The 114,100-nt window shown below is 71.8% G+C and carries 108 protein-coding genes and 1 tRNA gene (2 of these 109 running past the window's edge); 72 read left to right on the forward strand and 37 right to left on the reverse strand.

Annotation, left to right across the window (positions count from 1 at the left end; genetic code table 11):
• The 5 genes from HTV45_RS13125 to HTV45_RS13145 form a co-directional block, all read left to right on the forward strand.
• A protein-coding gene (locus HTV45_RS13125) for an MFS transporter (RefSeq protein ID WP_215205914.1) crosses the window boundary here: on the forward strand, nt 1-173 show its 3' portion. 1,060 nt of this gene lie to the left of the window's left edge; 173 of the gene's 1,233 nt are visible here — the last part of the coding sequence; the start codon falls outside the window, past its left edge; its stop codon occupies nt 171-173.
• 100 nt (nt 174-273) lie between these two features.
• Nucleotides 274-471 carry a hypothetical protein gene (locus tag HTV45_RS13130; protein WP_215206182.1) on the forward strand — a complete coding sequence of 66 codons (198 nt, stop codon included), beginning with the start codon at nt 274-276 and terminating at the stop codon, nt 469-471.
• Nucleotides 472-1,078: 607 nt separating this feature from the next.
• The gene (locus HTV45_RS13135; RefSeq protein WP_215205915.1) at nt 1,079-2,422 is read left to right on the forward strand and encodes an ABC transporter ATP-binding protein; all 1,344 of its coding nucleotides are present in this window, start codon (nt 1,079-1,081) and stop codon (nt 2,420-2,422) included.
• 133 nt (nt 2,423-2,555) lie between these two features.
• On the forward strand, nt 2,556-3,944 hold the full coding sequence (locus HTV45_RS13140) for an aldehyde dehydrogenase family protein (RefSeq protein ID WP_215205916.1): 1,389 nt from the start codon (nt 2,556-2,558) through the stop codon (nt 3,942-3,944).
• A 16-nt stretch (nt 3,945-3,960) separates the two neighbouring features.
• Entirely contained in the window at nt 3,961-5,046 is a 1,086-nt protein-coding gene (locus HTV45_RS13145; protein ID WP_215205917.1) for a Zn-dependent alcohol dehydrogenase, read from the forward strand.
• Nucleotides 5,047-5,338: 292 nt separating this feature from the next.
• On the opposite strand, the gene HTV45_RS13150 is transcribed toward HTV45_RS13145, so the two are convergent.
• Entirely contained in the window at nt 5,339-6,025 is a 687-nt protein-coding gene (locus HTV45_RS13150; protein WP_215205918.1) for a TetR/AcrR family transcriptional regulator, read from the reverse strand.
• Nucleotides 6,026-6,127: 102 nt separating this feature from the next.
• Here HTV45_RS13150 and HTV45_RS13155 point away from each other — a divergent pair, with 102 nt between their 5' ends.
• From HTV45_RS13155 to HTV45_RS13165, 3 genes are all read left to right on the forward strand, one after another.
• The gene (locus HTV45_RS13155) at nt 6,128-7,279 is read left to right on the forward strand and encodes an acyl-CoA dehydrogenase family protein (protein WP_215205919.1); all 1,152 of its coding nucleotides are present in this window, start codon (nt 6,128-6,130) and stop codon (nt 7,277-7,279) included.
• A gap of 61 nt (nt 7,280-7,340) precedes the next feature.
• Complete coding sequence (locus HTV45_RS13160; RefSeq protein ID WP_215205920.1) at nt 7,341-7,628, forward strand: YiaA/YiaB family inner membrane protein; 288 nt, start codon at nt 7,341-7,343, stop codon at nt 7,626-7,628.
• Between the two features lie 171 nt (nt 7,629-7,799).
• Nucleotides 7,800-8,444, forward strand: coding sequence for a TetR/AcrR family transcriptional regulator (locus HTV45_RS13165; protein WP_215205921.1), 645 nt, complete (start codon nt 7,800-7,802; stop codon nt 8,442-8,444).
• Here the strand turns inward: HTV45_RS13165 and HTV45_RS13170 are convergent.
• Nucleotides 8,435-8,896, reverse strand: coding sequence for a MaoC family dehydratase (locus HTV45_RS13170; protein ID WP_215205922.1), 462 nt, complete (start codon nt 8,894-8,896; stop codon nt 8,435-8,437). The two genes, HTV45_RS13165 and HTV45_RS13170, sit on opposite strands and share 10 nt — an antisense overlap.
• Nucleotides 8,897-9,036: 140 nt before the next feature.
• Here HTV45_RS13170 and soxR point away from each other — a divergent pair, with 140 nt between their 5' ends.
• On the forward strand, nt 9,037-9,495 hold the full coding sequence (gene soxR, locus HTV45_RS13175; protein ID WP_308309540.1) for a redox-sensitive transcriptional activator SoxR: 459 nt from the start codon (nt 9,037-9,039) through the stop codon (nt 9,493-9,495).
• A gap of 292 nt (nt 9,496-9,787) precedes the next feature.
• Here soxR and HTV45_RS13180 read toward each other — a convergent pair whose 3' ends face one another.
• Entirely contained in the window at nt 9,788-10,390 is a 603-nt protein-coding gene (locus HTV45_RS13180; protein WP_215205924.1) for a hypothetical protein, read from the reverse strand.
• A 469-nt stretch (nt 10,391-10,859) separates the two neighbouring features.
• On the reverse strand, nt 10,860-12,116 hold the full coding sequence (locus HTV45_RS13185) for an exo-beta-N-acetylmuramidase NamZ domain-containing protein (protein ID WP_215205925.1): 1,257 nt from the start codon (nt 12,114-12,116) through the stop codon (nt 10,860-10,862).
• Nucleotides 12,117-12,285: 169 nt separating this feature from the next.
• Between HTV45_RS13185 and HTV45_RS13190 the strand changes: the two genes are divergently transcribed.
• Together HTV45_RS13190 and HTV45_RS13195 are read left to right on the forward strand one after the other, a co-directional pair.
• The gene (locus tag HTV45_RS13190) at nt 12,286-13,059 is read left to right on the forward strand and encodes an SDR family oxidoreductase (protein ID WP_215205926.1); all 774 of its coding nucleotides are present in this window, start codon (nt 12,286-12,288) and stop codon (nt 13,057-13,059) included.
• A 195-nt stretch (nt 13,060-13,254) separates the two neighbouring features.
• On the forward strand, nt 13,255-13,848 hold the full coding sequence (locus HTV45_RS13195; protein WP_215206183.1) for a TetR/AcrR family transcriptional regulator: 594 nt from the start codon (nt 13,255-13,257) through the stop codon (nt 13,846-13,848).
• 594 nt (nt 13,849-14,442) lie between these two features.
• On the opposite strand, the gene HTV45_RS13200 is transcribed toward HTV45_RS13195, so the two are convergent.
• Both HTV45_RS13200 and HTV45_RS13205 read right to left on the reverse strand, forming a co-directional pair.
• Nucleotides 14,443-15,657, reverse strand: a complete 1,215-nt coding sequence (locus tag HTV45_RS13200; protein WP_215205927.1) for an acyl-CoA dehydrogenase family protein — start codon at nt 15,655-15,657, stop codon at nt 14,443-14,445.
• Nucleotides 15,658-15,663: 6 nt separating this feature from the next.
• Nucleotides 15,664-16,686, reverse strand: a complete 1,023-nt coding sequence (locus HTV45_RS13205) for a phosphotransferase family protein (RefSeq protein ID WP_215205928.1) — start codon at nt 16,684-16,686, stop codon at nt 15,664-15,666.
• Nucleotides 16,687-16,883: 197 nt separating this feature from the next.
• Here HTV45_RS13205 and HTV45_RS13210 point away from each other — a divergent pair, with 197 nt between their 5' ends.
• The gene (locus tag HTV45_RS13210; RefSeq protein WP_215205929.1) at nt 16,884-17,813 is read left to right on the forward strand and encodes an NADP-dependent oxidoreductase; all 930 of its coding nucleotides are present in this window, start codon (nt 16,884-16,886) and stop codon (nt 17,811-17,813) included.
• Between the two features lie 161 nt (nt 17,814-17,974).
• On the opposite strand, the gene HTV45_RS13215 is transcribed toward HTV45_RS13210, so the two are convergent.
• From HTV45_RS13215 to HTV45_RS13225, 3 genes are read right to left on the reverse strand one after another with little or no spacing between them, the layout of a single operon-like run.
• A complete protein-coding gene (locus HTV45_RS13215; protein ID WP_215205930.1) occupies nt 17,975-18,319 on the reverse strand; it encodes a DUF202 domain-containing protein in 345 nt (114 codons plus the stop codon).
• Nucleotides 18,316-18,708 carry a DUF202 domain-containing protein gene (locus HTV45_RS13220; RefSeq protein WP_215205931.1) on the reverse strand — a complete coding sequence of 131 codons (393 nt, stop codon included), beginning with the start codon at nt 18,706-18,708 and terminating at the stop codon, nt 18,316-18,318. The genes HTV45_RS13215 and HTV45_RS13220 overlap by 4 nt, the downstream gene beginning before the upstream one ends.
• A 10-nt stretch (nt 18,709-18,718) precedes the next feature.
• Nucleotides 18,719-19,249 carry an NUDIX domain-containing protein gene (locus tag HTV45_RS13225; protein ID WP_215205932.1) on the reverse strand — a complete coding sequence of 177 codons (531 nt, stop codon included), beginning with the start codon at nt 19,247-19,249 and terminating at the stop codon, nt 18,719-18,721.
• A 242-nt stretch (nt 19,250-19,491) separates the two neighbouring features.
• Between HTV45_RS13225 and HTV45_RS13230 the strand changes: the two genes are divergently transcribed.
• The 4 genes from HTV45_RS13230 to HTV45_RS13245 all read left to right on the forward strand — a co-directional run bounded on the left by HTV45_RS13230 (nt 19,492) and on the right by HTV45_RS13245 (nt 23,515).
• Entirely contained in the window at nt 19,492-20,442 is a 951-nt protein-coding gene (locus HTV45_RS13230) for a hypothetical protein (RefSeq protein WP_215205933.1), read from the forward strand.
• Between the two features lie 73 nt (nt 20,443-20,515).
• Nucleotides 20,516-22,057 (forward strand): APC family permease, encoded by a 1,542-nt coding sequence (locus HTV45_RS13235; protein ID WP_215205934.1) that lies wholly within the window; start codon nt 20,516-20,518, stop codon nt 22,055-22,057.
• Between the two features lie 176 nt (nt 22,058-22,233).
• Nucleotides 22,234-22,908, forward strand: a complete 675-nt coding sequence (locus HTV45_RS13240; protein WP_215206184.1) for a molybdopterin-dependent oxidoreductase — start codon at nt 22,234-22,236, stop codon at nt 22,906-22,908.
• Nucleotides 22,892-23,515: a cytochrome b/b6 domain-containing protein gene (locus tag HTV45_RS13245; protein ID WP_215205935.1), complete on the forward strand. Its 624-nt coding sequence runs from the start codon at nt 22,892-22,894 to the stop codon at nt 23,513-23,515. Before HTV45_RS13240 ends, HTV45_RS13245 begins: the two co-directional genes overlap by 17 nt.
• Before the next feature lie 61 nt (nt 23,516-23,576).
• Here HTV45_RS13245 and HTV45_RS13250 read toward each other — a convergent pair whose 3' ends face one another.
• Nucleotides 23,577-24,974, reverse strand: coding sequence for a GntP family permease (locus HTV45_RS13250; RefSeq protein WP_215205936.1), 1,398 nt, complete (start codon nt 24,972-24,974; stop codon nt 23,577-23,579).
• A 92-nt stretch (nt 24,975-25,066) separates the two neighbouring features.
• Nucleotides 25,067-25,573, reverse strand: a complete 507-nt coding sequence (locus HTV45_RS13255; protein WP_215205937.1) for a gluconokinase — start codon at nt 25,571-25,573, stop codon at nt 25,067-25,069.
• 137 nt (nt 25,574-25,710) lie between these two features.
• On the opposite strand from HTV45_RS13255, the gene HTV45_RS13260 reads away from it, so the two are divergent.
• A complete protein-coding gene (locus HTV45_RS13260) occupies nt 25,711-26,412 on the forward strand; it encodes a FadR/GntR family transcriptional regulator (protein ID WP_215205938.1) in 702 nt (233 codons plus the stop codon).
• Here the strand turns inward: HTV45_RS13260 and HTV45_RS13265 are convergent, their stop codons facing one another.
• The 3 genes from HTV45_RS13265 to HTV45_RS13275 all read right to left on the reverse strand — a co-directional run bounded on the left by HTV45_RS13265 (nt 26,413) and on the right by HTV45_RS13275 (nt 27,215).
• On the reverse strand, nt 26,413-26,787 hold the full coding sequence (locus HTV45_RS13265; RefSeq protein WP_215205939.1) for a YchJ family protein: 375 nt from the start codon (nt 26,785-26,787) through the stop codon (nt 26,413-26,415).
• 66 nt (nt 26,788-26,853) lie between these two features.
• A complete protein-coding gene (locus HTV45_RS13270; RefSeq protein WP_215205940.1) occupies nt 26,854-27,012 on the reverse strand; it encodes a hypothetical protein in 159 nt (52 codons plus the stop codon).
• Between the two features lie 115 nt (nt 27,013-27,127).
• Nucleotides 27,128-27,215 (reverse strand) — tRNA-Leu (locus HTV45_RS13275).
• Nucleotides 27,216-27,439: 224 nt separating this feature from the next.
• Here HTV45_RS13275 and HTV45_RS13280 point away from each other — a divergent pair.
• The 3 genes from HTV45_RS13280 (at nt 27,440) to HTV45_RS13290 (ending at nt 30,047) form a co-directional block, all read left to right on the forward strand.
• Nucleotides 27,440-28,765, forward strand: a complete 1,326-nt coding sequence (locus tag HTV45_RS13280; protein WP_215205941.1) for a M20/M25/M40 family metallo-hydrolase — start codon at nt 27,440-27,442, stop codon at nt 28,763-28,765.
• Nucleotides 28,766-28,917: 152 nt separating this feature from the next.
• Entirely contained in the window at nt 28,918-29,151 is a 234-nt protein-coding gene (chpH, locus tag HTV45_RS13285) for a chaplin ChpH (protein WP_215205942.1), read from the forward strand.
• A gap of 167 nt (nt 29,152-29,318) precedes the next feature.
• Nucleotides 29,319-30,047 carry a chaplin gene (locus HTV45_RS13290; RefSeq protein ID WP_215205943.1) on the forward strand — a complete coding sequence of 243 codons (729 nt, stop codon included), beginning with the start codon at nt 29,319-29,321 and terminating at the stop codon, nt 30,045-30,047.
• A gap of 74 nt (nt 30,048-30,121) precedes the next feature.
• Here the strand turns inward: HTV45_RS13290 and HTV45_RS13295 are convergent, their stop codons facing one another.
• A complete protein-coding gene (locus HTV45_RS13295; RefSeq protein ID WP_004933366.1) occupies nt 30,122-30,310 on the reverse strand; it encodes a DUF5703 family protein in 189 nt (62 codons plus the stop codon).
• A 47-nt stretch (nt 30,311-30,357) separates the two neighbouring features.
• Between HTV45_RS13295 and HTV45_RS13300 the strand changes: the two genes are divergently transcribed.
• Complete coding sequence (locus HTV45_RS13300) at nt 30,358-31,038, forward strand: hypothetical protein (RefSeq protein ID WP_215205944.1); 681 nt, start codon at nt 30,358-30,360, stop codon at nt 31,036-31,038.
• 645 nt (nt 31,039-31,683) lie between these two features.
• On the opposite strand, the gene HTV45_RS13305 is transcribed toward HTV45_RS13300, so the two are convergent.
• Nucleotides 31,684-33,732 carry a helix-hairpin-helix domain-containing protein gene (locus HTV45_RS13305; protein ID WP_308309551.1) on the reverse strand — a complete coding sequence of 683 codons (2,049 nt, stop codon included), beginning with the start codon at nt 33,730-33,732 and terminating at the stop codon, nt 31,684-31,686.
• A complete protein-coding gene (locus tag HTV45_RS13310; protein ID WP_215205945.1) occupies nt 33,729-34,715 on the reverse strand; it encodes an aldo/keto reductase in 987 nt (328 codons plus the stop codon). The genes HTV45_RS13305 and HTV45_RS13310 overlap by 4 nt, the downstream gene beginning before the upstream one ends.
• Nucleotides 34,716-34,939: 224 nt before the next feature.
• Here HTV45_RS13310 and HTV45_RS13315 point away from each other — a divergent pair, with 224 nt between their 5' ends.
• Nucleotides 34,940-35,995 carry an LLM class F420-dependent oxidoreductase gene (locus HTV45_RS13315; protein WP_215205946.1) on the forward strand — a complete coding sequence of 352 codons (1,056 nt, stop codon included), beginning with the start codon at nt 34,940-34,942 and terminating at the stop codon, nt 35,993-35,995.
• Between the two features lie 284 nt (nt 35,996-36,279).
• Nucleotides 36,280-37,068, forward strand: coding sequence for a ferritin-like domain-containing protein (locus HTV45_RS13320; RefSeq protein WP_215205947.1), 789 nt, complete (start codon nt 36,280-36,282; stop codon nt 37,066-37,068).
• Nucleotides 37,069-37,111: 43 nt separating this feature from the next.
• Here HTV45_RS13320 and HTV45_RS13325 read toward each other — a convergent pair whose 3' ends face one another.
• Nucleotides 37,112-38,107, reverse strand: coding sequence for a magnesium and cobalt transport protein CorA (locus tag HTV45_RS13325; protein ID WP_215205948.1), 996 nt, complete (start codon nt 38,105-38,107; stop codon nt 37,112-37,114).
• Nucleotides 38,108-38,193: 86 nt separating this feature from the next.
• Here HTV45_RS13325 and HTV45_RS13330 point away from each other — a divergent pair, with 86 nt between their 5' ends.
• From HTV45_RS13330 to mshC, 4 genes are all read left to right on the forward strand, one after another.
• Nucleotides 38,194-38,880 carry a histidine phosphatase family protein gene (locus HTV45_RS13330; RefSeq protein ID WP_215205949.1) on the forward strand — a complete coding sequence of 229 codons (687 nt, stop codon included), beginning with the start codon at nt 38,194-38,196 and terminating at the stop codon, nt 38,878-38,880.
• Nucleotides 38,881-38,983: 103 nt separating this feature from the next.
• The gene (locus HTV45_RS13335) at nt 38,984-39,574 is read left to right on the forward strand and encodes a DUF3090 domain-containing protein (protein WP_215205950.1); all 591 of its coding nucleotides are present in this window, start codon (nt 38,984-38,986) and stop codon (nt 39,572-39,574) included.
• A complete protein-coding gene (locus HTV45_RS13340) occupies nt 39,538-40,371 on the forward strand; it encodes an SCO1664 family protein (RefSeq protein ID WP_215205951.1) in 834 nt (277 codons plus the stop codon). Before HTV45_RS13335 ends, HTV45_RS13340 begins: the two co-directional genes overlap by 37 nt.
• 189 nt (nt 40,372-40,560) lie before the next feature.
• Complete coding sequence (gene mshC, locus HTV45_RS13345; protein ID WP_215205952.1) at nt 40,561-41,790, forward strand: cysteine--1-D-myo-inosityl 2-amino-2-deoxy-alpha-D-glucopyranoside ligase; 1,230 nt, start codon at nt 40,561-40,563, stop codon at nt 41,788-41,790.
• A 120-nt stretch (nt 41,791-41,910) separates the two neighbouring features.
• Here the strand turns inward: mshC and HTV45_RS13350 are convergent, their stop codons facing one another.
• From HTV45_RS13350 to HTV45_RS13370, 5 genes are all read right to left on the reverse strand, one after another.
• A complete protein-coding gene (locus tag HTV45_RS13350) occupies nt 41,911-42,915 on the reverse strand; it encodes a PAC2 family protein (protein WP_215205953.1) in 1,005 nt (334 codons plus the stop codon).
• A 578-nt stretch (nt 42,916-43,493) separates the two neighbouring features.
• Nucleotides 43,494-45,110 carry a glycerol-3-phosphate dehydrogenase/oxidase gene (locus HTV45_RS13355; RefSeq protein WP_215205954.1) on the reverse strand — a complete coding sequence of 539 codons (1,617 nt, stop codon included), beginning with the start codon at nt 45,108-45,110 and terminating at the stop codon, nt 43,494-43,496.
• Between the two features lie 7 nt (nt 45,111-45,117).
• Nucleotides 45,118-46,677 (reverse strand): glycerol kinase GlpK, encoded by a 1,560-nt coding sequence (gene glpK / locus HTV45_RS13360; RefSeq protein ID WP_215205955.1) that lies wholly within the window; start codon nt 46,675-46,677, stop codon nt 45,118-45,120.
• 83 nt (nt 46,678-46,760) lie between these two features.
• A complete protein-coding gene (locus tag HTV45_RS13365) occupies nt 46,761-47,555 on the reverse strand; it encodes an MIP/aquaporin family protein (protein WP_215205956.1) in 795 nt (264 codons plus the stop codon).
• A 332-nt stretch (nt 47,556-47,887) separates the two neighbouring features.
• Nucleotides 47,888-48,652 (reverse strand): IclR family transcriptional regulator, encoded by a 765-nt coding sequence (locus tag HTV45_RS13370; RefSeq protein WP_215205957.1) that lies wholly within the window; start codon nt 48,650-48,652, stop codon nt 47,888-47,890.
• Nucleotides 48,653-48,947: 295 nt separating this feature from the next.
• Here HTV45_RS13370 and metH point away from each other — a divergent pair, with 295 nt between their 5' ends.
• The 3 genes from metH (at nt 48,948) to HTV45_RS13385 (ending at nt 55,352) form a co-directional block, all read left to right on the forward strand.
• Complete coding sequence (gene metH / locus HTV45_RS13375) at nt 48,948-52,460, forward strand: methionine synthase (protein ID WP_215205958.1); 3,513 nt, start codon at nt 48,948-48,950, stop codon at nt 52,458-52,460.
• A gap of 140 nt (nt 52,461-52,600) precedes the next feature.
• Nucleotides 52,601-53,302: an HAD family phosphatase gene (locus HTV45_RS13380; RefSeq protein ID WP_215205959.1), complete on the forward strand. Its 702-nt coding sequence runs from the start codon at nt 52,601-52,603 to the stop codon at nt 53,300-53,302.
• 442 nt (nt 53,303-53,744) lie between these two features.
• On the forward strand, nt 53,745-55,352 hold the full coding sequence (locus HTV45_RS13385) for an ABC transporter substrate-binding protein (RefSeq protein ID WP_215205960.1): 1,608 nt from the start codon (nt 53,745-53,747) through the stop codon (nt 55,350-55,352).
• A 558-nt stretch (nt 55,353-55,910) separates the two neighbouring features.
• Here HTV45_RS13385 and HTV45_RS13390 read toward each other — a convergent pair.
• Both HTV45_RS13390 and HTV45_RS13395 read right to left on the reverse strand, forming a co-directional pair.
• Complete coding sequence (locus tag HTV45_RS13390; protein WP_103542479.1) at nt 55,911-56,582, reverse strand: response regulator transcription factor; 672 nt, start codon at nt 56,580-56,582, stop codon at nt 55,911-55,913.
• Nucleotides 56,583-56,596: 14 nt separating this feature from the next.
• Complete coding sequence (locus tag HTV45_RS13395) at nt 56,597-57,541, reverse strand: RecB family exonuclease (protein WP_215205961.1); 945 nt, start codon at nt 57,539-57,541, stop codon at nt 56,597-56,599.
• 191 nt (nt 57,542-57,732) lie between these two features.
• On the opposite strand from HTV45_RS13395, the gene HTV45_RS13400 reads away from it, so the two are divergent.
• The 3 genes from HTV45_RS13400 to HTV45_RS13410 all read left to right on the forward strand — a co-directional run bounded on the left by HTV45_RS13400 (nt 57,733) and on the right by HTV45_RS13410 (nt 61,312).
• Nucleotides 57,733-59,463, forward strand: a complete 1,731-nt coding sequence (locus HTV45_RS13400; RefSeq protein WP_215205962.1) for a site-2 protease family protein — start codon at nt 57,733-57,735, stop codon at nt 59,461-59,463.
• A 118-nt stretch (nt 59,464-59,581) separates the two neighbouring features.
• Nucleotides 59,582-60,484: a tRNA (adenine-N1)-methyltransferase gene (locus tag HTV45_RS13405; protein WP_103546381.1), complete on the forward strand. Its 903-nt coding sequence runs from the start codon at nt 59,582-59,584 to the stop codon at nt 60,482-60,484.
• 249 nt (nt 60,485-60,733) lie between these two features.
• Nucleotides 60,734-61,312: a hypothetical protein gene (locus HTV45_RS13410; RefSeq protein ID WP_215205963.1), complete on the forward strand. Its 579-nt coding sequence runs from the start codon at nt 60,734-60,736 to the stop codon at nt 61,310-61,312.
• An 87-nt stretch (nt 61,313-61,399) separates the two neighbouring features.
• Here the strand turns inward: HTV45_RS13410 and HTV45_RS13415 are convergent, their stop codons facing one another.
• Nucleotides 61,400-61,705 carry a ferredoxin gene (locus HTV45_RS13415; protein WP_215205964.1) on the reverse strand — a complete coding sequence of 102 codons (306 nt, stop codon included), beginning with the start codon at nt 61,703-61,705 and terminating at the stop codon, nt 61,400-61,402.
• Nucleotides 61,706-61,950: 245 nt separating this feature from the next.
• Here HTV45_RS13415 and arc point away from each other — a divergent pair, with 245 nt between their 5' ends.
• The 6 genes from arc to prcA all read left to right on the forward strand — a co-directional run bounded on the left by arc (nt 61,951) and on the right by prcA (nt 68,035).
• Nucleotides 61,951-63,717 carry a proteasome ATPase gene (gene arc / locus HTV45_RS13420; protein WP_215205965.1) on the forward strand — a complete coding sequence of 589 codons (1,767 nt, stop codon included), beginning with the start codon at nt 61,951-61,953 and terminating at the stop codon, nt 63,715-63,717.
• 233 nt (nt 63,718-63,950) lie between these two features.
• Complete coding sequence (gene dop / locus HTV45_RS13425) at nt 63,951-65,462, forward strand: depupylase/deamidase Dop (RefSeq protein WP_368860830.1); 1,512 nt, start codon at nt 63,951-63,953, stop codon at nt 65,460-65,462.
• A gap of 176 nt (nt 65,463-65,638) precedes the next feature.
• On the forward strand, nt 65,639-65,857 hold the full coding sequence (locus HTV45_RS13430) for a ubiquitin-like protein Pup (protein ID WP_215205966.1): 219 nt from the start codon (nt 65,639-65,641) through the stop codon (nt 65,855-65,857).
• 125 nt (nt 65,858-65,982) lie between these two features.
• Nucleotides 65,983-66,390, forward strand: a complete 408-nt coding sequence (locus HTV45_RS13435) for an endonuclease VII domain-containing protein (protein ID WP_215205967.1) — start codon at nt 65,983-65,985, stop codon at nt 66,388-66,390.
• Nucleotides 66,342-67,187: a proteasome subunit beta gene (gene prcB / locus HTV45_RS13440; protein ID WP_215205968.1), complete on the forward strand. Its 846-nt coding sequence runs from the start codon at nt 66,342-66,344 to the stop codon at nt 67,185-67,187. The genes HTV45_RS13435 and prcB overlap by 49 nt, the downstream gene beginning before the upstream one ends.
• 68 nt (nt 67,188-67,255) lie before the next feature.
• A complete protein-coding gene (gene prcA, locus HTV45_RS13445; protein ID WP_215205969.1) occupies nt 67,256-68,035 on the forward strand; it encodes a proteasome subunit alpha in 780 nt (259 codons plus the stop codon).
• Between the two features lie 206 nt (nt 68,036-68,241).
• Here the strand turns inward: prcA and HTV45_RS13450 are convergent, their stop codons facing one another.
• Entirely contained in the window at nt 68,242-69,252 is a 1,011-nt protein-coding gene (locus HTV45_RS13450; RefSeq protein WP_215205970.1) for a LacI family DNA-binding transcriptional regulator, read from the reverse strand.
• A gap of 93 nt (nt 69,253-69,345) precedes the next feature.
• On the opposite strand from HTV45_RS13450, the gene HTV45_RS13455 reads away from it, so the two are divergent.
• The 17 genes from HTV45_RS13455 to HTV45_RS13535 all read left to right on the forward strand — a co-directional run bounded on the left by HTV45_RS13455 (nt 69,346) and on the right by HTV45_RS13535 (nt 86,801).
• Nucleotides 69,346-70,605 carry an MFS transporter gene (locus tag HTV45_RS13455; RefSeq protein WP_215205971.1) on the forward strand — a complete coding sequence of 420 codons (1,260 nt, stop codon included), beginning with the start codon at nt 69,346-69,348 and terminating at the stop codon, nt 70,603-70,605.
• 9 nt (nt 70,606-70,614) lie between these two features.
• A complete protein-coding gene (gene pafA / locus HTV45_RS13460) occupies nt 70,615-71,976 on the forward strand; it encodes a Pup--protein ligase (protein ID WP_103546365.1) in 1,362 nt (453 codons plus the stop codon).
• Nucleotides 71,977-72,113: 137 nt separating this feature from the next.
• Nucleotides 72,114-73,115, forward strand: a complete 1,002-nt coding sequence (locus HTV45_RS13465; protein ID WP_215205972.1) for an FKBP-type peptidyl-prolyl cis-trans isomerase — start codon at nt 72,114-72,116, stop codon at nt 73,113-73,115.
• A gap of 60 nt (nt 73,116-73,175) precedes the next feature.
• Complete coding sequence (locus HTV45_RS13470; RefSeq protein WP_215205973.1) at nt 73,176-73,547, forward strand: FKBP-type peptidyl-prolyl cis-trans isomerase; 372 nt, start codon at nt 73,176-73,178, stop codon at nt 73,545-73,547.
• A gap of 123 nt (nt 73,548-73,670) precedes the next feature.
• Entirely contained in the window at nt 73,671-74,624 is a 954-nt protein-coding gene (locus HTV45_RS13475) for a YafY family protein (protein WP_215205974.1), read from the forward strand.
• Nucleotides 74,625-74,642: 18 nt separating this feature from the next.
• A complete protein-coding gene (locus HTV45_RS13480; RefSeq protein WP_215205975.1) occupies nt 74,643-75,656 on the forward strand; it encodes a YafY family protein in 1,014 nt (337 codons plus the stop codon).
• Between the two features lie 71 nt (nt 75,657-75,727).
• Nucleotides 75,728-76,021: a phage terminase large subunit family protein gene (locus HTV45_RS13485; RefSeq protein WP_228967677.1), complete on the forward strand. Its 294-nt coding sequence runs from the start codon at nt 75,728-75,730 to the stop codon at nt 76,019-76,021.
• Between the two features lie 10 nt (nt 76,022-76,031).
• Nucleotides 76,032-76,226, forward strand: a complete 195-nt coding sequence (locus HTV45_RS13490; RefSeq protein WP_215205976.1) for a hypothetical protein — start codon at nt 76,032-76,034, stop codon at nt 76,224-76,226.
• 452 nt (nt 76,227-76,678) lie between these two features.
• Entirely contained in the window at nt 76,679-76,963 is a 285-nt protein-coding gene (gene tatA / locus HTV45_RS13495; protein WP_215205977.1) for a Sec-independent protein translocase subunit TatA, read from the forward strand.
• 49 nt (nt 76,964-77,012) lie between these two features.
• Complete coding sequence (gene tatC, locus HTV45_RS13500; protein WP_215205978.1) at nt 77,013-77,957, forward strand: twin-arginine translocase subunit TatC; 945 nt, start codon at nt 77,013-77,015, stop codon at nt 77,955-77,957.
• Nucleotides 77,958-77,988: 31 nt separating this feature from the next.
• Nucleotides 77,989-78,879, forward strand: coding sequence for a diacylglycerol kinase (locus tag HTV45_RS13505; RefSeq protein WP_215205979.1), 891 nt, complete (start codon nt 77,989-77,991; stop codon nt 78,877-78,879).
• Nucleotides 78,880-78,918: 39 nt separating this feature from the next.
• Nucleotides 78,919-81,777 (forward strand): RNA helicase, encoded by a 2,859-nt coding sequence (locus HTV45_RS13510; RefSeq protein ID WP_215205980.1) that lies wholly within the window; start codon nt 78,919-78,921, stop codon nt 81,775-81,777.
• Between the two features lie 405 nt (nt 81,778-82,182).
• A complete protein-coding gene (locus HTV45_RS13515; protein ID WP_215205981.1) occupies nt 82,183-83,793 on the forward strand; it encodes an ATP-binding protein in 1,611 nt (536 codons plus the stop codon).
• Nucleotides 83,790-84,197 (forward strand): roadblock/LC7 domain-containing protein, encoded by a 408-nt coding sequence (locus HTV45_RS13520; protein WP_215205982.1) that lies wholly within the window; start codon nt 83,790-83,792, stop codon nt 84,195-84,197. Before HTV45_RS13515 ends, HTV45_RS13520 begins: the two co-directional genes overlap by 4 nt.
• On the forward strand, nt 84,194-84,604 hold the full coding sequence (locus HTV45_RS13525) for a DUF742 domain-containing protein (RefSeq protein ID WP_215205983.1): 411 nt from the start codon (nt 84,194-84,196) through the stop codon (nt 84,602-84,604). Before HTV45_RS13520 ends, HTV45_RS13525 begins: the two co-directional genes overlap by 4 nt.
• Complete coding sequence (locus HTV45_RS13530; RefSeq protein WP_215205984.1) at nt 84,585-85,205, forward strand: ATP/GTP-binding protein; 621 nt, start codon at nt 84,585-84,587, stop codon at nt 85,203-85,205. Before HTV45_RS13525 ends, HTV45_RS13530 begins: the two co-directional genes overlap by 20 nt.
• A gap of 63 nt (nt 85,206-85,268) precedes the next feature.
• On the forward strand, nt 85,269-86,801 hold the full coding sequence (locus HTV45_RS13535) for a cytochrome P450 (RefSeq protein ID WP_215205985.1): 1,533 nt from the start codon (nt 85,269-85,271) through the stop codon (nt 86,799-86,801).
• Here HTV45_RS13535 and HTV45_RS13540 read toward each other — a convergent pair.
• From HTV45_RS13540 to HTV45_RS13555, 4 genes are all read right to left on the reverse strand, one after another.
• A complete protein-coding gene (locus HTV45_RS13540) occupies nt 86,795-87,745 on the reverse strand; it encodes an RluA family pseudouridine synthase (protein WP_215205986.1) in 951 nt (316 codons plus the stop codon). The two genes, HTV45_RS13535 and HTV45_RS13540, sit on opposite strands and share 7 nt — an antisense overlap.
• 47 nt (nt 87,746-87,792) lie before the next feature.
• Nucleotides 87,793-88,089, reverse strand: coding sequence for a hypothetical protein (locus tag HTV45_RS13545; protein WP_215205987.1), 297 nt, complete (start codon nt 88,087-88,089; stop codon nt 87,793-87,795).
• Nucleotides 88,090-88,432: 343 nt separating this feature from the next.
• Nucleotides 88,433-89,281 (reverse strand): siderophore-interacting protein, encoded by an 849-nt coding sequence (locus HTV45_RS13550; RefSeq protein WP_215205988.1) that lies wholly within the window; start codon nt 89,279-89,281, stop codon nt 88,433-88,435.
• A gap of 93 nt (nt 89,282-89,374) precedes the next feature.
• On the reverse strand, nt 89,375-90,304 hold the full coding sequence (locus HTV45_RS13555; protein WP_251692067.1) for a 5'-3' exonuclease: 930 nt from the start codon (nt 90,302-90,304) through the stop codon (nt 89,375-89,377).
• Nucleotides 90,305-90,535: 231 nt separating this feature from the next.
• Here HTV45_RS13555 and HTV45_RS13560 point away from each other — a divergent pair, with 231 nt between their 5' ends.
• The 5 genes from HTV45_RS13560 (at nt 90,536) to HTV45_RS13580 (ending at nt 96,911) form a co-directional block, all read left to right on the forward strand.
• On the forward strand, nt 90,536-91,627 hold the full coding sequence (locus HTV45_RS13560) for a glycine betaine/L-proline ABC transporter ATP-binding protein (protein ID WP_215205990.1): 1,092 nt from the start codon (nt 90,536-90,538) through the stop codon (nt 91,625-91,627).
• Entirely contained in the window at nt 91,620-94,238 is a 2,619-nt protein-coding gene (locus tag HTV45_RS13565; protein WP_215205991.1) for an ABC transporter permease/substrate binding protein, read from the forward strand. Before HTV45_RS13560 ends, HTV45_RS13565 begins: the two co-directional genes overlap by 8 nt.
• Nucleotides 94,239-94,610: 372 nt before the next feature.
• Complete coding sequence (locus HTV45_RS13570; RefSeq protein WP_215205992.1) at nt 94,611-95,192, forward strand: helix-turn-helix domain-containing protein; 582 nt, start codon at nt 94,611-94,613, stop codon at nt 95,190-95,192.
• The gene (locus HTV45_RS13575; RefSeq protein WP_215205993.1) at nt 95,189-95,917 is read left to right on the forward strand and encodes a helical backbone metal receptor; all 729 of its coding nucleotides are present in this window, start codon (nt 95,189-95,191) and stop codon (nt 95,915-95,917) included. Before HTV45_RS13570 ends, HTV45_RS13575 begins: the two co-directional genes overlap by 4 nt.
• A 58-nt stretch (nt 95,918-95,975) precedes the next feature.
• Nucleotides 95,976-96,911, forward strand: coding sequence for a LysR family transcriptional regulator (locus HTV45_RS13580; protein WP_215205994.1), 936 nt, complete (start codon nt 95,976-95,978; stop codon nt 96,909-96,911).
• A gap of 778 nt (nt 96,912-97,689) precedes the next feature.
• On the opposite strand, the gene HTV45_RS13585 is transcribed toward HTV45_RS13580, so the two are convergent.
• From HTV45_RS13585 to HTV45_RS13595, 3 genes are all read right to left on the reverse strand, one after another.
• Nucleotides 97,690-98,376, reverse strand: coding sequence for a gamma-glutamyl-gamma-aminobutyrate hydrolase family protein (locus HTV45_RS13585; RefSeq protein ID WP_215206187.1), 687 nt, complete (start codon nt 98,374-98,376; stop codon nt 97,690-97,692).
• Nucleotides 98,377-98,409: 33 nt separating this feature from the next.
• On the reverse strand, nt 98,410-99,855 hold the full coding sequence (gene eat / locus HTV45_RS13590) for an ethanolamine permease (protein WP_215205995.1): 1,446 nt from the start codon (nt 99,853-99,855) through the stop codon (nt 98,410-98,412).
• Between the two features lie 147 nt (nt 99,856-100,002).
• The gene (locus tag HTV45_RS13595; protein ID WP_215205996.1) at nt 100,003-100,737 is read right to left on the reverse strand and encodes a FadR/GntR family transcriptional regulator; all 735 of its coding nucleotides are present in this window, start codon (nt 100,735-100,737) and stop codon (nt 100,003-100,005) included.
• Between the two features lie 106 nt (nt 100,738-100,843).
• Between HTV45_RS13595 and HTV45_RS13600 the strand changes: the two genes are divergently transcribed.
• From HTV45_RS13600 to HTV45_RS13615, 4 genes are read left to right on the forward strand one after another with little or no spacing between them, the layout of a single operon-like run.
• Entirely contained in the window at nt 100,844-102,214 is a 1,371-nt protein-coding gene (locus HTV45_RS13600; RefSeq protein ID WP_215205997.1) for a glutamine synthetase family protein, read from the forward strand.
• A gap of 8 nt (nt 102,215-102,222) precedes the next feature.
• A complete protein-coding gene (locus HTV45_RS13605) occupies nt 102,223-103,608 on the forward strand; it encodes an aldehyde dehydrogenase (protein WP_215205998.1) in 1,386 nt (461 codons plus the stop codon).
• A 6-nt stretch (nt 103,609-103,614) separates the two neighbouring features.
• Entirely contained in the window at nt 103,615-104,397 is a 783-nt protein-coding gene (locus HTV45_RS13610; RefSeq protein WP_215205999.1) for a 3-oxoacyl-ACP reductase, read from the forward strand.
• 27 nt (nt 104,398-104,424) lie between these two features.
• The gene (locus HTV45_RS13615; protein WP_215206188.1) at nt 104,425-105,348 is read left to right on the forward strand and encodes a DUF2510 domain-containing protein; all 924 of its coding nucleotides are present in this window, start codon (nt 104,425-104,427) and stop codon (nt 105,346-105,348) included.
• 4 nt (nt 105,349-105,352) lie between these two features.
• Here the strand turns inward: HTV45_RS13615 and HTV45_RS13620 are convergent, their stop codons facing one another.
• The gene (locus HTV45_RS13620) at nt 105,353-106,555 is read right to left on the reverse strand and encodes an amino acid deaminase/aldolase (protein WP_215206000.1); all 1,203 of its coding nucleotides are present in this window, start codon (nt 106,553-106,555) and stop codon (nt 105,353-105,355) included.
• 1,308 nt (nt 106,556-107,863) lie between these two features.
• Here HTV45_RS13620 and HTV45_RS13625 point away from each other — a divergent pair.
• Both HTV45_RS13625 and mycP read left to right on the forward strand, forming a co-directional pair.
• The gene (locus tag HTV45_RS13625; RefSeq protein ID WP_308309565.1) at nt 107,864-108,718 is read left to right on the forward strand and encodes a hypothetical protein; all 855 of its coding nucleotides are present in this window, start codon (nt 107,864-107,866) and stop codon (nt 108,716-108,718) included.
• Entirely contained in the window at nt 108,715-109,905 is a 1,191-nt protein-coding gene (gene mycP / locus HTV45_RS13630) for a type VII secretion-associated serine protease mycosin (RefSeq protein ID WP_215206001.1), read from the forward strand. The genes HTV45_RS13625 and mycP overlap by 4 nt, the downstream gene beginning before the upstream one ends.
• A 63-nt stretch (nt 109,906-109,968) precedes the next feature.
• Here the strand turns inward: mycP and HTV45_RS13635 are convergent, their stop codons facing one another.
• Nucleotides 109,969-110,667 carry a serine hydrolase gene (locus tag HTV45_RS13635; protein WP_215206002.1) on the reverse strand — a complete coding sequence of 233 codons (699 nt, stop codon included), beginning with the start codon at nt 110,665-110,667 and terminating at the stop codon, nt 109,969-109,971.
• 105 nt (nt 110,668-110,772) lie between these two features.
• Between HTV45_RS13635 and HTV45_RS13640 the strand changes: the two genes are divergently transcribed.
• Nucleotides 110,773-111,504, forward strand: coding sequence for an SseB family protein (locus HTV45_RS13640; protein WP_215206003.1), 732 nt, complete (start codon nt 110,773-110,775; stop codon nt 111,502-111,504).
• A 3-nt stretch (nt 111,505-111,507) separates the two neighbouring features.
• Here HTV45_RS13640 and HTV45_RS13645 read toward each other — a convergent pair whose 3' ends face one another.
• Entirely contained in the window at nt 111,508-111,885 is a 378-nt protein-coding gene (locus HTV45_RS13645) for a DUF1844 domain-containing protein (protein WP_215206004.1), read from the reverse strand.
• A gap of 397 nt (nt 111,886-112,282) precedes the next feature.
• Here HTV45_RS13645 and infC point away from each other — a divergent pair, with 397 nt between their 5' ends.
• From infC to HTV45_RS13665, 4 genes are all read left to right on the forward strand, one after another.
• Nucleotides 112,283-112,960 carry a translation initiation factor IF-3 gene (gene infC, locus HTV45_RS13650; RefSeq protein ID WP_215206190.1) on the forward strand — a complete coding sequence of 226 codons (678 nt, stop codon included), beginning with the start codon at nt 112,283-112,285 and terminating at the stop codon, nt 112,958-112,960.
• 109 nt (nt 112,961-113,069) lie between these two features.
• Nucleotides 113,070-113,264: a 50S ribosomal protein L35 gene (gene rpmI / locus HTV45_RS13655; protein ID WP_003977225.1), complete on the forward strand. Its 195-nt coding sequence runs from the start codon at nt 113,070-113,072 to the stop codon at nt 113,262-113,264.
• A 98-nt stretch (nt 113,265-113,362) separates the two neighbouring features.
• Nucleotides 113,363-113,746, forward strand: coding sequence for a 50S ribosomal protein L20 (gene rplT, locus HTV45_RS13660; protein WP_004933571.1), 384 nt, complete (start codon nt 113,363-113,365; stop codon nt 113,744-113,746).
• Nucleotides 113,747-113,935: 189 nt separating this feature from the next.
• Nucleotides 113,936-114,100, forward strand: partial view of an RNA methyltransferase gene (locus HTV45_RS13665; protein WP_215206005.1) — the 5' end (the start) only. The gene runs 699 nt beyond the window's last position; the window shows 165 of its 864 coding nt (coding positions 1-165); it begins with the start codon at nt 113,936-113,938; the stop codon falls past the right edge of the window.

The raw sequence follows: 114,100 nt of genomic DNA on the forward strand, positions 1-114,100 counted from the left end.
CGGCCGGCCTGATCGCCGGGACCGCGGGCGTGGCGGCGCCGTTCGTGCTGCTGGGCGTCCTTCTCCTGCTGTCCTCGGGCGTCGCCCTGTGCACCCCGCCCGGTCCCGGACAGGACCGGCCCGCCGACCGGGACGGCGCCCGCGACCGACCCCGGTGCGGTACGACCCGCTGAGCGGTGCCGCGGGCGCGTCCGTACTGAAAGAATGGCGGGATCACGCGAAGTACGGGCCCTGCCCGAAGAGTTGGGCGCGTACTCCTATGAGGAGAGCTTCATGCTGCTGATCGTCCTGGCCGGAGTACTGGTCGTCGTCATCGGGGGATGCGCCTGTGTCGTTCGGGCGTCACGGGGCGGCCCGCGGTGGGCGCGCGGCGTGGCGGTGGCGACCCTGGCCGCCGGTGAACTGGTCCGGAAGAGCCGGCCGCGCGGCAACGGCGGCTCGAGTGGCGCCGAGATGAGCGGAGACGGCTGAAGCGCCGGCACCGGGCGCGGCGGGTGCGTCGGGCAGGGGGCGCGCCACCAGGTCGCTGCTGCTGCGCGTCGCCGGGGCGATCCGGGACGTCGGTGCCGGTGGGGGAAGTGGTCGCCGGCGCGCGGACGCACCTGCCCGGACCGCGGACGGCGGGGACGCGGCGCGGCGGCCGGCGCGCATGCCGACCCCGGAACCACGGGCCGGGCGGCACGGGCCGGGCGACACGGACCGGCGACGCGCACCCGACGACATCGCCGGCGGCGATCCGCGTGAACGCCGGCCGCTGGACCTGATCCTCGGGACCTGGACCGCCCGGACACCGTACTGGCCGGGCCCGGGGACCGGCACCGGGAGATTCGACCAGGAGGACGTCGACCCGTCCGGCGATGCGGTCGGCCGGGCAGGAGTCGCCGGTCCCGCCGACCCGCGCGCTGAATCCGGACGTCCGCTTTCTCACGGATCGGACGAAGCGCCGAGATCCCGTCCCGCGTCTTCCCCCGGCCGCCTACTTTCCGTTAGCTTCCGTGACTCATGCGCCCCGTACGACCCGCACGAGGCGTTCGACCGCGGAGCGCCAGCGCCCTGATGAGCCCTCGGGGGCACCTTCATGACACGCGCCATCACGCTGAACGACGTGAGCAAGGCATACACGCGGGGCGCCCGCGTGGTGGACCGGCTCTCGCTGGACATCGCGCCCGGCGAGTTCCTCGTCCTGCTCGGGCCCTCGGGCTGCGGCAAATCCACCGTGCTCAGGATGATCGCCGGACTGGAGGAGATCGACGAGGGGCGGCTGTTCCTGGACGGCGAGTACGGCAACGATCTGCCGCCCTCCGAACGGGACATGGCGATGGTGTTCCAGAACTTCGCCCTCTACCCGAGCATGACCAGCCGCGACAACATCGGCTTCCCGCTGCGCATCGAGGCCCCCGGGGCCGACCCCGCCCCGCGGGTCGACGCCACCGCCCGGATGCTCGGCATCGAGGACCTGCTCGACCGGTTCCCCGCCCAGCTCTCCGGTGGCGAACGCCAGCGGGTGGCGATGGGCCGGGCGATCGCCCGCCACCCGTCCGCCTTCCTGATGGACGAGCCGCTGTCCAACCTCGACGCCAAGCTCCGCAACCATCTGCGCGCCGAGATCTCCCAGCTCACCCGCGAACTGGGCGTCACCACCGTCTACGTCACCCACGACCAGTCCGAGGCGATGTCGCTCGGCGACCGGGTCGCCGTGCTGCGCGGCGGTGTCCTCCAGCAGGTCGGCACCCCGCGCGCGGTGTACTCGCTGCCGGACAACGTCTTCGTCGCCGCGTTCATCGGCATCCCGCGCATCAATCTGCTGCGCGGTCTGGTGCGCGCACCGCTGGACGGGGCGATGACCGTCAGCCTGGGCAAGCAGTTCCTGCGGCTGCCCGAACCGCTGTCGCTGGACCACCAGTTGCTGCGTGTGCAGCAGGGCAGGGAAGTGATCGTGGGCCTGCGCTCGGAGGCCGTGCGGATCGCCAAACCGGCCGCCGCCCGGACCGGTGAGGTGGCCCTCACCGGCCTGGTGGAACACCTGGAGTTCCAGGGCCACGAGGTGCTCGTCCACTTCGACACCGGCTCCAGCCCCGCCCGCGTCCCCGAACTGGAGGCCCCGCGCCCGGCGGCCGACCGTCCGGACCGGCGCCGCCGCCGCGAGGGCGGCACGGTCCTGGAGCGGCTACGGGTACGTGCGGGGGCGCTGCGTGCGGGGTCCGTCGCCGCGGAGACCGAGTCCGTACCGCCGGACCCGCCCTCCGCCGCCGTGGAACCGCGGGTACCCGGCGACCTCATCGTCCGCACCACTCCCGACATCCGGCTCCGGCACGGCATGCAGGTACCGCTCCTGGTGGATCTCGCCCACCTGTTCATCTTCGACCAGTCCGGTCGGCGGATCTGCCCGAATCCGGACCGGCTGCCCGATCTGGAGGAGTGACACGGCGCGGGAGCGCGGATCCGCCCGTCCCCCTGGCGCCGGAAAATTATCACCGCTAGTTTAGTCGGCGGACGACACAGGCACCGGCCGATCTGGGCACCGCACCCCCACGCCCGCCCACGGAGGAAGCGCGATGAAGGCATACGACGGCATGTACATCGACGGCACCTGGCGCCCCGCCGCGGGACCGGGCGTGATCGAGGTCGTGAACCCGGCCGACGAGCAGGTGATCGCCACCGTCCCCGCCGGCACCGCGGAGGACGTCGACGCCGCCGTACGCGCGGCCCGCGCCGCCCTTCCGGCCTGGGCGGCCACCCCGCCCGCCGAGCGCGCCGCACGCCTCGCCGCCCTCCGCGACGCGCTCGTCGCCCGCCAGGACGAGATCGCCGGGACGGTGACCGCCGAGCTCGGCTCGCCCCTGAAGCTCTCGCAGGCCGTCCACGCCGGCGTACCGGTCGCGGTCACGGGCTCGTACGCCGAGCTGGCGGCGACGTACGCCTTCGAGGAGCGGGTGGGCAACTCGACGGTCCTCCACGAACCCGTCGGTGTGGTCGGCGCGATCACCCCCTGGAACTACCCCCTGCACCAGATCGTCGCCAAGACCGCCCCCGCCCTCGCGGCCGGCTGCACCCTCGTCGTCAAACCGGCGGAGGACACCCCGCTGGTCGCCCGGATCTTCGCCGAGGCCGTGCACGAGGCCGGTGTCCCGGCCGGTGTGTTCAACCTCGTCACCGGACTCGGCCCGGTGGCCGGCCAGGCACTCGCCGAGCACCCGGGCGTCGACCTGGTCTCCTTCACCGGCTCCACCGCCGTCGGCCGCCGCATCGGCGCGATCGCCACCGGCATGGTGAAGAAGGTCGCCCTCGAACTCGGCGGCAAGTCCGCCAACGTCATCCTGCCCAGCGCCGACCTGGCCCGCGCGGTCAACGTCGGCGTCGCCAACGTGATGACCAACTCCGGCCAGACGTGCAGCGCCTGGACCCGCATGCTCGTCCACCGCGAGCAGTACGACGAGGCCGTGGAACTCGCCGCCGCGGCCGCCGCCAAGTACGGCGACCGCATCGGCCCCGTCGTCAGCGCCCGGCAGCGGGACCGGGTGCGCGGCTACATCGAGAAGGGCGCCGCCGAGGGCGCCCGGATCGTCGCGGGAGGCCCCGAGGCCCCGCGCGAGACCGGCTACTACGTCAGCCCCACCGTCTTCGCCGACGTCACCCCGGAGATGGCCATCGCCCAGGAGGAGATCTTCGGCCCCGTCCTGTCCGTCCTGCGCTACGACGACGAGGACGACGCCCTGCGCATCGCCAACGGCACCGTCTACGGCCTCGCGGGCGCCGTCTGGGCCGGGGACGAGGCGGAGGCGGCCGCCTTCGCCCGCCGTATGGACACCGGCCAGGTCGACATCAACGGCGGCCGCTTCAACCCGCTCGCTCCCTTCGGCGGTTACAAGCAGTCCGGCGTGGGCCGCGAACTCGGCGCGCACGGCCTGACCGAGTACCTTCAGACCAAGTCCCTCCAGTTCTAGGGGAGTCGCCACCATCATGGCCGTACGTGCCGCCGTTCTGCCCGCCGTCGGTGCCCCGTTGGAGATCACCGGGATCGACCTGCCCGAGCCCGGCCCCGGCCGGGTCCGCATCCGGCTCGCCGCCGCCGGCGTCTGCCACTCCGACCTGTCGCTGTCCGACGGGACCATGCGCCTGCCGGTTCCGGCCGTCCTCGGCCACGAGGGCGCCGGTACCGTCGTCGCCGTCGGCGAGGACGTCACCCATGTCTCGCCCGGTGACGGCGTGGTCCTCAACTGGGCCCCGTCCTGCGGCGCCTGCCCCGCCTGCGCGCGCGGCGAGGTCTGGCTCTGCGCCAACGCCCTGGCCGGTGCGGCCGAGGTGCACGCCCGCCGCGCCGACGACGGCACCGACCTGTACCCCGGGCTGAACGTCGCCGCGTTCGCCGAGGAGACGGTGGTGCCGGCCTCCTGTGTGCTGCCCGCCCCGGACGGCGTCCCGCTCACCGACGCCGCCCTGCTGGGCTGCGCGGTGCTCACCGGCTACGGCGCCGTCCACCACTCGGCGCGGGTGCGAGCCGGTGAGACCGTCGCGGTGTTCGGCGTCGGGGGAGTGGGCCTGGCCGCACTCCAGTCCGCCAGGATCGCGGGCGCGTCGACGATCGTCGCGGTCGACGTCTCCCCGGAGAAGGAGGAACTGGCCCGGTCCGCCGGCGCCACCGACTACCTCGTCGCCTCGGACACGACCGCCCGGGAGATCCGCGCCCGCACCGGCAAGGAGGGGGCCGACGTGGCCGTGGAGTGTGTCGGCCGGGCGGCCACCATCCGTACGGCCTGGGAATCCACCCGGCGCGGTGGACGCACCACGGTCGTCGGCATCGGCGGCAAGGACCAGCAGGTCACCTTCAACGCCCTGGAGATCTTCCACTGGGGCCGGACCCTCTCCGGATGCGTCTACGGCAACTCCGACCCGGCCCGCGACCTCCCGGTCCTCGCCGGACACATCCGGGCCGGCCGCCTCGACCCGGGAGCCCTCGTCACCGAACGGATCGCCCTGGACGACATCCCGTCCGCCTTCGACAACATGCTCGCGGGCAAGGGCGGCCGGGCGCTGGTGGTCTTCTGACACACGTCCTTCGGGCTCCGCCCCGCTGAAGCCGTGCGGAACACCAGGCCGACCCGTCGGCCACCACGCCGTCACGGCCCCCTCCCGCCACAGCGGACAGGCCGCCCCCGCCGGCAGCCGGCCGGGCGCGAACGCCCCGGCGGGTACCCGGGCGCCGCACCGCGCACCGGCACGGAGGCGGAAACCCACGGCACCCCGGCGGTGCCGGCCGCGCAGCCCGCCGGCACCTCCGGGTGGCGAAGGGGCGCCGCCCCGTTCACGTCCGGAGTCCCGCACCCCGCGGCCCCGGGCTTCACGGAGCAGCCGGTGCCCCCGGACCCGATCCGCCCGCCGGCCCCGGCCCGTCGGCCCGCACCTGCTCGTACTGGAGCGCCAGCCCGTCGAGCAGCGCCGCCAGCCCCGTCTCGAAGGCCCGTTCGTCGATCTTCTCCTGCTGCTCGGCGAGCAGATGGGCCTGGCCGAGGTGGGGGTAGTCGGCGGGATCGTAGGCGCTCGCGTCGTCGACGAAGCCGCCCGCGAAGGAACCGAGCGCGGAACCCATGATGAAGTACCGCATCAGCGCGCCGATCGAGGTGGCCTGCGCGGGCGGCCAGCCCCCCTCGACCATCGCCCCGTAGGCCGCGTCCGCCAGCCGCAGCGCGGCCGGGCGGCGGCCCGGACCGCGGGCCAGGACGGGGACGATGTTCGGGTGGTCCCGCAGCGCGTTCCGGTAGGAGACCGCCCAGTCGTGCAGCGCGGTCCGCCAGTCCCGCCCGTCTTCGAACATCGACAGATCGACCTGCGCGCTCACCGAGTCTGCCACCGCCTCGAGGATCTCGTCCTTGGTGCGGAAGTGGTTGTAGAGCGAGGGCCCGCTCACCCCCAGTTCCGCGGCGAGCCGGCGCGTGGAGACGGCGGCCAGGCCCTCCGCGTCCACGAGCGCGCGGGCCGCTTCGACGATCCGGTCGGTGCTGAGCAAGGGCTTGCGCGGTCGGGCCATGGCGCACATAGTAGGACCGCGAGCAGAAACTAGCAGTGCTAATTAAACGCGCGCGGTCCTCGCCTGCGCACGGCAAGCGGATCTCACATGGGGTGACTCGGTATGGACCTGGAGCTGAGTGACGAGCAGGAAGCCGTCCGCCGGCTCGCCCGGAACTTCGTGGAGCGCGAGGTCACGCCCCACGCCGCCGCCTGGGACCGCGCCGAGGAGGTGGACCGCGGCATCGTCAAGAAGCTCGGCGAGGTCGGCTTCCTGGGCCTGACGGTCGACGAGGAGTACGGCGGCTCGGGCGGCGACCATCTCGCGTACTGCCTGGTCACCGAGGAACTGGGCCGCGGTGACTCCTCGGTGCGCGGGATCGTCTCCGTCTCCCTCGGCCTGGTCGCCAAGACGATCGCCGCCCGGGGGAGCGAGGAGCAGAAGCGCGCCTGGCTGCCGGGCCTCACCTCCGGGCAGTACGTCGGCTGCTTCGGCCTCACCGAGCCGGGCACCGGCTCCGACGCCGGCAGCCTCACCACGCGCGCCGTGCGCGAAGGCGACCACTACGTCATCAACGGCACCAAGATGTTCATCACCAACGGCACCTGGGCCGACGTCGTCCTGCTCTTCGCGCGCTCCACCGACGCCCCCGGCCACAAGGGTGTCTCCGCCTTCCTGGTCCCGGCCGACACCCCCGGCCTGACCCGCCGCGCCGTCCACGGCAAGCTCGGCCTGCGCGGCCAGGCCACCGCCGAACTGGTCCTCCAGGACGTCCGCGTCCCCGCCTCCGCGATGCTGGGGGAGGAGGGCAAGGGCTTCTCGGTCGCCATGTCCGCCCTCGCCAAGGGACGGATGTCGGTCGCGGCCGGCTGTGTCGGCATCGCCCAGGCCGCCCTGGACGCCGCCGTGCGGTACGCGGGGGAGCGCGAGCAGTTCGGGAAGCCCATCGCCCGTCACCAGCTCGTCCAGGAGCTGATCAGCGACATCGCGGTCGATGTCGACGCCGCCCGGCTGCTGACCTGGCGGGTCGCCGATCTGATCGACCGGGGCCGCCCGTTCGCCGTCGAGTCCTCCAAGGCCAAGCTTTTCGCCTCGGAGGCGGCCGTCCGCGCGGCCGGCAACGCCCTGCAGGTCTTCGGCGGCTACGGCTACATCGACGAGTACCCGGCGGGCAAACTCCTGCGCGACGCGCGCGTGATGACCCTCTACGAGGGCACCAGCCAGATCCAGAAACTGGTCATAGGCCGCGCCCTGACGGGAGTTTCCGCGTTCTGAGTACGAGCACTGAGTAGCCGAGCGGATGTGGTCGCGGCCACATCCGCCGATTCTTGTCCCCATGAGCGACACACCGGTCAAGCAGCAGAGTACGGCCGCCTTCTACATGCAGGCCATGGCATCCTTCGCAGTGGCCATGGGCGCCACCGCGATCGGCATCTTCAACCTGGAGACCGACGTCTGGGTCCGTGCCTTCCTGGGCATCGCGGTCCTGTACCTCGTCACCTCCGCGTTCACCCTGGCCAAGGTCATCCGCGACCGCCAGGAGGCCGGCGCGATCGTGAACCGGGTCGACCAGGCCCGCCTGGAGAAGCTTCTCGCCGAGTACGACCCGCTGCAGAAGCTCTGAGGCGAAGCGCCGTGCGCCGGATCCCGTCCCGGCGGGCCCCGGTCACGGTCCACGTCCTCCGGCCCGCGCGGCTCCCCGGCCCCGCTCCGCGGTGCTCCGCCGGGACCGGCGCTAAGCGCCCGCTCACCCTTGCCGGTATGGTGTTACTCCTGCCAGCGAATGAGGTGAGCGATGAGTACGGCGGAGGAGACGGCCGGCGATGAGGCGCAGCCGTGGGGTGAGGTCACGCCCGACGCGGCCCGACGGCTACTGCTCGCTGCCGTGGAGGCGTTCGCGGAGCGCGGCTACCACGCCACGACGACCCGCGACATCGCGGGCCGTGCCGGGATGAGCCCGGCGGCGCTCTACATCCACTACAAGACCAAGGAAGAGCTGCTCCACCGCATCAGCAGGATCGGCCACGAGAAGGCCGTGGAGATAATGCGCACGGCGGCCCGCACCCAGGGTGGCCCGGCGGAACGCCTCGCCGACGCGGTCAGCTCCTTCGTCCGCTGGCACGCGGGCGGCCGTACCACCGCCCGGGTCGTGCAGTACGAACTCGACTCGCTCGGACCCGACGCCCGCGCGGAGATCCTCGCGCTGCGGCGCCAGGTCGACGCCGAGGTGCGCGGGATCATCGAGGAGGGGGTGCGCACCGGCGACTTCGACGTCGCGGACGTCCAGGGCACCACCCTCGCCGTGCTCTCGCTCTGCATCGACGTGGCCCGCTGGTTCAACCTCGACGGGCCCCGCACCCCCGAAGAGGTCGGCGAGCTCTACGCCGATCTCGTGCTCAGGATGGTCGGGGCCCGGGGAGCCGGCGCCGCTCAGAGGTAGTAGCGGGCCACCGACTCCGCCGCGCAGACCGGCTTGTCGCCGCCCTCGCGCTCGACGGTGAACGCGGTGGTCACCTGGACACCGCCCTTCACCTCGTCCACGGCGGTGATCGTCGCGGTGGCGCGGACCCGCGAGCCGACCGGCACGGGGGCGGGGAAACGCACCTTGTTGGTGCCGTAGTTGACGCCCATCTTCACGCCCTCGACGGAGATCAGCTGCGGACCGAACAGCGGCAGCAGCGACAGCGTCAGATAGCCGTGCGCGATGGTCGTCCCGAACGGTCCCGCCGCGGCCTTCTCCGGATCGACGTGGATCCACTGGTGGTCACCGGTGGCCTCGGCGAACAGGTCGATCCGCTTCTGGTCGACCTCCAGCCAGTCGGTGTACCCCAGCTGCTCGCCCACCGCCGCCTTCAGGGCGTCGACGGACGTGAAGATCCTCGGCTCTGCCATGTCCCGGCCTCTCGCGTCACGTAGTCGCAGGCGCATCCGCTGCGCATGCCTAAGCAACTGCTTAGCATGGTCGGCCCGGGAGTCCCTGTCAACGGACACGGGTGCCCCGGGAGCCGATGGCAATCGGTAGGGTTCGAGGAGTGCACCGGATTCCAGAGAAGATCCACGAACTCACGGTCGGCCAGCTCTCCGCCCGCAGTGGCGCCGCCGTCTCCGCCCTGCACTTCTACGAGTCCAAAGGGCTGATCAGCAGTCGCCGCACGCCGGGGAACCAGCGCCGCTACAGTCGCGACACCCTGCGCCGGGTCGCCTTCATCCGCGCCGCCCAGCGCGTCGGCATCCCGCTCGCCATGATTCGCGAGGCGCTCGCCGAGCTGCCCGAGGAGCGCACCCCCACCCGGGACGACTGGGCGCACCTCTCGGAGGTCTGGCGCTCGGAGCTGGACGAGCGCATCCGCCAGCTCAACCGCTTGCGAGACCACCTCACGGACTGCATCGGGTGCGGCTGCCTCTCCCTGGACAGCTGTGTCCTGTCCAACCCGGACGACGTCTTCGGTGAGCGCATCACGGGCTCCAGCCTGCTGCAGGGCGGCCGCTGACCCCCGCATGCTCCCCACCGCCGACAGCCGTGCCTCCCCCGGAGGGGAGAAAGAACCGGTGGGGCGGCCCAGGCCGACAGGCGGGGGGAGACGAGGGCGTCGGCGCCCGGATGCTCGTGGACGGCCAGGATCTCGGCGGTGACGCGCAGCGTCGACAGTGCCTGCTGCGGTCCCCGGAGCCATCGGGGGTGCGGCATCCCCGGCGCACCCCCTGCCCCCGTTGCTCCCTGTCCCTCGGATCTCTCAGGTGTCTCAGGCCGGGACCAGGTGTCTCAGGCCGGGACCAGGCGTCTCAGGCCGACACCAGCAGCCTCACCCGGCGGGCGTCCGCCAGTGCTCCGGGGGTGAGCACGGGACGCGGCACCAGGATTCCGCAGTCCGTGCAGACCGGGCCCGCCGAGGGTTCGTGATCCAGGTCGTGGCGCCACATGAGCCGTTCCCCCCGGCACACGGGGCAGGCCGTACCCGGCTCACGCTCCAGGGCGGCGATCAGCCGCCGCAGCACCTCGGCCAGCGGCTCCCGCGGGTGCACCCGCGGATCGTCGCACCAGGCCACACCGAAACCTCCCCAGGTCAGCCGGTGCCAGTCGTCCACACTGCCCGGGCTGCGCAGCCCGTCGTGCTTCTCCTTCCTGCGGCGCTCGGCGAACTCCACCTCGTAGGCCAGCCAGACCGCCCGGGCCTCCTCCAGCTCGTCCAGTGCGGCCACGAGCCGCACCGGGTCGACGGAGCGGTCCTCGGGATCGAACCCGGCCCGCGAGCACAGATGGTCCCAGGTCGCCCTGTGCCCGTAGGGGGCGAATCGCTCAAGGCACTTGCGCAGCGAATAGCGCCTCAGCGCCAGATCGCACCGCGGATCTCGGACCTGTCTCGCCAGACTCCGGAAACCGGCCATCGTCCTGCACCTCCGTCACACCTGCACCTGTAATCCGGTCACTTCGGCGTCGTCGAACGGACGTCACCGAGTAGACGTATCGACACGCGAATCGGCTCCATCCTTTTTCGAAGGCCCCCTTCGGTCGGCCGCAGGAGCACGTGCGCCAACTCCCTTGGCCCGTGCTTCAGTTGTGGTCGTCCACGGGGATACCGGCAGTAACACCATCGGTGCCCGCAGGGTGGGGTTCCCCTCGACAGCCTGAGAACTCCCCGCGGCTTCCACGGGTTCCTGAACATCCGGCCGATATGCACACCGATCTCCGATCCGCCGCGCCAGCCGCGCCGTACGGGGGTGACCGGTCCCGCGACAGCGCAGGTCACAGGGGTGGAGCGCGCACACGCGGACGGCGCCGGGCCGCTCTCCGCGACCCGCCGCCGTCGTCGTCCGCCCCGCGGCGCCGCCCGCGGTCTCCGCCGCCCTGCCCCGCTCAGCGGTACAGCAGGTACTCCCGCCGCGTCCGGCGGAACTCCGCCAGCTCCTCCTGCCAGCCGCCGGTCACCTCGTCCGTGTCCGCGCCCGCGTCGATCATCGTGCGTACGAGGGTGGAGCCGGTGAGCTTGTCGATCCAGTGGTCCGGGCGCCAGGCGAACCCGCTCCATGACCGCCTGGCCGTGATCAGCAGCCCGATCCCCGTGCGTACCGGGTCGAACGACTCCCGGTCGTGCACATGCACCTGCACGCCGCCGATGGTCTTGCCCTGGAACTTGGAGAACGTCGGCGCGAAGTACGCCTCGCGCAGGCGTACGCCCGCCAGTCCCAGACCATTTGCCTCCTCCGCCCACCCCCGGCCGATCCCCTCCGCGCCCAGCAGCTCGAACGGCCGGGTGGTGCCGCGCCCCTCCGACAGGTTCGTCCCCTCGAACAGACACGTCCCGGAGTACACCAGCGCCGTCTCCGGCGTCGGCATGTTCGGGCTCGGCGGCACCCAGGGCAGCCCGGAGGCGTCATAGAAGTCCGACCGCTTCCAGCCCGACATCGATACGGTTTCCAGGGGTACCGGCGTCGGCAGGAACTCCCCGTTGAACAGCCTCGCCAGCTCCGCCACCGTCATGCCGTGCGCCTGCGAGATCGGCTGCCGTCCGACGAAGGTCGCGAACTCCCTGTGCAGCACCGGACCCAGCGCGGCCCGCCCGGTCACCGGGTTCGGCCGGTCCAGGACCATGAACCGCCTGCCCGCGAGCCGCGCCGACTCCATGCAGTCGAACAGGGTCCAGATGTAGGTGTAGAACCGCGCGCCCACGTCCTGGATGTCGAAGACGACGGTGTCCACGCCGGACGCGGTGAAGATGTCGGCGAGTTCCTGACCGCTCTTCAGGTACGTGTCGTAGACCGGCAGCCCGGTGGCCGGGTCGTCGTGGCGGCCCTCGGACCCGCCGGCCTGCGCCGTTCCCCGGAAGCCGTGCTCGGGGCCGAAGACGGCGATCAGGTCGATCCGGTCGTCCCCGTGCATCACGTCGACGATGTGCCGCGCGTCCCGGGTGATGCCGGTCGGGTTGGTGACCACGCCCACCCGCTGACCGTCGAGCGGCCGGTAACCGTCCGCCGCGAGCCGTTCGAAACCCGTGCGCAGCCTCCGGCCGCCACCGCGGGGCGACGCAGGCCCGGAAGCGGCGGCCGCCGGCGCGGCGGAGGCCGCGAGCGCGGCCGTGGTGGTGGCGAACAGGTTCCGTCTGGACAGCTTCATACGGTGACCTCCGTGATCGCGGCGGGTGTCATGCCCACGCACGCTAGCGCGCGGGACCGGCCCGGGGGGTGAACCTGACCGGTCCCGCGCCGAAGACCTCTTCCACCGGGCATACCGACCGGTTAGTCTGACGGCCGGAAGCCGCTGGGAGCCGCGTCGAAGGAGTCCGATGGTGCAAGCCGTGCAGGGTGCGAAGGTGGTCGTCACGGGAGCCGGTGGCGGCATCGGAGCGGCGCTCGCCCGCCGCTTCGCGGCCCAGGGCGCGCAGGTCGTGGTCAACGACCTGGACGCGGACCGCGCGAAGGCCGTCGCGGAGGAGATCGGCGGGATCGCGGTCCCGGGCGACGCCTCCTCGACCGTCACCGAGGCCCGGGAGGCGCTCGGGGGGACGGTCGACGTCTACTGCGCCAACGCCGGCGTCGGCCGCGACGGAGGGGAGCCCGGTGGGCCCCTCGACGACCAGGGCTGGGCCCTCTCCTGGGACGTCAACGTCATGGCGCACGTCCGCGCGGCCCACGCGCTGCTGCCGGACTGGCTGGAGCGCGGCAGCGGCCGTTTCGTCTCCACCGTCTCCGCCGCCGGCCTGCTCACCATGATCGGCACCGCCCCCTACAGCGTCACCAAGCACGGCGCCTACGCCTTCGCCGAGTGGCTGTCGCTGACGTACCGCCACCGCGGGGTGAAGGTGCACGCAATCTGCCCGCAGGGTGTGCGCACCGACATGCTCGACGCCAGCGGCAGCGCGGGAGACCTGGTCCTCAAGCCCACCGCGATCGCACCGGACGACGTGGCCGACGCTCTCTTCCGCGGCATCGAGGAGGACCGTTTCCTGATCCTTCCGCACCCCGAGGTCGCCGAGTACTACCAGGCGCGCGCCGCCGATCCCGAGCGCTGGCTCTCCGGCATGAACCGCATCCAGCAGCACTGGGAGACCACCCGCTGACGGGCCCGGCCGGGGTCGGCAGGGACCCGGCTGTACCCGCCGGCCGGGAGGGGGAGGCACCGGCCGCCCGCACGGGTCCGCGTCCGGCGGAGAGCCCGCCGCAGCCGCCGGGCGCGGACAGTGGGAAGATCCTCCGTCGGGACCGCGTTCCCGATCCAGACCACGGACAGCGACATGGAAAGGCGGGTGGCGGCAGTGCCCAGGACGACGGACGGTGACGGGGCCCCCGTGCCGCAGCGGCTGCTGGCCGCCGCCACCCGGCTCTTCGCCGAGCAGGGCTACGACCGCACCTCGGTGCAGGAGATCGTCGAGGCGGCCGGCGTCACCAAGGGGGCGCTCTACCACTACTTCGGCTCCAAGGACGACCTGCTGCACGAGGTGTACGCGCGCGTGCTGCGCCTCCAGCAGGAGCGACTGGACCAGTTCGCGAACGCCGACGAGCCGATCGAGAAGCGGCTGCGCGGCGCGGCCGCCGACGTCGTCGTCACCACGATCGAGAACCTCGACGACGCGTCGATCTTCTTCCGCTCCATGCACCACCTCGGCCCGGAGAAGAACAGGCAGGTGCGCGCCGAACGCCGCCGCTACCACGAACGCTTCCGTGCGCTGATCGAGGAGGGCCAGCGGGAGGGCGTCTTCTCCACGGCCACCCCGGCGGACCTCGTGGTCGACTACCACTTCGGCTCGGTGCACCACCTGTCCACCTGGTACCGCCCCGACGGCCCGCTCAGCCCCCAGGAGGTCGCCGACCACCTGGCGGACCTCCTCCTGCGCGCCCTGCGCGCCTGACCCGCCCACCGTCCCGTGAGACGGCCGCGCCGGGTGTCGCCGGGCTCGGCCGTACACAGGGTGGCCGGTCCGCCGGCAACGACGGCGCGTGTCTGCGGCAGGTTCCGGTCCGGCGGTGGTGGCGGCGCTGACGCAGGCCCTCACCCTCGCTCCGCTTCCCGGCCCATCGGCCCGGGGGGACGGCTGCGCCGGTGGTCAGCCTGGCCGTGGTGAGGAGGGGCGTCCGGCGGGAACGACTGGGCGCGTCCGTGCCGGGAGCCGGTCCGACGGTGGTTGTGGCGCTGATGCCGGGCTCCCACCGCACTCAGGCTCCCGGTCCGGGGAACGGGCCGCGCCCTCGTGTGCCGCCGGGCCCGGCCGTACACAGGGTGGCCGGTCCGCCGGCAACGACGGCGCGCGTCTGCGGCAGGAGCCGGTCCGGCGGCGGTAAGGCCCTCACCATGTCCCGCCTCCCGGCCCGGGGACGGCTGCGCCCCCGATATGCCGCCGTGCCCTCACCGCGCCACGACTCCCGCCCCGCCGGCCCCCCGCACGCTTCCTCCGGGGCGCGGCGGCGCCGCCGGGTTGCCCCTCCGGCGGTGCCGACGCCCGTGCCTAGCGGTGTTTCTTCAGCTCCCGGCGCGCCAGCGACCGCTGGTGCACCTCGTCGGGACCGTCGGCGATCATCAGCGTGCGCGCACCGGCGTACAGCTCGGCCAGCGGGAGGTCCTGGCTGACCCCGCCCGCGCCGTACAGCTGGATCGCCCGGTCGAGGATGCCGACGACCGTGCGCGGTGTGGCGATCTTGATGGCCTGGATCTCGGTGTGGGCGCCCCGGTTGCCCACGGTGTCCATCATCCAGGCCGTCTTCAGCACCAGCAGCCGCAGCTGCTCGACCGCCACCCGCGCGTCGGCGATCCAGTTCTGGACCACGCCCTGCTGCGCCAGCGCCTTGCCGAAGGCGTCCCGCGACACCGCGCGGCGGCACATCAGCTCGATGGCACGCTCGGCCATGCCGATCAGCCGCATGCAGTGGTGGATCCGGCCGGGACCGAGGCGGGCCTGCGCGATGGCGAAGCCGCCGCCCTCCTCCCCGATCAGGTTCGACACCGGCACCCGCGCGTGGTCGAAGACCACTTCGGCGTGTCCGCCGTGGTAATGGTCCTCGTAGCCGAACACCCGCATGGCACGCTCGATCGTGACGCCCGGGGTGTCACGCGGCACCAGGATCATGGACTGCTGACGGCGGAGGTCCGCCCCGTCCGGGTCGGTCTTGCCCATCACGATGAAGATCTTGCAGTCCGGATGCATCGCCCCGGAGATGTACCACTTGCGTCCGCTGATGACGTAGTCGTCACCGTCCCGCTCGATGCGCGTGGTGATGTTGGTGGCGTCCGAGGAGGCCACGTCCGGCTCGGTCATCGCGAACGCCGAGCGGATCTCACCGGCCAGCAGCGGCTGGAGCCACTGCTTCTTCTGCGCCTCGTCGCCGAACTGCGTCAGCACCTCCATGTTCCCGGTGTCGGGCGCCGCGCAGTTGGTGACGGTCGGCGCGATCTGCGGGGAGCGGCCCATGATCTCGGCGAGCGGGGCGTACTGGAGGTTGGTGAGGCCGGCGCCGTACGTGTCGTCGGGGAGGAAGAGGTTCCACAGCCCCTGCCGGCGGGCCTCGGCCTTCAGCTCCTCCACGACGGGGACGTTCTCCCACGGCGACTCCAGCCCGGAACGCTGTGCGTGGGCGACCTGCTCGGCCGGGTAGACGTACTCGTCCATGAAGGCGAGAAGCTTGGCGCGCAGCTCCTCGGTGCGCGCGTCGAACGCGAAGTCCATGACTGGTCAGCCTTCCTGAAGAGTGGTCAGACCGTGCTCGATGAAGACCGGGACCAGTTCGCCGATGCGGTCGAAACCGCGCCCGACCGTCTGGCCCAGCGTGTAGCGGTAGTGGATGCCCTCGAGGATCACGGCGAGCTTGAACCAGGCGAACGCCGTGTACCAGGACACCGCGGAGACATCGCGTCCGGACCGCGCGGCGTACCGCTCGACCAGTTCGGCCGGTGTGGGGTGCCCGGGGGCCTCGGCGGTCGTCGAGACGGGCGAGTCGGGCATCCCCAGCGGCATGCTGTACATCACCAGCAGCCCCAAATCGGTGAGCGGATCACCGAGGGTGGACATCTCCCAGTCCAGGACGGCCTTGATCGTGTCGTCGTCGCCGATCAGCGCGTTGTCGAGCCGGTAGTCGCCGTGCACCACGGCCGGCGCGGGGGAGACGGGCAGCTCGCGCCCGAGGGCCGCGTGCAGTTCGTCGATCCCGGCCAGCTCCCGGTTGCGGGAGGCGTCCAGTTGCTTGCCCCAGCGCCGCAACTGCCGGTCCAGGAAGCCCTCGGGCCGGCCGAAGTCCGCGAGCCCCACCTCGCCGGGATCCACCGCGTGCAGCTCGACGAGGATGTCCACCAGGTTCAGCACGGCGTCCCGGGTGCGCCCGGGACCGAGCGGAGCGAGCTGGCCGGCGGTGCGGTACGGAGTGCCCTCCACGAACTCCATCACGTAGAACGGCGCTCCGAGCACCGTCTCGTCCTCGCACAGCAGCACCGGCCGCGGCACCGGTACGGCGGTGGGGTGCAGCGCGCTGATCACCCGGTGCTCGCGCTTCATGTCGTGCGCCGTGGCCAGGATGTGGCCGAGCGGGGGACGCCGGACGACCCACTTCGCGCCGCCGTCGGAGACCGCGTACGTGAGGTTCGACCTGCCGCCCTCGATCAGCCGGCCGGAGAGGGGACCGCTCACCAGGCCGGGCCGCTCCTTTTCGAGCAGGCCGTGAAGCCGGTCGAGATCGAGTCCGGGCGGGTGGTCGGGGCTCATCGTCGCTCCTACGGGCTGGAAACAGTACCCGCCTTATGATGCCGACCGGTCGGTATGTCGTCCAGAGCGAGGACGAAACGTGACCGGGTCCACGATAGATGCTCAGGGCACCCGCCGGACGTCCCGCCACCACGCGAATGGCGCATATCGATCGACCCGGCTTGCACGGCGCGGGCGCACCCCGGAGGGTCGGAGTCATGAAGGCGATCAGCTACACACGGTACGGCGGCCCCGAGGTGCTCGAATCCGGAGAGGTCGACGATCCCAAGGTCGGTCCCGACTCGGTGCTGGTGAAGGTACGGGCGGCAGGCGTCAACCCGGTCGACTGGAAGTGCCGGGAAGGCTACCTCGACGCGATCCTTCCGACGGCCTTCCCTGTCGTCCCCGGCTGGGACGTCGCGGGCGTGGTGGTGCAACCGGGTCCCGCCGTACCGGAGTTCTCCGTCGGGGACGAGGTGATCGGCTACGTACGCGAGGACGTCCTGTCCCGGGGGACGTTCGCCGAGTACGTCGCGGCGCCGGTGCGGACCCTGGCGCGCAAGCCGCGCAGTCTCTCCTTCGAGGAGGCGGCGGGCCTGCCCCTCGCGGGCCTGACCGCCTACCAGGCGCTGCACCGTGTCCTCGGCGTCCAACGGGGTGAGACCGTCCTGGTGCACGCCGCGGCCGGTGGGGTCGGTTCCCTCGGGGTCCAGCTCGCCGCCCATCTCGGCGCCCGGGTGATCGGCACGGCGAGCGAGCACAACCACGACTTCGTACGCGGACTGGGCGCGGAACCGGTGAGCTACGGCGACGGTCTCGTGGAACGGGTACGGGGACTGGCCCCCGAGGGCGTGGACGCGGTGTTCGACACCGTGGGCGGCGAGGCCCTGCGGGCGTCCGCGAACCTCCTGGCCCCCGACGGCCGCCTGGCCTCGATCATCGACCCGGAGGTGGTGGACCTCGGCGGCCACTACTGGTTCGTCCGCCCCGACCCCCAGGACCTGGCGCACCTCTCCGACCTGGCCGACCAGGGCGCCCTGACGGTCCATGTCTCGCGCACCTTCCCCCTGTCCGAGGCGGCGGAGGCCCACCGTCTCAACCAGGAGGGCCGAACCCGGGGCAAGATCGTGGTGACGCTGCCCGAATAGGCTCGTCCGGGGCCCCTTGGGGCCCCCTCCGGGGGAGTTCGAGGACGAGGCCCGCAGGGCCGACAGGGGGTCCGGCGCAGCGCCCAGGGACGATGGGGGCACCTCCCGCTCGAGCGAAGCCGGGTGCGGGGGAGGGAAGGGGCGGCGGGGCGGAACACCCGCTACGCCCGCAGCACCAGCCCCACGCCACCCCCCACCATCGCCACCACACACACCACCGCGGCGGCCCCGCTCCGCGGACCCATCGGCCCCGGCACGCCACCCCCGGCCAACGTCCGGATCCGCCCACGAGCGATCCACAGCAGCGCCATCCACCCCCCGCACACCACCCCCGCCGACCCCGCGACCACCGGCCACCCCCCGCCGTCGCCCCCCAGCGCCGCCCTCGCCGCGAGCACCACCACCACCGTGCTCGACAGCGTCGTACGCCGCCACGCCAGCCGGGTCCGCTCGGGTTGCAGCCCGGGATCCCGCTCGACCCTCCGGCCGGCCGCCGCCCCGCTCATTCCGCCCACCCGAAGAGCACCACGACGACCATCACCACCGCCACCACCGCCACCACCAGGCTCAGCAGTGCCGGAAACCGCGACACCGGCAGATCCTCCCCCCGCCGCATCGCCCGCTCGCACCGCACCCAGTGATTGACCGCCCGCAGCGCGCACAACGCCCCGGTGGCGAGCAGCGCCAGCGCGAGCCCCACCCGCCACGCCCACCGCAGGTCCGGCAGGAACTGGTCCACCGCGAACCCGCCGCCGATCAGCGCGAGCGCGGTACGCAGCCAGGCCAGGAACGTCCGTTCGTTCGCCAGGGAGAACCGGTAGTCGGGCGTCACGCCCTCCCGCCGCGCCTCCCCGGGTGCGAACCACAACCGGACGTTCCGCACGAAGTCGATCACGCCTGCGACCCTACCGGCGCTCGGACGTACCCGGCCGCCACGCCCTGAGCCGCTCGTACGCCGCCACCCCGTCCGGCACCCACGCCCACCCGCCCTCGCCCAGCCGGCGCTCCACCTCCGCCTCCGGCAGGAAGTCGTACCAGGCCACCTCCTCGGCCTGCGGCCGCACCGGCTGCTCGCAGAGCACCTCGTACACCGCCGACCACCAGGTCCGGCCCGCCCCGTCGTCGTACAGGAACGTGAACAGGTGCGCGGGGCGCGGCAGACCGCTCACGCCCAGTTCCTCCTCCGCCTCCCGCAGCGCCGCCTCGTCGTACCCCTCGCCCGCGCCGACGACCCCGCCGACGAACATGTCGTACAGGGAGGGGAAGACCAGCTTGGCCGCCGTCCGGCGATGGACGAAGACACGCCCGCGTGCGTCGCGGGCCAGGACGAAGACGCACCGGTGTCGCAGACCCCGCGCGTAGGCCTCCCCGCGGGGTGCCTGCCCGACCACCCGGTCGTGTCCGTCGACGATGTCGATGATCTCGTCAGCGCTCATACCGGAATCCAAGCAGAGGTCTCCGCGAGCCGCGCCCTGCGAACACACGTACCTCCGGTGCCACAAGTTGCCCGTTCGTGACCGCAGTTGACGCGTGTAACACCCCGGGCGCCCTTGACGTGATCCGTCGGCTGACGGTTTGCTGTCTGTGATCAGCTCATGGCATTCGGCAGCCGACCACTGCCGGACCGACCGCCCGCCGTGGGCCGTGCCACAAGAAGAGCGCGTGAGGAAGTCCCGCGGTGTCCCCACCCCCGCCTCCCCTCGGCCGTGCCCGCAAACGCGCGGCACAGGCCTTCGACGAGGCTCTCGACGACGCCGAACTCGTTGACACACGAGCCGCGTTGGCGCAGGGCCGCTGGCAGAGCACCCGTACCCTGCTGGTCCGGACGGGGGACGACTGGGACCGCCGGGCACATCGGATCACGGTGCTCGCCAGGGAGTCGTACTGTGCCGGCTGGGCCCGTGAGTGGCTGCTGGCCGAGCCCGACTCCGCTGACGCCTCCGTGCTGCTCGCCCTCGCCCAGGTGCGGCGCGCCCTGCGCGGCAAGGAGAAACCGGCCCGTGTCCGCGAGGCCTGCCACCGGGCCGCGGAGCTCCGGCCGGCCGACCCCACCCCCTGGCTCGGCCTGCTCCTCCTGGAGTGCTCCCTGGGGGCGGAGGGCGACGTGGTCCCGGTCTTCGAACAGGTCCGCACCCGGTACGCGGACCACCACCACGCCCACCACCTGGTGGTCGCCTGGCTCGCGGAGCGGCGCGTGGAGGCGGGCCCGGACCCGCTGCACGAGGTGTACGACTTCGCCAACTGGGCCGCCGAACAGGCGCCCGCCGACTCCCCGCTGGCCATTCTGCCGGTCATCGCGCACGCCGAGCGCTACCGCACCCTGGCCGCCGCCGGACACCAGCCCGCCGACCCGGTCTCCTCCGGGCACTGGGTCGGCCGCCGGGCCCGCCAGGTGATGAAGGCCGCCTTCGACTGGTGGCTGGAGTGGGAGCACGAGGACCATCCGCGCCGGCTGGTCGACCTGAACTTCCTCGCCCACGCCAAGGTGTGCGAAGGCCGGGGCGCCGAGGCAGCCGCCCTGTTCCACCGCATCGGCGACCACGCCGCCCCGGCCCCCTGGTCCTACCCCGACCGGGATCCCCTGACGGCCTTCCGTACCGCCCGCGCCGTCGCCCTGGGCACGGTCTGACCCCACCCGCCCACCCCGCACCTCACGCTCCCGCACGCGCCGAAACCACCACCGACCCGAGGACGGTCTCGAGATGACGACGGACAGTTCGAGCAAGCGCAGAGCCACAGCCGGCGGCATCAGTACGTTCAAGGGGCAGGAGCGCGCGCTGCGCGCCGACCGCCTCGGCACGGGGGGCCTGCTGCTCTCCGTGCTCGCCGCGACCGCCCCCCTCATGGTGGTCGCCGGTGTCATGCCCACCACATTCGCGGTGATGGGCATCGTCGGCCAGCCGCTGCTCTTCGTGGTCCTCGGCACCGTACTGGTCCTCTTCAGCCTCGGCTACGCCGAGATGAGCCGGCACGTCCACAACGCGGGTGCCTTCTACGCCTACATCTCCCGCGGACTGGGCGGTACCGCGGGCGCGGGCGCCGCCATGGTCGCGCTCGTCGCCTACAACTCCCTCCAGGTCGGCATCTACGGCATCTTCGGCTTCGAGGTCTCCGGCCTCCTCGCCACCTACGCCGACATCGAGATCGCCTGGTGGATACCGTCGCTGGTGGCCGTCCTGGCCGTCGGCGCACTGGGCTGGCTGAAGATCGACGTCAACGCCCGGGTCCTCGGCGTCCTGCTGGTCATCGAGGTCCTGCTGGTCGTCGCGTTCGACATCGCGGCCATCGCCGACCCCGGCAAGGAGGGCCTGTCGCTGCACGCCTTCAACCCGGACACGCTCACCGGCGCCGGCGTCGGCACCGCCCTGTGCTTCTGCATCGCGGCCTTCCTCGGCTTCGAACAGGCCCCCGTGTACGCGGAGGAGACCAGCAAGCCGCACGAGGTCGTGCCGCGCGTGATGTTCCTCGCGGTCACCGGCGTCGCCGTCTTCTTCGCCATCAGCAGCTGGGCGCTCACCATCGCCACCGGCCCCTCCGGAATCATCGGAACCTCCCAGGAGCAGAGCGCCGGACTGCTGTTCTTCCTCACCGAGGAGCGGCTCGGCGGCACCTTCACCGACGTCCTGCACATCCTCTTCGTGACCGGCATGTTCGCGGCGATGCTCAGCTTCCACAACGTCGTCGCCCGGTACGCCTTCGCCATGGGCCGCGAGGGCCTGCTGCCCGCCGCCTTCGGCCGCACCACCGGCACCAGCGGCGCCCCCGGCACCGGCTCCCTGCTGCAGACCGGCATCGCCACCGTGCTGATCCTCGTCTTCGCGCTCACCGACGACAAGCCGGCCGGAGACCCCACCGCGCCCGTCCTGCGCCTGTTCACCTGGGGCGGTAACATCGGCGCGCTCGGCGTGATCGTGCTCATGGCCATCGCCTCCCTGTCCGTCATCGTCTTCTTCGTCCGGCGCGGAGCCGCGGGCGCACAGGCCTGGCGGCTGGGCACCTCGGTGCTGGCGGGCATCGCCCTGGTGGTGATCGCGGGCTACACGGTCAAGGACTTCGACGTCCTGGTGGGGGCCGGCCCCGGCTCCGTCCTGAGCTGGGTCCTGCCCGGTGTCATCGGACTCGCCCTCGTCATCGGGCTGGTCCAGGGCGCGGTCCTGCGCGCCCGCGCGCCCGAGACACACGCCCGCATCGGGCAGGGCAACGAGGCCTTCCAGCTCGACCAGGAGGCCGAGCGCACCCCGTAGGGGCACGGTGGTGACGGAATTCTTACGGGCACCCGCGAACCCTGGCCCGGCCGGGGCGCGGGTGCTCGAATGGAGCGGTGAACTCCGAACAGCCGCCGGAAGGCCAGGACACGCGGACCGGGCGGACCGCCAGAACCGGACCGGACGAGCCCGGCAGGCCCCTCGGCCGCCGCGTCCTGCTCGGCACCCTCGGCCTGGGCGCCCTCGGTGTGGCCACCGCGCCCACCCTCCAGCGCGGCCTGGAGTCCTTCCTCGCCGGAGCCTCCGACAAGGACCCCACCGGCCTGACCGGACTGCTGCCGAACGGCGGCGGCTTCCGCTACTACTCGGTGACCTCCTCCGTGCCGCGCAAGAACGCGGAGACCTACCGCCTCACCGTCGACGGCCTGGTCGACCGCCCCGCGAGCTACACGCTGGCCGAGCTGAGGGCCCTGCCGCAGACCCGTACGGTCCGGGACGTCCAGTGCGTCACCGGCTGGCGGGTTCTGGACACGCCGTTCGAAGGGGTGCGCCTGTCCCGGCTCCTGGACGCCGCCCGGGTGCGCCCGACAGCCGGCGCGGTGCGCTTCACCTGCTTCGACGGCGCCTACTCCGAGAGCCTCACCCTCGACCAGGCCCGCCGCGCCGACGTCCTCGTCGCCCTGCGCATGCGGGACGAGGACCTCGGCCACGCCCACGGCGGCCCCGCCCGCCTCTACGTGGCCCCGATGTACTTCTACAAGTCCGCCAAGTGGCTCTCCGGCATCACCGTCACCGAGGACGTCGAACCCGGCTACTGGGAGGAACGCGGCTACGACGTCGACGCCTGGGTCGGCCGCTCGAACGGGCGTGACGATGAGCCCACGGACTGACGCCCCGCCCGCCGTCACGGCCGTACCGCGCTTCGACCGGGCCGGACGCCTGGTGCATCGCACCACGGCCGTACTGACGGGCGTCTGCGTCCTCACGGCCGCCTGCCTCTACGTCCCCCAGCTCGCCCAGCTCGTGGGCCGCCGCGCCCTGGTCGTCACCGTCCACGAGTGGTCCGGTCTCGCCCTGCCCGTCCCCGTCCTCGCCGGGCTCCTCTCCCGGGCCTTCCGCGCCGACCTGGGCCGCCTCAACCGCTTCGGGCCGCACGACCGCACCTGGCTGGGCGCCGTCCTGCGCCGCGACAGGCGCCGTTCCTCCCGGCCGGCCGGGAAGTTCAACGCCGGCCAGAAGATCTATGCGGCCTGGATCGCCGGAGCCACCCTGGTGATGCTGGGCACCGGTCTGATGATGTGGTTCACCCACCTCACTCCGCTGGTGTGGCGCACCAGCGCGACCTTCGTCCACGACTGGCTGGCGCTGACCCTCGGCATCGTGCTCGCCGGGCACATCGGCATGGCCCTGGCGGACCCGGAGGCCCGCCGCGGCATGCGCACGGGATCCGTCCGCCGGGAGTGGGCGGAGCGCGAGCATCCGCTGTGGCGCCCCTGACACGGCGACGGCCCACCCGCGCCCCGGTGAGGAGCGGGCGGGCCGTCCGTCCGGTGTCCGGCTAGATGATCAGCGACAGCAGCAGCACCAGAGCGCCCGCGACCACCGAGATGATCGTCTCCATCACCGACCAGGTCTTGATCGTCTGCCCGACGGTCAGCCCGAAGTACTCCTTCACCAGCCAGAACCCGGCGTCGTTGACATGGCTGAAGAACAGCGAGCCGGCGCCGATGGCCAGCACCAGCAGGGCGGTGTGCGTGGTCGACATGTCGGCCGCGAGCGGCGCCACCAGACCGGCCGCCGAGACGGTCGCCACGGTCGCCGAACCGGTCGCCAGCCGGATCGCCACCGCGATCAGCCAGGCCAGCAGCAGCGCCGGGATGGACCAGTCCTCGGAGATGTCCAGGATCATCCGGCCCACACCGGTGTCGATCAGCGTCTGCTTGAAACCGCCGCCGGCGCCGACGATCAGCAGGATGCCCGCGATCGGCGCGAGCGACTTCTCGACGATGGAGGAGATGCGCTCCCGGCTGAACCCGGCGGGCATCCCCAGCGTGAAGATGCCGACCAGGACGGCCGCGAGCAGGGCGATCAGCGGGGAGCCGATCACGTCGAAGACGCGCTGCACGGAGTTGTCGGGGTCGTCGACGACGATGTCGACCAGCGCCTTGGCGAGCATCAGCACGACCGGCAGCAGGATCGTGGCCAGCGTCGGACCGAAGCCGGGACGCTTCTCCAGGTCCTCGGAGGGGCGCTGCGGGATCATCCCCTCCGGAGCCGGGACGTCCACCCAGCGGGCGGCGTACTTCGAGAACAGCGGACCGGCGATGACCACGGTCGGTATGGCGATCAGCACGCCCAGCGCCAGTGTCACCCCGAGGTTGGCGTCGACGGCGTCGATCGCGACCAGCGGGCCGGGGTGCGGCGGGACCAGACCGTGCATCACGGACAGACCGGCGAGCGCGGGAATACCGATACGCATCAGGGAGTAGTTGCCGCGCTTGGCGACCATCAGCACCACGGGGATCAGCAGCACCACGCCGACCTCGAAGAAGAGCGGCAGGCCGATCACCGAGGCGATCAGCACCATCGCCCACGGCATCATGCGGCCGCTGGCCCGTTCGAGGATGGTGTCGACGATCTGATCCGCGCCGCCCGAGTCGGCGAGCATCTTGCCGAGGATCGCGCCGAGGGCGATCAGCACGCCCACGCCGGCGACGGTGGAGCCGAGTCCGGCGCTGAAGCTGGTGATCACCTTGTCCAGCGGCGCTCCGGCGAACGCGCCGAGCGCCAGTGAGCCGATGGTCAGTGACAGGAAGGCGTGCAGCTTGAACTTGGTGATGAGCAGGACGATGACGGCGATGCCCGCCAGGACGGCGATGCCCAGCTGGGCGTGGCCGGCCGAGGTGATCGCCTCGGGTGCGTCCGCTGCCAGCATCTCGACGCTGAGTCTGGTCACGGTGGGTTCCCTTGGGTCTACGGGGGTGGGGGGAAAACCGGGGGAAGGGGCCCCGGGGAAGGGCGAGGTCGGGGACCTGCCGTGCGGGTCGGCTAGGGAAGGACATCGAGGGCGGCGGCGGCCCGTTCGGCGATCTCCCCGGGGCTGCCCGCGACGTCCACGGCGACGCCGGCCTCGTCCGGCTGAAGCGGCTGGAGCGTGGCGAACTGGGAGTCGAGCAGTGCCGTGGGCATGAAGTGCCCCTGGCGCTGAGCCATCCGGTCCTCGATGAGGGCGCGGTCGCCGGTGAGGTGCACGAAGACCACGCCGGGCGCGGCGGCCCGCAGCCGGTCGCGGTACGACCGCTTCAGTGCCGAGCAGCTGACCACCCCGCCGTGACCCGCCCGTTCGTGCGCCCACGCGCCGATGGCGTCCAGCCAGGGCCACCGGTCGTCGTCGCCGAGCGGGGTACCGGCCGACATCTTGTCGATGTTCGCCTGCGGGTGGAAGTCGTCGCCCTCGGCGTACGGAACGTCGAGCCGGGCGGCGAGCAGAGGACCGATGGTCGTCTTGCCGGTGCCGGCGACGCCCATGATCACGACGACATGGGGGGTGTTCATCGATGCCTCACTGTCTGCTGTCTTCGTCGACTCGTGATGTCGACGCAACTGAAGCGCATTAGATACGACGAATTCAAGAGTCTGTGACATATAAGTCTGACCTTTTGTTCGCGTGATCCGCCCCGTACGCTGAGTGCATGAGCACCACGGGCCGGGGGCTGCACGGCCGCGTACTGGACACCCTCGGCCCCGAGATCACGGCAGGCGTATACCCGCCCGGAAGCGTTCTGCGCACCGACGAACTGGCCCAGCGCTTCGACGTGTCGCGTTCCGTGATGCGCGAGGTGGTCCGCGTCCTGGAGTCCATGCGCCTGGTCCAGTCCCGGCGCCGCGTCGGCGTGACGGTGCTGCCGACCCGCGAGTGGAACGTGTACGACCCCCAGGTCATCCGCTGGCGCCTGGCCGGCGCGGACCGTCCCCGGCAACTGCGCTCGCTCACGGTGCTGCGCTCGGCGATCGAACCGGTCGCGGCGGCCCTCGCCGCGCGCAACGCCACGGCCGAGCAGTGCGCCGAACTCACCGAGTGCGCCCTCGGCATGGTCGCCCACTCACGCGGTCACAAGCTGGAGGGCTACCTCTTCCATGACGTGGCCTTCCACCGCGTGATCCTGAACGCCTCCGGCAACGAGATGTTCGCCCGCCTCGGCGACGTCGTCGCCGAGGTGCTGGCCGGCCGCACGCACCACGACGTGATGTTCGAGGACCCCGACCCGGCCGCCGTCACCCTGCACGTCCAGCTCGCCGAGGCGGTCCGCGAACGCGACCCCGCCCGCGCGGAGCGGCTGACCCGCGAGATCACCGAGGGCGCCCTGCAGGAACTGGACATCCTGGCGCCGTAGCTAGCTCAGGAACTCCCCGTCGACGTACACCCAGGCCCCGTCGACCCGCTCGAACCGGCTGCGCTCGTGCAGCGAACCGCCCCGCCAGGACGCCCGGAAGGTCACCGTCCCGGTGGAGTGGAACGCGGACCCCTCGCTCGTCTCCAGGATCTCCAGCCCGGTCCACCGCATCCCGGGATCGAAGTCGATCCGCTCCGGCCGCGTCCCCGGATGCCAGGTCCGCAGCAGATACGCGCCGTCCTGCCGCACGAACGCGCAGTACCGCGACCGCATCAGCCGCTCGGCGGTGGGAGCGGCGGCGGCCCCCGCGTGGAACCGGCCGCAGCAGGCCCCGTACGCCTCAGGGAACCCGCAGGGGCAGGAACGTGTGGTCATGGCCGCTATTCTGCCCGGCCGGTTCCGAGCCCCGACAGTGGCCCGCGAGGCTCGCCCCACGTCGGGTCAAGGCTCCTCGGTCCCGATGAGCTCCGCCCGGACGGTCTTGCCGGGCGCGGTGGGCTGTGGGCCGGTGCCCCAGTGGGTGGCCGGCCGGGCCACCAGGAGCAGTCCCCGGCCCGGCTCCGCGTCACCGGGCGCCTCATGGACGGACGAGGGTGGCACCTGCTCGGCGCGGGTGAGCCGCTGCCCCGCTCCGTGGCCGTCCGCGGGAGGGCCACCGACTCGGCGGGAAACGACGAAGGGCCCTTGGTGACCAAGGGCCCTTCATCCATCTCACTGGTGTCCGAGGGGGGACTTGAACCCCCACGCCCGATAAAGGGCACTAGCACCTCAAGCTAGCGCGTCTGCCATTCCGCCACCCGGACAAGGTGTCTGTCGCGCGGGTTTCCCCCTGCGGCGACGACGTAAACATTACCAGGTGTTCCGGGGTGGCCGATCACCCCGCCCCGCCGCGTCCTGGTGCGCCCGGCGGGTGACGGGCCGGTCCGGGGCTTGGGGGACGCCCGTGGGGGAGGGAGGATGAGGGAGACCCACCAGCGGGCACACCAGCAGGCACACCAGCAGGGACATCGGCAGCGGGAGGAAGCACGTGAGCGAGACGGACACGGCCAGGAGCGTCACCGGTGAGGACGAGGTCGTGGACCTCTGCCGCGAGCTGATCCGGATCGACACCAGCAACTACGGCGACCACTCGGGCCCCGGCGAGCGCAAGGCGGCCGAGTACGTCGCCGAGAAGCTCGCCGAGGTGGGCCTGGAACCGAAGATCTTCGAGTCGCACCCGGGCCGCGCGTCCACGGTGGCCCGGATCGAGGGCGAGGACCCGTCCCGGCCCGCGCTGCTCATCCACGGCCACACCGACGTCGTGCCGGCCAACGCGGACGACTGGACCCACCACCCCTTCTCCGGGGAGATCGCCGACGGCTGCGTGTGGGGACGCGGAGCGGTCGACATGAAGGACATGGACGCGATGACCCTCGCGGTCGTGCGCGACCGGATGCGCAGCGGACGCAAGCCCCCGCGCGACATCGTCCTCGCCTTCCTCGCGGACGAGGAGGCCGGCGGCACGTACGGCGCCAAGCACCTGGTCCGCAGGCATCCCGAGCTGTTCGAGGGCGTCACCGAGGCGATCGGCGAGGTCGGCGGCTTCTCCTTCACCGTCAACGAGAAACTGCGCCTCTACCTCGTCGAGACCGCGGAGAAGGGCATGCACTGGATGCGGCTCACCGTGGACGGCACCGCGGGCCACGGCTCGATGACCAACGACGACAACGCCATCACCGAACTGTGCGAGGCCGTAGCCCGCCTCGGCCGGCACACGTGGCCGGTCAGGGTCACCAAGACAGTACGGGCCTTCCTGGACGAGCTCTCCGACGCGCTCGGCACCGAGCTCGACCCGGAGAACATGGAGGAGACCCTGGCCAGGCTCGGCGGCATCGCCCGCATGATCGGCACCACGCTGCGCAACTCGGCGGCGCCCACCCAGCTCGGTGCCGGCTACAAGGTCAACGTCATCCCCGGCCAGGCCACCGCGCACGTCGACGGACGTTTCCTGCCCGGCCACGAGGAGGAGTTCCTCGCCGACCTCGACCGGATCCTCGGCCCGCGGGTGAAGCGTGAGGACGTGCACTCCGACAAGGCGCTGGAGACCGACTTCGACGGCCGGCTCGTCGACGCCATGCAGACCGCGCTGAGCGCCGAGGACCCGATCGCCAGGGCGGTGCCGTACATGCTCTCCGGCGGCACCGACGCCAAGTCCTTCGACGACCTGGGCATCCGCTGCTTCGGCTTCGCGCCGCTGAAGCTGCCCCCGGAGCTGGACTTCGCGGGGATGTTCCACGGGGTCGACGAGCGGGTGCCGGTGGACGGCCTGACGTTCGGTGTCCGGGTGCTCGACCGTTTCCTGGACGCGTCCTGAACCGGTAAGCCGATGAACCCGATAATCGTGCAGGCGTGCAGAGTTGACCGGGAAGAGTGAATGCGACGATAAGCACGTAGCCTCATTACTTCCTCCTCGTTACCCGTGATGTGATCCGCGACTTTGGATCGCTTTGCCAACTAGGAGGAACAATGCTCAAGAAGGTCGTCGCCGTCGCCGCCGCCACCGGTGGTCTGGTTCTCGCGGGCGCGGGCATGGCCGCCGCCGACTCGGGCGCCCAGGGTGCCGCCGTGCACTCCCCGGGTGTCGTTTCCGGCAACGTCATCCAGGCTCCGATCCACATCCCGGTGAACGTCTGCGGCAACACGGTCTCCGTGATCGGTCTGCTGAACCCCGCCTTCGGCAACACCTGCGTCAACGCCTGACGTTGTGCCTCGCCCTCTAGGGCATGTCCGCTGAGGGCTCGAGCCCGTCGGCCCCGGAGCGCGTGCCATGCGCTCCGGGGCCGACCGGTCTCCGTGAAACGTCAGAAGTCCGGGAATCCGAGCGTGACGCCCTTTCCCGGTACCAGGTGAAGGCAGGGATTTCAGCAATGCGACAGGTCACCCGCAAGGGCCTGATGACCATGGCGGCCGCCACGGGTGTGCTCGCCGCGGGCGCGGCGGGCGCCCACGCCGACTCCGGCGCGACCGGCGCCGCCACCGGATCGCCCGGTGTGCTCTCCGGCAACACGGTGCAGGCACCCGTGCACGCACCGGTGAACGTCTGCGGCAACACGGTCAACGTCGTCGGCGTCCTCAACCCGTCGGTGGGCAACTCCTGTGCCAACGGGGGTGGCGCCTCCGCCTCGGACGGCCCCGCCGGATCCGCCCACCACGGCGGCTCGGGCGCCGACGCGCGCACGGGCGACTCGCCCGGCGTGGGATCGGGCAACCAGGTCCAGGTGCCGGTGCACATCCCGGTCAACGTCTGCGGCAACAGCGTCGACGTGCTCGGCGCCGGCAACGCCACCGAGGGCAACGGCTGCGCGAACGGCGACCCGGGTCACGGGTCACCGGAGAAGCCCGGTGACCCGGGCGACCCCGGCAGCCCCGAGCAGCCCGAGAACCCCGGCGACGAGCCGGACGGCCCGGACGAGGGGGCCCCGCCCGGCTCCTCGGACGGCAACCGGCCGGACGCCCACTCCGTCACCAGCCACCGGGCCGACGCGCAGCTGGCGCAGACCGGCAGCGAACTGCCCATGGGCCTCGCCCTCCCGGCCGGCGCGGGCGCCCTGCTCGCCGGCGCGGTCCTCTACCGCAAGGCCCGCAGCGCCGCGTGACATCGGACACACGGGGCGGGCCCCGCGACCGCGGGGCTCGCTCCGTTGTGTGATTCCGGCCGGGAGAGGCGAGCTCACCAGGTGGCGCGCACCTGGCGGATGATCCGCCGCCGCAGCCGCACCCTGCGGCTGCCGTCACGCATCAGCGTCAGGCGGTACAACTCCCAGTGTCCGTACTCTGCGTGGTCCGTCAGCAGACGCGCCGTTTCCTTGCGGGAGACCCCGCGCGGCACGTACACGTCGACAAATTCGTATTCCGGCATCGCATCTATTGTGCGGGCCGGGCCCCGGTACGGATAGCGTCTGCACTATGTCTGATGCTGCGCAGCCCACCGCTGCCGAGGTACGCGCCGCCGCCGAGGCGGTGAAGACCGCGCTCGACCGCCACCTGGCCGCGGTCGAGAGCCGGTCGGGGGAGGACGACCCGGCCGTCTACGACGCGTTCAACCAGCTGGCCGCGGCCGCGGAGGCGTACGACGAGCTGCTCTACGACCGCTACGACGAGGTCACCCCCTTCGAGATCCCCGGCTCCGAGGACGCCCTGCCGCCGTACACCGGCCCCGAGGAGCCGAGCGCGCTGAGTGTGCTGATCCGCCGTGACTACGCCGTGGCGGAACCACAGCGGCTGCTGGCGCACGCCCAGCGGATCGAGACGGCGGACGGCGAGATCCCGGAGGCATCGGGCACCGTCCACGGTGCGCTCGGCCTGCTGTTCGGCGAGTTCGAGCCCGACGAGATCGCCTCCCGGCACAAGGAGTTCGGCCTCGAGGAGGGCGATTCCACACTCTGGGTGACGGCCTCCGACGAACCGGCGGACCCCGGCGAGTGGCTGGAGGCTCCGTTCGATCAGGTGGACGCGCAGCAGGTGGTCTGCCGCTTCGACGTCAGCGCCGTCTTCGACGACGACAACGACGACGAGCTGGAGGACGCCGACCCGGCCCCGGACCTCGACGAGGACCTGGACCTGGAACCGCTCGACGCCGACCGCTGACCGCCGGCGCTCCGACCGGAGCACTCACCCGCGCGGGGCTGCACCTTCGGGAGCCGCCCTGCGGACGGGTGGAGTCGTGGCCACGAGGTCCCAGCCGTCCGCGCCCGCCGGAATCTGCGGTGCCGGCAGCACCGGCAACCGCGTCGTCCGCGGTTTCGCCGTCACCTCGGCCACGGCACGCGGCAGTGCCTGCTCCACTCCGTGGCCGACCTCACCGAGCCGGCCGCTGACCGCGGCCGCTCACCCGTCCCGGGGTGTGGCGTCCGAGGTGCCGGCCCGGGGCGGGGTGCCGCGATCGCGGGGCTCAGCCGTCCGCGCCCGCCGGAACCTGCGGTGCCGGCAGCACCGGCAACCGCGTCGTCCGCGGTTTCGCCGTCACCTCGGCCACGGCACGCGGCAGTGCCTGCTCCACTCCGTGGCCGACCTCACCGAGCCGGCCGCTGACCGCGGCCGCTCACCCGTCCCGGGGTGTGGCGTCCGAGGTGCCGGCCCGGGGCGGGGTGCCGCGNGGCCACGGCACGCGGCAGTGCCTGCTCCACTCCGTGGCCGACCTCACCGAGCCGGCCGCTGACCGCGGCCGCTCACCCGTCCCGGGGTGTGGCGTCCGAGGTGCCGGCCCGGGGCGGGGTGCCGCGATCGCGGGGCTCAGCCGTCCGCGCCCGCCGGAACCTGGGGTGCCAGCAGCACCGGCAACCGCGTCGTCCGCGGCTTCGCCGTCACCTCGGCCACGGCACGCGGCAGTGCCTGCTCCACCCCGTGGACCACCGACAGATGCCGTCCGGCCCTGCCGAACGCCGTGTACACCCAGGGCCGGCTCAGCGTCCCGGCGGCGTCACCGGGCAGCACCACGACCACCGCGGGCCACCGGCAGCCCACCGCCTGGTGTGCGGTCAGCGCCCACCCGTGCCGCACCGCCGACTCCACCCGCTCCCGCGGTACGACGATCTCCTCGCCCCCACACTCCAGGCGCAGTCCCTCGGAGTCGGCCGTCACCACGCGGCCCGGCAGCGTACGCCCCGGAGCGGGGGAGTAGGCGATCCGGTCGCCCGGGTCGAAACCGCCGAAACGCCCCGGTCCCGGATTCAGCCGCTCCTTCAGGGCCGCGTTCAGGGCACGCGTCCCCACCGCGCCCCCGTGCCCCGGGGTGATCACCTGTGTCTCCTCGGCCGGCACCCCGATGGCACGCGGCACCGAGTCCACCACCAGCTGCACCGTGCGGTGCACGGCCTCTCCGGCGTCCCGCACCGGAACGATCACGACCTCCTTGCCGGGCGCCGCCACCTGGTGCAGCTCACCGACGCCGATCCCGGAGACCAGCTCGCCCAGCGGCCCCGGTTCCGGCCGCCGGGAGGCGATCTGCGGGCAGACCCGCTCCGCCAGCAGATCCGCGAACACCCGCCCGGGTCCCACCGACCACAGCACCCCGGGGTCACCGGCCAGCACCAGCCGGGCCCCGTCCGGCAGCGACTCCGCCACCAGCGCGGCGGCCTCGACATCCAGCTGCGGAGCGTCGAGCACCACCAGCAGATCCAGCTCCAGCGCCCCGTCGGCGTCCCGCCCGGGCCCCTCCGCGCCGGACAGCAGCCCGGCGACCGTGGCGACGCCGGGCCCCTCCACCAGCGCCGCGAACCGCTCCCGCCCGAGCGGAGCGTGGGTGGCCGCCCAGACCCGCAGCCCCAGACCGTGTGCCGCGTTCAGCAGCGCCGCCGGCTCGGCCGACGCGGCGTCCTGGCCGGTGTGCAGCACCAGCCCGTGCCCGGCGACCGCGCGGATCAGCTCACCCGCGGAACCCTCCGCCGAGGCGGCGGCGCGCTTCCACTCCGCACTCCCGCCGTCCTGCTTGGGTACGGAGGCGACCAGCCGGGCGAGAGCGTCGGCGAGGCTCTCCTCGGCCATCGCGTACCGCTCGAGACCCACGAGGACCCGGACCGGCTGCTCCTCGTCCTCCCCGGCCTCGCCGACGGCGTCCTGGAAGACGAGGACGTCCCCTGCCGAGATGGCGTCCTGCACGGCCGCGTCGGGCTCCGGCACTCCCTGCCGCCCCAGCGCGTCGGCGAGTGCCGCCGGCTCGAGTACGGTGTGCCCGGCCAGCGCCGCCTGCTCCAGCAGCCACACGGCGACCGCACGGCCCCGCCGCTCGTCGGCCGGTTCCGCCTCGGGACCGAGCAGCGCCCGCGCGAACCCGTCGGCCTGCTCGGGCCGCACCCCGGTGATCCGCAGCAGCTGCCAGGGATCGGAACGCAGCAGGCCGGCGCCCGCTTCCCCGAACTCGGCGGCGGCCCGCACGGCGAGCCCCTCCGGAACACCGCCCTGGGTCAGCACGCCCCGCACCTCCTCCACGGCGCCGGCGGGGGGAAGCGACGCTTCCGGTGTTACGGCCGGAGCCGGGCGCACGGGCTCGGGGGCGGGCCGCCGGGGCGCGGGCCGGGTCTCCTCGAACACGGTGGCGGGCGGCTTCTCCCCGCTCTCCACGGCCCGGACGGCGGCCAGCAGTTCGGCGGCCGTGCCGCTCAGCTTGGTGCCGGCCTCGACCGGCCCCTGCCGCTCCGCCTTCCGCTGCTCGATCCGCTCCCGCTCCAGGCGCTGCGCGGCCAGCTCCGCCTCGGCCTCGGACACCTGCGTGCCCTCGGCGGGCGCGGCGTCCGCGCTCGTGGGCTCGCCGTCCTCCGGCGTCTCGGGCGGCTCGGTGCTCACAGCGTGCTCCAGTCGTGATCGGGATAGCGGTGCACGGGAGCCGACACATCGTCCAGCGCCCGGCAGATCTCGTCAGGAAGACTAAGGTCCTCCACTGACAATGCCGCCGTGAGCTGCTGTGCGTTGCGCGCGCCGACGATGGGGGCGGCAACACCGGGCCGGTCGCGGACCCAGGCGAGGGCCACGTGCAGCGGGGTCACGGCGAGCCCGTCCGCCGCCGTGGTCACGGCGTCCACGATTCTGCTCGCCGTGTCGTCGAGGTACGGGGCGACGAACGGCGCGAGGTGCTCCGAGGCGCCCCTGGAGTCCGACGGGGTGGCGTCGCCCCGGTACTTGCCGCTCAGCACCCCCCGCCCGAGCGGAGAGGACGGCAGGAGCCCGACCCCGAGATCGAGGGCGGCGGGCAGCACCTCACGCTCCACACCGCGCTGCAGCAGCGAGTACTCCATCTGCGTACTCGCCAGCCGGGTGCGTGACCCGGGGGCGGCCAGCTGCCAGGTGGCCGCCTTGGCGAGCTGCCAGCCGCAGAAGTTGGACACGCCGGCGTAGCGCGCGCGGCCGCTGCCGACGGCGATGTCGAGCGCCTGGAGCGTCTCGTCGAGCGGGGTGGCGGGGTCGTAGGCGTGGACGTGCCACACGTCGACGTGGTCGGTGCCGAGCCGGGCGAGCGAGGCGTCCAGGGCGGCGAGCAGATGCCCCCGGGAGCCGTCGAACCGGCGGTCGGGGTCGGGCACGCTGCCGGCTTTCGTCGAGATCACGAGGTCGCGGCGCGGTACGAGCCCTTCCATCAGCCTTCCGAGCAGGTACTCGGCCTCGCCGTCGCCGTACACGTCGGCGGTGTCGACGAGGGTTCCGCCCACTTCCCAGAACGTCTTCAGGAGGTCCGCGGCGTCGTGCTCGTCGGTGTCCCGACCCCAGGTCAGCGTCCCGAGCCCGATCCGGGACACACGCAGGCCGGTACGGCCGAGATGCCTCTGCTCCATGAACGCCGAGATTACTGGCCCGAGGCGGAGGTGTGGGGGTCTGTGGACAACCGATTTCCGCGACCGCGCCGGGTCGGCCGGGACCTGTCACGGGCAGCGGTGCCGCAGGCGCGGGGGCCCCGTGCCCCGCCGTCCGGGAAGCCCCGCCGCGGGCGTCCTCGCGCGCCACCGCAGGTATAGGGTCGGCGCACAAGCGACGTTACTCATCGGTATGGGGAGACGGTATGCAGCTAGGGATCAACCTCGGCTACTGGGGCGCCGGAATGGACGCGGACAACCTCGCCGTGGCCCAGGAAGCAGACCGCCTCGGTTACGCGGTCTGCTGGGCCGCGGAGGCCTACGGCTCCGACGCCGCCACGGTGCTCACCTGGGTGGCCGCCCAGACCCGGCGCATCGACGTCGGGTCGGCCATCTTCCAGATTCCCGCCCGCCAGCCCGCGATGACCGCGATGACCGCCGCCACCCTCGACTCCCTCTCCGGCGGCCGTTTCCGCCTGGGGCTCGGCGTCTCCGGCCCGCAGGTCTCCGAGGGCTGGTACGGCGTCAAGTTCGACAAGCCCCTCGCCCGCACCCGCGAGTACGTCGAGATCATCCGCAAGGCCATGACCCGCGAGCGTCTCACCCACGACGGCGAGCACTGGACCCTCCCCCTCCCCGGCGGCCCGGGAAAGCCCATCAAGCTCACCGTGCATCCCGAGCGTGAGCACATCCCGCTCTACATCGCGGCGATCGGCCCGAAGAACCTGGAGCAGACCGGTGAGATCGCCGACGGCGCCCTGCTGATCTTCCCGTCCGCCGACCACCTCGAGGACACGGCCGTCCAGTACCTCCGCGCGGGACGCGAGAAGGCCGGCAAGACCCTCGACGGTTTCGACATCTGCCCCACGCTTCCCCTCGCCGTCGGCGACGACAAGGACATCACCACCCTGGCCGACACCTTCCGTCCGTACACCGCGCTGTACGTCGGCGGCATGGGCAGCCGGAAGCAGAACTTCTACAACCAGCTCGCCCGGCGCATGGGTTACGAGCGGGAGGCCGCGCAGATCCAGGACGCGTACCTGTCCGGCGACAAGCAGGGCGCGGCGGCCGCGGTTCCGCACGATCTGATCGACAGCACGACCCTGCTCGGCTCGGTGAACCGCATCGCCGACCGGATGAAGGCCTACGCCGCCGCCGGTGTCACCACGCTCACCCTCGCCCCGGCGGGCTTCACACTCGACGAGCGTCTCGCCTCGCTCCGCGCCGGCACCGAGGCCCTGGAGCGCGCCGGCCTGGCCTGACCCGCCTCGCGGGGGCAGCGCCCCGCCCCGCGAGGGGCGGAGAGGTTCTCACGGCCGTGGTGGGGGCTCGGGGGTCCACCCCGCCACGGCCGTCACCCAGGACAACGCCCGCGCGGCGCCGCGGTTACGCCCGCCGCATCACCGCACGTACTCCTTTCGGCGCAGTTGTCGGACACGCCTGTTGCCGCACGGGCTCCGGCGCACTTGACTCGTTCTTTGCGGATCAGGAACCGCGGAAGGTCAGAAGTGCAGCGCTGCGGAAGCCCGCGGAGAGGCGGCCCATCATGCTTTCGGCGAAGAGCCTGTTCCAGGAGATCCTGGACAACGACGAGTCGTTCGCACTGTTCTGCTCCATCGCCGCGAGCGGTGAGTCCCAGGGCGGGTGGGAGAACGCCCGCATCGCGGAACTGGTCCCCGAGAGCCACCGCGATCTCGCCCCCAAGATCACCCGGCACGGCGCCGACGAGGACAAGCACGGCCGCATCTTCGGCGCGCTGCTGAAGAAGCGGGGTCTGCGCCCCGTCCCGGTCCCTCCGGAGACCGACTACACGATGCTCCTGGAGCGCAGCGGCATCGGCCTGGCCCACGGCCGGCTGCGGCGCGACGAACCGCTCACCGTCCAGGACATCGTCACCTACCTCGCCCACAGCAGGGTGACCGAGCAGCGTGCCTCGGAGCAGATGGAACTGCTCCGCAAGCACTTCGCCGACCATCCCGAGCTCGGCCGCGCGGTGAAGATGATCTCCAGCGACGAGGACAACCACCTCGCCTACTGCCACGAGGAACTGCTGCGCTTCGCCTACGCCGGCCACGGCCGGGTCATCCAGCGCACCCTGCGCGAGTGCGCGCTGGCGGAGATCCGCGTCTACCGGGACGTCAGCCTCGCGGTGATGACCCACATGGGCCGCATCCTGAACTGGCCCGGACCCAAGGCGGCGGTCCTGTCGGCCGGCATCCGCGCGGTGTACGCCTACGAACGGGTGGCGGGCTGGCGCCGCATGGTCTCCCTGCGGATGCCCGACCGCACCAACGCCCTGGGCGGCCCGGCGGCCCCGGAACCGGAAGCGGCCTGACCTGTCACCCCGCTCGCCCCCGGCGGAGGCCGTGCGCCCCTCCTCACAGCCACCCCCGCCGCTTGAACGTCCCGTACAGCAGCACCTCGAGCACGACCGTCAACCCGATCACCACCGGATACGACCACTTCCACCCCAGTTCCGGCATGTGCTCGAAGTTCATCCCGTAGATCCCGGCGATCATCGTCGGGACCACGGCCAGGGCCGCCCACGCGGAGATCTTCCGCATGTCGTCGTTCTGCCCCACCCCGACCTGTGCGAGATGCGCCGAGAGGATGTCCGAGACCAGCCGGTCCAGACCCTCCACGGACTCGTTGACACGGGTGAGGTGATCGTGCACGTCCCGGAAGAAGGGCCGCGCCCTGTCCTCCACGAAGGGCACCCTCCCCCCGTACGTGTCGACCCCGGCGAGCCGGGCCATCGGCAGTGCCAGCGGCCCGGTGGCCCGGCGGAACTCCAGGATCTGCCGCTTGAAGCCGTAGATCCGGGACGCGGTGCGCCGCGAACCGGCGTCGTCGGGGGTGAAGACCTCCGCCTCCAGTTCCTCCAGATCGGTCTGCAGTTCGGTCGCCACCTCGAGGTAGTGGTCGACGACGGCGTCGGCGACCGCGTACAGCACCGACGTCGCGCCCTCGCCCAGCAGCCCGGGCTCCCGCTCCAGCCGGTCCCGTACCAGGGCCAGCGGCGAACCCTCCCCGTGCCGTACGCTCACGGCGAACGAGTCACCGAGGAAGATCATGATCTCGCCGGAGGAGACGGTGTCGCTCCGCGGCTCGTACACCACCGGTTTGAGGACCACGAAGAGCGAGTCGTCGTACACCTCCAGTTTGGGCCGCTGATGGGCCTTGAGAGCGTCCTCCACCGCCAGCGGATGCAGCCCGAACTCCTGCGCGACCAGGTCGAACTCGTCCGCCGACGGCTCGTGCAGACCGATCCAGACGAAGCCCCCGGCCGACCGCGCCTCGTCCAGCGCGTCGGAGAAGTCGAGGGGTCCCTCCGACCGCTGCCCCTCCCGGTAGATGGCACAGTCGACGATCACGAAGCGTCTTCTCCTCTCTCACGGCGCACATGGCTCGGATGTCCCGCCCGGGCACCGCGTACACCCCTACGCCTACCCTGGGCCGCATGCCCACGCTGCTCCTGGTCCGGCACGGACGCTCCACCGCCAACACCGAGGGACTGCTCGCCGGCTGGACGCCCGGCGTGGCCCTCGACGACCGCGGGGCCGCGCAGGCCGCCGCCCTGCCCGGCCGGCTCGCCGGGCTGCCGCTGGCCGAGATCGTCGCCAGCCCGCTCCAGCGCTGTCAGGAGACCGTCCGGCCGCTGCTGGACGCCCGTCCCGGCCTGACCGCGCACACCGACGAGCGCGTCGGCGAGTGCCACTACGGCGACTGGACGGGCCGCAAGCTCGCCGAGCTGTCGGACGAGCCCCTGATGGACATCGTGCAGGCACACCCGTCGTCGGCGGCGTTCCCCGGCGGTGAGTCCATGCGGGCGATGCAGACGCGCGCCGCCGAGGCGGTGCGCGAGTGGAACGCCCGCGTGGAGCGCGATCACGGCGCCGACGCCATGTACCTCATGTGCTCGCACGGCGACATCATCAAGTCTCTCGTCGCGGACGCGCTCGGACTTCATCTCGACCTCTTCCAGCGGATCGCCGTGGAACCGTGTTCCATCACGGCGATCCGCTACACACGGCTGCGGCCGTTCCTCCTCCGCCTCGGCGACACCGGCGACTTCCGGTCCCTGGCCCCGCGCGAGGAGCCGCCCGCCGGCGACGCCACGGTCGGGGGCGACGCGGGCGCCCCGTGATCGTCGGCCGCAGTAGGGTGAAGCGATCGCAGCGGTGCGGTTCCGCCGGGGCCGCCCGTGAACAGCCCACCCGTTCCCACGACTCTCACATGGAGATCAGGACGTGTCCCGTCAGGTGTTCCTCTACGACCAGCCGGAACGTTTCGTGGCCGGCACGGTCGGACTGCCAGGGCGCCGTACGTTCTTCCTCCAGGCGTCCGCCGGCTCCCGGGTGACCAGCGTGGCCCTGGAGAAGACCCAGGTCGCCGCGCTCGCCGAGCGCATGGAAGAACTGCTCGACGAGGTCGTACGCCGTAGTGGCGGCAGTGCCCCGGTGCCGGCGGTGCCGCCCACCGAGGTCGCCGACACCGCCCCGCTGGACGCTCCGGTGGAGGAGGAGTTCCGGGTCGGCACCATGGCACTGGCCTGGGACGGCGAGGACGAGCGCATGATCGTCGAGGCGCAGGCGCTCGTCGAGCTGGACGCCGACTCCGAGGAGGATCTCGCCGAGGCCGAGGAGCGGCTGCTGCAGGACGAGGAGAACGGGCCCCCGATGCTCCGCGTCCGCCTCACCGGCGCGCAGGCGCGAGCCTTCGCCAAGCGCGCCCTGGACGTCGTCAACGCGGGGCGGCCGCCGTGTCCGCTGTGCAGTCTCCCGCTCGATCCGGAGGGACACGTATGTCCGCGCCAGAACGGATACCGCCGCGGAGCGTGACGACCGTCGACCCGGCCGCCGCCGAGCTGCTCGCCCGGGGCGAGCTGACGGTACGCGGACGCATCCGCGAGGCGTCGAACGCCGCGCTGTACTGCGCCGTCACCCACCAGGGACGCGAGGCGGCCTGTGTCTACAAGCCGGTCGCCGGGGAGCGGCCGCTGTGGGACTTCCCCGACGGGACCCTCGCCGGGCGCGAGGCCGCCGCGTACGAGGTGTCCCGGGCGACCGGGTGGGAACTGGTGCCGCCCACCGTGCTGCGGGAGGGGCCGTACGGCGAGGGCATGTGCCAGCTGTGGATCGAGACCGCCCCGGGCGCGGAACTCCTCGCCCTGGTGGAGGGCGAGGAACCCGGACCGGGCTGGAAGGCCATCGGTTTCGTGGAGGCCGGCGAGGGCCGCACCGAGCTGCTCGTGCACGCCGACGACGAGCGGCTGCGCCGGCTGGCGGTGTTCGACGCGGTGATCAACAACGCCGACCGCAAGGGCGGGCATCTGCTGCCGACCGAGGACGGTCGGCTGTACGGCATCGACCACGGGGTCGCCTTCAACGCCGAGGACAAGCTGCGCACGCTGCTGTGGGGCTGGGCGGGGGAGCCCCTGACCGGGGAGGCCCTCGACGTCCTGGAGGGCCTGAGGGACGCCCTCACGGCCACGGGAGCCCTCACCGCCGTCCTGGCCCCCCTGATCACCCCCGCGGAGATCGACGCCACCCGCGCCCGCGTCGAAGCCCTGCTCACCACGGGCGTCCATCCGCGGCCGGGCACCGACTGGCCGGCCATCCCCTGGCCGCCGGTCTGACCACCGCCGGGCCCGCCGCGCACCCCCGTGGTGCGGAGCACACGCCCTTGCCCGCGTGGTGCGGAGCACACGCCCGCGCGCGGCTCCCCGTTCGCACGGCACGCCGCGCGGGTGCGCGCAAGAGCGCCTTCTCGGCCGTCCGGCCTCTCCGGTTCGTATCCGGAACTCCGGTCCGGTTAGGCTCATGACATGCATGCCTGGCCCGCTTCCGAAGTCCCCGCCCTGCCCGGTCAGGGCCGCGACCTGAGGATCCACGACACCGCGACCGGGGGCCGGATCGCCCTGGATCCCGGTCCCGTCGCCCGTATCTACGTCTGCGGCATCACGCCCTACGACGCCACCCACATCGGCCACGCGGCGACCTACAACGCGTTCGACCTCGTGCAGCGCGTGTGGCTCGACAACAAGCGGCAGGTCCACTACGTCCAGAACGTCACGGACGTCGACGATCCGCTGCTGGAGCGGGCCGACCGGGACGGCCTGGACTGGTCCGTGCTCGCCGAGCGGGAGACCGCCCTGTTCCGCGAGGACATGACGGCCCTGCGCATGCTGCCCCCGAGGCAGTACATAGGCGCGGTGGAGGCGATACCCGGCATCGTGCCGCTCGTCGAACGGCTGCGCGAACTCGGTGCCACCTACGACATCGACGGCGACATCTACTTCTCCGTCGAATCCGATCCGCACTTCGGACGGGTCTCGAACCTCGACGCGGCCGCCATGCGGCTGCTCTCCGCCGAACGGGGCGGCGACCCCGACCGCCCGGGCAAGAAGAACCCGGTCGACCCGATGCTCTGGATGGCCGCCCGCGAGGGCGAGCCGAGCTGGGACGGCGGCTCGCTGGGCCGGGGCCGCCCCGGCTGGCACATCGAGTGCGTGGCCATCGCCCTCGACCACCTCGGCATGGGCTTCGACGTCCAGGGCGGCGGCTCCGACCTGATCTTCCCGCACCACGAGATGGGCGCCTCGCACGCCCAGGCGCTCACCGGGGAGTACCCCATGGCCAAGGCGTATGTGCACGCCGGCATGGTGGCCCTGCACGGCGCGAAGATGTCGAAGTCCAAGGGCAACCTGGTCTTCGTGTCCACGCTCCGGCGCGACGGGGTGGACCCGGCGGCGATCCGGCTGGCCCTGCTCTCCCACCACTACCGCGCCGACTGGGAGTGGACCGACCGGGTCCTCCGGGACGCCGTCACCCGTCTGGAGCACTGGCGCGCCGCCGTCTCCCGCCCCGACGGACCGCCCGCCGCCGCCCTGGTCGAGGAGATCCGGGCAGCTCTCGCGGACGACCTGGACGCCCCGGCCGCGCTGGCCGCCGTGGACCGCTGGACCATGCTCCAGGAGGAGCGTGGCGGTACCGACCCGGGCGCGCCCGGCGTCGTCTCCCGCGCGGTGGACGCCCTGCTCGGCGTGGCGCTCTAGGGACGGCCGGCGCACACGACGAGGGCGCCTCCTCCCGGCCGGGAGGAGGCGCCCTTCGCATGACGCGGTCGGCTTTCGGGCTGTTCCTCGGCTTGTTCTACGGATCGGACCTCCGGGCGGTCATTCCTCCGACGATTCCCCACCGTCCGAGTCCGCCTCCGCCTCCGAGTCCGTCTCCGGCTTCGGCGGCTTCGGCGGCCGGGTCCGGCCTCCCGGAGTCTCCCGCCGGTACGGCGGAGCGTCCGAACCGTCCGCCGTCGCATGCCCGCCGGGCGGACCCGACGTCCCGTCACGGCGCCGCAGATAGCGCTCGAACTCGCGCGCGATCGCCTCGCCGGACGCCTCCGGCAGCTCGGCGGTGTCCCGCGCCTCCTCCAGCGACTGGACGTACTCCGCCACCTCGCTGTCCTCGGCGGCCAGTTGGTCCACACCCACCTGCCAGGCCCGCGCGTCCTCGGGCAGTTCACCCAGCGGGATCCGCACGTCGATCAGGTCTTCCAGCCGGTTGAGGAGGGCCAGGGTGGCCTTCGGGTTGGGCGGCTGCGACACGTAGTGCGGCACCGCCGCCCACAGCGACACCGCGGGCACACCGGCGTGCGTGCATGCCTCCTGGAGGATGCCGACGATGCCCGTGGGGCCCTCGTACTTGGTCTCCTCCAGGTTCATGCGGCGGGCCAGGTCGGGATCGGACGTCGTCCCGCTGATCGGGACCGGACGGGTGTGCGGCGTGTCACCGAGCAGCGCGCCCAGGACGACCACCAGTTCCACGCCGAGCTCGTGCGCGAAGCCGAGGATCTCGTTGCAGAAGGAACGCCAGCGCATGGACGGTTCGATGCCGCGGACCAGGACCAGATCGCGCGGCTTGTCACCGCCGACCCGGACCACCGACAGCCGTGTCGTCGGCCAGGTGATCTTGCGGACGCCGCCGTCCATGAACACCGTCGGACGGTTGACCTGGAAGTCGTAGTAGTCCTCGGCGTCCAGCGCCGCGAACACCTCGCCCTTCCACTCCCTGTCCAGATGCGCGACCGCGGTGGAGGCCGCGTCACCGGCATCGTTCCAGCCCTCGAACGCGGCCACCATGACCGGGTCGATCAGCTCGGGAACCCCCTCGAGCTCGATCACCCAGCGCCTCCTTCCGACGTGCCCTCGCGTACGCCCCAACCTTACGGCGTTCCCGCGGGGCGCCCGCAGCCCCCTTCACCGGGGAGAGTGCCCCCCATCACTGCCCCGTCGGGCAGGGGGAAACACCCCGCCGCGGTGCACGGGTACCGGATGCGGAAGGCGCGGTTCACAGCCCGGCGCGCAGCCCCGGCTCCACGCTCACGAGGTGCTCCGTCGCCCGGCACGTGGTGCCTCGGCGTCCCGTCCCGCGAGGGCCGCGAGGGCCGCCCGCCGCTCGCGGCACTGCGGCCGGCCCCGTCCTCCCGGGCCCGGCCCGCGCCGGATACGGGCCCGCCGTGGGGCCGGACGGACATTCCGTCAGGGCGCACGGCACGGAGTCGCCGCAGCCGCGCACGATGCCCCGGGGGGAAGTCCGCGTCGGCGGTGACCAGGTCCCCGCACGGACGGTTGGCCGCCGCGTCCGTCCGACCGACGGGACGGAGCGTCCCGTCGCCCGTCACCGCCGGCTCCGGCGCAGTGCGCCGAGCCGCCCCGCGTCGGCTACCGGCTCCGGTGCGGGGGAGCCGGGGGAGCGGCGGTCACTTCTTGTCGAGCAGGTTCTGCACGTCCGCGCGGACCTCGTCCGTGGCCAGGCCCCGGATCGTCAGCGTGGTGCGGCGGCGCAGCACGTCGTCCGCGGTCTCGGCCCACTCGTGGTCACGGGCCCAGACGACCTGGGCCCAGATCTCCGGGGCGTCCGGGTGGACGCGCCGGCCCAGCGCCGGGTCCTCGTTCGCCAGGCGGGCGATGTCGAAGGCCAGCGAGCCGTAGTGGGTGGCCAGGTGCCTGGCGGTGTCCGCCGCCATGCGGGGGCCGGGCGCCGGACCGTCCACCAGCAGCCGGTGGGCCACCGCGCGGGGGTTGGCCACACCCGGCAGCGGAAGCTTCTTCGGCAGCGAGGAGATCGGCTCGAGGTCCTCGCCCAGCGGATGGCCGGGCAGTGCCTGCAGCTTCTGCATGACCGTGCGGCCGATGTGGCGGAACGTGGTCCACTTGCCGCCCGCGACGGACAGCATGCCGCCCCGGCCCTCGGTGACGACCGTCTCCCGCTTGGCCTTGGCGGTGTCGCCGGGACCGCCCGGCAGCACCCGCAGCCCGGCGAAGGCGTAGGTGATCAGGTCACGGTCGAGCTGCTGGTCGCGGATGGAGAACGCGGCCTCGTCGAGTATCTGCGCGGTGTCCTTCTCGGTCACCGCGACATCCGCCGGGTCGCCCTCGAACTCCTCGTCGGTCGTGCCGAGCAGCAGCATGTCCTCCCAGGGGAGGGCGAAGGTGATCCGGTACTTGTCGATCGGCGTGGCCAGCGCGGCCCTCCACGGGGAGGTCCGCTTCAGGACCAGATGCGCGCCCTTCGACAGCCGGATGGACGGTGCGGCATCGGCGTCCTCCATACGGCGCAGGTGGTCGACCCAGGGGCCGGTCGCGTTCAGTACGAGCCGGGCGTCGACGCCGAACTCGTCGCCGGAGAGACGGTCGCGCAGCTCGGCGCCGGTGACCCGGCCCCGGGTGAACCGCAGGCCCGTCACCTCGGCGTGGTTGAGGACGACCGCGCCGGACTCGGCCGCCGCGCGGACCGTCATCAGCGCCATGCGCGCGTCGTTCATCTGGTCGTCGCCGTACACGGCCACGGCCTTGAGGTTCTCGGTGCGCAGCTCCGGCACGTCCTGCGCGGCCTTGGCCGGGGAGAGCAGGTGGCCGACGCCGTCGCCGAAGGCGGACAGCGCCGAGTACGCGAAGACGCCGGCCCCGAGCTTCGCCGCGCCGTGCGGCCCGCCCTTGTACACGGGGAGGTAGAACGTGAGCGGGTTCGCCAGGTGGGGGGCCACCTGGCGGGAGACCGCACGGCGCTCGAAGTGGTTCTCCGCCACCAGCCTCACCGCGCCGGTCTGCAGGTAGCGCAGGCCTCCGTGGAGCAGCTTGGAGGAGGCGGAGGAGGTGGCGCCGGCGAAGTCGCCGGCGTCCACCAGAGCCACCCTGAGGCCGGACTGCGCGGCGTGCCAGGCGGTGGAGATGCCCAGGATGCCGCCGCCGATCACGAGAAGGTCGTACGACGCCTTGGAGAGCTGCTCCCGGGTCTCGGCGCGGCTCGGGTTGGAGCCGGACGCCGGGCGCGTCCCCAGGGCAGGCACGGACTGCAGGGTGGCTTGGGTGGTCATGGCGGTTCTACTCCTCGTCCTCGAGCCAGCCCATGGTCCGCTCGACGGCCTTGAGCCAGCTCTTGTACTCACGGTCGCGGGTGTCCGCGTCCATGCGGGGGGTCCACTCGGCGGCCCGCCGCCAGTTGGCGCGCAGGTCGTCGGTGTTGTTCCAGAAGCCGACGGCGAGGCCGGCGGCGTAGGCGGCGCCGAGGCAGGTGGTCTCGGCGACCATCGGACGCACCACGGGGGCGTCCACGAAGTCGGCGAGCGTCTGCATCAGCAGGTTGTTGGAGGTCATGCCGCCGTCGACCTTGAGCGCGGTGAGTTCCACACCGGAGTCCTTGGTCATGGCGTCCGCGATCTCCCGCGTCTGCCAGGCGGTGGCCTCCAGCACGGCACGCGCCAGGTGCGCCTTGGTGACGTACCGGGTCAGTCCGGCGATCACACCGCGGGCGTCGGAGCGCCAGTACGGGGCGAACAGTCCGGAGAAGGCCGGTACGAAGTAGGCGCCGCCGTTGTCCTCGACGGAGAGCGCGAGGGTCTCGATCTCGGCGGCGGTGGAGATCAGGCCCATCTGGTCGCGCATCCACTGCACCAGCGAACCGGTGACGGCGATCGAGCCCTCCAGGGCGTAGACCGTGTCCTGGTCGCCGATCTTGTAGCCGACCGTGGTGAGCAGACCGCTGTAGGAGTTGATGATCTTGTCACCGGTGTTCATCACCATGAAGGTGCCGGTGCCGTACGTCGACTTGGTCTCGCCCTCGGCGAAGCAGGTCTGGCCGAACAGGGCCGCCTGCTGGTCACCGAGTGCGGAGGCGACCGGGATACCGCCGAGCAGATCGCCCAGCCTGCCGCCGGTGATCTCGCCGTAGACCTCGGCGGAGGAGCGGATCTCCGGCAGCATGGCCGGCGGGACACCGATGGACTCGGCGATCTTCTCGTCCCACTGCATGGTGTGCAGGTTCATCAGCATGGTGCGGGACGCGTTGGTGACGTCGGTGACGTGGCGGCCGCCGTCGACACCCCCGGTCAGGTTCCAGATGACCCAGGAGTCCATGGTGCCGAAGAGGATGTCACCGGCCTGGGCGCGCTCCTTGAGGCCGTCGACGTTGTCGAGCAGCCAGCGGGCCTTGGGGCCGGCGAAGTAGGAGGCGAGGGGCAGACCGGTCTCGCGGCGGAAGCGGTCCTGGCCGACGTTGCGGCCGAGCTCGCGGCAGAGGGCGTCGGTGCGGGTGTCCTGCCAGACGATGGCGTTGTGGACGGGCTCACCGGTGTTCCGGTCCCACAGCACGGTGGTCTCGCGCTGGTTGGTGATGCCGATGGCCTTGATGTCGTCGCGGGTGATGCCGGCCTTCTCGATGGCTCCGGCGACGACCTCCTGGACGTTGGTCCAGATCTCGGTGGCGTCGTGCTCGACCCAGCCCGGCTTGGGGAAGATCTGCTCGTGCTCCTTCTGGTCGACGGAGACGATGCGTCCGTCGCGGTCGAAGACGATGCAGCGCGACGAGGTGGTGCCCTGGTCGATGGCGGCGATGAACGGCCCGTGGCCGTGGGAGGCGATGCCGGCGGTGTGGGCGTCGGTCACTGTGTGCTCCTGGGGGTTCCTTGGTTACGGGGCTGGGTGTACGGCGCTACTACAAGATTCGCGCTTCGCGGCGATTCGGTCACCTATGCGAAGGCGAGGTTGTAGATACCGGCCGCGAGGGCACCGCCGATCAGCGGGCCGACCACCGGGATCCAGGAGTAGGACCAGTCGGAGCCGCCCTTGTTGGGCAGCGGCAGCAGCGCGTGCACGATGCGCGGACCGAGGTCACGGGCCGGGTTGATCGCGTAACCGGTCGGGCCGCCCAGCGAGAGGCCGATCGAGGCGACCACGAGCGCCGTGATCAGGCCGCCCAGCACACCGAGGCCGTTGCCCGCGTCGTTCAGGCCCTGGGTGAGGATGGCGAGCAGCAGTACGAAGGTGCCGATGATCTCGGTGGCGAGGTTCTGCACCGAGTGCTTGATCTCCGGGCCGGTGGAGAAGATGCCGAGCACGGGGCCCGCGCCCTTCTCCCGCGCCTCGACCGACTTGGCGGCGGGGGCCTGCGTGTCCGGACCGCCGACGATCTCCCGGTCGGTGAGGTGGGCCTGGAACTGGCCGTAGTAGGCGATCCAGACGAGCGTGGCGCCGATCATCGCGCCGAGGAGTTCTCCGGCGAAGTAGACCGGAACGTCGCTCCAGCCGCCGTCCTTGATGGCGAGTGCCAGGGTCACGGCCGGGTTGAGGTGGGCCCCGGAGAGGGGCCCCGCTATGTACACCGCCGTCATGACGGCGAAGCCCCACCCGAAGGCGATGGCGAGCCAGCCGGCGTTACGGGCCTTGGAGGCCTTGAGCGTCACGGCGGCGACCACGCCGCCGCCGAGCAGGATGAGTATGGCGGTACCGATGGTCTCGCCGATGAAGATGTCGGAGCTGGACACCCGCGACTCCTTTGTCCTTCGTCCAGGGAGCCGACCCCCGGGTCCCTCCGGGGATTGGCGCCCTCAGGGGTGAGAGCGATGCCGGCCCTTGGCGTTGTCACACTCTAACGCGTATTGCCGGTTAGTGTTCGACAATGCCGACCGATGGACGGGAGTCTTGTCCGGCGTCCGGGATGCGTCAAGGGTTTGGTTGCCGGTAGCGCGATCGTTACTGACCGCCCGGGTTGTGGATCTTCGTGGTGTTTCCGGGACCCGGCGATCGGTACGGCGTCCCCGGGACATGCCGGTACCCGGGATGCCGCGGGGCAGCCCGGTCGTCGTCGGCGTGCCGGTCAGAACCGCCCGGCGCCCAGATCCCGCGACACCGCGCGGGCGCAGTCCCGTACCGCGGCGATCAGCTCGGGCCGCAGCTCGCCGTCCCGGCGCAGCCGCTCCACCGCCCCCGCGATGCCGACCGCGCCCACCGGCATGCGGCGCCGGTCGTGGATGGGGGCGGCGAGGGAGGCGACGCCTTCCCAGGTCTCCTCCACGTCCGCCGCGTACCCGCGGGCGCGGGTGAGGTCGAGGAGGTGCTCGAAGGAGTCGAGATCGCACACGGTGCGGTCGGTGAAGGCCTTGCGGTCCGCCTCCAGGGCCTCGCTGTGGGCCACCGGGTCGTAGGCCGACAGGACCTTGCCCAGGGCCGTCGAGTGCAGCGGCTGCATGACGCCGATCTCCAGGACCTGCCGGCTGTCGTCGGGCCGGAAGACGTGGTGCACGATCAGCACGCCCTGCTGGTGCAGCACCCCCAGGTAGACGCTCTCGCCGCTGGAACGGGCCAGGTCGTCCGTCCACACCAGGGCGCGCGCCCGCAGCTCGTGCACATCGAGATAGGTGGTGCCCAGGCGCAGCAGCTCGGCGCCCAGCTGGTAGCGGCCGGAGGCGTCGTCCTGTTCCACGAAGCCCTCGTGCTGGAGGGTGCGCAGGATGCCGTGGGCGGTGCCCTTGGCGAGGCCCAGCGACGAGGCGATGTCCGACAGGCCGAGCCGCCGCTCGCCGCCCGCGAGCAGCCGCAGCATCGCCGCCGCCCGTTCGAGCGACTGGATGTTCCGTGCCATCGCCGTACTGCCTCCGTCCCCTTCGATCACCGTCCGCGACGTCGGCGCCGCCGTTCGGCAATGCCGAACACTACCGGTCCATGTCGGCTCCCCGCCAACGGTCGGCGGGCATCGGTTCCGCAACTCCTGTTCCGTGCACCGTGTCCCGGCCATCATCGTCCGCCCTCTGGACGTCCTGAACATCAGGGCGCGCTCCCGGATACCCTGACGGCGTGCGCCCTGCCGGAAAGCGCGAACAGAAGCTTCCCGGACAGCCGCAAAGCCGACAGCCGTCGCACCTGAGGGAGCCCCTTTCATGGCCTCGTCGCCGCTGACCCCTTCCGCCGACAGCCGGACCCGCGTGTCCGCTCTCCGAGAGGCACTCGCCACCCGCGTGGTGGTCGCCGACGGAGCGATGGGCACCATGCTCCAGGCCCAGGACCCCACCCTCGAGGACTTCCAGGACCTCGAGGGATGCAACGAGATCCTGAACGTGACCCGTCCGGACATCGTCCGTTCGGTCCATTCCGAGTACTTCGCCGCGGGAGTGGACTGCGTCGAGACCAACACCTTCGGCGCCAATCTCAGCGCCCTGGGCGAGTACGACATCGCCGAACGGGTCACCGAACTGTCCGAGGCGGGTGCCCGGATCGCCCGCGAGTCGGCGGACGAGTTCGCCGCCCGGGACGGCCGGCCCCGCTGGGTCCTGGGCTCGATGGGACCGGGCACCAAGCTGCCCACCCTCGGCCACACCACCTTCGCCGCCATCCGCGACGCCTACCAGCAGAACGCCGAAGGGCTGCTCGCGGGCGGCGCGGACGCGCTGCTGGTGGAGACGACCCAGGATCTGCTGCAGACCAAGGCCTCCGTCGTGGCCGCCCGGCGTGCGATGGAGATCGCCGGATTCGAGGTCCCGCTGATCGTGTCGGTCACGGTGGAGACGACGGGCACCATGCTGCTCGGCTCCGAGATCGGCGCCGCGCTCACCGCGCTGGAGCCGCTCGGCATCGACATGATCGGCCTGAACTGTGCGACCGGTCCGGCCGAGATGAGCGAGCATCTGCGCTATCTGGCCCGGCACTCGCGCGTGAGACTGTCCTGCATGCCGAACGCGGGTCTGCCCGAGCTGACCAAGGACGGTGCGCGCTACCCGCTCTCCCCGGCAGAGCTGGCGGACGCCCAGGAGAACTTCGTACAGGACTACGGTCTGTCCCTGGTGGGCGGCTGCTGCGGTACGACGCCCGAGCACCTGCGACAGCTCGTCGAGCGGGTGAGCGATCTGGCACCGCGGGAGCGCGACCCGCGCCCGGAGCCGGGCGCCGCCTCGCTCTACCAGACCGTCCCCTTCCGTCAGGACACCGCGTACCTGGCGATCGGCGAGCGGACGAACGCCAACGGGTCGAAGAAGTTCCGGGAGGCGATGCTGGAGGGCCGCTGGGACGACTGCGTGGAGCTGGCCCGCGAGCAGATCCGCGAGGGTGCGCACATGCTCGACCTGTGTGTCGACTACGTCGGGCGGGACGGCGTGGCCGACATGGAGGAGCTGGCGGGGCGGTTCGCGACCGCTTCCACCCTGCCGATCGTGCTGGACTCCACCGAGGTGGACGTCATCCGGGCGGGGCTGGAGAAGCTGGGCGGCCGCGCGGTGATCAACTCGGTGAACTACGAGGACGGCGCCGGGCCGGAATCGCGCTTCGCCCGGGTCACCGAACTGGCCAGGGAGCACGGGGCCGCGCTGATCGCGCTGACCATCGACGAGGTGGGACAGGCCCGTACGGCGGAGAAGAAGGTGGAGATCGCCGAGCGGCTGATCGACGACCTGACCGGGAACTGGGGCATCCACGAGGCGGACATCCTCATCGACTGCCTGACGTTCACCATCTGCACCGGTCAGGAGGAGTCGAGGGGAGACGGTCTGGCGACCATCGAGGGCATCCGCCGGCTCAAGGAGCGTCACCCCGAGGTGCAGACGACCCTCGGCCTGTCGAACATCTCCTTCGGTCTCAACCCGGCCGCCCGGATCCTGCTGAACTCCGTCTTCCTGGACGAGTGCGTCAAGGCCGGCCTGGACTCCGCGATCGTGCACGCCTCGAAGATCCTGCCGATCGCGCGGTTCAGCGAGGAAGAGGTCACCACGGCCCTGGACCTCATCCACGACCGCCGCCGTGAGGGTTACGACCCGCTGCAGAAGCTCATGCAGTTGTTCGAGGGCGCCACCGCCAAGTCGCTGAAGGCGGGCAAGGCCGAGGAGCTGGCCTCGCTGCCGCTGGAGGAGCGCCTCAAGCGCCGCATCATCGACGGGGAGCGCAACGGTCTGGAGGCCGATCTGGACCAAGCGCTCACCGAGCGTCCGGCCCTGAAGATCGTCAACGACACGCTGCTGGACGGCATGAAGGTGGTGGGTGAGCTCTTCGGCTCCGGCCAGATGCAGCTGCCGTTCGTGCTCCAGTCCGCCGAGGTGATGAAGACCGCGGTGGCGCATCTGGAGCCGCACATGGAGAAGACCGACGAGGCCGGCAAGGGCACCATCGTGCTGGCCACCGTCCGCGGCGATGTGCACGACATCGGCAAGAACCTCGTCGACATCATCCTGTCGAACAACGGCTACACCGTGGTCAACCTGGGCATCAAGCAGCCCGTCTCCGCGATCCTGGACGCCGCCGACCAGCACAAGGCGGACGTCATCGGCATGTCCGGCCTGCTGGTCAAGTCCACCGTGATCATGAAGGAGAACCTCGAGGAGCTCAACCAGCGCGGACTCGCGGCCGACTACCCCGTCATCCTCGGCGGTGCCGCGCTGACCCGCGCCTACGTCGAACAGGACCTCCACGAGATCTACCGCGGTGAGGTCCGGTACGCCCGCGACGCCTTCGAGGGCCTGCGGCTGATGGACGCGCTCATCGGCATCAAGCGCGGTGTTCCCGGTGCCCAGCTGCCCGAACTGAGGCAGCGCCGGGTCCGCGCGGCCACCGTGGAGATCGAGGAGCGCCCCGAGGAGGGGCACGTCCGCTCGGACGTGGCCACCGACAACCCGGTCCCCGACCCGCCGTTCCGGGGCACCCGGGTGATCAAGGGCATCCAGCTCAAGGAGTACGCGAGCTGGCTCGACGAGGGCGCCCTGTTCAAGGGGCAGTGGGGCCTGAAGCAGGCCCGTACCGGCGCGGGACCGACGTACGAGGAGCTCGTCGAGACCGAGGGACGGCCGAGACTGCGCGGGCTCCTGGACCGGCTCCAGACGGACAACCTGCTGGAGGCGGCCGTGGTCTACGGCTACTTCCCGTGCGTCTCCAAGGACGACGACCTGATCGTCCTGGACGAGCAGGGCAACGAGCGCACCCGCTTCACCTTCCCCCGCCAGCGCCGCGGCCGCCGGCTCTGCCTGGCGGACTTCTTCCGCCCGGAGGAGTCCGGCGAGACCGACGTCGTGGGCTTCCAGGTGGTCACGGTCGGCTCCCGCATCGGCGCGGAGACCGCGCGGATGTTCGAGGCCAACGCCTACCGCGACTACCTGGAGCTGCACGGGCTGTCGGTGCAGCTGGCCGAGGCCCTCGCCGAGTACTGGCACGCGCGGGTCCGTTCCGAACTGGGATTCGCGGGGGAGGACCCGGCCGCGATGGAGGACATGTTCGCCCTGAAGTACCGGGGCGCCCGGTTCTCCCTCGGCTACGGCGCCTGTCCGGACCTGGAGGACCGTGCGAAGATCGCCGCTCTGGTGGAGCCGGAGCGCATCGGCGTCGAGCTCTCCGAGGAGTTCCAGCTGCACCCCGAGCAGTCCACGGACGCCATCGTGATCCACCACCCGGAGGCCAAGTACTTCAACGCGCGCTGAGGCGCCCGCGCGGGCGCCCGTGGACCGTCGCACGCGTCACATCAGGCGTTCCGGTCCCGCACGACGTACACTTGTCGGTCCACCGCAGGCCGGTTCCCCTCGTGGGAACCGGCCTGATCGTCCCTCAAGGAGGTATGTGGATGACCAGTACGGTCCCCGCGCTCGGAACTCTTCACTCCGGAGGCTCGGCCCTCCAGGCCGTGCTCCTCGACATGGACGGCACCCTGGTGGACACCGAGGGCTTCTGGTGGGACGTCGAGAAGGACGTCTTCGCCTCCCTCGGCCACACCCTCGACGACGCCTGGCGCCATGTGGTGGTCGGCGGCCCGATGACCCGCAGCGCCGGGTTCCTCATCGAGGCGACCGGTGCCGACATCGGTCTCGCCGAACTGACGGTGCTGCTCAACGACGGCTTCGAGGACCGTATCGACCGCGACCTGCCGCTGATGCCGGGCGCAGCGCGGCTGCTCGCCGAGCTGTCGGAGTACGAGATTCCGACGGCGCTCGTCTCCGCCTCCCACCGGCGCATCATCGACCGGGTGCTGACCACGCTGGGCCCGCGGCATTTCGCGCTCTCGGTCGCGGGTGACGAGGTGCCGCGCACCAAGCCGCACCCCGACCCGTACCTCGCGGCGGCCGCCGGACTCGGTGTGGATCCCGTGCGGTGCGCCGTCGTGGAGGACACCGTGACCGGGGTGACCGCCGGCGAGGCGGCGGGCTGCCAGGTCGTGGCGGTGCCCTCGGTGGGACCGATCCCACCGGCCGACCGGCGTACGGTCGTCCCCTCGCTGGAAGTCGTGAACCTGACATTCCTGCACGGTCTGATGACCCAAATGCGCTAGGTGTTCACTTAGCGTACGGTGGCCGCGGAAAGCGGAATTCGTGGCTCTCGGTTCCCGGTGACGGGATGTTGCCCGAAAGGAATCGTTCCGGTGGCCGATGGCCGACTTCCCGCCCGGATCGGCTTTTTTCACATGTGAGGTTCACCACATGGAAGAAGGTCGACAACGATGTCCGGGTGTGCCGTCCGTCCGATTTCGGACGTCACGGGTGCGCCTTTGTGTCCCGATTGATGGGAAGGTGCACTAATCCTTCCCCGGGTACCTTCGCCGATGCGTTCACACCCGGTTTCACTGCGTGATGAGCCGCCAACTCCGGCTGCCGCGAACCGTCCTGCGGGTGCGGACTAATGTCGTCGCGAGAACCTCGCCCCCATCCCTGTGATCCGCTGCAACAACCCGCATGCCGGATACACGGAGTCGACAGTCCTGGAGAAACTCGAGCATGAACCGTAAGACTTTGGTGCTGGCGGCCGCGATGGGCCTGCTCGCGCCGGTGCTCGCCGCCTGCGGCGACACCGACGGCGGGAGCGGCGACGGTGATGCGATCGTCGTGGGCACCACGGACCGGTTCACCGCATCCAAGGAAGAGGGCCCCGCGCCCCTCGACCCGGCCTGGGCCTACGACGTCGGTACCTGGAACATCCTGCGGCAGACCGTCCAGACCCTGATGGTCCAGCCCAGGGGCGACGGTGAGCCGGTGCCCGAGGCCGCCGAGTCGTGCGGATTCACCGACGCCGGCAACGAGCGCTACAGCTGCACCCTGCGTGACGGCCTCAAGTTCGCGAACGGCGACGAGATCACCGCGCAGGACGTGAAGTTCTCCATCGACCGGGCCCTCGCCATCAAGGGCGACAGTGGCGTCTTCGCGCTGCTGTCCACCATCGACACCGTCGAGACGCAGGGCGACCGCGAGGTGATCTTCCACCTCAACAGCGCCGACGCCACCTTCCCGTACAAGCTGTCCACCCCGGTCTCGGGCATCGTCAACCCGGACGCCTACGAGAAGAACAAGCTGCGCGAGGGCTTCGAGGTCGACAGCTCCGGTCCGTACACCCTCGACAGCACGGTCGAGGACGGCGTGATGGTCCGGGCCACCTTCATCAAGAACCCCCACTACAAGGGTGCGCTGGAGGTGAACAACGACAAGGTCGAGATGGTCTCCTTCGACGACTCGGACGCCATGGGCGAGGCGCTGGAGAAGGGTGAGATCCACCTGATGAACCGCAGCATGTCGCCGGAGCAGATCCAGAAGCTCAGCACCGCCACCGACGGGGAGATCGAGGTCGTCGAGTCGCCCGGCCTGGAGATCCGCTACCTGGCCTTCAACACCGAGGCCGAGTCCGTGGAGGACAAGGCCGTCCGCCAGGCGATGGCCCAGGTCATCAACCGCAGCGAACTGGTCGGCAAGGTCTACGGCTCCCAGGCCCAGCCGCTGTTCTCGCTCGTCCCCGCAGGCGTCACCGGCCACTCGAACGCGTTCTTCAACAAGTACGGCGACCCGAGCGTGGCCAAGGCCCGTGAGCTGATGGAGGACGCCGGCATCAGCACCCCGGTGCGGCTGACCCTGCACTACACGCACGACCACTACGGTCCCGCCACCAAGGGCGAGTTCGAGCAGCTGAGCAAGCAGCTCAACGACAGCGGCCTGTTCGAGACCGACATCAAGAACGAGACCTGGGACAAGTACAAGAAGGCCGCTCAGGACGGCAAGTACGACGTCTACGGCATGGGCTGGTTCCCCGACTACCCGGACGCCGACGCCTTCACGGCGCCGTTCCTCGACAAGGACAACTTCCTCAACTCGCCGTACGCGAACAACGAGATCATCAAGAAGCTGATCCCGGAGTCGCGCCGCCAGGCCGACCGGCTGTCCGCCTCCGACAGTCTCACGGAGATCCAGGACATCGTCGCCCTGGACGTTCCCGTGCTGCCCCTGTGGCAGGGCAAGCAGTACGTCGCCACGCGTGACGACATCACCGGTACCGCGTACGCGCTCAACTCGTCCTCCACGCTCCAGCTCTGGGAGCTCGGCCGCGGCGTCAGCGACTGACGATCCGTACCGGCTCCGACAGGTGGCGGGCCGGGGCAACGGAACGAGACGAGGCGCAGCACGTGAATCCGTGCGGCCAGGGGCCGGTCCCGCCGATCGTGGCGGGGTCGGCCCCCGGCCGTCTGCCGAGCGGCTGTGGCACCGGGAACGGTGGCGGTGGAGCGGGCGGCTCCGGCGTCGTGGTGGGGATGTCCGGCGACGTCCTCGCCACCGACCCGGCCTCGGGCTGCGACCCCGGCTCCCGGCTGTTGTCCGACGACGTCTTCCAGCCGCGCTCGGCTTCCCCGGGGAGCCGAGCCGCAGCCGGACGCCGCCGAGGCTGCCTCCCGGACACCGGCACCCGCACCCGCACCCGCACCCCGCGCGCGGGACGGGCCGGAGTCCGCCGACGGTGAGCCGCTCACCGCGAAGGACGTGAGGTTCGCCTTCGACCGCATGCGGAAGACCAGCGACCTCGACGTCATGTCCCCCCCCAAGACGTCACCACCCCCGACGCGAGGACGGTCGTCTCCTGGGAACCGCGCCAGGTCCGACACCCGCGGCCCTACGACGAGGGCGCTACTGTGCGCCGGGGCGCACCAGGCCGCTCTCGTAGGCGTACACCGCCGCCTGCACCCGGTCACGCAGGCCCAGCTTGTTCAGCACATGCCCGACGTGGGTCTTGACGGTGGTCTCACTGACGAACAGATCGGCGGCGATCTCCGCGTTGGACAGCCCGCGGGCCACCAGCTTCAGCACCTCGACCTCACGGTCGGTCAGCGTGTGCAGGGTGTCCGGTACCGGTTCGTCACCGGACGGCAGGTGAGTGGCGTACTTGTCCAGCAGCCGGCGCGTGATGCTCGGCGCGAGCATCGCCTCCCCGGCGGCCACCACGCGGATCGCCTGCACCAGTTCATTGGCGGGGGCGTCCTTGAGCAGGAAGCCGCTGGCCCCCGCCTTCAGCGCCTCCACCACGTACTCGTCGAGATCGAACGTTGTCAGCACCAGCACCTTCGCCGGCCCGTTCCGTTCCGGCCCGGTGATCTGCCGGGTCGCCTCCACCCCGTCCATCCGCGGCATGCGGATGTCCATCAGGACCACATCGGGCTGCAGCGCCCGCACCTGGTCCAGGGCCTGAAGGCCGTCTCCGGCCTCGCCGACGACCGCGAGATCCTGCTCGGCCTCCAGAATCATCCGGAACCCGGTGCGCAGCAGCGGCTGGTCGTCGACCAGTAGGACGCGGATGGCCACGTAAGTCTCCTTCGCTAGTCCGGTCCCATTCTGCCCTGGTGCTCCCCGCCGGACTCAGCCGCCCTCACCGGGAGCGGATACGGAGGGGGAGTGCCGCCGAACTCCGGGCAGTGCGCCTGGTGGTCGCACCAGCCGCACAGCTTCGTCGGACGCGGCCGCCAGTCGCCCGTCTCGGTCGCCAGCCGGATCGCCTCCCACAGCGCGAGCAGCTTGCGCTCTACCCGCTCCAGATCGGCCGGGACCGGGTCGTAGGTCACCACGTCACCGCTGCCCAGATACACGAGCTGGAGCCGGCGCGGGATCACCCGCTTCAGCCGCCACACCACCAGCGCGTAGAACTTCATCTGGAACAACGCCCCCTCCGCGTACTCCGGGCGCGGGGCCTTGCCGGTCTTGTAGTCGACGATCCGCACCTCGCCGGTGGGCGCCACGTCCACCCGGTCGATGATCCCGCGCAGCCGCAGCCCGGAGTCCAGCTCCGCCTCGACGGACAGCTCCCGCTCGGCGGGCTCCAGCCTGCTCGGATCCTCCAGCCCGAACCAGCGCTCCACCAGCGTCTCGGCCTGGGCCAGCCAGCGCGCGAGCCGCTCGCCCTCCGGATCGTCGGCGAACAGCTCCACGACCTCCGGACGGGACTCGCGCAGCCGGTCCCACTGGCCCGGGACCAGCGCCTTCGCCCGCGGCACGGTGCGCTCGGCCGCAGGAGCGTCGAAAAGGCGCTCCAGCACCGCGTGCACCAGCGTGCCCCGGGTCGCCGCCTCGCTCGGCTTCTCCGGCAGCCGGTCGATCACCCGGAAGCGGTACAGCAGCGGGCACTGCATGAAGTCACTCGCGCGCGAGGGGGACAGTGAGGCGGGCGCCGTGGCGCGGGCCCCGGTCACCACGACCGGGTCCGCCGCCGCCTCTGCCGTGACCGGTCCGCTGTCGGGCCGCGTCGCGCCCTCGGTGCTCGTCTCCATGCCCACAGACCTTACGGCCCGCCACCGACAACGCGGCGTGAGCGAAGGGAGAGGAGGGGGAAGAAGGGAAAGAAGGGGAAGGAGGGGAAGAGACAAGGGTGCCGGGGGGAACGAGCGGCGATCGCCGCATACCATCGACGTGAGACCTCCCGTCCGGCAGGCGCGGGACAGCAGCGAACGAGGGGACACCGGTGGATGTAAGCGGCGGGCGCGGGCAGCCGCGGCCCGGCAACGACGAGTCGGCCGAGCACGCGGGATCCGGGGTCCCGGCCGCCGGCGAAGCCGTCCACGCGTCCGGTGAACACCCGGAGCCCCCCGCCGGCACGCGTCCCCGAGACACCCCGTCACCCTCTGCCGCGTCCGCCGGCGGCGCCCCGGCGCCGGAGCCGGGCCGTCACGACCGCAAGGACACGGGAACCGGCACCCCGGCGCAACCCTCTCCCGCCCCCGCAACGCACCACGAGCCCCCGCCCCCGGAAGCGGCCCGCCCGGCCGCCGGCACCGGCCCTCACGGGCCCGCCGGAACCGGTGCCGCAGGTGAGGGCGCGGGGGCCGGTGTCCCCGGCCGGCGGGCTCCCGTGCCCCGGGGGGACGAGGAGCGTCCGGTGTCCGGAGAGGGGCGCCACGAGGGGCCCGCGTCCGGTGCGCCGGTGACCCGGCCCGGTGGGCCGGAGGACGACGGCCCTCACGGCGTTCCCGGGCCGCAGCATGCCGACCGGCCGTTCGCCCACGGCGGCGGCAAGGGGAACCGGCCGCAGCGGCCCGAGGAGCGGCGGCGCGGCGGGCTGCTCATGGGGCGGCCGTTCGGCGTCCCCGTGTACGTGGCGCCCAGCTGGTTCCTCGTCGCCATCCTCATCACCTGGGTGTTCGGCGGGCAGATCGACCGCGTGCTGCCCGAGCTCGGTGCCGTCAGCTATCTGGTCTCCCTGTTCTTCGCGGTCGCCTTCTACGCCTCCGTCCTGGTCCACGAGCTCGCCCACACCCTCGCCGCGCTCCGCTTCAAGCTGCCGGTGCGCCGGATCCAGCTGCAGTTCTTCGGCGGCGTCTCGGAGATCGAGAAGGAGGCCGAGACGCCCGGCCGGGAATTCGTACTGGCGTTCGTCGGTCCGCTGCTCTCGCTGGTGCTGTCGGGCATCTTCTACCTCGCCCTCCTGGCCGTCGACCCCAGCAGCGTCCCGGGCGTCCTGCTGGCCGGTCTGATGATCTCCAACCTCATCGTCGCCGTCTTCAACCTGCTGCCCGGTCTCCCGCTCGACGGCGGCCGTATGCTCCGCGCCGTCGTCTGGGCGATCAGCGGCAAGCCGATGACCGGTACCGTCGCCGCCGCCTGGGTCGGCCGCGCCCTCGCCGTCGCCGTACTGATCGGCCTGCCGCTGCTGACCCAGTCGGGAGTCCTCGGCTCCGACGCCGTGGACAACGTCGGCATGGACACCGTCCTGGACGCCCTGCTCGCCGCCATCCTCGCCGCGATCATCTGGACCGGCGCCGGCAACAGCCTGCGCATGGCCCGTCTGCGCGAACACCTCCCCGAGCTGCGCGCCCGCAACCTCACCCGCCGCGCGGTGCCGGTCGAGACCGACACACCCCTCTCCGAGGCCCTGCGCCGCGCCAACGCCTCCGGCGCCCGCGCCCTGGTGGTCGTCGACCCCGACGGCACGCCCCTCTCCCTGGTCCGCGAGGCCGCCATCGTCGGCGTACCGGAACACCGCCGGCCCTGGGTCGCGGTCAGCGGACTCGCCCAGGACCTCACCGACGGCATGCGCGTCTCCGCCGAGCTCGCCGGGGAGGACCTGCTGGACGCCCTGCGCGCCTCACCGGCCACCGAGTACCTCGTGGTCGAGGACACGGGCGAGATCTACGGCGTCCTGTCCGCGGCGGACGTGGAACGCGCCTTCGTCAAGGCGATGGCCCGGCCCAGCTGAGCCGCGCACCCGGCCGCGTGAGCCGCGCACCCGGCCGCGGCGGAACCGCACCCGGTACCCGCGGCCCACCGCCCGCAGCCGGTCCGGACCGGTCCCGCGGAACCGGTAAGCTGCTCACATGTCCGAACCGACCGGTGCCGCCCGCAGGCGCGGGCCCTTCAAGGTCGGGGACCAGGTTCAGCTGACCGACCCCAAGGGCCGCCACTACACGTTCACGCTCGAGGCCGGGAAGAATTTCCACACCCACAAGGGTTCCTTCCCCCACGACGAACTGATCGGTGCTCCCGAGGGCAGCGTCGTCCGCACCACCGGGAACGTCGCCTACCTCGCGCTGCGCCCCCTGCTCCCCGACTATGTCCTGTCCATGCCCCGCGGGGCCGCCGTCGTCTACCCGAAGGACGCGGGCCAGATCCTCGCCTTCGCCGACATCTTCCCCGGCGCGCGCGTCGTGGAGGCGGGCGTGGGCTCCGGCTCACTCAGCAGCTTCCTGCTGCGCGCCATCGGCGACCAGGGCATGCTGCACTCCTACGAGCGCCGCGAGGACTTCGCCGACATCGCCCGGCAGAACGTCGAGCGGTACTTCGGCGGCCCGCACCCCGCCTGGCAGCTGACCGTGGGCGACCTCCAGGACAACCTGTCCGACCCCGACGTCGACCGCGTCATCCTCGACATGCTCGCCCCCTGGGAGTGCCTGGACGCCGTCTCCAAGGCGCTCGTGCCCGGCGGCATCCTGTGCTGCTACGTCGCCACCACCACCCAGCTCGCCCGGACCGTGGAGTCCATCCGCGAGATCGGCTGCTTCAACGAGCCGACCTCCTGGGAGTCGATGATCCGCAACTGGCACATCGAGGGCCTCGCCGTCCGCCCGGACCACCGGATGATCGGCCACACCGGCTTCCTGCTCACCGCCCGCCGCCTCGCCGACGGCGTCGAGCCGCCCATGCGCCGCCGCCGCCCCGCCAAGGGTGCCTACGGCGAGGACTACGCCGGGCCCAACGCCGACGGCGGCACCGCCCGCTGACCCGCCCGCCGGCCCGGCAACCCATGGGCGCCGTGCCGCAGTTCCCCGCAATCGCCCGGAACTGCGGCACGGCGCCCATCGCGTTGACACGGCGACCGGCCGGCGCGGAACCACCCGGCCCCCCACCGGAGCCGCCCGCCCCGCCGTCCCCTGCACCGAAACCGCACACCCCGCCGTTCCCTCCGGACTGTGACGTGTGGCACGATGCTGGCCATCCCACCGGCACAGCCCTCACGGGAGACACTCCTAGTGCAGCCTTCCGCCGTCCCGGAGCTCGCCCACACCCACGCACGTCCGATCCACTGGGTGGCCACCGCCACGGCCCTCGCCGGTGTCGTGGCCCTCTCCTCGGTACTGGGCCCCGGCCCCGCGAAGGCGGCCCCGCCGCCCGGACCGCAGACGAAGAGCGCTCCGGCGCCCCTCTCCACGCCCGACTCGGCGGACGTCGAGTTCCCCCTCGAGTGCGGTCCGGTGAAGGTGGTCGTGAAGGAGAAGGCGTCCGGCGACCTCGACGGCGACGGGCTGCCTGAGACCGTGGCGGTGGTGCACTGCGACTCCCCGATGGGCACCCCGCCCGACGGCGTCTACGTCGTCACCCGGGCCGCCGGCAGCAGCGAACCACGCGTGGTGGCCACTCTCGCCGACCCCGAGGACCGCACCAACGTCGACGACTTCGCCGTTCGCGACGGCGAAGTCCACGCCACCCTGTTCGGCTACTCGTCCGCCGATGTGCCCAATTGCTGTCCCGACGTGCGCGAGAGCGTGAAATGGGGGTGGGAGAACGGCGCGTTCGTGCGGTCCACCCCCTCCGACGCCAGGAGCGTGTGACCCGCAGGCCCACGCGCGGGCGTGCGGAACGGCGCGCACACCGGGGTGTGACCGGTCAACCGGCCGTGCCGCACGGTGCCGTGCCGGTCACCCGGCGTCCGGCCCGTACACCTCGGCGCTGTCCGAAACCCGGCGGACATGGATGCACTCGCCCGGACACTCCTTCGCGGAGTCGATCACATCGGTGAGAAGCGGCAGTGGTACGGGCGTTGTGGCCCCCTTGGCCTGCAGCAACTCGTCCTGTGGGCTCTTCACATAGGCCAGACCGTCGATGTCCAGCTCGAACACCTCGGGCGCGTACTGGACGCAGATGCCGTCGCCGGTACACAGATCCTGGTCGATCCAGACCTCCAGGGCCTCGCCGACGACTTCCGCCTCCTGCTGCACGCTCATCTCTCCTGCCGTTTCCTGCGTCGAACCGAACGGGAATCCGGCCAGCTCTGACGGGTGTTGAACACTTCGACCCTACCTTCGCCTGGGTTCCAATCATCTTCGATGGGTATTCCCCTGGCGTGAGGGAGAGCGCAAGGGTGAAGATCGGACACACCCCGACCGTCTTTGTGATCTAGGGGTTTCAATCGACACCCGCCCAGGTAGGGTCTGGAAGCGTCCAGCTCCCCTTGGAGGAGGTGAGGACCGTGGCAGCCCACGACGACGACATGAACCGCGGCATCCGCCCGGGTCGCGGGTCCGAGGACCCGGCCGGGCAGATCGCCTACCTTGAGCAGGAGATCGCCGTCCTGCGACGTAAGCTCGCCGACTCTCCGCGACACACGAGAATTCTCGAAGAGCGGATCGTCGAGCTGCAGACCAATCTGGCCGGCGTGTCCGCCCAGAACGAACGACTGGCGGGCACGCTCCGTGAGGCCCGCGACCAGATCGTGGCCCTCAAGGAGGAGGTCGACCGGCTCGCACAGCCCCCGGCCGGCTTCGGCGTGTTCCTCACGGCGAACGAGGACGGCACGGCCGACATCTTCACCGGCGGCCGGAAGCTGCGGGTGAACGTGAGCCCGAGCGTCGAGCTCGGGGAGCTCAGGCGCGGCCAGGAAGTGATGCTCAACGAAGCGCTCAACGTGGTCGAGGCCATGAAGTACGAGCGCGTCGGCGACATCGTCACCCTCAAGGAGATCCTGGAGGACGGAGAGCGCGCCCTGGTGGTCGGGCACACCGACGAGGAACGGGTGGTGCGGCTCGCCGAGCCGCTGCTGGACGTCACCATCCGCCCCGGCGACGCCCTGCTCATGGAGCCCCGCTCGGGCTACGTCTACGAGGTCGTGCCCAAGAGCGAGGTCGAGGAGCTGGTCCTCGAGGAAGTACCCGACATCGGTTACGAGCAGATCGGCGGCCTCGGCGGCCAGATCGAGGCCATCCGCGACGCGGTCGAGCTGCCGTACCTCTACCCGGACCTGTTCAAGGAGCATGAGCTGCGGCCGCCCAAGGGCGTGCTGCTGTACGGACCCCCCGGATGCGGCAAGACGCTCATCGCCAAGGCCGTCGCGAACTCGCTGGCCAAGAAGGTCGCGGAGGTCACCGGCGTGGCCGCCGGCAAGAGCTTCTTCCTCAACATCAAGGGCCCCGAGCTGCTGAACAAGTACGTCGGTGAGACCGAGCGGCAGATCCGCCTGGTCTTCCAGCGGGCCCGGGAGAAGGCCAGCGAGGGCACCCCCGTCATCGTCTTCTTCGACGAGATGGAGTCCCTCTTCCGTACCCGTGGCTCCGGTGTCAGCTCGGACGTGGAGAACACCATCGTCCCGCAGCTGCTCGCCGAGATCGACGGCGTGGAAGGCCTGCAGAACGTGGTCGTGATCGGTGCCTCCAACCGTGAGGACATGATCGACCCCGCCATCCTGCGGCCCGGCCGGCTGGACGTCAAGATCAAGATCGAGCGTCCGGACGCCGAGGCGGCCAAGGACATCTTCGGCAAGTACCTCACCGAACGCCTCCCGCTGCACGGTGACGACCTCACCGAGCACGGCGGCGACAGGTCCATGACGGTCCAGAGCATGATCCAGACCGCGGTGGAACAGATGTACGCCGAATCCGAGGAGAACCGCTTCCTGGAAGTCACCTACGCCAATGGCGACAAGGAAGTCCTGTACTTCAAGGACTTCAATTCCGGCGCCATGATCGAGAACATCGTGGGCCGCGCCAAGAAGATGGCGATCAAGGACTTCCTGGAGAAGACCCAGAAGGGCCTGCGCGTCTCTCACCTCCTCCAGGCCTGCGTGGACGAGTTCAAGGAGAACGAGGACCTGCCCAACACCACCAACCCGGACGACTGGGCCCGCATTTCCGGAAAGAAGGGCGAGCGGATCGTGTACATCCGTACGCTCATCACCGGAAAGCAGGGAGCGGACACCGGACGCTCCATCGACACAGTGGCCAATACCGGTCAGTACCTGTAAAAGCCAGGGCGGCTGCGGGTGCCCCTCAGCGGGTACCCGCAGCCGACTGTTTTCCGGCGCCACGGCTGGAGCACAGCAATGACGCAAATGATCTCCCCACCAGGGCGAAGGCGTTCTAGGCTCGTCCGTACCGCCGAGTCGCGCTGTGCGGGGACGGGCACCGCACACGCACCGGAGCGCCAGCGGTACAGCAGCGCCCCCGACCGGGGACGCCGCCGGGCAAGGAGGGCCGCATGACTGTACGGCGAGTAATGGGCATCGAGACGGAGTACGGGATCTCCGTGCCCGGCCACCCCAACGCCAATGCCATGCTCACCTCGTCCCAGATCGTGAACGCCTACGCGGCGGCGATGCACCGGGCCCGCCGGGCCCGCTGGGACTTCGAGGAGGAGAACCCGCTGCGGGACGCGCGAGGCTTCGACCTCGCCAGGGAGACCGCCGACGCCAGCCAGCTCACCGACGAGGACATCGGCCTGGCCAACGTCATCCTGACCAACGGCGCGCGGCTCTACGTCGACCACGCCCACCCCGAGTACAGCTCCCCCGAGGTCACCAATCCGCGCGACGCCGTGCTCTGGGACAAGGCCGGCGAACGCATCATGGCCGAGGCCGCGGACCGGGCCGCGCAGCTGCCCGGCGCCCAGCCGATCCACCTCTACAAGAACAACACCGACAACAAGGGCGCCTCCTACGGGACGCACGAGAACTACCTGATGAAGCGGGAGACCCCCTTCTCGGACATCGTGCGCCACCTGACGCCGTTCTTCGTCTCCCGCCAGGTCTTCACCGGCGCCGGCCGCGTGGGCATCGGCCAGGACGGCCACGAGCACGGCTTCCAGCTCAGTCAGCGCGCGGACTACTTCGAGGTCGAGGTGGGCCTGGAGACGACGCTGAAGCGGCCCATCATCAACACGCGTGACGAACCGCACGCGGACGCGGAGAAGTACCGGCGGCTGCATGTGATCATCGGCGACGCCAACCTGTCGGAGATCTCGACGTATCTGAAGCTGGGCACGACGGCACTGGTGCTGTCCATGATCGAGGACGGGTTCATCGCGGTGGACCTCGCGGTCGACCAGCCGGTACGGACGCTGCACCAGGTGTCGCACGACCCGTCCCTGAAACGGCTCGTCACCCTGCGCAGCGGGCGGACGCTCACCGCGGTGCAGCTCCAGATGGAGTACTTCGAGCTGGCCCGCAAGTACGTGGAGGAGCGGTTCGGGGCCGACGCGGACGAGCAGACCAGGGATGTGCTCGTGCGCTGGGAGGACACGCTCACGCGACTGGAGAGCGACCCGATGAGCCTGGCCGGCGAGCTGGACTGGGTCGCCAAGCGGGAGCTCATGGAGGGCTACCGGCGCCGGGACGGGCTTGACTGGGACGCCCCCCGGCTGCACCTGGTGGACCTCCAGTACGCCGACGTCCGTGCCGAGAAGGGTCTCTACAACCGTCTGGTGGCCCGTGGGCGGATGAAGCGGCTGCTGGAGGAGGGAGACGTCGAGCGGGCCCGTACGGCGCCTCCTGAGGACACCCGGGCGTACTTCCGCGGACGGTGCCTGGAGCAGTACGCGGACGACGTCGCGGCGGCCTCCTGGGACTCGGTGATCTTCGATCTTCCCGGCCGGGACTCGCTCCAGCGGGTCCCAACCCTGGAACCGCTTCGCGGAACGCGTAATCACGTCAAGGAGCTCCTGGACCGCTGCCGCACGGCGGAAGACCTGGTCAGGGTCTTGTCAGGGAACTGAGCAGGCACCGGGGTACCCGGGAAGGCCGGCCGGACAGGGTGGAAATCGCCCGGTCCGGGAATCATCGAGATGGTCCCCGTACGTTGGAGCAACTGCGGGGGCATTGTCGGACCCGGCGAGTAGGGTCTGATCTTGACCGAGCAACTGTGTCGGGCGAACCGAGCGGGGTGAGGGTGATGGCGACCAAGGACACCGGCGGCGGACAGCAGAAGGCCACCCGGTCCACGGAGGAGGTCGAGGAGCAGGCGGCGGAGACGCAGGCTTCCGAGGATCTCCAGGAGCGTCAGGAAAAGCTGAGCGAGGACGTGGACGACGTCCTGGACGAGATCGACGACGTGCTCGAGTCCAACGCTGAGGATTTCGTGAGGTCCTTCGTTCAGAAGGGTGGGCAGTAAGCCCATTGTTCCTTCGACTTGAAGGTCGGGTCGGGAAACTCCAAGTGAACCAGGAGTCGGACGCGAAGCGCTGTTCACGCTGCAGACAGCGGCTGCCGAGTGCGGCCTCCGCGAGTAGCAAGGCGATGTCCGACGGTCTCCAGGCGTACTGCCGGGAATGCTCCGCTGAGCACTGCCGGCAGCGTCAGGAGGCCAAGGGGAGGAAGGTCCGGGAGAAGGTGTCGGTCCCGTCGGCGGAACGGAGTCGGATCAGCTACTCCAGGCGCAAGTACGGGCTGACACCGGAGGACTTGGACGTGCTGGTGGCGGAACAGCAGGGCATCTGTCGCAGATGCCCTGCCGCCCCGGTTGAGCACGTGGATCACTGCCACGAGACGGGTAGGGTCCGTGGCGTACTGTGCTCCAGCCGCAACGCGGCGCTGGGGCAGTTCAAGGATCGGCCCGATGCCATAAGGCGGGCTGCCGCATACGTGGAAGGAATCGCGTGGAAGCCAACACTCGTAGCACCGGGCGTCTACCGGCTGCCTTCCTGACGCCGGGCTCTTCTTCCTTCATGGATTTCCTCTCCGAGCAGCAGCCGGAACTGCTGCCGGGCAAGAGGACGTTGCCGCCCGTGAAGGGCGTGATCGAGGCGCCGCACGGGACGACGATCGTGGCGGTGTCCTTCCCCGGCGGGGTCGTGCTCGCCGGTGACCGGCGGGCCACCATGGGGAACGTCATCGCGCAGCGGGACATCGAGAAGGTGTTCCCGGCGGACGAGTACTCGGCGGTGGGGATCGCCGGTACGGCCGGGCTGGCCGTGGAGATGGTGAAGCTGTTCCAGCTGGAGCTGGAGCACTTCGAGAAGGTCGAGGGCGCGCAGCTGTCGCTGGAGGGCAAGGCGAACCGGCTGTCGACGATGATCCGCTCGAATCTGGGCATGGCGATGCAGGGGCTGGCCGTCGTTCCGCTGTTCGCCGGGTACGACGTGGACCGTGAGAAGGGGCGCATCTTCTCCTACGACGTCACGGGCGGGCGTTCGGAGGAGCAGGGGTACGCCGCGACCGGTTCCGGGTCGGTCTTCGCGCGCGGTGCGATGAAGAAGCTCTTCCGGAGCGATCTGACCGAGGCCGAGGCCACCACGCTGGTGGTGCAGGCGCTGTACGACGCGGCAGACGACGACTCGGCAACCGGTGGTCCCGATGTCGCCCGCCGGATCTATCCGATCGTCACGGTGATCACCGAGGACGGCTTCCGCCGGCTCACCGAGGACGAGGGTTCCGGTATCGCCCGGTCCGTGCTGGAGCGGCGGATGGAGCAGCCGGACGGTCCGCGGGCCTCGCTGCTGTAGGCCGCGGGCGGGTTGTTCGGTTGTTCCAGGGTGGTCCAGTGACTTCGACAGAAAGGGACGGATAACCGGTGTCGACGCCGTTCTATGTCTCACCTCAGCAGGCGATGGCCGACCGGGCGGAGTACGCCCGCAAAGGCATCGCCCGTGGACGCAGCCTCGTTGTGCTGCAGTACGCCGACGGCATCGTGTTCGTCGGCGAGAACCCGTCCCGTGCGCTGCACAAGTTCAGCGAGATCTACGACCGGATCGGGTTCGCCGCGGCCGGTAAGTACAACGAGTACGAGAACCTGCGGATCGGTGGCGTGCGCTACGCCGATCTGCGGGGCTACACCTACGACCGGGCCGATGTGACGGCCCGCGGTCTGGCGAACGTGTACGCGCAGACGCTGGGGACGATCTTCTCGAGTGCGGCGGAGAAGCCGTACGAGGTGGAGCTGGTGGTGGCCGAGGTCGGGGAGACCCCGGAGGGCGATCAGATCTACCGGCTGCCGCACGACGGCTCCATCGTGGACGAGCACGGCTCGGTGGCGGTGGGCGGTAACGCGGAGCAGATCAGCGGGTACCTGGACCAGCGGCACCGGGACGGGATGACGCTGGCGGAGGCGCTGGAACTGGCGGTGCAGTCCCTCTCCCGCGACACCAACGGCAGCGAGCGGGAGATTCCCGCTGAGCGGCTGGAGGTCGCGGTACTGGACCGCACGCGGCCGCAGAAGCGGAAGTTCAGGCGGATCGGAGGGCGGCAGCTGGGGCGCCTGCTGGAGGCCGGCGGCGCGGAGACGGCGTCGGACGCGGATACGGAGGCAGAGGCGGGGGGCCCGGAGACCGGCTCCGGCGGTGACGTCGAGTAACTCGGCGCAGCGCCCTCCGCGCCGGGCGCGCAAAGGCCACCGGCGTGCCCGCACGAGGCGCCCGGCCACCACAGTGGGGTGCGCGTCGTACGGCGCGACGGCACTCCGTGAGCGCCGGGCTGCGCAACGCCCCCGCCCACAGCCACGCCGGTGGCGGGTGACACGGCCCGCGCCTCACGGCAACAGCCGCGAGGCGCGGGGCCCCCTCACCGCGGGGGCGCCGTCGAGCCACGTACGACCAGGTCGACAGGGATGTCACCCGCCGCGGGGGCACGGCCCTCCAGTACCGCGAGCAGCGCCGCCATGCCCCGTTCCCCGAACAGCTCCGCGTCCAGACGGACCGTCGTCAGCTCCGGATCGATCGCCGTCGCCAGCGCCAGATCGTCCAGCCCGGTGACGGACAGGTCCTCGGGGATCCTCAGCCCCAGCCGCCGCGCCGCCTTGTACGTCCCGGCCGCCAGGTGATCGTCGTCGCAGACCACGGCCGTCGGGGGCTGCACGCTGCCGGAGAGGGCCGTCTCCGCCGCCGCCTCCGCGCCCCGGATGGAGATCGGAGCCCGCGCCGTGCGCAACGACGCGCCCGGAACCTCCCGCAGCCGCGCCACCAGCTCCCGCGCGCGGACCTCGAAGGTCCAGGACGCCACGTCCGCGGCCAGGTGGAGGAAGCGGCGGTGGCCGAGGCCGAGGAGGTGGTCCGTGACCTGGCGGACACCGCCGGCGATGTCGAGGTTGACCGTGGCCGCGCCGACACTGGCCGCGGGGTCGCTGTCCAGCATCACCAGCGGCAGCTGGTCGCCGCGGATCGCGGTCAGGGCCTCCGCTGCCATGGAGGAGGCGATCACGCCGTCCAGGGCGGCCTGGGCGGAGGCGAACGGGTCGCGGGCGGGGCCGATGCCCTCGGGGGAGGGGTAGAGGACCACCCCGAAGCCGTGCTGGGAGGCCACCCGGGCCGCTCCCGTGTAGACGCCGGCGAAGAACTCCGTGGTGAGCGCGGGGACGACCAGCAGGACTGTGCGGGTGCGGCCGAGGCGGAGGTTGCGGGCCGCCAGGTTGGGGCGGTAGCCCAGGGTGCGCGCGGCCTCGCGGACGCGCTCCGCCGTGGCCTGTGAAACCCGGCCGCGCCACTTCTCGCCGAGGACCAGGGAGACCGCCGCCTGGGAGACGCCCGCGGCCTGGGCGACGTCCCGGCTCGTGGGGCGGGTGCCGGCTCTGGGCATCGTCGGCCGCTCCTTCGTCTGGACTGGTGACCAGCCGACATGGTACGTATGAACACCTTAGTTATACGTAACACTTCCAAGGGGGACGCCGGAATGGCCACCGGATACCTGGAGATCCTCCGGGCGCGGCACGCCACCCGGCTGCTCGCCGGCACACTCGTGGGGCGGCTGCCCAACGCGACCGCCGCCCTCGCGATCGTGCTGTTCGTGCGCGCGGAAGGCGGCTCGTACAGCCTGGCCGGTGCCCTCGCGGCGGTGTACGGCGTCGCCAACGCCGTCGGGCAGCCCGTGCTCGGGCGGCTGGTGGATCTCCGGGGACAGCCGCGGGTACAGCTGCCGGCCGCCGTGCTGTCGGCGCTGGCGATGACCGTGTTCGCCCTGGTGGGCACCGGGTCGCCCGTGGTGGCCTACGGCGCGGTGGCCGCCGCGGGACTCTTCACCCCGCCCCTGGAGGGCGGGCTGCGGGCGCTGTGGGCCTCCGTGCTGCCCCGGCAGGACCATGTCCACCGGGCCTACGCGATGGACGCCGTGGCCCAGGAGGTGATGTTCACCGTCGGGCCGCTGCTGGTCACGGTGTGCGCCTCGCTGTGGTCCGCGCAGGCGGCGCTGCTCGTGCTGAACGTCATCGGGGTGCTGGGCGCCCTGTCCGTCGTCGTCTCACCGCCCTCGCGCGCCTGGCGGTCGGCGCCGCGCGAGGCGCACTGGCTGGGCGCGCTGCGTTCGCCGGGACTGCTGGCGCTGCTGGGTGCCTTCCTGGCCGTGGGGGTGGCGCTGGGCTCCATCACGGTGGCGGCCCTGTCGTACGCGGACGGGCACGGCGGGGACCAGGTGTACGGCTGGCTGATGGCGGGGATCGGGCTGGGTGCCCTGATCGGCGGTCTGGCCTACGGGGCGAGGGAGTGGGCCGGTGAGCCCGCCCGGCGGCTCCAGGTGCTGGTGGCCCTGCTGGCGGTGTGTTACCTGCCGCTGATGCTGATGCCGGGCGTGGTGGCCATGACACTGCTCACCGTGGTCGCCGGTCTCTTCCTGGCGCCGGCGATCGCCTGTGCGTTCGTGCTCGTGGACCGGCACGCGCCGCGCGGGACGGTCACGGAGGCGTTCTCCTGGCTGGTGACGACCTTCACCGTGGGCGCGTCGGTCGGGACGGGACTCACCGGCCCGGTGGTCGAGGCCGGCGGGGCGCTGTGGGGGTTCGTCGTGCCGGGCGCCGCGGGCGGCGTGTCGCTGCTGGTTTTGATCGCCACCGGACGGGTATTGGCGATTCCCGGTGGGAGAGCGGTGGTTGCGGTCGGTTCGGAAAATGATCCGAACCGTGCCCTGAAACCTCGTTTGAGCTCGGGGGATCGGGCGTAATGTTCCCTCATGGACCGCCGCATTTTCGGGCTGGAGAACGAGTACGGCGTCACGTGCACGTTCAGGGGACAGCGCCGCCTGTCGCCTGACGAGGTGGCGCGGTACCTCTTCCGCCGAGTCGTGTCATGGGGCCGAAGCAGTAACGTCTTTCTGCGGAACGGCGCCCGCCTCTATCTCGACGTGGGGTCACACCCGGAATACGCAACGCCGGAATGTGACAACGTGACCGAGCTGGTCACCCACGACAAGGCCGGCGAGCGCATTCTCGAAGGACTCCTGGTGGACGCCGAACGACGCCTGCACGAGGAGGGAATCGCGGGCGACGTCTACCTTTTCAAGAACAACACCGACTCCGCCGGAAACTCCTACGGGTGCCACGAGAACTATCTCGTCGCCCGGCACGGGGAGTTCTCCCGGCTGGCGGACATCCTCATCCCCTTCCTGGTCACCCGCCAGCTGCTGTGCGGTGCGGGCAAGGTGCTGCAGACGCCGCGCGGTGCCGTGTACTGCGTCAGCCAGCGCGCCGAGCACATCTGGGAGGGCGTCTCGTCCGCGACGACCCGTTCCCGGCCGATCATCAACACGCGCGACGAGCCGCACGCGGACGCCGAGCGCTACCGCCGGCTGCACGTCATCGTGGGCGACTCGAACATGTCCGAGACGACCATGCTGCTCAAGGTCGGCGCCACCGACCTGGTGCTGCGCATGATCGAGGCGGGCACCGTCATGCGTGACCTCACCCTGGAGAACCCGATCCGGGCGATCCGCGAGGTCAGTCACGACATCACCGGGCGCCGGAAGGTGCGCCTGGCCAGTGGCCGGGAGGCCTCCGCGCTGGAGGTGCAGCGCGAGTACTACGAGAAGGCGGTGGACTTCGTCGAGCGCCGGGGCATCCGCACCGGCACCGTCGAGCAGGTGCTGGAGCTGTGGGGCCGGACGCTGGACTCGATCGAGTCCGAGGACCTCGACCGCATCGGCACCGAGATCGACTGGGTCATGAAGTACAAGCTCCTCGAGCGGTACCGGGCCAAGCACAACATGACCATGTCGCACCCCAGGGTCGCGCAGATAGACCTCGCCTACCACGACATCCACCGGCGCCGGGGTCTGTACTACCTGTTGGAGAAGAGGGGACAAGCCGCCCGGATCTGCAATGATCTGAAGATCTTCGAGGGCAAGTCCGTGCCGCCGCAGACCACTCGGGCCCGGCTGCGGGGCGACTTCATCCGGCGGGCCCAGGAGCAGCGCCGGGACTTCACCGTCGACTGGGTGCACCTCAAGCTCAACGACCAGGCCCAGCGCACGGTGTTGTGCAAGGACCCGTTCCGTTCGGTCGACGAGCGGGTGGAGAAGCTGATCGCCGGAATGTGAGAAACACGTTCCGTCAGGGATCCCGGAAGACCCGGAACGTCACACGGGCGCCGTACGTTACACCGTGCGGCGCCCTTCTCACGCCGTAGAGTTGCGCGGACGCCATCCACAAGATCGATGATTACGAGGCCCCCACCGTGCGCCGACGCTCACTTCTCATTGCCGTTCCCGCTGGACTGGCCACCCTCGCCGCGTGCGGCGGCGGCGAGTCCGACTCGGACGAGGCCGGCGACAGCGCGTCGCCCTCGGCGCCCGAGGGGTCCCCGGCGGCGCCGCCGAAGATCGTGGACGGCCCGCTCCCGGCGATCACGGCGGGCACGGAGTTCGGGGAGAAGCCGACGGTCGCCAAGGGCAGCGGGGACCCGTCCAAGGACCTCGCGGTCAAGACGGTCATCGCGGGCGGCGGCAAGACGGTCGCCGAGAACGACTTCGTCGTGGCCCACTACCTGGGCCAGGTCTGGAGCACCGCGAAGGTGTTCGACAACTCCTACGACCGCAAGAGCCCGCTGGCCATCCAGCTCGCCCAGGGCAGCATCATCGACGGCTGGCGGTACGCGCTCACGGGCAAGAAGACCGGCAGCCGCGTGCAGATGGCCGTCCCGCCCACCTGGGGCTACGGCGAGCAGGGCAACGAGCAGGCGGGCATCAAGGGCACCGACACACTGGTCTTCGTGGTCGACGTGCAGGACGCGTTCAACGCCAAGAGCTCCGCCCAGGGCAGCGAGGTGGCGCAGGACAACAAGGACCTGCCCAGGGTCGGCGCCAACACGGACGGCAAGGCGCCCTCCATCGAGGTGCCCGACACCGATCCGCCGAAGAAGCTCGTGGCCGGCTATGTCCTCGAGGGTGACGGCGAGGAGGTCGGCGCCGACAACAGCGTCCTCGTGCAGTACAAGGGGGTGCTGTGGGACGGGGGCAAGGAGTTCGACTCCACCTACGGCCGGGGGCAGCTGACGTCGTTCTCGCTCCAGCAGGTCGTCAAGGGCTGGGCGCAGGGGCTGACCGGCAAGAAGGTCGGCAGCCGGGTCCTGATCGTCATCCCGCCGGAGCTGGGATACGGGGACAACCCGCCGCAGGGCAGCGACATCAAGAAGGACTCCACGCTGGTCTTCTCGGTCGACATCCTTGCGAAGCTGTGACGCCGTGAGATGTAAGACTGTGCGTGTTCGCCTTTCCGCAGACAAGCAGGAGCGTTAGACGTGAGCATCGACAAGCCCGAGATCGACTTCCCGGGCGGCGAGCCCCCGGCGGACCTCGAGATCAAGGACATCTGGGAGGGCGACGGCGAGGTGGCCCAGGCGGGTCACACCGTCACCGTTCACTACGTGGGAGTGGCGTTCAGCACGGGCGAGGAGTTCGACGCCAGCTGGAACCGTGGCAACCCCTTCCGCTTCCCGCTGGGCGGCGGCCGGGTCATCAAGGGCTGGGACCAGGGCGTGCAGGGCATGAAGGTCGGCGGCCGCCGTCAGCTGACCATCCCCGCGCACCTCGCCTACGGCAACCAGAGCCCCACCCCGGCGATCAAGCCCGGTGAGACCCTGATCTTCGTGGTCGACCTGCTCGGCGTCTGATCCGACCGGAGTCGATCGGGAAGGGCCCATGCCTGTCCGGGCATGGGCCCTCCGCTTTTACCCCGCCGCCGCGGGGCGGTACGGTCATCGATCGTAAGCACCATAGGGAGGCGGAGCGCGTCGATGGCCATTGCCAAGGCCGAGCGGCTGATGAATCTGGCGCTGTGTCTGCTCGGGACCCGGCGGCCGCTCAGCAAGCGCGAGCTGCGTGAGTCCATCGAGGCCTATCTCGAAGCGGGCTCGGACGACTCCTTCAATCGCATGTTCGAGCGTGACAAGGATGATCTGCGCGAACTCGGACTGGTGATCGAGACCGTCGACAACCTCGACGGGGAGACCGGCTACCTGGCCCGCCGTGACAGCAACCGGCTGCCGGCCATCACCCTCGACGCCGAGGAGGCCGCCGCACTCGGGCTCGCCGCCAAGGTGTGGCAGCAGGCCCGGCTCGCCGGAGCGGCCAGCGGCGCCCTGCAGAAACTGCGCGCCGCGGGACTCCCCGAGGACGTCGACCCGTACGGGGCCCACAGCGCGCTCGAACCGCGCATCCCCGTGCACGAGGCGGCCTTCGAGCCGCTGATGCTGGCCTGCCGGGACCGGCGGCCGGTCGTCTTCGACTACCGCAAGGCCAACGCCGCCCAGCCCGAGCCCCGGCATGTCGAACCGTGGGCGCTGGAGTGCTGGCGCGGCCACTGGTATCTGGCGGGCTGGGACCGTGACCGGCGCGCCGAGCGGGTCTTCCGGCTCTCCCGCATCACCGGCAAGGTGCGCTCGCGCAGCGGCCGGTACACCGTCCCGGTGCCGGACGTCGTCACCGTACGGGAGACCGTGGCGAGCTGGGCCGGGGAGACCGCCGACCGCTCGGCGCGCATCCGGCTGCGCTCCGACGCCGGTTACCCGCTGCGGGCGAAGGCCACCGCGGTCCGGGAACTCGGCGACGGCTGGGACGAGTTGGAGATTCCGTACGGGCACGGCCTGGACGCCTGGCTGGTGGAGTTCGGGCCCGACGTGGTGGTCCTCGAGCCCGCCGAGCTGCGGGCCGACGTGGTGGACCGGCTGCGCGCCGTGGCCAAGGGCTGAGGGGGAACGGACAACAACGTGGCAGGCAAACCGGTCAGGCCCGTGAACGCCATCGACCAGACCCGGCGGATGCTCTCCCTGGTGACGTATCTGCGCGAGCGCCCCGGAGCCCGGATCGAGGACGTGGCGCGCGCCTTCGGCATCACCGAGGACGAACTGGTCTCCGACCTCGATGTGCTGCCCATGTGCGGCACCAGCTTCCGCGGCGGCGATCTGCTGGACATCGACACCGACGGCGAGCGCATCTGGTGGCACAACCCGGCCGCCCTCGGCGCGGACGCCGCCGAGCCACTGCGGCTCGCGGCCGACGAGGCCACCGCGCTGCTGGTCGCCGCCCGTGCCGTGGCGACCCTGCCCGGTCTGCGCGAGAGCGACCGGCAGGCGCTGCTGCGGGCCACCGCGAAGGTGGAGACGGCGGCGGGGGAGGCGGCGGGCGCCAGTTCCCGGCTGTCGGTGACCTTCGAGTCCGAGGGCGGTGTCTTCGCGGACGTCGACCGCGCCATCGCCGAGCGCCGAAGACTGTGGATCCGCTACTACTCGCCCGCGCGTGACGAGGTCACCGAGCGGGAGATCGATCCCATCCGGCTGGTCAGCGTCGGCCACACCTACGTCGAGGCATGGTGCCGCCGCTCCGAGGCACGCCGCACCTTCAGGCTCGACCGGGTGGCCGAGATCAGGATCCTCGACGAGCCGTCCGCGCCGCCCGAGGTCGAACTGCGGGACCTGTCGGAGGGGCTGGTGCAGCCCGCTGCCGAGGATCCGGAAGTGGTGGTCGAGGTCGCGCCGGGCGGGCGCTGGGTCGCCGAGTACTACCCGCACGACAGCGCGGATGAGCTTGCCGACGGCGGGCTGCGTATCACCCTGCGCACACCCGACCCGGCCTCGCTCAGACGGCTGGCACTGCGGCTCGGCCGCGACGGCCGCATCGTCGAGCCGGCGGAGCTGGCCGACAGTGCCCGGCGGGCCGCCCGGGAGGCGCTGGCGGCGTACGACGGGGGCGGGGCGTACGACGTGGTCGAGGCGGCCGGATGAGTGGCCGCACGCCGGCCGGGCGGACGGCGGCCGGTGCGGGACGGGCAGGACGACAGTCAGGAGCGAGGGCTTTGAGCGAGTCGGCGACCCCTGGGGTGCGGGGCATGACGGCGGCGTCCGCGTTCGCCGGAATGAGAAGCGTGGCCCCGGTGATGTTCCGGGCGGGGTGTCCGGACTGCCGGGAGCGCTTCGAACTCGCCGCGAGTGCGCTGCGACTGGCCATCGGGGCGAGCAGTCGTACGACGTTCTACTCCTTCACCTGCCCGCGGTGCGGGGTCGCCGTGCGCAAGCCGGCGGGGGAGCGGATCGTGGAGCTGCTGACCGGGGGCGGGGTGCGGACGCTGCGGCTGCACTCGACCGTCTAGGCTCGCTCCCATGTTCTGGCCGATGTTCGCGGTTGCCGTGGGGTTCCTGGGTGTGCTCGTGCTCGGGGTGCTCGCCGTCCGGGTCTTCGTCGAGGCGGAGCGGCTGGGGCGGCAGGTCACGGACTCGGCACGGCGGATCAGCCGGGCCGCGGAGGACCTGGAGCGGGCGGCCGGTGGGGCGGCGCGGTCCGCCGAGGCGCTCTGAGGGACGCAGGCCCGCTGCGCGCCTCGGCGGTCGGGTGCGCGGTGGAGCGTGCTCGGGGGCTTGCGGCACCGGTACGGGCCGGGCTGCCGTCGGTCGAGGCGGGGCAGGGGATTGTCGCGCAGCCCGGTGCCCGCGGGGGGCCGTCCCGCTCCCTCCCCGGCCCGCGGGGCGGGTGCCCTGCGTGCCCACCCGTGCCGGGCCCCTGCGGTGCCCTTGGCCGTCGCCGGCGGCGTGCGGGGGCGCTGTGGCCTGTCGGCGCGCGGGGCGTGGAAGGTACGCTGCTGGTCGCGGCGCGGAGAATGAGGCCCGGGTCGCGGACGGGAGTGCGCAAGGGGATTGCCTCACGTTCACCCCCGAGCGTTACGATCGCTGACAGCACACTGGTTCGGACACATGCCCGACCCAGTCGGCCAGCCCCCACCCCAGCAGCCTCGGTGAGAAGGTAAAGACTTATGTTCGGTGGCAAGATCGGCGCACCCGAGATCATTCTCATCCTCGTAGTCGTCATCCTGCTGTTCGGTGCGAAGAAGCTGCCGGACATGGCGCGGTCCCTCGGCAAGTCGGCCCGCATCCTCAAGAGCGAGGCCAAGGCGATGAAGGAGGACAAGTCCTCCGCTCCCGCCGACCCGCCGGCCCCCGGGGAGGAGCCCGCGGCGCAGCGCACCATCCAGGCCGCCCCCGGCGACGTGACCAGCTCCCGCCCGGTGGCGGAGCCGACGGACACGACCAAGCGCTGACGCAGGGCCGGTGCACACACCGGCCCGCCGCACGAGATGGGAACGTGGGTTGCTCAAGTCTGCCCGCAAGGAGGAGAGGGATCCCGAGGGCCGGATGCCCCTCGCGGAGCACCTTCGTGAGCTCCGCAACCGGCTTGCGAAGGCGCTGCTGGCCATCGTCCTGGTGACGGTCGTCGCGGCCTTCTTCTACAACGACATCATCAACTTCTTCACCGACCCGGTGCTCAAGTCGGTCGGCTGCGGCCAGACCTTCGAGGAGTTGTCCCGCTCGACGCGGGACGACACGCAGCCGTGCGCGATGATCACCATCAACGGCCTGCTCACGCCGTTCACGCTGGCGCTGAAGGTCTCCCTCATGGCCGGCATCGTGTTCGCCGCGCCGGTCTGGCTGTACCAGCTGTGGGGCTTCGTCGCCCCCGGTCTGCACCGCCACGAGAAGAAGTACGCCTACGCGTTCGTCGCCACCGGCTTCCCGCTCTTCCTCGGCGGCGCCTACTTCGCGTACCGGGTGCTGCCGACCACCGCCAAGGTGCTCATCGATTTCACGCCCGGCAACGTCGACAACCTGCTGCCGCTGGACGACCTGCTCGACCTCGTCACGCGCATGGTGGTCGTCTTCGGGCTCTCCTTCGAGCTGCCGCTGCTGCTGATCATGCTCAACTTCACCGGGGCGCTGACCGGCAAGCGGATGCTCGGCTGGTGGCGCGGCATGATCATGGGCATCACGCTGTTCGCGGCCATCGCCACACCGAGCACCGACCCGCTGACGATGATCGCGCTCGCCGGACCGATCTGGATCCTGTACTTCGGGGCGGTCGCCGTGGCCCTGCTGAACGACCGCCGCAGGCGCCGCATCGAGGCCATGGGGCCCGCCGACGACGAGGCGTCCGAGCTGGACCTGACCCCGGAGGACGTCGACCCGGCGGAACCGGTGGCCACCCTGCCCGAGCAGACGACCAAGGACCGGGTCAACGGTTATGACGACGTGACCTGAGGACCGGCTCGCAGCTCATAGGGTCATCCCCGTGACCAGCGAGATCACCCTCTTCGTCAACCCCACCGCGGGCCGCGGCCGGGGCGCCCGCGCGGCGCTGCCGGCCGCTGCCGCGCTGCGGGAGGCCGGCTTCTCGGTGCGGACCGTCGCCGGCGACGACCCCCGGGACGCCCTGGACAGGGCGCGCACCGCGATCGCTGAGGGCACCGGCGCGCTGATCGCCGTGGGCGGTGACGGGATGGCGAACCTCGCCCTGCAGGCCGTCGTCGGGACCGGCACCCCGTTCGGCCTGGTCGCCGCCGGAACCGGCAACGACTTCGCCCGCGCGCTCGGCATGCCGCTGCGGGAGCCGGCCGCGGCCGGCCGGATGATCGCCGACGCCCTCAGGTGCGGCCGGGTCCGTGACATCGATCTCGGCCGGATCGGGGAGCGCTGGTTCGGAGCCGTGCTCGCCTCCGGCTTCGACTCCCGGGTGAACGACCGCGGCAACCGGATGCGACTGCCGCTCGGGCGGCTCAGGTACGACGTCGCGATGGTCGCAGAACTGGCCGCCTTCCGGCCGCTGCCGTACCGGATCACCCTGGACGGCGGTGAGGTCCGCGAGGTCGAGGCGACCCTGGTGGCCGTCGGGAACGGACCGTCGTACGGCGGCGGGATGCGGATATGCCCCGGAGCGGATCTCACCGACGGGCTGTTCGACATCACGGTGGTGGGCGAGTGCAGCCGGGCCACGCTGCTGCGGGTGTTCCCGCGGGTCTACCGGGGCACCCACGTCGACCACCCCGCGATCACCGTGCTGCGCGCGGCGAGCGTCGGGCTGGAGGCCGGGGACGTCACCGGTTACGCGGACGGGGAGCCGGTGGGGCCGCTGCCGCTGACCGCGCGGTGCGTGCCGGGTGCCCTGCGGGTCGTCGGCCCCTGATCCGGCGGGCCCCGCCGCCCGCGGGGCGGGTTCCCGATAATGATCGTCCTGTTGTCGGCGCGGCCCGGTACGCTCGAAAGCACGATGACAGACGATCTCTCACCGGCCGAGCGGTACGCGGCGGCACGCAGGCGCGCTGCCGAGCAGGCCACGGCGCTCGCCACCTTCCGCGAGATGTACGACTTCGGCCTCGACCCCTTCCAGATCGAGGCCTGTCAGGCACTCGAGGCAGGGAAGGGGGTGCTGGTCGCCGCGCCCACCGGCTCCGGCAAGACGATCGTGGGCGAGTTCGCCGTCCACCTCGCCCTCGAGCAGGGCATGAAGTGCTTCTACACCACCCCCATCAAGGCGCTGTCGAACCAGAAGTACGCCGACCTGTGCCGTCGCTACGGCACGGAGAAGGTGGGTCTGCTCACCGGCGACAACAGCGTCAACTCCGACGCCCCGGTGGTCGTGATGACCACCGAGGTGCTGCGGAACATGCTGTACGCCGGATCGCAGACGCTCCTCGGCCTCGGTTACGTGGTGATGGACGAGGTGCACTACCTCTCCGACCGCTTCCGCGGCGCCGTCTGGGAGGAAGTGATCATCCACCTCCCCGAGTCGGTGACCCTGGTCTCCCTCTCGGCGACGGTGTCGAACGCGGAGGAGTTCGGCGACTGGCTGGACACCGTCCGCGGTGACACGCAGGTGATCGTCTCCGAGCACCGGCCCGTGCCACTGTTCCAGCACGTGCTCGCCGGACGCCGGATGTACGACCTGTTCGAGGAGGGCGAGGGCCGCAGGAGGGCCGTCAACCCCGACCTGACGCGCATGGCGCGCCTGGAGGCGAGCCGCCCGTCCTGGGGCGACCGCAAGCGTGGGCGGGGCAGCGTGCGCGAGGCCGACCGGGAGCGCGAGCGCAGGCAGCGCTCGCGGGTGTGGATCCCGAGCCGGCCCGAGGTCATCGAGCGGCTGGACGCCGAGGGTCTGCTGCCGGCCATCACCTTCATCTTCAGCCGCGCCGCCTGCGAGGCGGCCGTCCAGCAGTGCCTGTACGCGGGCCTGCGGCTCAACGACGACGAGGCGCGGGCGCGGGTCCGCTCCCTGGTGGAGGAGCGCACGTCCTCCATCCCGCGCGAGGACCTGCACGTCCTGGGCTACTACGAGTGGCTGGAGGGCCTGGAGCGCGGCATCGCGGCCCATCACGCGGGCATGCTGCCGACCTTCAAGGAGGTCGTGGAGGAGCTGTTCGTGCGCGGGCTGGTGAAGGCCGTGTTCGCCACGGAGACGCTCGCCCTCGGCATCAACATGCCCGCCCGTTCGGTGGTGCTGGAGAAGCTCGTCAAGTGGAACGGCGAGCAGCACGCCGACATCACCCCCGGCGAGTACACCCAGCTGACCGGCCGGGCGGGCCGGCGCGGCATCGACGTCGAGGGCCACGCGGTCGTGCTGTGGCAGCGCGCCATGAACCCCGACCACCTGGCGGGACTGGCCGGCACCCGCACGTATCCGCTGCGCTCCAGCTTCAAGCCGTCGTACAACATGGCGGTCAACCTGGTCGAGCAGTTCGGGCGGCACCGCTCGCGTGAGCTCCTCGAGACCTCCTTCGCGCAGTTCCAGGCGGACAAGTCGGTCGTGGGCATCTCGCGCCAGGTGCAGCGCAACGAGGAGGGGCTCGAGGGCTACAAGGCCTCCATGACCTGTCACCTCGGCGACTTCGAGGAGTACGCGCGGCTGCGCCGCGAACTGAAGGACCGGGAGACCGAACTGGCCCGGCAGGGCGCGGCGCACCGGCGGGCGGAGGCCGCCGTCGCGCTGGAGAAGCTCAGACCCGGTGACATCATCCACGTACCCACCGGCAAGTACGCGGGGCTGGCGCTGGTGCTCGAGCCGGGGCTGCCCGCCGGCCGCGCGGGCGGGCACCGGGGCGTGGAGTACCACGACGGTCCGCGTCCGCTGGTGCTGACCGCGGAGCGGCAGGTCAAGCGGCTGGCGTCGGTCGACTTCCCGGTGCCGGTGGAGGCGCTGGAGCGGATGCGGATCCCCAAGTCCTTCAACGCGCGCTCCCCCCAGTCCCGCCGGGACTTGGCCTCCGCGCTGCGCACCAAGGCCGGGCACATCGCTCCGGAGCGGCACCGCAAGAAGCGTGCCCAGGCCGCGGACGACCGGGAGATCGCGCGGCTGCGCAAGGAGCTGAGGGCGCATCCGTGTCACGGCTGTCAGGACCGCGAGGACCACGCCCGCTGGGCCGAGCGCTACCACCGGCTGCTGCGTGACACCTCGCAGCTGGAGCGCCGCATCGAGGGCCGGACGAACACCATCGCCCGCACCTTCGACCGGATCGTCGCGCTGCTGACCGAGATGGACTATCTGCGCGGCGACGAGGTCACGGAGCACGGCAAGCGGCTGGCCCGGCTGTACGGCGAACTCGACCTGCTGGCCAGCGAGTGTCTGCGCGAGGGCGTCTGGGAGGGGCTCGGCCCCGCCGAACTCGCCGCCTGCGTCTCGGCGTTGGTGTACGAGGCCCGGGTCGCCGACGACGCGATGGCGCCCAAGCTGCCGTCGGGCAGGGCCAAGGCGGCGCTCGGCGAGATGGTCCGCATCTGGGGGCGGCTGGACGCCCTGGAGGAGGACTTCAGGATCAGCCAGACCGAGGGCGTGGGCCAGCGCGAGCCCGACCTGGGCTTCGCCTGGGCCGCCTACATGTGGGCGTCGGGTACGGGCCTCGACGAGGTGCTGCGCGAGGCGGAGATGCCGGCAGGTGACTTCGTGCGCTGGTGCAAGCAGGTCATCGACGTGCTCGGCCAGATCTCGGCCGCGGCCCCGGCCGTCGAGGGCTCGACGGTCGCCAGGAACGCCCGCAAGGCGGTCGACAGTCTGCTGCGCGGCGTGGTCGCCTACTCCTCGGTGGGCTGACCGGGCTCCGACCCCGATGGCCCTCCCCCCGATGGCCCTCCCCGGCCCGGCGCGCCCCGTGCGCGCCGGGCCGGTGCGTTTCCCGCCCCTGGACCGACCGCATCATCGGCCCCGTCCGGGGGCAGGATCAGGTGGCCCGGACGGCCGTCCTCACCCGTGACGGTGAGTGGTTCTCGCACGTCCGCACGGAGTGACACGCTGTGTTCGAATGGCGGCGGAGTGTGTAAATTCCCTGAGCGTACTCCTGCCTCAGAGGTCATTTCCGGCACTTGCTGAATATGACATGGCGATGATCCCGTCGGACTAAGCTCGCCCGCAGCGCACCCAGTTGATATGAATTCGTGCGCTTGTTCCCCTATGTGCACGTTCCCCCGGTCATCAGTCGATTCGCTTCAGAGGGCTCACATGGCGAGTGTCCAACTTCCTTATGCACGCGTGCTGTTGCTGCCGGCCATAGTGATGGCCGCGGCGACCGGGGCCGCTGTCGCCCTGGTGGCGGAGCCCGCCCGGACCGCGGTCGGGGTGTGCGGCGCAGTCGCGACCCTCCTGGTGGCCGCCGCCGCGGCCGAGGCGGTGCGCCGCGGCCGGCAACTGCGCGAGGCCCGGACCGAGTACGACCGTCACCGTGCGTATCTGGAGGCGCGGATCGCCGCCCACGACACGGAGACGCAGTACTTCACCCAGCAGGTCGTCCCCGCGTCGCTCGACTACCTGCACAGCGGCAACGACCCCGACGAGGTGATGCGCGGCCTGCCACACCTCAACCCGGCCTGGCGCGACCTGCCGAAGTACCAGACCGAACTGCTCAGGACGATGCTGAAGATCATCGACGACGAGGAGAACCTGCGTGACTCCTCGCAGCGCTCCTTCGTCAGCATCGCCCGCCGCGTCCAGGCGATCGTCCACCAGCAGGCCAAGGAACTCCGCGAGATGGAGGAGGACCACGGCCGCAACCCCGAGGTCTTCGACGACCTGCTGCGCATCGACCACGGCACCGCGCTGATCGGCCGCCTCGCCGACTCCATCTCCGTCCTCGGCGGCGGCCGCCCCGGCCGCCAGTGGCCCCAGCCCGTCGCGCTCTACAGCGTGCTGCGCGGCGCCATGTCCCGCATCCTCGAGTACCGCCGCATCGACCTGAAGTCGATCGCCAAGATCAACATCAAGGGCATCTACGTCGAGCCGGTCATCCACGCCGCCGCCGAACTCCTCGACAACGCCACCCGCTACTCGCCGCCGACCTCCAAGGTGAGCGTCACCGCCACGGAGGTGCAGACCGGCGTCGCCATCGAGATCGAGGACGCCGGGGTCAGCCTCGACGAGCAGGCCCGCGCCCGCATCGAAGGCATCCTGGAGGAGGCCCAGCGAGGTGTCGACCTCCAGGAGATCGGCGCCAACCCGCGTCTCGGCCTCGCCGTCGTCGGCCGGCTCTGCACCGCGTTCAGCATGCAGGTCTCCCTGCGCGCCTCCGCGTACGGCGGGGTCCGCGCCGTACTCATCGTGCCGAGCGAGATGATCACCGACCAGCCCGGAGTGGGTCTCGCCCACGGTATCGGGGCCACCGCCGTGCCCCGCCCGGTCGACGCCCTTCCCGGCCCGGAGCGTGCCCCCAAGCGGCGCCGCCCCACCAGCCCCCGCATCCCCGACACGGTGCCGATGGACGACGAGGTCCCCGAGGTCACCGAGTGGACCGCCGGCGGTCTGCCGCAGCGCCGCAGCCGGGTGAAGACGCCGCTGGCCCAGCGCTACGCCGAGCAGGCGGCCGCCGAGCGCGCCGAGCGGGAGGCCAAGGAGCGGGGCGAGGAGTACCACGACATCTGGGCCACACCCGAGCCCGAGAAGAAGAAGCAGAACGACCGCGAACCCGGGCTGTGGGTCGACGCCTTCTGGGACGGCCTGAAGAAGGACCTTGACCCGGGGGTCCACCCCACCGACTTCACCCGGAACCCGACCGCCTACCTGCATCTCATCAACGAACCGGCCCGCACCGAGGCCGATGACGAGGGGAACCCCAAGTGATCCAGCAGCGAGCCAACTTCGACTGGATGCTCAAGGAGCTCGCCGACGGTGTACCCGGCGTCGAGATGATCGTGGTGCTCTCCGCCGACGGCCTGCGCATCGCCCGCTACGGCGGTGAGCCGGACGCCGCCGACCGGGTCGCCGCGGCCTGCGCGGGCGTGCAGAGCCTCGCCGGGGCCGTCGCCCAGGAACTCCCGCACGGCGACGGCCAGATGAAAATGGTGCTCATCGAGATCAACGAGGGCTACTTCTACCTCATGGCGGCCGGCGCCAACGCCTATCTCGCGGTGCTCTCCGACATGACCTGTGAACCCGGCCGCATGGGCGGCATGATGCGCGACCTCGTCGTCCGCATCGGCGCCCATCTGACCAGTCCGCCGCGACGGAACGGGCAGACCGTATGACTCCTCCGAAACGCCAGAGGCGCTCCCCCCAGGACGGCCCCCCTCCGCAAGGGGCCGCACCGGCCGGGAAGAAGGGTCCGGGCGGCAACCCCGAGCGGCTGTACGTGGTCACCGGCCCGGACGGTGACCGGGCGGACATCGACCTGGTGACGCTGATCGTGGCCCGCTCCCCGGACCCCCCGCCCTCCGCCACCCCCGAGCAGGCGGCACTGCTCCGGCTCTGTGTCGCCCCCCTGTCCGTGGCCGAACTGTCGGCCTACCTCAGCCTGCCGTTCAGCGTGGTGACCGTGCTGCTCACCGAGATGCTGGCGGCGGAACTGGTCCAGGCGCGCTCGTCGATCGTCCGCAAGGCGCTCCCCGACCGTTCCCTTCTCGAAGCGGTGATGCATGGACTACAAAGGCTCTGAGACCATCCCGGGACCCCGGGCCGAGGATCAGTTGCCGCATACGGCCGAGGCCGCGGTGAAGATCGTCGTCGTGGGCGGATTCGGAGTCGGCAAGACGACCATGGTCGGCTCGGTCAGCGAGATCAGGCCGCTGACCACCGAGGAGACCATGACGCAGGCCGGCGTCGGGGTCGACGACAACTTCGGCTCCGCGTCCAAGACGGCCACCACCGTCGCCATGGACTTCGGACGCATCAAGATCACGGACCAGCTGGTGCTGTACCTCTTCGGCACCCCCGGCCAGGAGCGGTTCTGGTTCCTGTGGAACGGACTGTTCGAGGGGGCGCTCGGCGCGGTCGTCCTGGTCGACACCCGCCGCCTCGAAGTCAGCTTCGACGTCATGGGACGCCTCGAGGAACGCGGCGTACCGTTCGTCGTCGCCGTCAACTCCTTCCCGGACGGCCCGCGTTACGCCATCTCCGATCTGCGGTCCGCCCTCGACCTGTCCGAGCAGATCCCCATCGTGGAGTGCGATGTGCGGCGCCGCGCCTCCAGCCGTGACGTCCTGATGACCCTGATGCGGTTCCTGCACTCGCTCGCCATGACGGGCTCGCTCACCTGACCGCCGGATCCACCCCCCATTTCCCGGACCAGACACCTGTTCCCCCCTCTCGGAGCGACCACTGTGACGCCTGAACCCCCTTCCCTGACGGGAGACTCCCCGGCCGGCACGGACGGCCCCCGGCCCGGACCGCCGCCCGGCTGCCCCGCACACGACCCGGGCCCCGGCGGGCTGCAGCGGCTGCACGAGTCGAAGGACCTGCGCAAGCTGTACGAGGAGCTGCGGGCCGAACACGGCCCGGTGGCGCCCGTGCTGATCCACGACGACGTACCGATGTGGGTGGTCCTCGGACACACCGAGAGCCAGCAACTGGTGCGCACCCCGGCGCAGTACTGCAAGGACAGCCGCATCTGGTCCCCGCTCAACGAGGGCCTGGTCAAGCCCGACCACCCGCTGATGCCGCACATCGCCTGGCAGCCGATGTGCGCCCACGCCGAGGGCGACGAGCACCTGCGGCTGCGCGGCGCCATCGACGCCGCGGTGGCGGCCACCGACTTCCGCGGTCTGCGCCGGCACGTCAACCGCAGCGTCCAGCGGGTCGTCAACCGGTTCTGCGAGGCGGGCGAGGCCGACCTCGTCGGCCAGTACGCCGAGCATCTGCCGATGGCCGTGATGTGCCATGTCCTGGGCATGCCCGACGAGTACAACGACCGGATCGTCGAGGCCGCCCGTGACATGCTCCGGGGCACCGAGACCGCCATCGCCAGCAACGCGTACATCATGGGAGCCCTGCAACGCCTCACCGTACGCCGCCGTGCCGAGCCCCTCGGCGATTTCGCGGGCCACCTCGTCTCCCACCCCGCCGGACTGACCGACGAGGAGGTCGGCCAGCACCTCCGTGTGGTGCTGATCGCCGCCTACGAGGCCACCGCCAACCTCCTCGCCAACGTCCTGCGCCAGGTGCTGATCGACCCGCGCTTCCGCTCCCAGCTCAACGGCGGCCAGATGACCGTGCCCCAGGCGGTGGAACAACTGCTCTGGGACGAGCCGCCGTTCAGCACGATCTTCGCCTACTTCGCCAAGCAGGACACGGAGCTCGGCGGCCGGCGCATCCGCAAGGGCGACGGACTGCTGTTCGCACCCGCGCCGGCCAACGTCGACCCCCGGGTACGCCCCGACCCCACCGCCGACATGATGGGCAACCGCTCGCACCTTGCCTTCGGCGGCGGTCCGCACGAGTGCCCCGGTCAGGACATCGGCCGCACCATCGCCGAAGTCGGCGTCGACGCTCTGCTCATGCGGCTGCCGGACGTCGAACTGCGCGTCGACGAGGAGGAGCTGTACTTCACCGAGTCCATCGCCTCGCGGCATCTCGTCGAACTGCCCGTGTACTTCACGCCCCGGCCGCAGCAGGACGAGACGCAGCGGCCGAGCCACGAGAACGAGGCGCCCGTGCAGCGGGACTGGCACATCGGCGGCGGGGGCCGGGCGAAGACCGCGGCGGCGTCCGCACCGCAGGCCGTACCGCAAGCCGCACCGCAGGCCGAGCCGCCCGTGCCCGTGCCCGTGCCGCCGCCTCCGCCGGAGCCGCTGACGGAACCCGCCCCGCCGCGGAACGCGTGGCAGCGACTGCTGCGCTGGTGGCGCGGCTACTGAGCGGCCGCCCACTCCTCGTACGAGGCCCAGGCCGCGAGCACCCGGCCGCTGGTGAAACGGTGCTCGACGCCCGTCACCGGGTCGGTGAACTCCAGTTTCCGCGCCAGCAGTTGCAGCGGACGCCGGAAGTCACCGGCCGGTACGGGGCCGGTCACCACGGGATACAGGGGATCGCCGAGGATCGGTACACCGAGGACGTTCATATGGACCCGCAGCTGATGGGTCTGCCCGGTGCCGGGCACCAGCCGGTACCGGCCCAGACCGTCCGGGCGGTGTTCGGCGAGCTCCACCCGGGTCACCGCGTTGGGCTCGCCCTCGACCTCCTCGGCGGTCAGGACCCCGCGCTCCTTCACGATCCTGCTGCGCAGCGTCCGGGGCAGTTCCAGCGCCGGGTCGTGGCGGGCGACGGCCTCGTACTCCTTGCGCACCAGACGGTCGCGGAACAGCGTCTGGTAGGCGCCGCGCTCCGCGGGCCGCACCGTGAACAGCGTCAGTCCCGCGGTGAGCCGGTCGAGGCGGTGCGCGGCGCTCAGCTCCGGGACGCCCAGCTCACGGCGGAGCCGGGCGAGCGCCGTCTGGGTGATGTGGCCGCCGCGCGGGGTGGTGGCCAGGAAGTGCGGCTTGTCGACGACGACGATGTGCTCGTCCCGGTGGACGACCTCCAGCGGGAACGGCACCGGGACCTCGTCGGGCGGCTCCCGGTGGAACCAGAGGAACATCCCGGGCGCGTACGGTGTGTCCGCCGGCACCGCCCGCCCGTCCGCCCCGACGATCGAACCGGCGGCGAACATCCCGTCGACCACTCCGGCGCCGGCCGCCAGCCGCCCCACCAGATGCTCCCGCACCGTGGCCCACTGCCCCCCGGCGGGCAGCCGGACCCGCACGGCGTCCACACCGTCGCGCTGCGGCAGGGGAGGGGGCGGCACCGCCCGTCTGCGTCTCACACCGAGCAAGCGTACGGGCGCCCCGCGAGCACGGGCCGCCCGGTGTGCTACCCGCCCGGAGTGCCCGGCTGCGGCGGCTTCCCGTGGCGGACCGCTTGGGTCAGCTCCGCCTCGATCTCGTGCCGCGCTCTGCCCTCGGCGCGGGCGTAGCCGGTCACCGCGACGCGGACGTCCCGGGCGAGGTCGCGCCACGCCCGCCAGGCCGTCTCCCACGTCGCCCGCTGGTGCGCGCTCCAGTGGGCGCGGGCGCGTGGATCGTAGGTGTCCCGCAGTTGCCGTACCCGGTCGTGTGCCTCGTCCGCCGCGCGCTGCTTGGCCACGAGTTCGTCGAAGGTGTGTGCCACGGGCCCGGATCCTGGGGCAGCGCGTGGCCCCGAAGAGCACGCCACGCCGCCGCGCCCGGGGCGAGGAGCGACGGTTCACCCGACCGGCCCGCCATCGGCTCCCGAGACGCTCCGCTCGGTACGGGCCGCACACGTTCGCGCGGGCGGACGCGGGCGTGCCGGGCCCCCGCTCGCGGCTCGGCCCGAGCGGGCGAGCCGCGAGCGCCGCAGGGGCGCGCAAGGGCTCTGGGGCGCGGTGGGCCTCCGGGGCACGGATCCGAGTCACGGAACCGAGTCCGGAGGCACTCCCGGGCCCGGACCCGCGCTGAGGACGGACGCACCGGACCGGCGCCCGGCCACCGGTTCAGGCGGTGGGGTCCGCCGCGCCTTCCTGCTCCGCCTCGATGCGGGCGTTCCAGTCGCGCTTGGAAGCCTGCCAGCCGTCCTCGTTGTGGCCGAGCCGCCAGTACCCGGAGATCGACAGGTCCTCGCGCCGCACGCCGCGCTCCACCCGCAGCAGCTTCCGCAGCTCCTTCACGAAGTGCGCCTCACCATGGACGAAGGCGTGCACCCGGCCCTCGGGGAAGTCCAGGTTCCGTACGGCCTCCACCAGTGCCTCGCCGACGCGACGGTCACCGCGGTGCAGCCAGCGCACCTCCACGTCGGAGTCGATCTTCTGCTCCTCCTCGGGGCCACTGATCTCCACGAAGGCGAACGCCCTGGCACCCCTGGGCAGCGCCTCCAGCGAGCGGGCGATCGCCGGCAGCGCGCTCTCGTCACCGGCGAGCAGATGCCAGTCGGCGCCCGGGTCCGGGGCGTAGGCGCCGCCGGGGCCGTTGAACCGTACGGTCTCGCCCGGCCGGACGCTGGTCGCCCAGGGGCCGGCCAGTCCCTGGCCCCCGTGGACGACGAAATCCAGGGTCAGCTCGTGGTGCTCCGCGTCCCAGTGGCGCACGGTGTACGTCCGGGTCACCGGCCACTGGTCGCGCGGGAACTCCTCGCGGATGCGCTGGAGGTCGAAGGGCTCCGGGTAGGTGGCCCCCGCGGCCGGGAACAGCAGTTTCACGTAGTGATCGGTGCAGGTGCCCACGGAGAGGCCGGCGAGGCCCTCGCCGCCGAGCACCACGCGCTGCATGTGCGGGGTCAGCCGCTCGGTGCGGACGACCTCGGCGGTGTGCGGCGTGCGTGGTGCGCGGCCCGGTCGCTCTGCCATGAGGTGCCTCCCAGCCTTCACAGTTAGGGTTACCTAAGTTAGCACCTCGGGCTCGGAGCCGGGGGCGAGTCGCCGGCCGGGCCGTGCCCGCGGCTACGACGACAGCGTCGTCAGCAGCCGCTGCAGGGAGCCGCTCAACCCCCAGCGGGCGGCCAGGGACTCCACCCCGGCCGGGTCCCGCGGCGTCCGCGGCAGCGCCGTGTCGACGTCCGGCAGCGGGACGTCGTCCGCCACCCGGACCACCTGGGGAGCGACCGCGAGGTACGGCCGTGCCAGATCCAGGCGCTGACGCTGCGTCGGTGTGAGCTTGGCCCGCGGATCGTCCACGGCCGCCAGGATTCCGGCCAGATCGCCGAACTCGGCCAGCAGTTTGGCGGCTGTCTTCTCCCCGACGCCCGGTACGCCCGGCAGCCCGTCGCTCGGATCACCGCGCAGCAGCGCCAGATCCGCGTACCCCTTGCCGTCCACCCCATACTTCTCGCGCAGCGTGGCCTCCTCGGTGATCTGGAGAGTGCCCACGCCCTTCAGGGGATACAGCACGCGCACCCCCCGCGCGTCGTCCACCAGCTGGTAGAGATCGCGGTCACCGGTGACGATGTCGACCGGTCCGCTCGCCCGGGCGGTGAACGTACCGATCACGTCGTCCGCCTCGTACCCGGCGACCCCCACGCGCGCGATGCCCACCGCGTCGAGCACCGACCCGATGACCGGCACCTGCGGGGACAGTGTGTCGGGCACCTCCTCCTCGTCCGGGCCCTCCGCCCGCTCCTCGGCGACCCGGTGTGCCTTGTAGGAGGGGATGAGGTCCACCCGCCACTGCGGGCGCCAGTCGGCGTCCATACAGGCCACCAGGCGGTCCGGCCGGTGGTCCTTGACCAGGCGGTCGATGAAGTCGAGCAGCCCGCGCACGGCGTTCACCGGCGAACCGTCCGGGGCTCGGACGGAGTCGGGGACGCCGAAGTAGGCGCGAAAGTAGAGGGAGGCAGTGTCGAGGAGCATCAGTTGTCCGGTCACGTCCCGCATCATGCCGCACCCCGCCGACACCGCCCCGGAGGAAGCGGCACGGTGCGTCCTGCGCAACGGGTTGCGTGCTGCGCCACACCTGTGAGGCGGAGCACGAACGTGTTTGCCCCGGGCGAAACCGGGGAGGTGCGCGCCCGGAGCGATGCCGGTTACGGATTCAACTTTTGTGGGCAGCGTGAGCCGCCCGCCGGGCATCGCTTCCGTCATTTGCCGTCGAGACAAGAGGTACACGTGTCAGCCAGGCTTGAGGCCGAGCATCTGTACAAGGTGTTCGGCAGACGACCGGACAAGGCGGTCGAAAGACTGCGCCACAAGAAGGCAGACCGGGAGGAATTGCGCGCCGACGGTGTCACCGCGGCCGTCATCGACGCCTCGTTCACGGTGGAGCCGGGCGAGATCTTCGTCGTCATGGGCCTGTCGGGCTCGGGCAAATCCACCCTGCTGCGGATGCTGAACGGCCTGCTGGAGCCGACCGCCGGACATGTGCGCTGCGACGGGCAGGACCTCACCGCCCTGTCCGACCGGGAACTGCGCCAGGTCCGCTCGAAGAAGATCAGCATGGTCTTCCAGCACTTCGCGCTGTTCCCGCACCGCAGCGTCCGCGACAACGCTGCCTACGGTCTTGAAGTGCAGGGCGTGCCCCGCGCCGAGCGCGCTCGCCGCGCCGACGAGGCGCTCGCCCTGTGCGGCCTGGCCGGCTGGGAGAAGTCGTGGCCCGACGAGCTGTCCGGCGGCATGCAGCAGCGCGTGGGCCTGGCCCGCGCGCTCGCCACCGACGCCGACCTGCTGCTGATGGACGAGTCCTTCAGCGCCCTCGACCCGCTGATCCGCCGCGACATGCAGGACCAGCTGATCGAACTGCAGAAGAAGCTGAAGAAGACGATCGTCTTCATCACCCACGACCTCAACGAGGCCATGCGTCTGGGTGACCGCATCGCGATGATGCGGGACGGCCGCATCGAGCAGATCGGCACCGCCCAGGACATCCTGATCCGGCCCGCCAACGACTACGTCGCCTCCTTCACCCAGGATGTCGACCGCTCCCGTGTGCTCACCGCCGGGTCCGTGATGGACACCGAGGTGCGAGGTGACGAGGCCGACTGCGGCTGTGAGACCGCGGAGCCCGGGACGCCGTTCACCGATCTGTGCGCGATCAGCGCCCGCGTACCGCACCCCGTGGCGGTGCTGGGCGCCGAGGACGCGGTCGTCGGCGTCGTGCCCCGCCGGCGTCTCGTCGGTTTTCTCGGTGACGAGGAGTCCGCCCCCGGGGTGTGCGACACCCCACGGGACAAGGGCGGGGAGAAGGTGATGGCCCGTGCCTAGGATTCCGCTCGGCGACTGGGTCAACAGCACCGTCGACTGGCTGCTCGCCAACGTCACCTGGCTGTTCGACTTCTTCAAGGCCGTCTTCACCGGCGCCTACGACGGTGTCAACGCCGTCCTCCAGGCGCCCGAGCCGCTGATCCTCTGCGGCATTTTCGCGGTGATCGCGTTTTGGCTGCGCGGCACCGTCGCCGGTGTCCTGTCCTTCGTGGGCTTCGCCTTCCTCGACTCCATGGAGTTGTGGGAGGACTCGATGGTGACGCTGGCGCTGGTCATCGTCGCCACCGTCATCGCGCTGGTGATCGCCGTGCCCGTGGGCATCTGGGCGGCCCGCTCGGACCGGGTCAGCGCCGTCGTGCGGCCGGTCCTGGACTTCATGCAGACGCTGCCCGCGATGATCTACCTCATCCCGGCGATCCTGTTCTTCGGAACCGGGTCCGCCCCGGGCATCGTCGCCACCCTGATCTTCGCGCTCGCCCCCGGCGTGCGCATGACCGAGCTGGGCATCCGCCAGGTCGACAAGGACCTGGTCGAGGCCGCCGAGGCGTTCGGCACCAGCCCCCGCGACACCCTGCTGCGCGTCCAGCTCCCGCTGGCGCTGCCCACGGTGATGGCGGGCGTCAACCAGGTCATCATGCTCGGCCTGTCCATGGCCGCGATCGCCGGCATGGTCGGCACCGGCGGCCTCGGCGGCGCCGTCATCGAGGCCATCGGCCAGCTGAACATCGGCCTCGGCGCCGAGTCCGGTCTCGCCATCGTCATCCTGGCGATCTACCTGGACCGGATGACCAGCGCCCTGGGCACCCATGTCTCCCCGCTCGGCCGGCGCGCCGCAGCCAAGGCACACGCCGCCCAGAACCTGAAGATCTGGTCCTACCGGCCCCGTCCGCAGGTCGCCGTGATCGGTATCGTCGTCCTCGCGCTGGTCGCGGGCGGCATGGGCCTGTTCGGCGGCGCGTCCGACTCCGACACCACCGCCGGTGACGCGAAGAACGTCGGCGCCGGCAAGAAGATCAGCATCGGCTACATCCCCTGGGACGAGGGCGTCGCCTCCACGTTCCTGTGGAAGGAGATCCTCGAACAGCGCGGATTCGAGGTCGAGGCGAAGCAGTTCGAGGCCGGACCGCTCTACACCGCACTCGCGCAGGGCAACATCGACTTCCAGACCGACGCCTGGCTGCCCACCACGCACGCGGCCTACTGGGAGAAGTACGGCGAGCGGCTCGACGACCTCGGCACCTGGTACGAGGAGACGACGCTGGAGCTGAGCGTCCCCGCGTACATGGAGGACATCGACTCGCTGGAGGACCTGAAGGGCAAGGCGTCCACCTTCGGCGGCGAGATCACCGGCATCGAGTCCAGCGCCGGAATGATGGGCCTGCTGAAGGACAAGGTGCTGGGCGACTACGGCCTGGACAAGGAGTACAAGGTCGTCGACAGCTCCACGCCGGCGATGCTGGCCGAGCTCAAGCGGGCCTACAGCAAGAAGGAACCGGTAGTCGTCACGCTCTGGTCGCCGCACTGGGCCTACAGCGACTACGACCTGAAGAAGCTGAAGGACCCCAAGGGCTCCTGGGGCGAGGGCGACGGTGTGCACCTGGTCTCCCGCAAGGGCTTCGCCGGTGACCACCCGGTCGTCGGGAAGTGGCTGGAGGACTTCTCCATGACGGAGGAGCAGCTCACCAGCCTGGAGGCCGAGATCAACAAGGCGGGCAAGGGCAACCAGCAGACCGCCGTCCGCGCCTGGCTCGAGGACAACCCGGACGTCGTCGACAAGCTGGCCCCGGTCGCGGCCGGCTCCGGTGACACCCCCGCGGAGGCGAAGCGGACGCTGGACGTGGCGTGGTTCCCCTGGGAAGAGGACGTCGCCATCACCTACCTGTGGAAGAACGTCCTGGAGCGGCGCGGCTACAAGCTGAACCTCCAGCAGATGGAGGTCGGCCCGGTCTACACCGGCCTCGCCTCCGGGGACATCGACCTCAACTTCGACGCCTGGCTGCCGCACTCGCAGAAGAACTTCTACGAGCCGAACAAGGACAAGCTCACCGACCTCGGCACGTGGTACGAACCGGTCTCCCTGGAGCTCTCCGTTCCGTCCTACGTCAAGGACGTCAAGTCGCTCGCGGATCTCAAGGGCAAGGCCGACCTGTTCGACGGGCGGATCGTCGGCATCGAGCCGGGCACCGGCCAGATGGACCTCCTCAAGAACAAGGTCCTGCCGGCCTACGGCCTGGACAAGGAGTACAAGGTCGTCGACGGCTCCTCGCCGGCGATGCTGGCCGAGCTCAAGCGGGCCTACTCCAAGAAGGAGCCCATCGCGGTCACGCTCTGGTCGCCGCACTGGACGTACAGCGAGTACGAGCTGACCAAGCTCGAGGACCCGAAGCGCGCCTGGGGTGCCGAGAACACCATCCACACCATCGCGAGCAAGAAGTTCCCCGAGCAGTACCCGCAGCTCACGAAGTGGATCAAGGGGTTCACGATGAGCGAGGACGAGCTCGGCACCCTGGAGAAGGAGATCAAGGACCGCGGGCAGGGCAAGGAGGAGGAGGCCGTGGCCGCGTGGCTCGAGGAGCACCCGGACCTGGTGGAGCGGATGACTCCGCGGTAGCCGGTCACCTGGCGCAGGACAGCCCCCGAGGCCACTGGCCGCGGGGGCTGTCGGCGTGCCGGGGGCTGTCCGGATGACGCGGCGAACACGAGCGGGTTTCGGACAACTGCGGAGAGTGAGGCTCTCCCTGAACCTTCTCCGGCCTTCCCCGTGACCTTCCGTCCGGCAGGGGGAACAATGGCGGGAACGGCCCTTTTCGCCGACGCGGTGCACCGCGGCGACCGCCCGATCGCTGGCGTGAACCGTGGCGTCGGGGCCCGGCGGGCGGGACGGCGACGTGACAGGCGCCTGAAACGGTTCGCCGAACATGCGTAGGGTGCAGAGAACTCGGCAGTCGGACACGGGACGAGCGGTGAGGAGGGAGCCGGAGCGATGGGCGACCACAAAGAACAGCCTCTGCGGGTCGGCGCGGCCGTGCGCCGCCGCCGCCGCGCACTGGACCTCACCCTCGCCGTCGTGGCCGAGCGCAGCGGCCTGTCGGTCCCGTTCCTGAGCCAGATCGAGAACGAGCGGGCCCGCCCCAGCCCGACCTCCCTGGAGAAGGTCGCCGACGCCCTGCGCACCACAGCGGTGGAACTCCTCGCCGCCGCCGACCCGGCGTGCAGCGTCGATGTCGTCCGCGCCGAGGGCACCGAGGTCCGAGCCGAGCCCCGAGTCGAGCCCCGTGCGCGCTCCCTGGTGCGCGGTCACCATCAGATGCACGCCTCCGAGTTCACCGGCGACCACGACGCGGGCCGTGAACTCCAGTACCGGAACGACCAGTTGATGTACGTCGCGGACGGTGCCGTGGAGATCGAGGCGGAGGGCCGCGCGTACCGCCTCGGCCGGGGCGACACCCTGTACCTGACCGGAGGCGTGCGGCACCGCTGGCGGGCCACGGTCGCGGAGACCCGGCTGCTGGTCGTCGCGGTCGCCGAGGACATCGAGGCGCTGCGGGACAAGCCCCGCCGATGAGCCCCGCCCGGATCGTCTCCCTCGTGCCCTCGCTGACCGAAGCCGTGGCGCACTCCACTCCCGGCGCCCTCGTCGGCGCCACCGACTGGTGCACACATCCGGCCGGGCTGGACGTCGTACGGGTCGGCGGTACCAAGAACCCGAGGACGGACCGGATCGCCGCCCTCGCCCCCGACCTGGTGATCGCCAACGAGGAGGAGAACCGCGAGCCCGATCTGGCGGCCCTGCGGGCGGCGGGTCTCGACGTGCTGGTGACGGAGGTACGGACGCTGCCGGGGGCGTTCAGGGAACTGGACCGGGTGCTCACCGCGTGCGGAGTGACGGCACGGCCCCGGTGGCTGGACGAGGCCGAGGCCGCGTGGGAGGCGCTGCCCGGGGCGGCGGAGCGCCGGACGGCGGTCGTGCCCGTCTGGCGGCGCCCGTGGATGGTGCTGGGCCGCGACACCTTCGCCGGCGACCTGCTGTCCCGCCTCGGCGTCGACCAGCTGTACGCCGGCCATCCCGAGCGCTATCCCCGCATCCCGCTCGACGAGCTGCGCGCGGCCCGACCGGATCTCGTCGTCCTGCCCGACGAGCCGTACCGGTTCACCCCCGACGACGGTCCGGAGGCTTTCCCGGGGCTGCCCTGCGCGCTGGTCGGCGGCCGGCACCTCACCTGGTACGGACCGTCCCTGGCCGAGGCGCCCGCGGTGCTGGACCGGGCCCTGCGCGCGGCGCGCGGCTGACCGGTCCGCGCGGGGTGCGGCAGGGAGGCCGCCCGGAACGGCGGCATAAGCTGGCCTTATGAGCATGACGGAGGACCACGGCGGCGACCGCCCCCCGAGCGCCGGACCGCTGGCCCACCGGGTGCCGGACCTGGGGGCACTGGAGCTGCTGCTGGCGGTGGCGCGACTGGGGAGCCTGGGCGGCGCGGCACGCGAACTGGGCATCACCCAGCCCGCGGCGAGCAGCCGCGTCCGGTCGATGGAGCGGCAGCTCGGGGTGGCCCTGGTGGACCGCTCGCCGAGGGGATCGCGGCTGACCGACGCGGGGGCGCTGGTCACCGACTGGGCGGGGCGGATCGTGGAGGCGGCGGAGGCGTTCGACGCGGGTGCGCAGGCGCTCAGGGACCGCAGGGACTCACGGCTGCGGGTGGCGGCGAGCATGACGATCGCCGAGTATCTGCTGCCGGGCTGGCTGCTCGCGCTGCGCGCGGAGCGCCCGGACACGGCGGTGTCACTGCTCGCGGGGAACTCGGCGGCGGTGGCGGAGCGGCTTGTGTCGGGGGAGGCGGATGTCGGGTTCGTGGAGGGGCTGACGGTGCCGGCGGGGCTGGATTCCGTGGTGATCGCCCATGACCGGCTGATCGTCGTGACGGCGCCGTCGCATGTGTGGGCACGCCGGCGGCGGCCGCTCCCGGCCGGGGAGCTGGCGGCGACCCCGCTGATCCTGCGGGAGGAGGGCTCGGGGACACGGCAGGTACTCGACGCCGCGCTGGGCGGACTGGCACGTCCGCTGATCGAGTTGTCCTCGACCACCGCGGTGAAGGCGGCGGTGGTGGGCGGGGCGGGGCCCGCGGTGCTGAGTGAGCTGGCGGTGGGGGAGGAGCTGGCGCTGCGGCGGCTGGTACGGATCCCGGTGGACGGAGTGGCGTTGACACGGGACCTGCGGGCGGTCTGGCGAACGGGCCCCCCACCCGCCGGCCCGGCCCGCGACCTGCTCTCCCTGACCCGGGCCTGACCGCCCGTCGCCGGTCTGAGCGCCTGCCTGCCCCGGGTCCGAGGGCGGGTTGGGGTTGAGTGCCTGCGTCTGTCGCGGGTTTGAGTGTCTGTCCCGGGTCCGAGGGCGGGTTGGGGTTGAGTGCCTGTGTCTGTCGCGGGTTTGAGTGTCTGCCCCGGGTCCGAGGGCACGTCTGGGTCGAGTGCCTGCGCCCGCCTCGGGTTCGAGCGTCTGCCCTGGCCGAGAGTGCCCCGGGCCTGAGCGCCCGCACCGAGCTCCCTGTATCGCCCCGCCCGACAGCATCGGCGTCCCCACGCCGCCCGCGGTCCTCTCGAGTTCCGTCTGTCCCGGCCGCCCGTCGGCGCCGCCCTGTCGGGCTTGGCTGATCCGGCCGCCGCGCGCCACGCCTTGTCGGGCCTCGCGTGTCCCGGCCGCCCGCCGCCTTCTCGGGCAGCGCATGATCCCGTCGCCCGCCGCCTTCTCGGGCAGCGCATGATCCCGCCGCCCGCCGCCTTCTCGGGCAGCGCATGATCCCGCCGCCCGCCGCCCTCTCAGGCTCCGCCTGTCCCGGCCGTCCGCCTGTCCCGGCCGCGCCGGTTCCGCTCGTCTGCGCGGGCAGTCGTGCCTCCCCAGTGCCTCAAAGACCCGGGAGGTGCCCCCAGGGCCATGGGGTCCCCCCCCGCTCGAGCGAAGCCGAGAGTGGGGGAGGGGGGCGCGACGGCACCCCGCCTCGCGCCGGGCCGCGCACACCCCCGGCCCGCACCGGCTCCGGCCACCCGGACCGGGGGACCGACGACGGTCACTGCGTGGCCGAGACGACCAGCGCCCGCATCACACGCAGGTCCGCCGCCATCTCGGGGTGCCATTGGACGCCCAGCGTCCAGACCCCGGAGGGGAGCTCGATGGCCTCGATGGTGCCGTCCGCCGCGTAGGCCGAGGGGACGAGCCCGTCCCCCAGTCGGTCCACCGCCTGGTGGTGGTAGGCCGGCACGGACGTCTCCTCCGGGACGGCGGCCGCGTACCGCGTGCCCGGGACCGGCTTGACCGGGTGCCGGCCGAAGGTGCCCGGTGCCTCCGCGTGGCCGTCGATGTGCTGGACGAGCGTGCCGCCCAGGGCGACGTTCAGCAGTTGCATGCCCCGGCAGATGCCCAGCAGCGGTACCCCGCCGTCCAGCGCGGCCCCGATCAGGGCCAGTTCCCACGCGTCCCGCGCCCGGGCGGGCGGCCCGGTGCGCGGGCCGGGATCGGCCCCGTACCGGACCGGCTCCACGTCCGGGCCGCCCGCGATCACCAGACCGTCGAGCCGGGCCACCATCTCCGCAGCGTGCTCCGGCACGTCCGGCGGCAGCATCGCGACCAGTCCGCCCGCCCGCCGCACCAGCCGCGGATAGCCGGCCGGCAGCAGCGCGGCGTCCAGCCGCCACACGCCCCAGCGCACACCGGGCTCCTCGTACGTACTGATGCCGATGAGTGGCCCGGCCGGCACGTCGGACACCCCCTCTCCCTTCCCGTCCCGTGTTCAGTCCCGTGACAACTCTGCCTCGGCCGCCGCCAGCGCGGCGAACTCCTCCTCCGGCGCCTTCGCCACCAGGTGCTTACGGCTGTACAGGCCGAAGTACGCCAGCGCCACGATGTACACCGCCAGTGCGATGAACGCCGCCGTCACATCCACCAGGAACGTCGCCACCAGCGCCGCGCACGCCAGTACCAGCGCCACCGAGGAGGTGAGCACACCGCCGGGTGTCCGGTACGGCCGCGCCAGCTCCGGCTCCCGGCGGCGCAGCACGATGTGGGAGAGCGACATCAGCGCGTACGAGATCGTCGCACCGAAGACGGCGATGTTCAGCATCCGGGCCCCGTTGCCCGTCCCGGCGGCCAGGGCGAAGCCGATCGCTCCCGGCACCAGCAGACCGAGGTACGGCGCCCTGCGGCTGCTCGTGAGGGACAGGAACCTCGGCAGATAGCCCGCGCGGGAGAGCGCGAACAGCTGGCGCGAACCCGCGTAGATCAGCGAGAAGAACGACGCGACCAGCCCCGCCAGGCCCGCGTAGTTCACGATCCGGCTCAGCACCGTCGCCTCGCCGTCCGGCTGGAGCGCCTCCACCAGCGGGTTGCCCGCGTCCTGGATCGCGGCCGAGCCCCGCGCCCCGGCCGCCGCGAAGAAGGTCACCACCGCCAGCACCACCAGAATGGCCATCGACCAGCGGATGGCCTTCGGCAGCGTACGGGCCGGCTCCCTGGTCTCCTCGGCCGCCAGCGGCACGCCCTCCACGCCCAGGAAGAACCACATCCCGAACGGGAAGGCCGCCCAGATGCCCAGCAGCCCCATCGGCAGCCAGGAGTTCGCGCCGAGCGCCGTGGAGTCCACCGGGATGTCGTCGAGGGACGAAGCGTCGAACTGGGGCAGCGCGGCCAGTGCGAAGACGACCAGCGCCGCCACCGCGATGCCCGTGACGACGAAACTGAACCGCAGGGCCTCGCCCACGCCCCACAGATGGATACCGATGAAGATGACGAAGCAGGCCAGGTACACGGGCCAGCCGGACTCCAGGCCGAACAGGCCCAGCGACTGGACGTAGTCGCCGATGAAGATGGAGATCGCGGCGGGCGCGAGCACGTACTCGATGAGGATCGCGGTGCCGGTGAGGAACCCGCCCCACGGTCCGAGCGCCCGGCGGGCGAAGCCGTAGCCGCCGCCCGCCGTGGGCAGGATCGAGGACAGCTCGGCCAGGGCGAAGACCATGCAGGTGTACATGGCGCCCATCAGCACCATGGCGATCGCCAGGCCGCCGAAGCCGCCCTCGGCCAGGCCGAAGTTCCAGCCCGAGTAGTCGCCGGAGACCACATAGGCGACACCGAGGCCGGTCAGCAGCAGCCAGCCGGCGCTGCCGCGGCGGAGCCTTCTGCGTTCGAGGTAGTCGTCCGCCTCACCGGCGGGCTCTTGGGACGTGGACGGAAGGCTCACGGGGCGACTCCCCAGGGGGCGGTGGCGAGGAAGTGGGCAATGGAACGGATCCAGACCTTTGTGGGCCCATACCTTCGTGGCGCGAACACCCCGAGCGCAACCCCCGTGCGTCAAGCCTGGGTAAACGATCCGTGCGGTGTCACCGCCTCACGCCAGAAACCCCCGCAGCAGCGCCGCCGTCCCCGCACAGTGCTCGCGCATCATCTCCCGCGCCCCGTCCGCGTCCCCCTCCAGCACCGCCTCGACCAGCGCCGCGTGTTGTTGCTGCGAGTGCTCCAGATTGCGCACCAGCAGCGGGATGCAGTCCAGCAGGTCGTTCACCGTCGCCCGCACCGCCGCGTACTGCGCGGTCAGCGTCGGCGACCCGCACAGCTCCGCCAGCGTGAGGTGGAGCAGCGTGTCCAGCCGCCGGTAGTCCGTCAGCGGTGCCTCCTGCGTACCGGCCAGCGCCGCGCGCAACCGCCCCGCCTGGCCGTCCGTCAGTCCATGGGCCGCGCACAACCCCGCCGCGCCCACCTCCAGCACCTCCCGGAAACGCAGCACGTCCTCGATGTCGACCTCGGCGACCCGCCGCCGCAGTTCCTCCCCGCCGGTGTCCGTCGGGCGCGGCAGCACGAACGTGCCGCCGTACCGGCCGCGCCGCGACTCCACCAGACCCTGCTCCTGGAGCACCTTCAGCACCTCGCGCAGCGTCACCCGGCTGATCCCCAGCCGCTCCGCCAGCTCCCGCTCGGCCGGCAGCCGCTCCCCTCCCGTCACCAGACCCAGCCGCACCACCTGGAGGATCTGCTCCAGCGCCTCCTCGAAGCCGTTGCCCGCGCGGACCTGCCGCAGCACCGGCGCCAGACGGTCCCCGACCGCGCCGGTCACATCTTCCGGCATCTCGCCGTGCCCCCTTCCCAAGCAATGGTTCCCGGTCATACCTTATGGCTGCCGGCTCGACCGACAAAGCCCGAGTAAGCCAGAAGAAGCCCGAGGAGGCTCTCCCGTGGCAGACCGCACACCCCCACTCGCCGTCGAGGAACTGCGCACCCTCGTCGCCGGCGGTGAGGTCGACACCGTCGTCCTCGCCTTCCCCGACATGCAGGGGCGGCTCCAGGGCAAGCGGTTCGCCGCGCGCTTCTTCCTCGACGAGGTGCTCCGGCACGGCACCGAGGGCTGCAACTACCTGCTCGCGGTCGACGCCGACATGAACACCGTCGACGGATACGCCATGTCCTCCTGGGAGACCGGCTACGGCGACTTCGCCATGTACCCCGACCTCGACACCCTGCGCCGGGTGCCCTGGAACGAGGGCACCGCCCTGGTCGTCGCCGACCTGGCCTGGGCCGACGGCTCCCCGGTCGTCGCCGCCCCCCGGCAGATACTGCGCCGCCAGCTGGACCGCCTCGCCGCCCTCGGCCACACCGCCCAGGTCGGCACCGAGCTGGAGTTCATCGTCTTCAGGGACACCTACGAACAGGCCTGGGACGCCGGCTACCGGGGGCTGACCCCGGCCAACCAGTACAACGTCGACTACTCGGTGCTCGGCACCGGCCGCATCGAGCCCCTGCTGCGCCGCATCCGCAACGAGATGACCGCCGCCGGACTCACCGTGGAGTCCGCCAAGGGCGAGTGCAACCCCGGCCAGCACGAGATCGCCTTCCGCTACGACGAGGCCCTGGTCACCTGCGACCAGCACGCCGTCTACAAGACCGGTGCCAAGGAGATCGCCGCCCAGGAGGGCGTCTCGCTCACCTTCATGGCCAAGTACAACGAACGCGAGGGCAACTCCTGCCACATCCACCTCTCCCTCGCGGACGCGGCCGGCGACAGCGCCATGCCCGGCTCACTTGAGGAACCGGACTCCATGTCCGAGGTGATGCGCCACTTCCTCGCCGGCCAGCTCGCCGCACTCCGCGAGTTCTCCCTGCTCTACGCCCCGCACATCAACTCCTACAAGCGGTTCCAGCCGGGCTCCTTCGCCCCGACCGCCGTCGCCTGGGGCCGCGACAACCGCACCTGCGCCCTGCGCGTCGTCGGCCACGGCCGCTCCCTGCGCTTCGAGAACCGGCTGCCCGGCGGCGACGTCAACCCCCACCTCGCCGTGGCCGGCATGGTGGCCGCGGGTCTGTACGGCGTCGAGCAGAGACTGGAACTGCCCGAACCCTGCGCGGGCAACGCCTACACCGCGGACTACGAGCACGTGCCCACCACCCTGCGCGAGGCCGCCGAGCTCTGGGAGACCAGCGAGATCGCCAAGGCGGCCTTCGGCGAGGACGTCGTGGCGCACTACCGCAACATGGCGCGCGTCGAGAACGACGCCTTCGACGCCGCGGTCACCGACTGGGAACTGCGCCGCTCCTTCGAACGCATGTGAGGCCCCTCGTGTCCGAGCAGTCCCCCGAGCAGCCCTCCGAGCTCCAGGTACTCAACCCCGCGACCGAGGAGGTCATCACCACCGTCCCGGCGGCCGGCCCCGCCGACGTCGACGCGGCCGTCGTACGGGCCACGCGCGCGCAGACCGCCTGGGCCGCCCTCGCCCCCGGGGACCGGGCCCGGCTGCTGCGCCGGTTCGCCGCCACGGTCGACGAGCACGTCGAGGAACTGGCCCGGCTGGAGGTCCGCGAGGCCGGCCACACCCTCGGCAACGCCCGCTGGGAGGCGGGCAACGTCCGTGACCTGCTCGACTACGCGGCCGGGGGAGTGGAACGCCTGACCGGCCACCAGATCCCGGTCCCCGGCGGGGTGAACGTCACCTTCCTCGAACCCCTCGGCGTCGTCGGCGTCATCGCCCCCTGGAACTTCCCCATGCCCATCGCCGCGTGGGGCGCCGCACCCGCCCTCGCCGCCGGCAACGCGGTGCTCCTCAAACCCGCCGAGGCAACCCCCCTCACCGCCCTGCGCCTGGCCCGGCTCGCCCTGGAGGCGGGGCTCCCCGAGCACCTGTTCCAGGTACTCCCCGGACCCGGCCCGGTCACCGGCAACGCCCTCGTCGAGCACCCCGGCGTCGCCAAGATCGTGTTCACCGGATCGACGGCCGTGGGCAAGCGGGTGTGGGCCCGGGGAGCGGACCGCCTCAAGCGTGTCACCCTCGAACTCGGCGGCAAGAGCCCCAACATCGTCTTCGCCGACGCCGATCTGGAGCGCGCCGCCGCAGCCGCCCCCATGTCCTTCCTCGACAACGCCGGGCAGGACTGCTGCGCCCGCACCCGCATCCTCGTCGAGCGTGCCGTGCACGACCGGTTCCTCGAACTGCTCGCCCCCGCCGTCGAGGCCGTCCGGGTGGGCGACCCGGCCGGCTCGGACGTGGACATGGGCCCGCTGATCTCCGCCGCCCAACGGGACCGCGTCCGCTCCTACGGCACCGGCGACCTCGACGGCATCCGCGGCAAGGTCCCCGAGGGCCCCGGCTACTGGTTCCCGCCCACCGTCCTCACCGGCGTCGATCCGGGCGCCCGCGTCGCCGTGGAGGAGGTGTTCGGTCCCGTCGCCGTCGTCCTCCCCTTCGACGACGAGGCCGACGCCGTACGCCTGGCCAACGCCACCGACTACGGCCTCTCGGGTTCGCTCTGGACCCGGGACGTCGGCCGCGCCCTGCGCGTCTCCCGGGCCGTGCGCGCCGGCAACCTGTCCGTCAACTCCCACTCCAGCGTCCGCTACTGGACCCCCTTCGGCGGGTTCAAACAGTCCGGCGTCGGCCGTGAACTCGGCCCCGAGGCCCTGAGCGCCTTCACCGAAACCAAGAACGTCTTCATCAGCACGGAGGCCTGACCGCACATGAGCGAAGAGATCATCTGCCGCCGCCTGGCCGGCCGCACCGCCGTCGTCACCGGGGCCGGCAGCGGCATCGGCCTCGCCACCGTCCGCCGGCTCGCCTCCGAGGGCGCCCACGTGGTCTGCGCGGACGTCGACGAGGCACGCGGGAAGGCCGCCGCCGAGGAGACCGCCGGCATCTTCGTCAACGCCGACGTCACCGACCCCGAGCAGGTCGAAGCACTGTTCCGGGCCGCGTACGACACCTACGGCAGCGTCGACGTCGCCTTCAACAACGCCGGCATCTCCCCGCCCGACGACGGTTCCATCCTCGAGACCGGCCTCGACGCCTGGAAGCGCGTCCAGGAGGTCAACCTCACCTCCGTGTACCTGTGCTGCAAGGCCGCCATCCCCTATATGCGCCGCCAGGGCAGGGGCTCCATCATCAACACCGCCTCCTTCGTGGCCCGTATGGGCGCGGCGACCTCGCAGATCTCGTACACCGCCTCCAAGGGCGGCGTCCTCGCCCTGTCCCGGGAACTCGGCGTGCAGTTCGCCCGCGAGGGCATCCGCGTCAACGCCCTGTGCCCCGGCCCCGTCAACACCCCGCTCCTGCGGGAACTCTTCGCCAAGGACCCCGAGCGCGCCGCCCGCCGCCTCGTTCACGTCCCGCTCGGCCGGTTCGCCGAGGCCGACGAGATCGCCGCCGCCGTGGCCTTCCTCGCCAGCGACGACTCCTCCTTCGTCAACGCCACCGACTTCCTGGTGGACGGCGGAATCTCGGGGGCGTACGTCACGCCCCAGTAGCGGGCGTCCTACAGTGCCGGGATGAGCATGACGCCCCCGCCCGGCTGGTACCGGGACCCGCACGCCCCGCACCTGGAACGCTGGTGGGACGGCGTGGCCTGGACCGAGCACCGGCGTACCCCCGGGCCCGCCGGCACGCCGCCGGCCCCGTCGGAGGGAGGCACGGGAGGCGGGGGAGCCACAGCAGGCGGTACCGGCCGCGCGGCGGTGATCGCCCTCACCGCCGCCGGGGCCGTGCTCGTCGCCGCGGTCGTCACCGGCGTGGCCGTCCTCGGTGGGGACGACGGCGACCCCGGGACGAGAAGCGTTCCGACCGCCACCGCGACCGACGCCCCGTCCCCCTCACCGTCCCCGTCCACACCGGAACCCGCCACCGACGATCCCGACCGCGTCGAGGACCAGCTCAACGGGATCACCTTCCCCCTCCTCGACGGCTGGGTCCGCCCCGAGCACATCGCGCAGGACGACGTCGTCATGACCACGGACGGCACCTATGACTGCCCCGGTGAGGGCTCCGTCTGCCGCCACGGCCTCGTCATCTCGCGCACCGTGACCGACAGCGACACGAGCTCCCCCGAGGAGATCGCCGAGGACGACATCTCCGACGCGGCCGACGCCGCCTTCGACGAGGACGCCCTCGGTCAGCGCCCGTACGGGGGAATGACGTCCCACGAGGTGGTGGACTCCGGCCCGGTCGCGGTGGCCGGCCGGGCCGGCTACCTCGTGCGCTGGCGCGTCACCACCGCCAAGGGTCCCGGCGGTTACGTGCAGTCGATGGTGTTCCCCTCCAGCGTCGGCACCGAGGCACCCGTCCTCGTCCGGTACGTCTTCGACGCGGGGGAGGACGGCCCGCCGCCGGCCGAGATGGACCGCATCACCGAGGGAATCCGCTCGGTCACCGACGAGGTCTCCTCCGGTGGCGTCGGCAGCAGCATCGGACCGGCGGACTGAGCCGTCACAGAAACGTGAGGCCCTCGCCGCGGTACGTCGGCACCGTCGCCGTCACGGAGTCGCCCTCCACCAGCCGCAGCGCGTCGAACCGCTCGCACAGTTCCCCCGCCTTGGCGTGCCGGAACCACACCGTGTCGCCGATCAGCAGATCGTCGGCGGGCGGACCCAGCAGCGGCGTCTGCACCTCACCGGCTCCCTCCCGGGGGTCGTACCGCAGCCCCTGGGGCAGGTACGGCACCGGCAGCCGGTCGGCGCCGGGTGCGCCGGAGGCCGGATAGCCCCCACCGAGCACGGTCACCACCCCGACCCCGGGCCGCCGCACCACCGGCAGGGCGAACAGCGCCGCCGGACGCCCGCTGAACGAGGTGTAGTTGTCGAACAGCCGCGGCGTGTAGAGGCCCGAACCGGCCGCGATCTCGGTGACCGCGTCCTCCGCGGCGGTGTGCTGCACACTGCCCGTGCCGCCGCCGTTGACGAACTCCAGATCCGGCACGACCTCCCGCACCGCCCGCACCACCGCGGCCCGGCGCTCGGCCAGCTCACGGCGCGCGGCGGCCTGCATCAGCCGCACCGCACGGGACCGCAGGGGCCGCCCGGCCACCGCGTCACCGACCCCCGCCACATGACCCTCGTACGCCATGATCCCGACGACCCTGAACCCGGGCCGGCGTGCCACCGCGCGCGCGACCTCGGCCATCTGGGAGGGGGAGTGCAGCGGGGAACGCCGGGCACCGACCCGCACCCGTCCGCCGAACAGCTTCAACGCCGTGTCCAGCTCCAGGCACACCCGCACCACCTCGTCACCACCGGCGCGCGACGCGTCGATCAGGTCCAGTTGCGCCGGATCGTCCACCATCACCGTGACGGCTGCGGCGAGCTTGGGGTCGGAGGCGAGTTCGGCGTAACCGGCCCGGTCGGCGGACGGATAGGCGAGGAGAACGTCGTCGAAACCGGAGCGGGCCAGCCACAGGGACTCCGCGAGCGTGAACGACATGATGCCCGCGAAACCGTCCCGGGCCAGCACCCGTTCCAGCAGCGCACGGCAGCGCACGGACTTGCTGGCGACCCGGACCGGTTTGCCTCCGGCCCTGCGGAGCAGATCGTCCGCGTTGGCGTCGAAGGCGTCCAGGTCCACGATCGCGAGTGGTGCTTCGAGCTGGGCGGTGGCCCGGTCGTATCGGGCCCGGTCGGCAGCGCGCGCAGTCATGACCGCAGCCTGCCAGACAGGATTACCGCAGGGTAGGGGGACGTTCCGGGCAGATGCCGCGGGCCTGCGGACTGGTTCCCGTTCGACGCGGATGACGCCGTAGAGTGACGCCCACGCACGGCGGAACAGGCCGGCCCGTATCCGGGCGGGATGACGCGCCGTCCGTGCGGGTATCTGTGCCCGGGACGAGCCGTGCCGGGCCCCTGGCAGCACAGACGCCCGCGCAGGCGGAGACGGCAACGGCCCGGGCACGAGGGAACGGGGGGTGCATGAGCACGGAAGCGCGCCGCGTCTCGCTCACCCCGCGCCCCCCGGTGCCCCCGCGCCCCGCCCACCCGCCGGACCCGGCGGATTCCGTCCAGCAGGGCCGGACCTCAGGCGGCCCGGGCGCCTTCGACCCCCGGAAGCCCACCCACGGCGCCACGGACCCGGGGCCCCCGCCACCACGCGCCTCCGCCCGGTTCCCCGACACCCCGCCCAGCGCGGGCCGGCCCCCGCGACCCCCTGCCGTCCCACCGCCCCCACCACCGGTGGACGGGGCCCCGCCCGCCCCGGACTCCGCGCCGTCCGTGGGGCGGGGCGAGCTGTCCGAGCCGTCCCCGGAAGCTCCGCCGTCCGCGCACCGGGGGCCACGCCTCCCGGAGGCTCCGCCGTCCGTGCTGTCGTCGGTTCCGGACGCCGCACGCTCCGCGGGGCGGGGCCCGCGCGTTCCGGAGGCTCCGCCGTCCGTGGGCCGGGTCTCGTGGCCGCCGGGGGGCCCGCCGTCCGTGCCGTCGTCGGTTCCCGACGCCGCACGCTCCGCGGGGCGGGGCCCGCGCGTTCCGGAGGCTCCGCCGTCCGTGGGCCGGGTCTCGTGGCCGCCGGNCGTGGCCGCCGGGGGGCCCGCCGTCCGTGCCGTCGTCGGTTCCCGACGCCGCACGCTCCGCGGGGCGGGGCCCGCGCGTTCCGGAGGCTCCGCCGTCCGTGGGCCGGGTCTCGTGGCCGCCGGAGGCTCCGCCGTCCGTGCCGTCGTCGGCTCCCGACGCCGCGCCGTCCGCGGGGCTGGGCCCGCGGTCCGCCGTTGCTCCGCCCGCCGTACCGCCGCAGCCCGGTCACCGGCCCACCGCGCGAGGCACGGGCACCCCGGCGGAGACCGCGTCGGAGATCACCACGCGCCTGCGACGCGTCCCCGCCGACCCGCCGGGCACGACGCCCCCGGCACCGCCCGCGCCCTCCCGCCCGGCGTCCGGCGCGGGGCCGCGTGAGGGGGAAGGGCCGGGGCACGGCCCGGTCGGTGCTCCCGACCCCTCGCTGTCCTGGAGCGCCCCCGTGGCACCGGGTGGCGTCCCGGGGGCCGGGCGGCCCACCGTGGTGTCGCTCGGGGAGCCGGAGGGGTACGACGAGAACGTGCGGCCGCGGCCGTTCGGGCGGCGCAGCCGTTCTCAGATCGTGGCCGCCGCGGCTTGCCTCGTGCTCGGCACGGGGCTCATCGGCGGTGCCGTCACCGGCAGTTGGCTCACCGGCGACTCCGAAGGACCTGACGCCCGGCACGGATTCACCGCTGCCGGAGGACTGTGGCACAACGTGCCCGTCGACCAGCTGTTCCCGCCCACCCTGCAGGGCAGGGGCGCGGGCCCCGGCGACTCCGACCGGTCCTGGACCCGTATCGCCGTGGCCCCCGACGGGAACTGCAAGGGCGCCTTCGACCCCCTGCTGCGCAAGGTCCTCGCCCCCGTCGGCTGCGAGCGTCTGCTGCGCGCCACCTACACCGACGCCACCCAGAGCCATGTCACCACCGTCGGGTTGCTGTTCACCAAGGCGGACGCCGTCGGCATGGCCTCGCTCGCCCGCCGTTTCGACACCGAGCGCCTGGACCGCCGTACCGACCTGATGCCCCTGCCGTACGTGGCGAAAGGAACCGCCGCCGCGGACTTCGGCCCGCGGCAGCGGGCCTCCTGGGTGATCTCCGTCCTCACCGACGTCCCCGTCGTCGTCTACGCCGTCACCGGCTGGGCCGACGGCCGTACCGTCGCCACCGCGCAGCCCGCCGAGGACGCCATGGAGTCCGGGGCCACCACCGCCCCAGCCCAGGCGGGCCTCGGCCACGAGGCGCGGGGACTCGCCGACCGCGTCGAGCGCGGGCTGCGCAAGCGGGCCGGCACCGCCACGGAGCAGCCCTCATGAGGCCCCGCAACGGCCGGCGTCCCGCCGCGGTCCTCGGCGCACTCCTCGCCGCCGGCCTCGTGCTGGTGCCCGCCACACCCGCGCACGCCGACGGCATCCGCGCCCGGCAGTGGTCGCTCGAGGCCCTGCACACCGAGGAGGTGTGGCAGACCACGAAGGGCGCGGGCGTCACCGTCGCCGTGCTCGACACCGGCGTCGAGGCGGACCATCCCGACCTCGACGGCAACGTCCTCGCCGGCAAGGACCTCGTCGGCTTCGGCGCGAGCGAGGGCGATCGCGCCTGGGCCCGCCACGGCACCGCCATGGCCGGGATCATCGCCGGCCACGGCCACGGTCCCGGGAACTCCGACGGCGTCATGGGCATCGCGCCCGAGGCGAAGATCCTCCCCGTGCGCGTGATCCTGGAGGACGGTGATCCCTCCCGCGCCAAGGCCCGCAGTACCCGTGGCAACGCCCTCGCCGAGGGCATCCGCTGGGCCGCCGACAACGGCGCCGACATCATCAACCTCTCCCTCGGCGACGACTCCGCCTCCGCCCACCCCGAACCCGGGGAGGACGAGGCCATCCAGTACGCCCTCCGCAAGGGGGTGATCGTCGTAGCCTCCGCAGGGAACGGCGGCGAGAAGGGCGACCGCGTTTCCTACCCGGCCGCCTACCCGGGCGTCATCGCCGTGACCGCCGTCGACCGCTACGGCACCCGCGCTCCGTTCTCCACCCGCCGCTGGTACGCGACGGTCAGCGCGCCCGGCGTCGACGTGATCATCGCCGATCCCGACCACAAGTACTACGAGGGCTGGGGCACCAGCGCCGCCGCGGCGTTCGTCTCCGGGGCCGTCGCCCTGATCGAGGCGGCCCGTCCGGGCCTGACCCCGGCCCAGATCAAGCGGCTCCTGGAGGACACCGCCCGCAACGCCCCCGCCGACGGCAGGGACGACTCCCGCGGTTTCGGCTTCATCGACCCGGCCGCGGCGATCAAGGCGGCGGCCGGGCTCAAGCCGGACGGGCTGAGGCCGGCGGCCTTCGGGGAGCAGCACTTCGGTCCCGGACCGGACAGCGAGGAGTCCGACGCGGGCACCGCCGAGTGGGCGGCCCCCCTGGCGGGCAGCGCCGGCGGCGTCCTGCTCGTCGCCGCGGTGGTCCTGTGGCGCGGCCGTCGCACGGACCGGCAGGGTTTCCATAACCTCTAGAAGAAGGGCGCCCGCCCACGGACCGCCCGCCCGCGGACGCCCGCTCCCGGCCTGCGGACCGGCTCAGCGCCGCCGCCGCGCAGGGCTCGCCCCGTCCCGGTCCGTGAGCGCATGCCTCACCGCCGCCTCCACCAGGGTCACGCCCCGCTCCCGCGTCGTGTTGCCGTCGGACAGCGCCGCCACCAGGCAGTCGCGTCCGCCGGTCCTGACGTACCCGGTGCTGTGCACGACCCACAGTCCCGTCGCGCCGCGTGGCAGCCAGCCGTTCTTCACCGCCCACGCCGTGCCGCCGTCCGCCGCGGTCGGCACCCCCCACGCCTGCTCCGGGACGACCTGCTCCATCAGGCCCCGTACATACGCCCGTGAGGCCGCGTCCAGTTCCGAGTCCGGGCCGAAGACCTGCCGCAGCAGCGCCAGCCGGTCCGGGGCCGTGGTGCGGGTCAGTCCCCACAGCGTGCCCTCGCCGCCCGTGGTCTCCTTCAGTCCGAGGCGGGCGTTCGCGGCGTCGAGGCCCGCCGCCCGGCCGATGCCGTCCCACAGGGCCGACGCCGCGTCGTTGGCGCTGCGTACGATCATCGCCTCCGCGTACGACCGCTCCGCCCCGGTGAGTTCCCGTCCCGCGTCCTGCGCGCCGAGCAGCAGCGCCGCCAGGATGTCCAGCTTCACGGTACTCGCCGTGACGAACACCCCGTCCCCGCGGGAGACGGTCTCCCCGGAACCCAGGTCCAGTACCGCCACGGACACCCGCGCCACGTGCGCCACCGATGTCTCCCTCCGTCGAAACCGAAACCGAAACCGAAACGAAACCGAAACCGGGACCGGGACCGAAGCCGGCCCTGTCACGCGCGGCCGATAGGGTCGGTGACCGTGGCGAACAAGAACATCCCCGACTCCCCGTTCCGCGACGACGACGGCACCGCCGACCCCCGGCTGAGAGCCGCGCTCGCCGCCTGGGCCGAGGACGGCAACGCCGTCGGCCCCGTCCTGGAGGCACTGAAGGGCGCCCGGCTGCTCGTCCCCGTCGTGGCCATCCTCGGTGAGGTGGAAGAGGACGAGCACGGGCTGCGCCGCGAGAAGACCAGCGACATGGCCGTACCCACCCTGAAGGCCGGCGGCCGCACCGCCCTGCCCGCCTTCACCTCCACCGAGTCCCTCGCCCGCTGGGACCCGGCCGCCCGCCCCGTCGCCGTACCGCTGCACCAGGCGCTGCAGGCCGCCGCGCACGAGAAGGCGGACACGGTCATCCTGGACCTGTCCGGCCCGGTGCCCTTCGAACTCACCGGTCCCACCCTGCTCGCGCTCGCCGAGGGACGTACCAGCGCCGACCCGCTCACCGACCCGGCCGTCGTCCGGGCGGTACGGGCCGCCGTGGCCGCGGAGCCCGTCGTGCTGCGCGCCCACCTCGGTCCCGGCCGGGCCGACGGCACCCTCGCCCTGGTCCTGGACCCGGCCGTCCCCGCCGCCGATGCGGCGCGTGCCGTGGCCGAGCGGCTCGCCGCCGACGAGACACTGCGGGCCCGTCTGGTGCGCGGCCTCGACCTGGCGGTCCTCCCGGCCGGGGCGACGCCACCCGGCGAGCCCCTGTACGTCCGTCCCTGAGCCCTAGCCGTAGATCGCGCCGGTGTACTTCTCGCCCGGCCCCTTGCCCGGCTCGTCCGCGACCAGCGAGGCCTCGCGGAACGCCAGCTGGAGCGACTTCAGGCCGTCACGCAGCGGGGCCGCGTGGAAGGAGCTGATCTCGGTCGCGGAGGCGTCCAGCAGACCGGCCAGCGCGTGCACCAGCTTGCGGGCCTCGTCCAGGTCCTTGAACGTGTCGCCCTCCTCGGTCAGACCGAGCTTCACCGCGGCGGCGCTCATCAGATTGACGGCGACCGTCACGATCACCTCGACCGCGGGGACCTCCGCGATGTCGCGGGCCATGGCGTCGAAGTCGGGGTTGCCGGTGGTCTCGGGGGTGTCCGAGGGGGAGGAGTCGCTCATGCCCCACACGATAGGCGCAGCAGGACGCCCCCTTGACGCCAGGAGGCCGCAAGACGGCCGGTTGGTGCACCCCGGCGGGAGCTGCTAACCTTGTGTAACGACCGGTCGGACCCGTATGCCCCATGGTGCACGAGCCCGGCCCACAAGTGGAGGCTCCGAACTCCCACCTGGCCGCCCTCAGGGCGGCGGGTCACCGGTCAGGCGGTGCCGTCCCCGAGGCGGCGGTCCGTCCGATAACGCGCCCCGCGGTCGCCGTGGTGGTGCTCCGGTAGTTCAAGGAGCCCTGCCTGTGATCGTCCGGGGCATTTTTCATTGCATCGGCGCGGTTAGGTCTAACGAACACAGACGTTACGCGGCTGTCCGCCAGACCGTCGCGTGGTGCTACCGAGGAGGATCCATCAGCGCCGAGCCCCGCATCAACGACCGGATTCGCGTTCCCGAGGTGCGACTTGTCGGTCCCAGCGGCGAGCAGGTCGGGATTGTTCCGCTTGCCAAGGCCCTGGAGCTTGCGCAGGAGTACGATCTCGACCTCGTCGAGGTCGCGGCGAACGCCCGTCCGCCCGTGTGCAAGCTCATGGACTACGGGAAGTTCAAGTACGAGTCGGCCATGAAGGCCCGTGAGGCGCGCAAGAACCAGGCGCACACGGTCATCAAGGAGATGAAGCTCCGGCCGAAGATCGACCCGCACGACTATGACACCAAGAAGGGTCACGTCGTCCGGTTCCTCAAGCAGGGCGACAAGGTCAAGATCACGATCATGTTCCGTGGTCGCGAGCAGTCCCGGCCGGAGCTCGGCTACCGGCTGCTGCAGCGGCTCGCGGAGGACGTGGCCGACCTCGGATTCGTCGAGTCGAACCCGAAGCAGGACGGCCGAAACATGATCATGGTTCTCGGTCCGCACAAGAAGAAGACCGAGGCGATGGCCGAGGCTCGCCAGGCGCAGGAAGCCCGCAAGGCGGAGGCGAAGGCCAACCCCGGCCGTTCGATGAACGCCGCGGACCCCGACGCCGCCAACGCCTCGGACTCCGACGCCATGGACGCCGAGGCTCCGGCCGAGGCTCCGGCCGAGGCGTGACCCCCGGGGGCGCCAGCCCCCAGGAGTACCCCCATCCAGTACGACGCTCCACCGTGCCCGGTTTCACGACCGGGCACCGGAGCGCCACCGACGAGGAGAGAACGGCGCTATGCCGAAGAACAAGTCGCACAGCGGTGCCAGCAAGCGCTTCAAGATCACCGGCTCCGGCAAGGTGCTGCGTGAGCGCGCCGGCAAGCGCCACCTGCTCGAGCACAAGTCGTCCCGCGTGACGCGTCGCCTCACCGGCAACGCCGAGATGGCCCCGGGCGACGCCGCGAAGATCAAGAAGCTTCTCGGCAAGTGACGTTCCGGCGCGCGAGCGCCCTGCGCACGTCAGACCGGGACCCAATCGATTTCGGGCCGTGTGGGCACAACCACGGCCCCGCTACAAGGAGTTAACAAGTGGCACGCGTCAAGCGGGCAGTCAACGCCCACAAGAAGCGCCGGGCGATCCTCGAGCAGGCCTCCGGCTACCGCGGTCAGCGTTCGCGCCTGTACCGCAAGGCCAAGGAGCAGGTCACCCACTCGCTGGTCTACAACTACAACGACCGCAAGAAGCGCAAGGGTGACTTCCGCCAGCTGTGGATCCAGCGCATCAACGCCGCTGCCCGCGCCAACGGCATCACGTACAACCGCTTCATCCAGGGGCTGAAGGCCGCGAACGTCGAGGTCGACCGCAAGATCCTGGCCGAGCTGGCCGTCAACGACGCGACCGCCTTCGCGGCGCTCGTCGAGGTCGCGCAGAAGGCGCTGCCGGCGGACGTGAACGCGCCGAAGGCCGCGTGACGCTGCGCTGGCTCTGAGCCGACGTGACTTTATGGACCCGCAGGCTGCGACGGCTTGCGGGTCCTGTTGTTGCCGTCGCGTCAGCCGCGGCCGTCCGGCCGCGGGTCCGTTGCGGCCGGTCGCGCAGTTCCCCGCGCCCCGGGGAGTCGCACGGCCGCATGTCGAGTACTTCCGAAGGTGACGAAGAAGATGGCCCCCGTCAGCCCCGAGCTGATCTCTCCCCGTTCTGCCCGTGTGAGTGCCGCCCGGCGGCTCGGCAGGCGGAACTTCCGGGGGAAGGAGCGGCTGTTCCTCGCCGAGGGGCCGCAGGCCGTGCGGGAGGCCGCGGCGCACCGGGGCGGGAACACCGGCACG

Source organism: Streptomyces sp. CHD11 (genome assembly GCF_018638295.1).
Taxonomy (GTDB): Bacteria; Actinomycetota; Actinomycetes; order Streptomycetales; family Streptomycetaceae; genus Streptomyces.

Bases quoted from the DNA above. Each gene is read 5' to 3' on its own strand.
- HTV45_RS13130 (WP_215206182.1), top strand. From the start codon at position 274: ATGCTGCTGATCGTCCTGGCCGGAGTACTGGTCGTCGTCATCGGGGGA.
- HTV45_RS13135 (WP_215205915.1), top strand. From the start codon at position 1,079: ATGACACGCGCCATCACGCTGAACGACGTGAGCAAGGCATACACGCGG.
- HTV45_RS13140 (WP_215205916.1), top strand. From the start codon at position 2,556: ATGAAGGCATACGACGGCATGTACATCGACGGCACCTGGCGCCCCGCC.
- HTV45_RS13145 (WP_215205917.1), top strand. From the start codon at position 3,961: ATGGCCGTACGTGCCGCCGTTCTGCCCGCCGTCGGTGCCCCGTTGGAG.
- HTV45_RS13150 (WP_215205918.1), bottom strand. From the start codon at position 6,025: ATGGCCCGACCGCGCAAGCCCTTGCTCAGCACCGACCGGATCGTCGAA.
- HTV45_RS13155 (WP_215205919.1), top strand. From the start codon at position 6,128: ATGGACCTGGAGCTGAGTGACGAGCAGGAAGCCGTCCGCCGGCTCGCC.
- HTV45_RS13160 (WP_215205920.1), top strand. From the start codon at position 7,341: ATGAGCGACACACCGGTCAAGCAGCAGAGTACGGCCGCCTTCTACATG.
- HTV45_RS13165 (WP_215205921.1), top strand. From the start codon at position 7,800: ATGAGTACGGCGGAGGAGACGGCCGGCGATGAGGCGCAGCCGTGGGGT.
- HTV45_RS13170 (WP_215205922.1), bottom strand. From the start codon at position 8,896: ATGGCAGAGCCGAGGATCTTCACGTCCGTCGACGCCCTGAAGGCGGCG.
- HTV45_RS13180 (WP_215205924.1), bottom strand. From the start codon at position 10,390: ATGGCCGGTTTCCGGAGTCTGGCGAGACAGGTCCGAGATCCGCGGTGC.
- HTV45_RS13185 (WP_215205925.1), bottom strand. From the start codon at position 12,116: ATGAAGCTGTCCAGACGGAACCTGTTCGCCACCACCACGGCCGCGCTC.
- HTV45_RS13190 (WP_215205926.1), top strand. From the start codon at position 12,286: ATGGTGCAAGCCGTGCAGGGTGCGAAGGTGGTCGTCACGGGAGCCGGT.
- HTV45_RS13200 (WP_215205927.1), bottom strand. From the start codon at position 15,657: ATGGACTTCGCGTTCGACGCGCGCACCGAGGAGCTGCGCGCCAAGCTT.
- HTV45_RS13205 (WP_215205928.1), bottom strand. From the start codon at position 16,686: ATGAGCCCCGACCACCCGCCCGGACTCGATCTCGACCGGCTTCACGGC.
- HTV45_RS13210 (WP_215205929.1), top strand. From the start codon at position 16,884: ATGAAGGCGATCAGCTACACACGGTACGGCGGCCCCGAGGTGCTCGAA.
- HTV45_RS13215 (WP_215205930.1), bottom strand. From the start codon at position 18,319: ATGAGCGGGGCGGCGGCCGGCCGGAGGGTCGAGCGGGATCCCGGGCTG.
- HTV45_RS13225 (WP_215205932.1), bottom strand. From the start codon at position 19,249: ATGAGCGCTGACGAGATCATCGACATCGTCGACGGACACGACCGGGTG.
- HTV45_RS13235 (WP_215205934.1), top strand. From the start codon at position 20,516: ATGACGACGGACAGTTCGAGCAAGCGCAGAGCCACAGCCGGCGGCATC.
- HTV45_RS13245 (WP_215205935.1), top strand. From the start codon at position 22,892: ATGAGCCCACGGACTGACGCCCCGCCCGCCGTCACGGCCGTACCGCGC.
- HTV45_RS13255 (WP_215205937.1), bottom strand. From the start codon at position 25,573: ATGAACACCCCCCATGTCGTCGTGATCATGGGCGTCGCCGGCACCGGC.
- HTV45_RS13260 (WP_215205938.1), top strand. From the start codon at position 25,711: ATGAGCACCACGGGCCGGGGGCTGCACGGCCGCGTACTGGACACCCTC.
- HTV45_RS13265 (WP_215205939.1), bottom strand. From the start codon at position 26,787: ATGACCACACGTTCCTGCCCCTGCGGGTTCCCTGAGGCGTACGGGGCC.
- chpH (WP_215205942.1), top strand. From the start codon at position 28,918: ATGCTCAAGAAGGTCGTCGCCGTCGCCGCCGCCACCGGTGGTCTGGTT.
- HTV45_RS13290 (WP_215205943.1), top strand. From the start codon at position 29,319: ATGCGACAGGTCACCCGCAAGGGCCTGATGACCATGGCGGCCGCCACG.
- HTV45_RS13295 (WP_004933366.1), bottom strand. From the start codon at position 30,310: ATGCCGGAATACGAATTTGTCGACGTGTACGTGCCGCGCGGGGTCTCC.
- HTV45_RS13300 (WP_215205944.1), top strand. From the start codon at position 30,358: ATGTCTGATGCTGCGCAGCCCACCGCTGCCGAGGTACGCGCCGCCGCC.
- HTV45_RS13310 (WP_215205945.1), bottom strand. From the start codon at position 34,715: ATGGAGCAGAGGCATCTCGGCCGTACCGGCCTGCGTGTGTCCCGGATC.
- HTV45_RS13315 (WP_215205946.1), top strand. From the start codon at position 34,940: ATGCAGCTAGGGATCAACCTCGGCTACTGGGGCGCCGGAATGGACGCG.
- HTV45_RS13320 (WP_215205947.1), top strand. From the start codon at position 36,280: ATGCTTTCGGCGAAGAGCCTGTTCCAGGAGATCCTGGACAACGACGAG.
- HTV45_RS13330 (WP_215205949.1), top strand. From the start codon at position 38,194: ATGCCCACGCTGCTCCTGGTCCGGCACGGACGCTCCACCGCCAACACC.
- HTV45_RS13340 (WP_215205951.1), top strand. From the start codon at position 39,538: ATGTCCGCGCCAGAACGGATACCGCCGCGGAGCGTGACGACCGTCGAC.
- mshC (WP_215205952.1), top strand. From the start codon at position 40,561: ATGCATGCCTGGCCCGCTTCCGAAGTCCCCGCCCTGCCCGGTCAGGGC.
- HTV45_RS13355 (WP_215205954.1), bottom strand. From the start codon at position 45,110: ATGACCACCCAAGCCACCCTGCAGTCCGTGCCTGCCCTGGGGACGCGC.
- HTV45_RS13370 (WP_215205957.1), bottom strand. From the start codon at position 48,652: ATGGCACGGAACATCCAGTCGCTCGAACGGGCGGCGGCGATGCTGCGG.
- metH (WP_215205958.1), top strand. From the start codon at position 48,948: ATGGCCTCGTCGCCGCTGACCCCTTCCGCCGACAGCCGGACCCGCGTG.
- HTV45_RS13380 (WP_215205959.1), top strand. From the start codon at position 52,601: ATGACCAGTACGGTCCCCGCGCTCGGAACTCTTCACTCCGGAGGCTCG.
- HTV45_RS13385 (WP_215205960.1), top strand. From the start codon at position 53,745: ATGAACCGTAAGACTTTGGTGCTGGCGGCCGCGATGGGCCTGCTCGCG.
- HTV45_RS13395 (WP_215205961.1), bottom strand. From the start codon at position 57,541: ATGGAGACGAGCACCGAGGGCGCGACGCGGCCCGACAGCGGACCGGTC.
- HTV45_RS13405 (WP_103546381.1), top strand. From the start codon at position 59,582: ATGTCCGAACCGACCGGTGCCGCCCGCAGGCGCGGGCCCTTCAAGGTC.
- HTV45_RS13415 (WP_215205964.1), bottom strand. From the start codon at position 61,705: ATGAGCGTGCAGCAGGAGGCGGAAGTCGTCGGCGAGGCCCTGGAGGTC.
- dop (WP_368860830.1), top strand. From the start codon at position 63,951: ATGACTGTACGGCGAGTAATGGGCATCGAGACGGAGTACGGGATCTCC.
- HTV45_RS13430 (WP_215205966.1), top strand. From the start codon at position 65,639: ATGGCGACCAAGGACACCGGCGGCGGACAGCAGAAGGCCACCCGGTCC.
- HTV45_RS13435 (WP_215205967.1), top strand. From the start codon at position 65,983: ATGTCCGACGGTCTCCAGGCGTACTGCCGGGAATGCTCCGCTGAGCAC.
- HTV45_RS13450 (WP_215205970.1), bottom strand. From the start codon at position 69,252: ATGCCCAGAGCCGGCACCCGCCCCACGAGCCGGGACGTCGCCCAGGCC.
- HTV45_RS13455 (WP_215205971.1), top strand. From the start codon at position 69,346: ATGGCCACCGGATACCTGGAGATCCTCCGGGCGCGGCACGCCACCCGG.
- pafA (WP_103546365.1), top strand. From the start codon at position 70,615: ATGGACCGCCGCATTTTCGGGCTGGAGAACGAGTACGGCGTCACGTGC.
- HTV45_RS13475 (WP_215205974.1), top strand. From the start codon at position 73,671: ATGGCCATTGCCAAGGCCGAGCGGCTGATGAATCTGGCGCTGTGTCTG.
- HTV45_RS13490 (WP_215205976.1), top strand. From the start codon at position 76,032: ATGTTCTGGCCGATGTTCGCGGTTGCCGTGGGGTTCCTGGGTGTGCTC.
- tatA (WP_215205977.1), top strand. From the start codon at position 76,679: ATGTTCGGTGGCAAGATCGGCGCACCCGAGATCATTCTCATCCTCGTA.
- HTV45_RS13510 (WP_215205980.1), top strand. From the start codon at position 78,919: ATGATCGTCCTGTTGTCGGCGCGGCCCGGTACGCTCGAAAGCACGATG.
- HTV45_RS13515 (WP_215205981.1), top strand. From the start codon at position 82,183: ATGGCGAGTGTCCAACTTCCTTATGCACGCGTGCTGTTGCTGCCGGCC.
- HTV45_RS13525 (WP_215205983.1), top strand. From the start codon at position 84,194: ATGACTCCTCCGAAACGCCAGAGGCGCTCCCCCCAGGACGGCCCCCCT.
- HTV45_RS13530 (WP_215205984.1), top strand. From the start codon at position 84,585: ATGGACTACAAAGGCTCTGAGACCATCCCGGGACCCCGGGCCGAGGAT.
- HTV45_RS13550 (WP_215205988.1), bottom strand. From the start codon at position 89,281: ATGGCAGAGCGACCGGGCCGCGCACCACGCACGCCGCACACCGCCGAG.
- HTV45_RS13555 (WP_251692067.1), bottom strand. From the start codon at position 90,304: ATGCGGGACGTGACCGGACAACTGATGCTCCTCGACACTGCCTCCCTC.
- HTV45_RS13570 (WP_215205992.1), top strand. From the start codon at position 94,611: ATGGGCGACCACAAAGAACAGCCTCTGCGGGTCGGCGCGGCCGTGCGC.
- HTV45_RS13575 (WP_215205993.1), top strand. From the start codon at position 95,189: ATGAGCCCCGCCCGGATCGTCTCCCTCGTGCCCTCGCTGACCGAAGCC.
- HTV45_RS13580 (WP_215205994.1), top strand. From the start codon at position 95,976: ATGAGCATGACGGAGGACCACGGCGGCGACCGCCCCCCGAGCGCCGGA.
- HTV45_RS13595 (WP_215205996.1), bottom strand. From the start codon at position 100,737: ATGCCGGAAGATGTGACCGGCGCGGTCGGGGACCGTCTGGCGCCGGTG.
- HTV45_RS13610 (WP_215205999.1), top strand. From the start codon at position 103,615: ATGAGCGAAGAGATCATCTGCCGCCGCCTGGCCGGCCGCACCGCCGTC.
- HTV45_RS13615 (WP_215206188.1), top strand. From the start codon at position 104,425: ATGACGCCCCCGCCCGGCTGGTACCGGGACCCGCACGCCCCGCACCTG.
- HTV45_RS13620 (WP_215206000.1), bottom strand. From the start codon at position 106,555: ATGACTGCGCGCGCTGCCGACCGGGCCCGATACGACCGGGCCACCGCC.
- mycP (WP_215206001.1), top strand. From the start codon at position 108,715: ATGAGGCCCCGCAACGGCCGGCGTCCCGCCGCGGTCCTCGGCGCACTC.
- HTV45_RS13645 (WP_215206004.1), bottom strand. From the start codon at position 111,885: ATGAGCGACTCCTCCCCCTCGGACACCCCCGAGACCACCGGCAACCCC.
- rpmI (WP_003977225.1), top strand. From the start codon at position 113,070: ATGCCGAAGAACAAGTCGCACAGCGGTGCCAGCAAGCGCTTCAAGATC.